Genomic DNA, 114,137 nt, shown 5'->3' with positions numbered 1-114,137 from the left:
TGGAGATCCGGACCGACGGCCACCGCTGGACGCAGGAGTACAAGCTCGGTGTGCCGATGGCGCCGCTGGAGCGCCACGAGGAGACCGACGAGACGGGCACCTCGGTGACCTTCTGGGCCGACGGTGACATCTTCGAGACGACCGAGTACTCGTTCGAGACGCTGTCGCGGCGTTTCCAGGAGATGGCGTTCCTGAACAAGGGACTGACCATCCGTCTGACGGACGAGCGGGAGTCGGCGAAGGCCGTCCTGGACGCGGACGACCCCGAGGCCGCCGAGAGCGCGAGCGAGGCGGAGAAGGTCCGCACGGTCACGTACCACTACGAGGGCGGCATCGTCGACTTCGTGAAGTACCTGAACTCGCGCAAGGGCGAGCTGATCCACCCCACGGTCATCGACATCGAGGCCGAGGACAAGGAGCGGCTGCTCTCCGCCGAGATCGCGATGCAGTGGAACTCGCAGTACACGGAGGGTGTCTACTCCTTCGCGAACACGATCCACACGCATGAGGGCGGTACGCACGAAGAGGGCTTCCGCGCCGCCATGACGGGTCTCGTCAACCGGTACGCGCGCGACAAGAAGCTGCTGCGCGAGAAGGACGACAACCTCTCCGGCGAGGACATCCGCGAGGGTCTGACGGCGATCATCTCCGTCAAGCTGGGCGAGCCGCAGTTCGAGGGCCAGACGAAGACCAAGCTGGGCAACACGGAGGCCAAGACCTTCGTCCAGAAGGTCGTGCACGAGCACCTCACGGACTGGTTCGACCGCAACCCCAACGAGGCCGCGGACATCATCCGCAAGGCGATCCAGGCCCAGACGGCCCGCGTGGCCGCCCGCAAGGCCCGTGACCTGACCCGCCGCAAGGGGCTCCTGGAGAGCGCGTCGCTGCCCGGCAAGCTCTCCGACTGCCAGTCGAACGACCCCACCAAGTGCGAGATCTTCATCGTCGAGGGTGACTCCGCCGGCGGCTCGGCAAAGTCCGGCCGCAACCCGATGTACCAGGCCATCCTGCCCATCCGAGGCAAGATCCTGAACGTCGAGAAGGCCCGGATCGACAAGATCCTGCAGAACACCGAGGTCCAGGCGCTGATCTCGGCGTTCGGCACCGGAGTCCACGAGGACTTCGACATCGAGAAGCTCCGCTATCACAAGATCATTCTGATGGCGGACGCCGACGTCGACGGTCAGCACATCAACACGCTGCTGCTGACGTTCCTCTTCCGCTTCATGCGGCCGCTGGTCGAGGCGGGGCACGTCTACCTCTCCCGCCCGCCGCTGTACAAGATCAAGTGGGGTCGGGACGACTTCGAGTACGCGTACTCGGACCGCGAGCGCGACGCGCTCGTCGAGCTCGGCAAGCAGAACGGCAAGCGCATCCGCGAGGACTCGATCCAGCGCTTCAAGGGCCTCGGCGAGATGAACGCCGAGGAGCTGCGCATCACCACCATGGACCAGGACCACCGTGTGCTCGGCCAGGTCACGCTGGACGACGCGGCACAGGCCGACGACCTCTTCTCGGTGCTGATGGGTGAGGACGTGGAGGCGCGGCGCTCGTTCATCCAGCGCAACGCCAAGGACGTCCGCTTCCTCGACATCTGAGTCGGTCTCAGCTGACCGCACGAAAGGACTGAAGACCAGCAATGGCCGACGAGAACACTCCTGTCACCCCCGAAGAGGAGCCCGTCGCTCTGCGGGTCGAGCCCGTCGGGCTCGAGACCGAGATGCAGCGGTCGTACCTCGACTACGCGATGTCCGTCATCGTGTCGCGTGCCCTCCCGGACGTCAGGGACGGTCTCAAGCCCGTCCACCGCCGGGTGCTGTACGCGATGTACGACGGCGGATACCGGCCCGAGAAGGGCTTCTACAAGTGCGCCCGTGTCGTCGGTGACGTCATGGGCACGTACCACCCGCACGGCGACACCTCGATCTACGACGCCCTCGTGCGCCTCGCCCAGCCCTGGTCGATGCGCATGCCGCTCGTCGACTCCAACGGCAACTTCGGTTCCCCGGGCAACGACCCGGCCGCCGCCATGCGGTACACCGAGTGCAAGATGATGCCGCAGTCGATGGAGATGCTCCGGGACATCGACGAGGAGACCGTCAACTTCCAGGACAACTACGACGGCCGCAACCAGGAGCCGACGGTCCTGCCGGCGCGCTTCCCGAACCTGCTGATCAACGGCAGCGCCGGTATCGCCGTCGGTATGGCCACCAACATCCCGCCGCACAACCTGCGCGAGGTCGCGGCCGGTGCCCAGTGGGCGCTGGAGCACCCGGAGGCCACGCACGAGGAGCTCCTGGACGCGCTCATCGAGCGGATCAAGGGCCCGGACTTCCCCACCGGCGCGCTGGTCGTGGGCCGCAAGGGCATCGAGGAGGCGTACCGCACCGGTCGTGGCTCGATCACGATGCGCGCGGTCGTCGAGGTCGAGGAGATCCAGAACCGCCAGTGCCTGGTGGTCACGGAGCTGCCGTACCAGACCAACCCGGACAACCTCGCGCAGAAGATCGCCGACCTCGTGAAGGACGGCAAGATCGGCGGTATCGCCGACGTCCGCGACGAGACGTCCTCCCGGACCGGCCAGCGCCTGGTGATCGTGCTCAAGCGCGACGCGGTCGCCAAGGTCGTCCTGAACAACCTCTACAAGCACACCGACCTCCAGACGAACTTCGGCGCCAACATGCTGGCGCTCGTCGACGGTGTGCCGCGCACGCTCTCGCTCGACGCGTTCATCCGCCACTGGGTGACGCACCAGATCGAGGTCATCGTCCGCCGGACCAGGTTCCGGCTGCGCAAGGCCGAGGAGCGGGCCCACATCCTGCGCGGTCTGCTCAAGGCGCTGGACGCGATCGACGAGGTCATCGCCCTCATCCGGCGCAGCGACACGGTCGAGGTCGCCCGCGAGGGCCTGATGGGCCTGCTGTCGATCGACGAGATCCAGGCCAACGCCATCCTCGAGATGCAGCTGCGCCGGCTCGCCGCCCTGGAGCGCCAGAAGATCGTCGCCGAGCACGACGAGCTCCAGGCGAAGATCAACGAGTACAACGCGATCCTCGCTTCCGAGGAGCGCCAGCGTCGCATCGTCAGCGAGGAACTGGCGACGATCGTCGAGAAGTTCGGCGACGACCGCCGCTCCAAGCTGGTGCCCTTCGACGGTGACATGTCCATCGAGGACCTGATCGCCGAGGAGGACATCGTCGTCACCATCACGCGTGGCGGCTATGTGAAGCGTACGAAGACCGAGGACTACCGCTCGCAGAAGCGCGGCGGCAAGGGCGTGCGCGGCACCAAGCTGAAGCAGGACGACATCGTCGACCACTTCTTCGTGTCGACGACCCACCACTGGCTGCTGTTCTTCACGAACAAGGGCCGGGTCTACCGCGCGAAGGCGTACGAGCTCCCGGACGCCGGCCGGGACGCGCGCGGCCAGCACGTCGCCAACCTGCTGGCCTTCCAGCCGGACGAGCAGATCGCCGAGATCCTGGCGATCCGCGACTACGAAGCCGCTCCGTACCTGGTGCTCGCCACCAAGGGCGGTCTGGTCAAGAAGACCGCGCTGAAGGACTACGACTCGCCGCGTTCGGGTGGTGTCATCGCGATCAACCTCAGGGAGACCGAGGACGGCAGCGACGACGAGCTGATCGGCGCGGAGCTGGTGTCGGCCGAGGACGATCTGCTGCTCATCAGCAAGAAGGCGCAGTCGATCCGCTTCACCGCCACCGACGACGCGCTGCGGCCGATGGGACGAGCCACGTCCGGCGTCAAGGGGATGAGTTTCCGCGAGGGCGACGAGCTGCTCTCGATGAATGTCGTCCGGCCCGGTACGTTCGTCTTCACCGCCACAGACGGTGGGTACGCCAAGCGCACCAACGTCGACGAGTACCGCGTCCAGGGCCGTGGTGGCCTGGGCATCAAGGCCGCCAAGATCGTGGAGGACCGTGGTTCCCTGGTCGGCGCGCTGGTGGTCGAGGAGACCGACGAGATCCTCGCCATCACGCTGTCCGGTGGTGTGATTCGCACGCGAGTCAACGAAGTCAGGGAGACCGGGCGTGACACCATGGGCGTCCAACTGATCAACCTGGGCAAGCGCGATGCCGTCGTCGGTATCGCTCGCAATGCCGAGGCCGGTGCCGAAGCCGAAGAGGCCGTCGGGGCCGAGGACGCCGAAGGTGTCGAGGACACCGAGGGCGTCGAGACCGAGGCCGTCGAGGGCACCGAGCCCTCGACCGCGGAGCACGAGGAGTAGAGCGTGAGTGGAGCCACGGGCGCCGGATCGGCCGCTGCTGGAGCGAACGGTGCCCGTGGCCCTGCCACGGACTCCCAGGGGGTTGTGGTGACGGACACTCGGGGGTCGAACCCCTCGTACGAGGCTTATCCGAACGGGCCTCTGCCCGGCGAGCGTGAGCCCGCGCAGCAGCCGGGCCAGCCCTACCAGCCGCCGCCGGCCTACGTCGGCCAGGGCGGCCCGACGGTGCGCCGGCCGCGCACCGGGGCCAAGACGACCCCCCGGACGCGCAAGGCGCGGCTGCGGGTGGCCAAGGCCGACCCGTGGTCGGTGATGAAGGTCAGCTTCCTGCTCTCCATCGCGCTGGGCATCTGCACGGTCGTGGCGGCCGCGGTCCTTTGGATGGTCATGGACGCCATGGGCGTCTTCTCCACGGTCGGCGGCACGATCAGCGAGGCCACCGGCTCCAATGAGAGCAATGGCTTCGACCTCCAGTCGTTCCTGTCGCTGCCGCGCGTGCTGATCTTCACCTCGGTGATCGCGGTCATCGATGTGGTGCTGGCCACGGCGCTGGCGACGCTGGGCGCCTTCATCTACAACCTGTCGGCGGGCTTCGTGGGCGGCGTGGAGCTGACGCTGGCCGAGGACGAGTGACCTGCGAACCAACCGATTTTGGAGCTACCGCCTCCGTGCGCTAATCTTCAGAGGTCAGCGCGCAGCGCGGAGGGGCTATAGCTCAGTTGGTTAGAGCGCATCCCTGATAAGGATGAGGCCACAGGTTCAAATCCTGTTAGCCCCACAGTGCGAAGGGCCCCCAGTCGATCAGACTGGGGGCCCTTCGGCATCTCCGGACCGCCTCCGCCGCCCCGCGCCGTACGGCGCCGACTCCGGGTCGGGCCGATCGCCGTTCGCCGCGCACGGCGACACGTGCGGCGGAGAAGGTAGTTGACCCCCCGGTAGGTCACCGATCGATATCGGTCGGTGTGTATTGTGGGGCGCCAGAAGTCTCCTACGTCAAGGAAAGACGAGGTCGCGCGGTGAAGAAGCTCCTCCTGGTCGCACTGGCCGCCATCGGCGGGCTCCTCGTGTACCGCCAGATCCAGGCGGATCGCGCCGAGCAGGATCTGTGGACGGAGGCGACCGACTCCGTGCCCGCAGGTTCGGGTGTGTGAGACGCGCAAAGTCTGCTGACGAAGCCCTGGCCGTGTAAACGGCCGGGGCTTCGTGCTGTCGCGGGACCCCGGCAGCGGCTCCGCGACTTCGCCTACGCAAATCATTTGCTTGCAAGAGCAAAACTGAGTGAGCCCTGGGGCCGCGGGCCGCGCAGATCGCGCGGAAGCCGCAGATCGGCGTCGTCCGGCGGATGGCCCGCGTGGCCGTGCTCGGCGACGGGCGAACCGGGCCCGGGCACCCTCGTCACGGCGAGCGTCGATGGTGACCGGGGGCAAGGCGGACAAGGGGCGCGATTCGGCCGCACGCGCAGACAGCGGTGGGACGGGCGGGGCAGGATGGACCGGCACCGTGGCCGCCGCCGTGGCGGGCGGCGCGGTCGTCCTGATCGCCGGAGCGGTGCTCGCGCTGGTATGGCGCAGGGCGGCCATGGAGACGACGAGGAGAGACGCGTGAAGAGGCAGCGCGGCAGCGGCCGGGTGACGGCCGCCGTGGTGGCGGCGATGTGCGTGGCGGCGCTGCCCGGGCAGGCGTGGGCGGCCGGCGAGAGCCCGTACGTCTTCGACAGCAGTGCGAAGACCGTCAAGGGCGCCGTGTCCAGCGGCGACGCACAGCGCCTGGACGCGGGATCGGTTTACCGGGACTCCATCAAGAAGGACGGCAAGCTCTACTACCGGGTCGACCTCGACGCGAAGACGAACGCGTACGTCTCCGTCGTCGCCGTGCCGAAGCCCGGGGCCAAGGCCGAATACGGCGACGGCATCAGCGTGAGCCTGCAGGACGGCTCCAGCACGCAGTGCAGCTCGCGCGACACCCACTTCGAGTCCGCCGGGTTCACCCGTCCCCTGGCCGCGTACGCCTCGCGGACCATCAAGGCCGACGGTACCAACTGCCAGCAGCAGGGCGCCTACTACGTCCTGGTCGAGCGGACCAGTAAGAGCACGTCCACGCCCGACGACTGGCAGTTGGAGATCCGCTACGACTCCGAGCCCGCGCTGAAGGCGGCGAGGCCGACGTCGGTGCCGGACAGCTGGCCCTCGGCGTCGCCGCCGCCGCCCGCCGGCGGCCCGCAGAAGCGCGCGGGCGGAAGCAGCTACGTCGACGCCACCGGCCTCGAGCAGGGTGAGTGGCGGGACGACATCAAGCCCGGACAGACGCTCTACTACCGGGTGCCGGTCGACTGGGGCCAGCAGATCTTCGCCACCGCCTCCCTCGGCAGCAGCTCGACGGGCACCGACTACATCGGCAGCGCGCTCGTCCTGTCGCTGGACAACCCGGCGCGTGGTCACGTCGACCAGAACACGGTCGCGTACGACGGCAAGCAGAACCAGGTGGCGCTGGAGCCGCAGCGGCCCGTGGCGTACGAGAACCGTTACGCCTCCAGCGAGGAGACGAACGCCATGCGGTTCGCCGGCTGGTACTACCTGTCGGCCACGCTCAACCCCGAGGTGGCCGGGGCGTACGGCGACAAGGCCCTGCCGCTGACGCTGCGGGTGAACGTCACCGGGCAGGCACGGACGGCGCCCGCGTACGACGGGTCCCCCGGGATCTTCACGGTCACCGAGGAGGACAAGGAAGCGGCCGCGAGCGGGCAGAGCGGACCGGAGGCGGCGCGGAGCGACACGATGCGTCTGGTCGCGGTGGCCGGGATCGGTGCCGGGACCGTGCTTCTGCTGGGACTGGCGGTGTGGACGGTCGTCGCCCGGCGGCGGGGAGCCGCGGCCTCGTCCGGGGGCGCGTCCTCGGGACAGGGAGGGCCGCCGCAGTCGGGGCCGCCCGCCTCCTGGTGAGACAGGCGGCCGCGGAGGTCAGGCCTGGGTGAGGGCCCAGATGCCGACCGCGAAGCACATGAGCGCCACGATCAGTACCGGGATCGCCACCTTCGGGGGCGGTCCCGGTCGCTTGTCGCCGTCGGAGACGGCCGCGGGGGGCGGAGTCGGGAACGCGGGCGACACGGCCGCGGGGGAAACCGGGGCGGTCTGGGCGGGAACCTGAACGCCGTGAGCGGTGTATTGACGAGTAGGAGGCTGCTGATACGGCACCGCGGATGTGGGGGCCTGCGCGAAGTCCGGCGCGGAGGCCGGAAGGGGGGAGGCGGGGTGAGCGGCGACGGGGGCAGAGGGCTGCGGGGGAGGTGTGGCCTGGTTGTGCTGTGGATTGAGCTGTGGGTGGGACTGCTGCTCCGGTCGCGCGGCCTGGGGCTGCGGCGGGGGCACCAGATGGAAGCTGCCCGTCTCGGACGGGGAGAACGCGGGCTGGTCGGTCGCGGGCGTGGTGGGGCTCGGCTCCGGGGCGACCGGGCCGTTCGGGCCGAAGCCCGCCGGCAGGGGACCGATCTGGTCGAAGACCTCGACCGGCTCCTCGTCGGCAGCCGGCTCGGGCAGCATGTCGACGGCGCTCGTGAGCGCTTTGCGCGCGCCCGTGGCCGTACGGAAGCGCGCGGCCGGATCGGGCTGGAGCAGGCCCGCGAGGACCTGCCACAGGGGCTCGGGGATGCCCTGGGGGGCGCCGGGCGTCCCGTGCGCCGCGAAGTGCTCGATGAGCGCCTGCGCGTCGGGCTTCTGGCCCTGGAGGAGATAGAGCGCGACCAGGCCGACGGCGAACAAGTCGGCCGTGAAGTCCGGCTCCGCGCCCATCATCTGCTCGGGAGCGAAGTAACCAGGCGTCCCCACCACATAGTTGGTCTCGGTGAGCCGTGGCTCGCCCTTGCGCATCGAGATGCCGAAGTCGGACAGCCGCAGATGCGGCCGCCCGGTCCCGGTGGCCTCCAGCAGGATGTTGGCCGGTTTGATGTCGCGGTGCACGACCCCCTCGGCGTGCACCGCGGCGAGACCGGCGAGCAACTGGTCCAGCAGTGTGCAGACGAAACGCGCAGGCAAGGGTCCGTAGTCGCCGATGACGTGCGCCAGCGAACCGCCGCTCACCAGATCCATGGTGAACAGCACCTTGTCGTCGTCCGCGGCCCAGCTGGCCGGGGCGAGGACATGCGGGTGGTCGATCCGCAGGGCCTGCTCGCGGACGAAGCGCAAGAGCGTGTGCGCGTCGCTCTGCTGCAGCACCTTGGCCGCGACATACCGGCGGCGGCGGTGGTCCCAGGCGCGCCATACGGCACCGACCCCACCACGGCCGATCGGGTCGATCAGCTCGTACCGACCAGCGAAGACCTCACCCATTGCGCTGCGCCCGCTCCCAGTTCCCTGTTCCGGCGTCGTTCCCTGTTCCGGTCTTGTTCCGCCCCGTGCTGTTCAGACCGGCGGACTGTCAGTTCTGGTGCGACTCGTAATGCGCGACCGCGTCCGCGGTGCGTCCGGCGCCGTACACCCGGAGGAACTCTGCCAGTTCCGGGTGGCTCGGGGCGAGGGTCTCCGCCGCATCGATGATGTCGCCGGCCGCCGAGACCGAGCGCAGCAGCGACTGAATCTCCCGGACCACCCGGCGCACGGTCGGCGCACCCGAACTGTTGGTGGTCTGGCTGGTGCCGGTGAGGACCGAGCCGCCCTGGGACTTCTTGATCTCGTCCATCCGGTCCGTGGCCTCGGCGGCGCTCACACTGCCGTCGGCGACCTGACTCGCCAGCTCCTGCAGGGCCTGGACACGCTGGACCACGGCAGGATTGCCGATCTTGGCGCGCTGGCCGCTCATCAGCTGGGAGAGCATGGGGGCGGACAGTCCGAGCACTGCCGCGAGCCGCGCCTGGTTCAGGCCCAGGTCGTCTATGAGCCTTCGGAAGAGCGCCCCCAGCGGCTCGCCGTACCAACTCCGCTGAAGCTCTCTGGCTCTGGCCGTGGCTTCCTGCTGCGCTGCATCCATGACGTCTCCCCATCCCTGCGGTTCGCCACTGCGAACCTCGACGTGCATCTTACGGAGCGTGGTCGCCGACCGGGAGTCCCAATCCTTTTGCGGGATCCGGGGGGTGACCCGGTACTCTGGTCTCGTTCCGGGGCCTTAGCTCAGTTGGTAGAGCGCTGTCTTTGCATGGCAGATGTCAGGGGTTCGACTCCCCTAGGCTCCACCGGACGAAAGGCCCTCCGGCCCGCGCGCGACGCGGACCGGAGGGCCTTTCTCATTGCCCTTCCCGCTGCCTTTCCCCTGGGGTTCCGTGTCACCGGCGGCCGACCGGCGGGGATCCTCGGGCGTTTGCACGGATCAGGGCCGGCCGCCCGGGCTGCCGAGCGCCTGAGTGATGTCGAACAGGGCCCCGTCGGGATCGCGAAGGGTCACCCAGCGCTCGGCCTCGTCGGACTCCACGGCGGAGACCACGCTCCCGCCGAGAGAGGCCGCCGCCTTCATGGCGGACTCCAGCTCGGGAACCCGGAAATGGACGTGCCAGCGGGGCCGCAGCCGCGGTTCGTACGCGGCCTCCTCCACGGCCTCGCTGTTCAGCCGGGCCACCGGTTCCCCGCCCTGGCGCAGGACGACCTGGTCCTCTTCGTAGGACACCTCGCAGGATCCGGGCCGGCCGGTCGCCCACTCCAGGATTTCCCCGTAGAAGATCGCGGCGTCGAAGGCGTTCCTCGTACGCAGCTCCAGCCAGGCCGGGGCCCGTCCCTCCCCGACCCGCCAGGCCGAGTGCACGCGGCCCTCCCAGATACCGAAGACGGCGCCCTCACGGTCGGCCGCCAGCGCCGCCCGCCCACGGGACGCGAAGGAGACCGGGCCCACCGCCACCGTGCCCGTCCGCTCGCGGATCCGGGACACGGCCACATCGGCGTCGTCGACGGCGAAGTACGGAGTCCACGCGACGGGCACGGCCAAGTCCCCCGCCAGCGCCCCGATGCCCGCCACCGGAAGCCCGTCCAGCTCGGCCGTGCGGAACGCCTCACCCAGCCCGGCGGGCCGGAACTGCCAGCCCAGCACAGCGCTGTAGAAGCGCTGGGTCGCCTCCAGGTCCCGCGTCATCAGACTCACCCAGCACGGCGCACCGAACACATCACCCGTCGAAATGTTCATCGCTCTGCCCTCTCACCACACGGCCGCACAGCCTCGCCGCCGGATCAGCGGCGGCCCGTCCGGCGAAAGACACAAGCTCTCGCGGACGGGCCGGAAGGGGGGCGTACGACAGGCGGGAACGCCTCTTGTCCGTGTTCGGCTGGGCCGTACGGGTGGTGTTCATCTGAAGATCTGCGCACGGGTGGCGTTGCTCCCCGCTATCCGCCCGTGCGTACACATCATGAGGAAGGTATGTAGATCGCGCAACTCGGAATGAACCGTTGGGAACGGATTAATCCGCCCATCCCGCATCAAGCACCATAGTTCGCCCACGACCGCCCACCACCGAAAGCGAGGGGCCATGGCCGCCGTCAAGGTCAAGCAGTTCTGGACCGCCTTCATCTCTCTTCTCTTCGCCCTGCTCGCCTCCGTCGGCCTCGCGAGCCCCGCGACCGCCGCGCAGCAGCCCGCCGTCCAGCAGCCGAAGGAGCCGGCCGCCGACGCGACCGGGGTGCTCCTCGCCTCCGTGCCCGCCCAGCCGGTGTACCGGGGGCCGAGCGCGCGAAGCCGGTCCCTGCCGCCGACGATCAAGCAGCGCATCAGCGCCGAGGCGCACGGCTCCTCGCCGTCCGTACGGCACATGTCCGCCGCCGCGCCGCTCGAGACCGACCTGTACGACCTGGCGCTCGCCGCGGCGTGAGGCGCCGGGAGCACTCATGACTCCCAGCGCCCAAAGCTCCGCCACAGAGCTCCGCGGAAAGCCGGCTGTGAACAGGTCGGAGACAGGAGAAGGTCAGCGACGGTCGTCGCGGCCCTTGGACCCGTTCTCTGACCCGGATTCGGCTTCCTTGGCCTCCACCTCCGGATCGAGAGAAGTCCGGTCGGTGCCGTCGACGGACGACAGCGTGGTCCGTTCGGAGACATCGGTAGGAGCCGGCGGCTCGACCAGCCAGTCGGGGTTGGCCTGCTTGTCCCACCACTTCCAGGCGGCGAAGGCGCCGCCCGCGAGAACACCGAGGACCGCGAGGCCCTTGGCGAGACGCCCGGCCCTGGCCCGGCGCTCATGCTTCCTGACGATCTTCTGAATGTCCTTTGCCGTCACGTGCCCGCGCAGCGCGGCCAGAGCGGCGGTGGAACGCGCTCCGGTCTCCGCCAGTACGGGCTGAGCCGTGGCGACAACCTGTTCAACACGAGGAACGGTGTAATCGGCCGCCTGACGCGCGGCCTTGCGGGTCCGAACCGCCGCACGATGCGCGGCTTCGTCGATCCGCTCCGGAACATGCGGCGCCACATACGCGCCGTACTGCACCCGGGCCTGCTTGGCGGCCCTGGAAACCTTCGGCGAGATCTTCACGCGTGCCTGGTGCGCATAGTGCGCGGCCTGGTCCTTGGCCGTATCGGCGTAGGGCGCCACCACTTCCGCGGCGTGCAGCACGCTCTCCTTCGCCGAATCAGTCGCGGCGCGCACGCTATCGATGCGGGTCACGGGATCCTCCTCCTCGGTGGCGGTGTCGGTATTTCGCCTTTCCACCCACTTCGAAATCATGCCCGTTGACTCAAGGTCCGGCATGCGGGGCGGGCATCCGGGGCAACCAGACGTCCCGCGGCGGCGACAAGGCTTCCTCATGCGCCGGTGCTTCCGTGCGAGGATCGGTCGACGTCGGAGAAGACTTACGGAAGGCACCTCGTGGCCGAGCAGCTTTACGCCACCCTGAAGACCAACCAGGGCGACATCGAGATTCGGCTTCTGCCGAACCACGCCCCCAAGACGGTGAAGAACTTCGTCGAGCTCGCGCGGGGCGAGCGCGAGTGGACGAATCCCGCGACCGGTGAGAAGTCCAGCGCCCCCCTCTACGACGGCACCGTCTTCCACCGTGTGATCAGCGGTTTCATGATTCAGGGCGGCGACCCGCTGGGCAACGGCACGGGTGGTCCGGGGTACGAGTTCGCCGACGAGTTCCACCCCGAGCTCGCGTTCGACAAGCCGTACCTCCTGGCCATGGCCAACGCGGGCCCGGGCACCAACGGCTCTCAGTTCTTCATCACCGTCTCGCCGACCGCCTGGCTGACGCGCAAGCACACCATCTTCGGCGAGGTGAGCAACGAGGCCGGCAAGAAGGTCGTGGACGCCATCGCCGGCTGCACGACCAACCCGCGCACCGACCGCCCGCTCGATGACGTCATCATCCAGTCGGTCGTGATCGAGACCCGCAAGAGCTGATCCGGCGGACCGCTGCCGCCGACGAAGAGGACCGGGCCCGCCGATGAAGCGGACCGGTCCCGGTCGATGAAGGGAACCTTTTCGCCCCGCCCGTCCGTAAGGATGGGCGGGGCGGTGTGCGCTGAGCGCCACCGGGCACGCGCACGCCGAAGCGCGCGGCACGCCGCCCACACGGAGAGGAAAGAGGAGAGCGCGATGGAGCAGGCGCCAGGCAGTCCGCAGGAGCCGCGGGACGCGCACTCCCTGCCGAGCTGCTACCGCCATCCGGGCGTGGAGACCGGTATCCGCTGCACCCGCTGCGAGCGGCCTATCTGCCCCGACTGCATGGTCTCCGCCTCGGTCGGCTTCCAGTGCCCGGACTGTGTGCGCGGTGGATCGGGCACGGGCCACGCGCCGACCGCGAGCCAGCCCCGGACCATCGCCGGCGGCAGGGTCGCGGGCGACCCGCGATTCGTCACCAAGATCCTCATCGGGATCAATCTCGCGGTCTTCGTGGCCGTGCTCGCGCTCGGCGAACGGTTCGTCGCCGAGACGGAGCTGATCGGCTATGCCTTCAGCCCGGTGCTCGGTGAGGTCGTCGGGGTGGCCGACGGCGAGTGGTACAGACTTCTGACCTCGGCCTTCCTGCATCAGGAAGTCATGCACTTCGTCTTCAACATGCTGGGCCTGTGGGTCATCGGCGGCATGGTGGAGCCGGAGCTCGGCCGGGCGCGCTACGCGGTCCTGTGTCTGCTGTCCGGGCTGTCGGGCAGCGCCCTCGTCTATCTGATCGCCGCACCGAACCAGCCCTCGCTGGGCGCGTCGGGCATCGTCTTCGGCCTGATCGGCGCGTTCGCCGTCGTCGCGCGGCGCCGCGCCCACGACATGCGGCCGGTCGCCCTGTTCATCGCGCTCGCCCTGCTGCTGACCTTCACCAGGCCCGGTATCTCCTGGGAGGCCCACATCGGCGGCCTCGTCGGGGGCGCCTTGGTGGCCATCGGCCTGGTCCACGCCCCCCGCGAGCGGCGGAAGCTGGTCCAGTACTCGGCCTGTGCCCTGGTGCTGTTGGCCAACGTGCTGACTGTGATCCTGAGAACCTCCGCGCTCAGCTGAGCGGCAGCTTTCCCCAAAGTTGTCCACAGCGTGTGGTGGGTTGTGCGCACTGCGCCGGGAACAGCTGTGCCCCTCGCCCCTGACCTGGGTTTTCCCAGGAGGGGCAAGGGGCCGGGAGATTCACCCGTGCGGCTGCCGCAGTCACACCGGCGTCAACGTCATGAGGGTTATCCACAGATCGTCTGACCTTTTCCCCAGTGTGGACAACCTGTGGATAACCTCAGGGCAGAACTTGACGAGTGGCCGCCGGGGCCGCTACTTCGCCGCTATTTCGCGGCTTCTTCCGCCGCTACTTCCACTGAGTGGAGACGCCGAAGCCACCGGCGATGAAGCCGAAGCCCACGACGATGTTCCAGTTCTCGAGCGACTTGATCGGAAGCGATCCGTCGGTGACGTAGAAGACGACGATCCAGGCAAGCCCGATCAGGAAGAGTGCCAGCATCACCGGCGCCACCCAGCTACGGCTGGTCAGCTTGATGCTGGTCGCCTGCTTCGCTGCCGGCGGCGGCGTGAAGTCGGCCTTCTTGCGGATACGTGACTTCGGCACGAGGGACTCTCCTGTCGATGCGCTGCGTGACCGCGCAGGTAACTGTGGCTGGCGCCGGGACGGGGCAAGGGGGACCACTGCCTCCCCCGGGCGTCCGTTAGCGTAGTGCTTCCGCGGCGCCGAGTAGGAGAAGGGTACGTTGAGCAATTCTGCCGACTCCCCCCAAGGTCCGGTCCGGCGCACCGCCTGGCGGCCGGTCCGGGTGCTCACGGCCGCCGTCTTCGCCCTCGCCGGTCTGATCTTCGTCACCAGTTTCAACACCGCCAAGGGCACCAACATCCGCACGGACGCCTCCCTCCTGCGGCTCTCCGACCTGATCCAGGAACGCAGCCACAAGAACGCCGGCCTCGACGAGTCCACCGCGGCCCTGCGCGCCGAGGTCGACCGGGCCGCGGAGATCGCCCGGCGCAACGACGGCTCCACCAAGACCGAGGACGAGAAGCTCGGCGCACTCGAGAAGGCCGCCGGCACGACCAAGGTCACCGGTTCGGGCATGACCGTCACCCTCAACGACGCCCCGCCGAACGCCCAGGCCGCCCCCGGCTACCCCGAGCCGCAGGCCAACGACCTCGTCATCCACCAGCAGGACCTCCAGGCCGTCGTCAACGCCCTGTGGAAGGGCGGCGCCGCCGGCATCCAGGTCATGGACCAGCGCCTGATCTCCACCAGCGCCGTGCGCTGCGTCGGCAACACCCTGATCCTCCAGGGCCGCGTCTACTCCCCGCCGTACAAGATCACCGCTGTCGGTGACATCGGCGCGCTCAACAAGGCGCTCACCGCCTCCCCCGCGATCCAGAACTACCAGCTGTACGTGAAGGCGTACGGCCTCGGCTGGAAAGTGGACGAGCGCGAGAAGGTGACTCTCCCCGGCTACTCGGGCACAGTGGATCTCCACTACGCGAAGCCTGTGAGCTAGCTGCGGGAGGGGCCGTCCGGTGACGGTACGACTGATCGTCCGAACCTTCAGCGAACTGTGCATCACCGTCGGCACCCTGATTCTCCTCTTCGTCGTGTACGTGCTCTTCTGGACCGGGATCAAGGCCGGCAGCGCCACGGACGGGCAGATCGACACCCTCCAGGAGCAGTGGGCGAGCCGGCCGGTCGCGCCGGCCGCGGGGCCGCCGCCTCCGCCGCCCCCGGCGTACGAGGACGGCAAGGGCCTGGCCGTCATGTACGTCCCCCGCTTCGGCAGGAGCTGGCAGTGGCCGGTGCTCGAGGGCACCGGGGCCGCCACCCTCAAGAAGGGCCTCGGCCACTACACCGGCACCACCCGGCTCGGCGGGACCGGGAACTTCTCGGTGGCCGGCCACCGGCGCACCTACGGGGATCCGTTCAAGGACGTCCCCGAGCTCCGCCCCGGAGACGCGGTGGTCCTCAGCGACGGGACGACCTGGTTCACGTACCGCGTCGACAGGAAGCCCTACCGGACCGTTCCCACCGACACCGGCGTGATCGACCCCGTTCCGGTGAAATCCGGGTTCGACGGACCCGGGCGCTATCTGACCCTGACGACCTGCGACCCGGAGTGGGGCAGCAGCCACCGGCTGATCGTCTGGGCGCATCTGGACGCCACCCGACCTGTGACCCGGGGCAAGCCCGAAGCTTTGGACAGCTGACCCATACGGACGGCGTCGCCCCTTACTCTGGTGCCGTACCGAAGGGCACCACGAGGAAGGACCGGCAGACGTCATGTACGGCTGGATCTGGCGGCATCTGCCGGGCAACGCATGGGCGCGGAGCGTCATCTCGCTCGTGCTGATCCTCGCGGTCGTCTACGTGCTGTTCCAGTACGTGTTCCCCTGGGCGGAGCCGCTGCTTCCGTTCAACGATGTGACGGTGGACGGCCAGTGACCACGCGCATTCTCGTCGTCGACAACTACGACAGCTTCGTCTTCAACCTCGTCCAGTACCTGTACCAGCTCGGTGCCGAGTGCGAGGTCCGGCGCAACGACGAGGTGGCCCTGGAACACGCCCAGGACGGCTTCGACGGCGTACTCCTCTCACCCGGCCCGGGAACCCCCGAGCAGGCCGGCGTCTGCGTCGACATGGTGCGGCACTGCGCGTCCACCGGTGTGCCGGTCTTCGGCGTCTGCCTCGGCATGCAGTCGATGGCGGTGGCGTACGGCGGTGTCGTCGGCCGGGCGCCCGAGCTGCTGCACGGCAAGACCTCCCTGGTCACCCACGAGGGCAAGGGCGTCTTCGCCGGACTGCCGTCGCCGTTCACCGCGACCCGGTACCACTCGCTGGCCGCCGAACCGGCCGAGCTGCCGGACGAGCTCGAAGTCACCGCGCGCACGGCGGACGGCATCATCATGGGGCTGCGCCACCGGGAACTGGCGGTCGAGGGCGTGCAGTTCCACCCCGAGTCCGTCCTCACCGAGCACGGCCATCTGATGCTCGCGAACTGGCTGGTGCAGTGCGGCGACAAGGGAGCGGTCGGCCGGTCGGCGGGGCTCGCGCCGGTGGTGGGCAAGGCTGTCGCGTGACCGAGGGGTCGCCGTGGTTCCGGGCGACAGACCCACCGGAGGAGCACGAGCGTCCGTACGAGCCGGCGCCCGCGGCGCCGTACGACCCCGGGCCGCCGTACGTCCCTGAGCCGGCGCCCTACGCGCAGCCGTACGCGCGGGCGTACGCCGACCCCTACGCGGATCCCTATGCGCAACCGGCCGGGGCGTATCCGCCGCCGGAGCAGTACGCGCACGGTGCCGATCCGTACGGATCGGGACCGGGGCAGTACACGCCGGGCGCGGGGCAGTACGCCCCCGTGCCCGAGCAGTACGAGCCGGCGCCCGGGGGATACCAGCCGCAGCCTGGACGCCAGGAGCCCATATCGGAGCCGTACGACGCACCGGCGGGGGCGTACGACGCGCCTGGGAGCGAGGACGCCGAGGCGCGGACGCCCGGTGAGGACGAGCCGGAGGCGGACCGGGGCCAGGACCCGGGCCCCGAGTCCGAGCCACAGACGCGTGGGCCGGGCCGGGCGGAGCGCCGTAGGGCCGCCAAGGGCCGGGGAGGCGGCAGAGGCGGCCCCGCAGCCCCCACGGCCCCCAGCGGCCCCCCAGGCGCCGCGGAGGCCGGACGGCCCCTGTCCCGGGTCGAGGCGCGGCGTGCGGCCCGTGCCCGCAAGGACAGTGTCGGCGTCGTCGCCAGCCGGGTCGTCGGCGAGCTGTTCATCACCTTCGGCGTCGTGATGCTGCTGTTCGTCACCTACCAGCTGTGGTGGACGAACGTCCGCGCCGGACTGCAGACCGATCAGGCCAAGCACCAGATCGAGGACGAGTGGGCGAAGGGCCGCACCCCGGGCACCTTCGAACCGGGCCAGGGCTTCGCCCTCATGCACATCCCCAAGCTCGACGTCGTGGTGCCGATCGCCGAGGGCATCAGCAAGTCGCAGGTCCTGGACCGGGGCATGGTGGGCCACTACGGCGAGGGCAAGCTCAAGACGGCGATGCCGGCGGACAAGCAGGGCAACTTCGCGGTGGCCGGCCACCGCAACACACACGGCGAACCCTTCCGCTACATCAATCAGTTGAAGCCCGGCGACCCGATCGTCGTCGAGACGCAGGACGCGTACTACACGTACCGGATGACCAGCATCCTGCCGCAGACCTCACCCTCCAACATCAGCGTGATCACTCCCGTGCCGCCCGGGTCGGGCTTCACCGGACCGGGCCGGTACATCACGCTGACGACCTGCACGCCCGAGTTCACCAGTACGTATCGACTGATCGTGTGGGGCAAGATGGTCGAGGAACGCCCGCGCAGCAAGGGGAAACCGGACGCGCTCGTAGGCTGAGACCCCCAGACCCCATGCCTCCAGACGGGACAGATGCCCAGTGGTACGTGCGCGCAACCGGATCGCCGCAGTCATCAGTGTCTTCGGCGAACTGCTGATCACCGCGGGCGTCCTGCTCGGACTCTTCGTCGTCTACTCGCTGTGGTGGACGAACGTCATGGCCGACCGCGTGGCCGACAAGGAGATCAGCCAGGTCCGCGACCGCTGGGCCGGCGGCCCCGGGGCGCTCGACACCAAGGACGGCATCGGCTTCCTGCACGTACCGGCCATGAAGAACGGCGAGGTGCTCGTCAAGCAGGGCACCGACTCCAAGGTCCTCAACAACGGTGTCGCAGGCTTCTACACGGACCCGGTCAAGTCCGCCCTTCCGACGGCGGCGCAGGGGAACTTCACGCTGGCGGCGCACCGCGACGGCCACGGCGCGAAGTTCCACAACATCCACCGGGTGAGGAACGGCGACTCGATCGTCTTCGAGACCAAGGACGTCTGGTACGTCTACAAGGTCTACAGGACCCTCTCGCGGACGTCGAAGTACAACGTCGACGTCCTGAACCCGGTCCCGAAGCAGTCGGGGAAGACCAGGCCGGGCCGGTACATCACGCTGACGACGTGCACCCCGATGTACACCTCCGACTACCGCTACATCGTCTGGGGCGAGCTGGAGCGTACGGAGAAGGTCGACCGGGACCGTACGCCGCCGGCGGAGCTGCACTGAGGCGAGTGGCAGCAGCCGCGACCCAGAGCACACGCGGACAGAAGAGAGCCCCGGCATCCATCCTTCGGATGCCGGGGCTCTCTCTTTCGTAACCGACGGTTCGGTGAACCGGAGCCAGGGGTCAGTCGCGGCGACTGGTGAAGCCGGACTGACCGAAGATCGTGCCGCCGCCCCCGTCGTCCCCTCCGGCGGTGAGCAGGGTGATGGTGTCACCCCTGTTGACCGTGGAGCCGGGCGCCGGGTTGCTGGCCACGACCGTCGCGCCGCCCTTGTCCACCGAGTTGGGGGCGAGCGTGACGACCAGGCCGAGGTCCTCGAGCTGCTTCTTCACATCCCGGTACTTCTTGCCCTGGATGTCCGCCGGAACCTGGACCTGCTGCGGCTGCTGCGGGCCCTTGGAGACCTTCAGCGTCACCAGCGTGCCCTCGGCGGCCTTGGAGTCGGCCGTCGGGTTCTGCTCGGTGACCTCACCCGCGGGCTTGTCCGAGTCGACGTCCACCCTCGCCACCTGGAACTTGAGCGTCTCCAGCTGCGACTTGGCGGAGTCGAACTGCGTGCCGACCACCGGCGGGACGGTCTTCAGCGCCTTCTTCGCGACCGTGATGGTGACCGGGGTGTTCTTCTCGGCCTGCGTACCGCCCTTGGGGTCCTGGTCGAGGACCGTGCCGGGCTCCTCGTCGGACTCCTCCTGCTTGACCTCGATCTGCGAGAAGCCCTTCGACTTGAGCAGCTCCTTGGCGCTCTCCTCGGACTTCTCGGTGACGTCCGGAACCTCGACCGTCGGCGCGCCCTCGGAGACGACGACCTGGATCGTCTCGCCGCTGTTCATCTTGGCGCCGTTGTCGGCCGTCGGGGTCTGGCTGCAGATGAAGCCCTTGGGCTGGTCGCAGCGCTGGCTGCCGGACTGGGCGACCTTGACGCTCGCGTTGCTCGCGAGGCGCTGGGCCTCGTCGAGCTTCTTGCCGACCAGCTGGGGTACGAGGACCTTGGCCGTGTCGTTGTCGCCCTTGAAGAGCGATTGGCCGATCAGGATCGCGCCCACCAGCACCAGGATGCCCGCCAGCACCAGCAGGATCGTCGAGGTGTTCGACTTCTTCTGGCGTCTGCGGTCCGGGCGGTCGTCGTAGCCGTAGCCGGGGTCGTCCGGGTTCATGGGCGGCAGCATCGACGTCTGCCCCGACGGGTCGGCCTGGCGCAGCGCCGTCGTCGGCTGGTCGTCCGGCGCGTAGCCGCCGTAGCCGGCCACACCCATCGCCGCCGTCGCCGCGACGGGCTGGCCGTCGAGGCACGCCTCGATGTCCGCGCGCATCTCGTCGGCCGACTGGTAGCGGTAGTCGGGGTCCTTGACCAGGGCCTTCAGCACGATCGCGTCCATCTCGGGCGTGATCTCGGGGTCGAAGTTGCTGGGCGGCTGCGGCTCCTCCCGTACGTGCTGGTACGCGACCGCGACCGGGGAGTCCCCGATGAACGGCGGACGCACGGTCAGCAGCTCGTAGAGCAGGCAGCCGGTGGAGTAGAGGTCGGACCGGGCGTCGACCTGCTCGCCCTTGGCCTGCTCGGGGGAGAGGTACTGGGCCGTGCCGATGACCGCCGCAGTCTGTGTCATGGTCATGCCGGAGTCGCCCATGGCGCGGGCGATGCCGAAGTCCATGACCTTGACCTGGCCGGTGCGCGTCAGCATGACGTTCGCCGGCTTGATGTCACGGTGCACGATGCCGGCGCGGTGCGAGTACTCCAGCGCCTGCAGGATGCCGACCGTCATCTCCAGCGTGCGCTCGGGCAGCAGCTTGCGCCCGGAGTGCAGCAGCTCTCTGAGGGTCGAGCCGTCGACGTACTCCATCACGATGTACGGGATGGAGATGTTGTCGACGTAGTCCTCGCCGGTGTCGTAGACAGCGACGATCGCCGGGTGGTTGAGCGAGGCGGCCGACTGGGCCTCACGGCGGAACCGGGCCTGGAAGGACGGGTCGCGGGCGAGGTCGGCCCGCAGCGTCTTCACGGCGACGGTGCGGCCGAGCCGGGTGTCGTGGGCGAGGTAGACCTCAGCCATGCCACCACGGCCGAGCACCGAGCCCAGCTCGTACCGGCCGCCGAGGCGACGCGGCTCTTCCATAACTGTTCCAGCCCTCTCCGTCAGTCCCGACCGCACCCGACTGTGTGGTCCGGCGGTGTGCTGTTCGCGCATACGCTACCGGGCACGGCAAGCCGTTCCGCCCGCGACCGGCACCTGATACCCGACCGGTACCGGGGCGCGGACATCACTTCTTGCTGTCGAGTACCGCCTTCATCACGGCCTTGGCGATCGGGGCTGCCAGGCCACCACCACTGATGTCGTCACGCGCGGTGCCCGCGGAGTCCTCGACCACGACCGCGACGGCGACAGGAGAGCCGCTGTCCGTCTTGGCGTACGAGATGAACCACGCGTAGGGGCGCTTCTTGTTCCCCTCGCCGTGCTGAGCGGTACCGGTCTTGCCGCCGATCTTGAAACCGTCGATCGCCGCCTTCTTGCCGGTGCCGTTCTCGACGACGTTCTCCATCATCCGCTGCACCAGCTGCGCGTTCTTCGGCGACAGCGGGCGGCTCATCTCCTCGGGATCGTTCTGCTTGAGCACGTCGAGGTTCGGCGCCACCAGCTTGTCGATCATGTACGGCTTCATCAGCTTGCCGTCATTGGCGATCGCCGCCGTGACCATGGCCATCTGCAGCGGCGTGGTCGCGGTGTTGAACTGACCGATGGACGACAGCGCGTTTCCACCGCGGTCCATCTTCTTGTCGTAGACCGAGGCGGCCGAGCGGACCGGCACGAACTGCTCCGCGTTGAAACCGAACTTCTCCGCCGTCTCCAGCATGTCCTCACGGCCGACCTCGTCACCGAGCTTGGCGAAGACGGAGTTGCAGGAAACCTCCAGCGCCTTGTTCAGGCTGGCGTTCTGGCAGCCCTGCGCGTGGTTCTTCATCGGCGTGGTCGACAGCGGGATGTTGTACGGCTCCGGGGTGTCCGTCGCCGCGTCGATGTCGCTTATCTTGCCGTGCTCCAGGGCCGCGGCCGCCGTGACCACCTTGAAGACCGACCCGGGCGGATAGATCTCCCGCAGCGCCCGGTTCAGCTTCGGCTTGTCCTTGTCCTTCTCCAGCGCCACCCAGGCCTTCTCGTCCTTGGCCGAGTAGCCGGCGAAGGACGAGGGGTCGTACGAAGGCGTCGAGGCGAGCGCGAGGATCTTGCCGGTCTGCGGGTCGATGGCCGCGACAGCGCCCTTCTTGTCCCCGAGCCCCTCGAAGGCGGCCTTCTGCGCGGCGCCGCTCAGGGTGGTGACGACGTTGCCGCCGGTCTTCTTCTCGCCGGTGAACATCGACATGGTCCGGTCGAAGAAGAGCCGGTCGTCATTGCCGGTGAGGATGCCGTCCTCGATCTTCTCGATCTGGCTCGCGTCATAGGCCTGCGAGGCATAACCCGTGACAGGAGCCCACATCGGACCGTTGATGTACGTCCGCTTGAACTTGTAGTACGTGTCCTTCGAATCGATGGATCCGGTGATCGGATTGCCGTCGACGATGATGTTGCCGCGCTCGTTGGCGTACCGCTCGATCTGGACACGCTTGTTCCGGCCATGGGTGTTCAGCTCGTCGGCGCGGACGTACTGGAGCCAGTTGTCCCGCATCAGCAGCGCGAGGACCAGCAGGCCGCAGAAGATCGCGACCCGGCGCAGGGGCTTGTTCACGGACGGACCACCTGGGTCATCTCGGCGTCGGGGGACGGGGCGGGAGCCGGCGCGGGGCGACGGGCGGTGTCACTGATGCGGATCAGGATGCCGATCAGCGCCCAGTTGGCGATCACGGAGGAACCGCCGTACGCGAGGAACGGCATCGTCATACCGGTCAGCGGAATGAGACCCATGACACCGCCGGCGACGACGAAGACCTGCAGGGCGAAGGCCCCGGACAGGCCCATCGCGAGGAGCTTGCCGAACGGGTCGCGGGCAGCCAGCGCGGTACGGACACCGCGCTCGATGATCAGGCCGTACAGCAGCAGGAACGCCATCACACCGGCCAGGCCGAGCTCCTCACCGACCGTGGCGAAGATGAAGTCGGAGTTCGCGGCGAAACCGATCAGGTCGGAATTGCCCTGACCGAGGCCGGTACCGAGGATGCCGCCGGACCCGAAGGACATCAGGACCTGAGTCATCTGGTCACAGGCCGCCGACGTCTCCCAGCAGGCGAAGGGATCGCGCCAGGCCGTCACACGGGCCTGCACATGGCCGGCGAAAGACGCCACACCGACAGCGCCCGCGGCGGACATCAGCAGACCCATGACGATCCAGCTGGTCCGCTCCGTCGCCACGTACAGCATGATCACGAACATGCCGAAGAACAGCAGCGATGTGCCGAGGTCGTTCTCGAAGACCAGGATCAGCAGGCTGATCGCCCAGATCGTCAGGATCGGGCCGAGGTCGCGGCCACGCGGCAGATAAAGCCCCATGAAACGCCGGCTGGCCAGAGCCAGCGCGTCACGCTTCACCATCAGATAGCCGGAGAAGAAGATCGCCAGGACGATCTTGGCGAACTCACCGGGCTGGATGGAGAAGCCACCCACATTGATCCAGATCTTCGCGCCGAACACGTCGGATCCGAGACCCGGCACGAGCGGCAGCAGCAACAACACCAGCGCCGCCGCCATCGAGATGTACGTGTACCGCTGCAGCACGCGGTGGTCCTTGAGCACCACCAGCACACCCAGGAACATCGCGATGCCGATCGCGGAGTACATCAGCTGGTTCGGCGCGTCCGGACTGAAACTCTTGTACAGCCGCATCGACTGGGCGATCAGCCGGGGCGACTGGTCGAGCCGCCAGATCAGCACCAGCCCGAGCCCGTTCAGCAGCGTCGCCAGCGGCAGCAGCAGCGGATCCGCGTACTTGGCGAACTTGCGCACCACCAGATGCGCCACGCCCGCCAGCAGGCCGAGCCCCAGACCGTAGCCGAGCATGCCCGTGGGGACCTTGCCGTCCAGGGCGAGGCCCACATTCAAGTACGCGAACACCGGAATGACGACGGCGAACCCGAGCAGCGCCAATTCGGTGTTGCGGCGGCTCGGCAATTCGATCGCGCCGATGGTGGTCGTGTTGGTGACAACGCTCATGGTGGTGAAAGGCCCCCCTACGGGTGCTTACTGCTTGCCGCAGTTCGAGGCCAGCTTCTTCTCCTCCTCCGAGAGGCTGGGGCCCGGAGAGGGAGTCGCTGCGGTGGGCTTGGTGTCAGTGGCGGTACCGGCGGGCGGCGGCGTCGCCTTGTCGGCCGCCTTGTCCCTGGCCGCACGGCGCTGCTCTTCCTTCTTACAGGCCGAAGCCTGCGTCGCAAGCTCCTGGATCTTGGCCTGCGCCTTGCCGAGGCTGCCGCCGGTGATGGTGTCCTCGACCTGCTTGCGCTGATACGGCGGCAGGTACTTGAGTTCGATCTCGGGATGGTCCTTCTCGACCTCCGACAGCGAAACCCAGGCCAGATCCTGGCTGATACCCCGGTACAGCGCCACATGCTCGTCCTTGGCGCCGACGTAGTACTGCGTCTGCGTCCAGCGGAACCCGCCGTACACACCACCGCCGACCACGGCCAGCGCGAGAACGATGAAGAACGAACGCTTCAGCCACTTGCGGCCCGAGCGCGGCTTCCTGAAATCGTCGTCGGTGTACGCGCCGAACGCCCCGCCGGGGGGCATACCGCCATAGCCGACGTCGTCACCACTGCCAGGAGGGCCGAAACCACCGGCCGGCGGCTGCGGCGCCGACGGACGCCCCAGCCCCGACGCGCGCCCGGCCGGAGTCTGCATGGCCCCGCCGTCGTTCAGCTGCGCCTGGTTCTCCGCGACCGCGCCGACGATCACCGGGGTGTCGTTCAGCTGCCCCGCGAGCGTGTCACCCGAGTCGGTGTCCAGCACGTCCGCGACGATGCACGTGATGTTGTCGGGGCCGCCACCGCGCAGCGCGAGCTGGATCAGCTCCTGCACGGTCTCCTGCGGACCCTGATAGCTGGCGAGGGTGTCCTCCATCGTCTGATGGGACACGACACCCGACAGCCCGTCGGAACAGATCAGATACCGGTCACCGGCCCGGACCTCCCGGATCGACAGGTCCGGCTCGACATGGTCACCACTGCCCAGCGCCCGCATCAACAGCGACCGCTGCGGATGAGTGGTGGCCTCCTCCTCGGTGATCCGGCCCTCGTCGACCAGCCGCTGCACCCACGTGTGGTCCTGCGTGATCTGCGTCAGCACACCGTCCCGCAGGAGGTACGCGCGCGAATCGCCGACATGGACCAGACCGAGGCGCTGACCCGTCCACAGAAGAGCCGTCAGGGTGGTCCCCATGCCCTCGAGCTGCGGATCCTCCTCGACCATCATCCGAAGCTGGTCATTGGCGCGCTGCACCGCCATACCGAGCGACGTCAGGATGTCCGAGCCCGGAACGTCGTCGTCGAGCGTGACGAGCGTCGAGATCACTTCCGACGAGGCGACCTCACCGGCGGCCTGGCCGCCCATGCCATCGGCGATGGCCAGCAGTCGGGGACCGGCGTATCCGGAGTCCTCATTGCCCTCGCGGATCATGCCCTTGTGCGATCCGGCGGCAAAGCGCAGGGAGAGACTCATGCGCACCTCGCCAGTCGGATCCGGGTACAACCGGTCTCGAGCCACACTGCCCACCCTCCGGTCGGGAACTCGTGGCGGTCCGCTCCCCGGACCGCCACGGTTCGCTCGCTCCGCTCGCTCATTGTCGTACTACTTCCGCAGCTCGATGACGGTCTTGCCGATGCGGATCGGCGCGCCCAGCGGAATCGGTGTCGGGGTGGTGAGCCGGGTCCGGTCGAGATACGTGCCGTTGGTGGACCCGAGATCCTCGACGATCCACTGGCCGTCACGGTCCGGGTAGATCCTGGCATGACGACTGGACGCGTAGTCGTCGTCCAACACGATCGTCGAGTCGTGGGCGCGGCCCAGCGTGATGGTCTGCCCCTGAAGGGCGACCGTCGTGCCGGTCAGCGTGCCCTCCGACACGACCAGCTTGGTCGGCGCGCCACGGCGCTGGCGACCGCCGCCGCCCTGCTGCCCCCGCTGCTGCGGAGGCGCGGCGGCCTGGCGCGCGGCCTGCTGCGGACGCGCGTTCTCGCGGCGCGAACCGCGCTGCGTGACACGTGTGCCGAACAGGTCACTGCGAATGACCTGGACGGCCACAATCACGAACAGCCACAGAACGGCTAGGAAACCTAGCCGCATGACCGTCAGGGTCAGCTCTGACATTGCCCCCGCTTCACCCTTCGGCTTGCCGGTAAACGATGGTGGTGCTGCCCACGACGATCCGCGAGCCGTCGCGGAGCGTAGCGCGGGTGGTGTGCTGCCCGTCTACCACGATGCCGTTGGTAGACCCGAGATCCTGGATCGTCGAGGGCGTTCCGGTCCGGATCTCACAGTGCCGGCGCGAGACGCCGGGGTCGTCGATCCGCACATCGGCGTCGGTGCTGCGTCCCAGCACCAGCGTCGGGCGGGAGATCTGGTGGCGCGTGCCATTGATCTCGATCCAGCGGCGCACCTGCGCGCCGGGCATGGGTGCCGCCGCACCGGGACGGCCGGCGCCGTGCGGCGCCTGACCGGGGCGGGATGCGCCCGGCGGCGGGGCCGCCGGCATGGGAGGCGCGGCGGCCGGCGGATAGCCGTAGCCGCCGGCGGCCGCGGCAGGACCGCGACCGGGCTGCTGGCCATGCGCCACCGGGCCGCCGGGGCCACGGTCGGGAGCCTGCGGCTGTGACGTACTCGACGCGAGCGTACGACTGCGCACCCGGTACAGACCGGTGTCGAGGTCGTCGGCCTTCTCCAGATGGACCTTGATCGGGCCCATGAAGGTGTACCGCTGCTGCTTCGCGTAGTCGCGCACCAGGCCGGACAGCTCGTCGCCGAGCTGGCCCGAGTACGGGCTGAGACGCTCGTAGTCCGGCGCGCTCAGCTCCACGATGAAGTCATTGGGGACGACGGTCCGCTCACGATTCCAGATCGTCGCGTTGTTGTCGCACTCCCGCTGGAGGGCGCCCGCGATCTCGACCGGCTGGACCTCGGACTTGAAGACCTTGGCGAAGGTGCCGTTCACCAGACCTTCGAGACGCTGCTCGAAACGCTTCATGACTCCCATGGGGCACCTCCTCCGTCGTAACCGTCCTGGTACTGCTTACTGATCGTATCCACGCGTCGGGAAATCGGCTGGTTCCCCTTCTCTGCCCTGTGGACGAGTGTCACCTCTCACACGGATCGTAGAGGCGGCCTCCTGACAGTGTCCCGCACCCGGGGTGCGGGACGGAGGAGCGGGTGGCGCACCTCTCCTTCTTTCCACTCCGGTTCCCGCGCTCTCCACTCCGGTTCCGCGGACGAACGTCGCGGCAACCGGACAGGGAACGTCGGGGAGGGTGATCCGGGTTCCGGGAAGGCGGTGGCTGGTGGCCGGTGGCCGGTGGTCGGTGGTCGGTGGACATCGGGCTCCGGTTCGGAGCCCAGATCCCTGTCTTCCCACCCTCCCCCGGCTCACGCCCCGGCTCGTCGCGCGGCTCTCCCCCGCTGCTGTTCGCCCGCACGGGCCCCGAAACAACGGATGTGAATCCACCGTCGGCACCGTGCTAATCTTCTGATGTCGCCAGGCGCTCGCACCGAACAGGTGGGGGAGCAAGGAGACACACCCAATGCGCGGGTGGCGGAATAGGCAGACGCGCTGGATTCAGGTTCCAGTGCCCGAAAGGGCGTGGGGGTTCAACTCCCCCCTCGCGCACCAGACGGAAGCCCCGTAGGTCATCGACCTACGGGGCTTCCGCGTTTTGCGCACGTTGTATCCGCACCTGTTCCGCACCTGTTCCGCGCTTGCTCCGGAGCGTCGCCCGCCACGTTGTCCGGACACATGCGCCCCGACCGGGGGTCGCGACCTTCGTCGCACCCGGACGAGACGAAAGAGGACCGCGAGCGCGACGCCCGACTGCCTAGGGTGCGAGCGTGGACGTGTCATCGAAGATCAGAGCGGGCCTGCAGTGGCTCGCGGCGCCCGAGCTGTGGTCGCGGCGGCGGACAGCCGGCGAGATCGTGCTCGCGGTCGTCATGGCACTGCTCGCCGCCGGCACAGAGGAACTGCTGGGCGGCGAGGGATGGCGCCTGGCCTGGGTGGCACTCGCCACCGTCGCCCTGTCACTGCTGCGACGCCGACTGCCCGCCACCGTCCTCGTCATCACAGGAGCCCTCGCCCCCCTCATCGCCGGATTCGGCCCGCTCCTCATGCTCGTCGGCTGGTCCGCCGGACGGTACGTCGCCGGAGCCGGCCGCGCACTCGCCGCGTTCACCGCCTCCTACGCACTCTTCACCACCATCACCGTCCTCGACACCTGGGACCAGCAGCGCGCCCTCAGCCTGGCGTTCATGACCACGCTGTACTTCCTCGCGACGACGGTCGTACCAGGACTGGGCAGCCGCTACTGGACCCAGCGGCGAACCCTTCTGCACACCCTGCAGGAGCGCAACGCACAACTCCTGCGCGAACGGGCCATGATCGCCGGACAGGCACGCCTGCGCGAACGGCAGCGCATCGCACAGGACATGCACGACAGCCTCGGCCACCAGCTGGCACTCATAGCCGTACACACCGGCGCCCTCGAAGTCGACCGGGAACTGACCGACCGCCAGCGCGGCGCCGTCTCCGTACTGCGCAATGCCTCCGTGACCGCCATGCACGAGCTCCGCGAAGTCGTCGGCATCCTCAGAGACGGAGTCGAGGCGCCCACATCCGTCGAAGCCGCCGCCACAGCGCTGGACGAGACAGGACGGGCGGCCCGGGGCACCGCCGGCATCGAAGGCCTGGCGCACGCGGCGCGAGTCGCGGGCAACGCCGTCGAACTCAGGCGACGCGGCGAAGCCCGGCCCCTCGCCGCGGCCCCCGACCACGCGGCCTACCGCATCGTGCAGGAGGCACTGACCAACGCCTACAAACACGCCCCCGGCGCCCCCATCACCATCGAGCTGCGCTACGAACCCGACTCCTTCGTCGTCGAGATCGTCAACGAACCGGCCACCGACCTTCCCAACGAGGTCGTCAGCGGCGGACAAGGACTCACCGGCCTCCACGAGCGGGCCCGGCTCGTCGGCGGAATGGTGCACGCCGGGCCCGTCGACGACGGCGGGTTCCGCGTCGCCGGAGTACTGCCCTACGGAGTCGTGGAAGCCGCGCCTTTGGTTGACGCCGCCGACGACTTCCGACAGCAGTCGCCCGCACACCCCTTCCGCGACGGTGGTCCGGTCATGGACTGGACGATCACAGAGCGGGAGTTGGCAATGGCGGTAAGCGGGGGCAGGGGCAAGGGCGGCGGCGTGGCACTGGGATGCGGCATCGCGTTCGCGGCGCTCGTCCTGCTGATGGTGGCCGGCGGCTTCGGGCTCTACTTCCTGATGGGGTCGCTCGACAAAGCGATGATCGGCCCCGGCCAGTACGAAGCGGTCCGCGTCGGCGCCGCCGAGACCGAGGTCCGCGACCAGCTGCCCAGCGGCGAGACCTTCGCGACGACCGGCCTCCACGGAAAGGGCCCCAAAGAGCCCGAGGGATCGAAATGCCTCGTCCTGATGTCCTCCGAGCAGGGGGACGACATGGAGACCGAGCCGGTTTTCCGGTTCTGCTTCAAGGACGGCAAGCTGATCGAGAAGAAGTCGTACGACGTCAAGCGCTAGCCGCGGCGGTGGCGACATGAGGCAAGCTGTCGCCACCGCCGGCGCCAGGCCGACCGGTATCTGTGGGGGTGGGGAGTGGCAGGGCCACGCATCAGGGTCGTCATAGCCGATGACGAACCCCTCATCAGGGCCGGGATCCGGATGATCCTCACCTCCGACCCGGACATCGAAGTGGTCGCCGAGGCAGCGAACGGACGCGAAGCCGTCGACCTCGCGCGCGCCCACGCCGTCGACGTCGTGCTCCTCGACATCCAGATGCCGGTCCTCGACGGCCTCGCGGCGCTCCCCGAGCTGCGCCGAGCCGCCCCGGCCGCCAGGGTGATCGTCCTGACCACCTTCGGCGAGCGCGACAACGTCCTGCGGGCGCTGGAACACGGCGGCGCCGGATTCCTGCTGAAGGACACCGCTCCAGCCGAGCTGATCATGGCGGTGCGGGCAGCGGCCGCCGGGGACGCCTACCTCTCACCGGCAGCGACCAAGCACGTCGTGGAGCAACTGGCCTCCGGGCGAGCGGTGGCGCGCAACGAAGCGGCTCGGGAACGCGTCGCCGCGCTGAGCGAACGGGAACGCGACGTCCTGGCACTGCTCGGCGAGGGACTGTCCAACGCCGACGCTGGAAAACGGCTGCACATGAGCGAGGCGACGGTGAAGACCTACGTGAGCCGCATCCTCTCGAAGCTGAGATGCGACAACCGCGTCCAGGCTGCCCTCTTGGCGCGGGACGCCGGGCTCTAGCCGCTGAGGGTGCCGCAGTGCTGCGGCCTCGTCCTCTGTGGGCGTGGTGGGCGTGGTGGGCGGGCGGGGCCCGGGCGGGCACAGGCGCGAAGAGAACCGGCCCGCGGTCTGTCCCCGGAAGATCCGCCCCCGGAAGAGCGGTCGGGTTTTCCACAACTCCCAGGTTGTCCACAGGGGCAGACGGCTTCCAGCCACCGACGGTACGGTCTGGGCAGTTGATGTTGATCCACGTCGTGGCGCACACGCCCACGACCACCAGGTCACGGGGGAGGCGGTGTCATGGGCGAGACCCGGGCAGCGGTGCCGGCACAGCGAGAAGCGGACGGAGAACGCATCCCAGCGGTCCCCGGCTTCGCCCCGCGGGCCACCACGACCACGGCAACCGCTCAGAAGGCGGCCGACTCCCCCAAAACACGGGGAAAGGCGCTCCGCGACCGCGTACCGCGCGCCGCGCACAGCACGCTGACCCTCACCTCCGACCGGCCCGACGCCGTCCGGGCCGTCGAGGAGTCCAGCCGCGGCCGGGTGCCGGAACTGACCCCCATACGCGTGGGCCGCATGGCCGCCACCCCCTTCGCCTTTCTCCGAGGCTCCGCCGGACTGATGGCCCACGACCTCATGACGACACCGATCACCGGCGTCGGCGCTCAAATATGTGGCGACGCCCACGCGGCGAACTTCGGCCTCTACGGCGACGCACGCGGCCGGCTCGTCATCGACCTCAACGACTTCGACGAGACCGTCGTCGGCCCCTGGGAATGGGACCTCAAGCGCCTCGCCACCTCACTCGTCCTGGCCGGGCGCGAGGCAGGCGCCGACGAGGTCACCTGCCGGGCAGCCGCCTTCGACACCGTCGGCGCCTACCGGCGCACCATGCGCCTGCTCGCCAGGCTGCCGGTACTCGACTCCTGGAACGCCATCGCCGACGAGGAACTCGTCTCCCACACCGACGCCCGTGACCTGCTCGGCACCCTGGAAAGGGTCTCCGAGAAAGCCAGACAGAACACCAGCGCCCGCTTCGCCGCCAAATCGACCGAGGCCGTGACCGACGCCGAGGGCACAGGACGACGACGCTTCGTCGACGCACCACCCGTACTGCGGCGCGTCCCGGACAAGGAGGCGGCCGCCGTCGCAGCCGCCCTCGGCCCCTATCTGGAGACACTTCCCGACGACCGGCTGCCGCTGCTCGCGCGGTACGCGATACACGACGTCGCCTTCCGGGTCGTCGGCACCGGAAGCGTGGGCACCCGGTCGTATGTGGTTCTGCTCCTCGACCACCGGGGCGAGCCACTCGTCCTCCAGGTCAAGGAGGCCAGACCGTCCGTGCTGCTGCCCTACCTGCCCGGTGCCGGCTTCGAGGCCCCGAACGCAGGACACGAAGGGCAGCGCGTCGTGCACGGACAGAAGCGGATGCAGGTCGTCAGCGACATTCTGCTGGGCTGGACCACGGTCGAGGGCAGGCCCTTCCAGGTCCGGCAGTTCCGGAACAGAAAGGGAAGCGTGGACCCCGCGGCACTCGCGGCGGACCAGGTCGACGACTACGGACGTATGACGGGCGCGCTCCTGGCCAGAGCCCACGCTCACAGCGCCGACCCCCGGCTCATAGCCGGTTACTGCGGTAAGAACGAAGAGCTTGACGAGGCGATCGCCGACTTCGCCGTCGCCTACGCGGACCGCACCGAAGCAGACCACGCCGACCTGCTCGAAGCCGTGAGAAACGGACGCGTCCCCGCGGAGCTGGGCGTATGACGGGGGCGTGAGCGCGAGAGCTGAGCGACGACGTGGCGCGGGCGTGAGCGCGACGACGTCGGCGGCGGCGTCGGCGTGACCGGGGCGACGGGGGCGGTGGGCAAGGGGCAGGGGGACTGGGGGGAGGGAGGGGGGCGGGGGTGGCCCCCCTCCCAGGCCCGTAGGCTGGTTCAGTGACGACCCGGAGCGACGACATGAACGACGCCCTGAACGACGACGGCCAGGCCCACGCCCCCGGAGCCCCCGAGGCCGGTGACCTGGCGGGTTCCCAGCTGGGCGGCCCGAGTGACGTCCCCGCGGGCTCGCCGGCCGACGCCGGGCCCGCTTCCGAGCCTGCCGGTCCGCGGGTCGATGGCGAGAGCGCGCCTGACGCCGGTGACGGCTCGGGTGGTGGCGAGCGGCCCGAGGCGCGGCTCGAGAGGGCTGTGCGGGTGGCCGAGCAGGCGTTGATCGAGTTCGAGATCGCCGTGGAGACCTTCCGGGTCGAGGTGGAGAACTTTTCGCGGCTGCATCACCAGCGGCTCGGCCCGATGTATTCGCGGCTGGACGAGCTGGACGCGCTGATCGCCGAGGCCCGTGCGGCGCGGACCGGCGATCCGGAGGATCTGCGCAAGGCGCAGGAGGCCCGGGCGATGGTCATGCCGATGCCGGGGGTGGACGAGCTCTTCCACGAGTGGATGGACTCGGAGGGGCTGTCGCCGGAGGCCGCCGCGATGCTGACCGATCAGCCGGTTCGACCGCCGAAGCGGGTGCGGCCCAGTGACGAGGCGCGCAAGCTCTACCGGGAGTTGGTTCGTAAGGCGCATCCGGATCTGGCGCGGGACGACGAGGAGCGTGGCCGGCGTGAGGAGTTCATCACGCGGGTGAACGCCGCGTACGGACGTGGGGATGCCGGGCTGCTGCGGGAGCTGTCCGACGAGTGGGCGGCGGGGCCGGTTCCGGAGCCTGACCGGCTCAGTGAGAGCGAGGAGCTCTATGCCCGGCTGGAGTGGCTGGCGCAGCGCAAGGAGCTGCTGACGCTGGTCGCTCGTGGGCTGGAGGAGAGCGCGATCGGCGCGATGCTGCGGATGGCGCCGGATGATCCGGACCGGTTGCTGGAGGAGATCGCAGAGCAGTTGCTGGCGCAGGTCTCCGAGCGTGAGGCGGAGCTGTCCGGGCTGGTGCAGTAGGTTTTCTTGGGTTTGTGCGGGTGCGCGCAGACTGGGAGATGTACACGCCGTACAGACGAGAGAAGGCCTGATCCATGAACTTCGCGTCCTTGCCCTCGGTGGACGCCGCGTCGGTGCCGGCCGACGGGCTGGTGCTGGATGTCCGTGAGGACGACGAGTGGGCGGCCGGTCATGTCGCGGGTGCGCTGCACGTTCCGATGAGTGACTTCGTGGCACGTTTCGGTGAGGTGACCGAGGCGGTTGCCGAGGGGCGTCGTGCCCATGTGATGTGCCGGGTGGGGGGTCGGTCTGCGCAGGTCACCCAGTACCTGGTGCAGCAGGGCATCGATGCGGTGAACATCGATGGCGGGATGCTGGCGTGGGAGGGTGCCGGGCGTCCGATGGTGACCGACAACGGCAGCCCGGCTTTCGTTCTGTAGCTCTGGCTCCTCGGTGGCTTCGGCTTCCCGGTCCCGCGCCGGCCTTCGGTGTCAGCCGAGGGGGTGGGCGGCGAGGAGGTCGCCGAGCTCCTCTTCGTGGGCTGCGGCCGGGCCGAGTGAGAGTTCCAGGTGTTTGGCCCAGGCGTGGTAGCGGTGCAGGGGGTAGTCGGTGTCCGCGCCGAAGCCGCCGTGCAGGTGTTGGGCGGTCTGGACGACGCGGCGTACGCCTTCGGATGCCCAGATTTTGGCGACGGCGATGTCGCCGCTGGCGGGCAGGGGTCCGTTGGTGCCGGTGCTGAGGCGCCAGGCGGCCTGCCAGAGGGTGACTTCCATGGCGCGGAGGTCGATGTAGCGGTCGGCGGCTTGGACGGCGACGGCTTGGAAGGTGGCGACGGGGTGGCCGAACTGCTCGCGTTTGCCGGTGTAGGCGCTGGTCAGGGCGAGGGCGCCTTCGCCCAGGCCGAGTGCGAGTGCGCAGGTGCCGGTGGCGAGCAGGGCGCGGAGCCATTCCCAGGCGCCGTCGGTGTCGATGAGCTGTCGGCTGTTGATGTGTACGGAGTCGAGGTGGACCTCGGCGAGTAGTTCGCCGCTGGTGGAGTACTGCTCGGCGAGGGTGATTCCGTCGTGGTCGCGGGGGACGAGGGCGATGACGGCTCGGCCGTCCGCGGTGTGTGCGGGGATGGCGAGGTGGTCGGCGGAGTGGGCCCAGGGCACGCTGGTCTGGGTGCCGTCGAGGGTCCAGGTGCCGTTGTCGTGGTGTGCGGTGACGGCGAGTTCGGCGGGGTCGTGGCCGGTGCGGCCGTTGGGGGCGACGGTGAGGACGAGGTCGCCTCGGCCGACGTGGGGGAGGATGTCGTTCGTCAGCGCGGGGTCGGCGTATCGCTGGAGGGTCATGGCGACGGCGCTGGTTTCGAGCAGGGGGATGCGGGCGAGGGCTTTGGCCGATTCGCGCAGGATCAGGCAGAGGGCGATGGGGTCGAGGCCGGCGCCGCCGTGCTCGGGGGTGAGGACCAGGCTGAGCAGGTCGGCTGTGGCGAGCCGGGCCCAGAGTGGGCGGTCGTAGCTGTCGGAGACGGCGCCCGGGGTGAGTGCGGGGCTCGGTACCGCATCGGGTGTGACGCTGGAGAAGACTGCTTTTGCCGCCTCGACGGCCGCCTGCTGTTCTTCGGTGAAGGTGAAGTCCACAGCCTGTCCTCCCGCGGTGCACCGCTATCTGACGGACCGTCAAGATAGAACAGGTTCTAGCGGAAGGGAATGGGGCGGCGACCGTCGGGGCGCCTTCGGGTCAGCGGTCGAAGTCCAGCTCGACCTCGGGGGTGACCGGGTGGGACTGGCAGGCCAGCACATAGCCCGCGTCCGTTTCCTCCGCCTCCAGGGCGAAGTTGCGGTCCATGCGCACCTCGCCACGGACCAGGAAGGCCCGGCAGGTGCCGCACACGCCGCCCTTGCAGGCGTACGGGGCGTCCGAGCGGGCCCGCAGCACCGTCTCCAGCAGGGAATCGCCTTCCTTCACGGGCCAGTTGCCCGAGCGGCCGTGCAGGGTCGCGGTCAGCTGCGCGTGCGCGGGGGTGCCGGACGATGCCGCCGGGCTGGGCGCCGGACTGCCGTCGACATGGAAGATCTCCTGGTGGACACGGCTCCGCTCCACGCCGAGGCCGCGCAGTGTCCGCTCGGCTCCCTGAACGAGGCCGAAGGGCCCGCACAGGAACCAGCCGTCCACCTCGGCGACCGGCAGCAGCGCGGGCAGGAGCCCGGTCAGTCGCTCCTGGTCCAGCCGTCCGGACGGCAGCCCGGACTGCTGTTCCTCCCGGGAGAGCACGGTGACCAGCTGGAAGCGGTCGGGGAAGCGGTCCTTCAGGTCGGCGACGTCGTCCAGGAACATCGTCGAGGCGACGGTGCGGTCGCTGCGGATCAGGCAGAACCGTGCTTCGGGCTCGCGCATCAGCAGCGTGGAGGCGATGGAGAGCACGGGGGTGATGCCGCTGCCGCCGACGATGGCCGCGAAGTGGCCGGGCCGCGGTTCCAGGACGAAGCGGCCCATGGGTTCCATGACCTCGACCGTGTGCCCCACGGCGAGTTCCTTGAGCGCGAAGGTAGAGAACTCTCCTCCCTCGACCAGGCGGATGCCCACGCGCAGCACGGGCGTTTCGCCGGCGGGAGCAGCGGGGGTGCAGATCGAGTACGTGCGCCGGATCTCCTCGCCACCGGTGGTGCGGCGCAGGGCGAGATGCTGGCCGGGGGTGTGGCGGAAGGTCTCGCGCAGCTCGGGCGGCACCGCGAAGGTCACGGCGACCGAGTCGTCCGTCAGCCGCTCGACCTCGCTCACACGGAGCGAATGGAACATCTACAACTCCTTGAAGTGGTCGAACGGTTCGAGGCAGGCCGTGCAGCGGCGCAGGGCCTTGCAGGCGGTGGAGGAGAACCTGCTCAGCAGCTCGGTGTCGGTCGACCCGCAGTGCGGGCAGCGGATGGCGAGGGTCAGTGCCACGGGACCGGTGTTCCCCTGGTGGCGGGGCGGGGCTATACCGAACTCGGAGAGCTTGCGTCGCCCCTCCGCGCTGATGTCGTCCGTGGACCAGGCCGGGGTCAGGACGGTGACCACCGACACCTCGGGGATGCCGTGTTCGTGCAGGACCCGCTCGATGTCGGAGGACATCGCCTCGATCGCCGGGCAGCCGGTGTAGGTCGGGGTCAGCTCGACCTCCACCTTGCCGGGCCCGAGGACCTGGACGCCGCGCAGGACTCCAAGCTCCTCCAGGGTGAGGACGGGCAGCTCGGGGTCGGGGACGGAGCCGGCGAGCCGGCTCAGCTCCTCCTCGAGCGGCGTCATGGTCACCATGTCGCCCCCGGGTGGCTGCGGTGCAGGTGCTGCATTTCGGCGAGCATCCGTCCGAACGGCTCGGTGTGCAGTCCCTGCCGTCCCGCTCCGGCCGTCCAGGCCCCGGTGCGGGGTCCTTGGGGGACGGTCAGAGTGGCCTGTTCGAGCACCTTGGTGATCGAGGCGAGCCACTGGGCTTCCAGCTCCTGCCAGTTCACGTCGAGGCCGTCCAGTGGCTGGAACATCTCGCCGGTGAAGCGCCACAGTGCTTCGCACGCCTGCCGCATGCGCTCGTGGCTGTCGGCTGTGCCGTCGCCGAGCCGCAGGGTCCAATGCTCGGCGTGGTCCTGGTGGTAGGTGACTTCCTTGACGGCCTTCGCCGCGAGTCCCGCGAGGGGGCTGTCGCCGGCGGCCAGCTGCCCGTACAGCAGCCGCTGGTAGGTGGAGAAGTAGAGCTGGCGGGCGATGGTGTGGGCGAAGTCGCCGTTGGGCTGCTCGACGAGTTGGAGGTTGCGGAAGGCCCGCTCCTCGCGCAGGTACGCCAGTTCGTCCTCGTCGCCGACGAGGCCGAGCAGGATGCGCGCCTGGCCGAGGAGGTCGAGCGCGATGTTGGCGAGCGCGACTTCCTCTTCCAGTACGGGGGCGTTGCCCGCCCACTCCCCCAGCCGGTGGGAGAGCACGAGGGCGTCGTCGCCGAGGGCGAGGGCCGCGGCGTTCACCGCGTGGTCCGGCGCAGGCGTGGCCGCTTGGAGTGCTGTGGGCGCGGGCGCGCCGTCGGTCGGGGTCACAGGTGCTTCACCCCCTCCGGGATCTCGTAGAACGTCGGGTGCCGGTAGGGCTTGTCGGCCGACGGTTCGAAGAAGGGGTCCTTCTCGTCGGGCGAGGAGGCGGTGATCGCCGCGGAGGGCACCACCCAGAGGGAGACGCCTTCGTTCCTGCGGGTGTAGAGGTCACGCGCGTTGCGCAGGGCCATCTCCGCGTCGGGTGCGTGGAGACTGCCCGCGTGGGTGTGGGACAGGCCGCGGCGCGAGCGCACGAAGACCTCCCACAGTGGCCAGCCGTCGGTCGTCATGCCCGTGCCTCCCCGTGCTTCGCGGCGTAGGCCGCCGCTGCTTCTCTGACCCAGGCTCCGTCTTCGTGGGCCTGGCGTCGCCTGCTGATCCGCTGTTCGTTGCAGGGGCCGTTGCCCTTGAGGACGTCCCAGAATTCGGTCCAGTCGATGGGCCCGAAGTCGTAGTGCCCACGCTCCTCGTTCCACCGCAGGTCGGGGTCGGGGAGCGTCAGTCCCAGCGCCTCTGCCTGGGGGACGGCTATGTCGACGAAACGCTGGCGCAGTTCGTCGTTGGAGTGCCGCTTGATCTTCCAGGCCATCGACTGGGCCGAGTGCGCGGACTCGTCGTCCGGCGGGCCGAACATCATCAGTGAGGGCCACCACCACCGGTTCACCGCGTCCTGGGCCATCGCGTGCTGGGCCTCGGTGCCCTGGGAGAGGGCGAGGAGCGATTCGTATCCCTGGCGCTGGTGGAAGGACTCCTCCTTGCAGATCCGCACCATGGCGCGTGCGTACGGGCCGTAGGAGCAGCGGCACAGCGGCACCTGGTTGGTGATCGCGGCGCCGTCCACGAGCCAGCCGATGGCGCCGACGTCGGCCCAGGTCAGCGTGGGGTAGTTGAAGATCGAGGAGTACTTCTGGCGGCCGGAGTGGAGCTTGTCGAGCAGCTCGTCGCGGCCGGTGCCGAGGGTCTCCGCGGCGCTGTACAGGTAGAGGCCGTGTCCGGCCTCGTCCTGCACCTTGGCCATGAGGATCGCCTTGCGGCGCAGGGAGGGTGCCCGGGTGATCCAGTTCGCCTCGGGCTGCATGCCGATGATCTCGGAGTGGGCGTGCTGGGCTATCTGCCGGACGAGTGACGCGCGGTACGCGTCGGGCATCCAGTCGCGCGGCTCGATGCGCTCATCGGCTGCCACGGCGGCGTCGAAGTCCGCTTCATGGGCTGCCTGCGCCTCGGCCGCGTCCCGCGTGTCCGTAGTCACTGCTGTCACCGCCGTCACTGCCGTCATCGAACCCCCTACCGACCGATCGTTCGGTTGAACGACTTCAATGGTGAGTCGGCGGCCCGTAAGGTGTCAACCCTGTGGATAACTGCTGTGGACCGACGGGGATCGGGGCGGGATGGACTCGTACGACGACGAGAGCGGGCGCGTCGGGCGCGGTGAGCGCGGCACAGGGCCCCTGACCACGGCTTATACGGCGGGCGATCAGCCCGAAGCCGCCGAGGAATCAACCGGATCAACCGGATCACCCGGAGCGACCGGCTCGCCCGGCGCCGTCGACGGGCCGCCCGGAGTAGCCCGCGCGAGCGAGAGCACCGGTGAGGATCCGCGGGGGACCGCGGGTGAGAATTCTGGCGAAGACGCGGATGAGACCGCCGGTGAGGAACCGGGTGCGGGTCCGGCCGGAGCGATAAGTCCGGGCGCGGGCATAGCCGCGCTCTCGCTTCCGTACCAGGTCGTCGCCGCCGTCGCCCTCGCCGTCATCGGCGTCCTGGCCTGCGCGCACGTCGCGATGATCTTTCTGCATGTCGCGCCGTCGAACACGCTGACCAAGCAGAACGGCGCCGCCATCGACAGCTGGGTCTACCCCGAGTTCGAGCAGAACTGGAAGCTCTTCGCCCCCAACCCCCTCCAGCAGAACATCTCCGTCGAGGTCCGCGCCGAGATCGCCGGGCCCGACGGCGGGCGCCGGACGACAGGGTGGATCGACCTGTCGGCCGGGGACGCCCAGGCCATCCGTGGGAGCCTTCTGCCCAGCCATGTGGAGCAGAACGAGCTGCGCCGGGGATGGGACTTCTACGTCAACACGCACAATGACAAGAACCAGCCCAACGGCCTGCGCGGCCGGCTCTCCGAGCGCTATGTCCGCCGCATCGTGATGCTGCGCCTCGACGAGCGCGCCCTGGGCGGCAAGGTGGAGCGGATCCAGCTGCGCTCCGCGACCCGCTCCGTCGATGCGCCCCCGTGGAGCCAGGACAAGATCGACAACCGCCCCTTCTACCGGGTCGCGCCCTGGTGGTCGGTGACCGCCGCGGACCTGCCCGGCGGTGTGCGGAAGGACCGTACGGCCACGGAGGCGGGCAAGTGAGCCACATCGCGAACACCACCCCCGCCCCGGCGCCCGAACCGCGGGAGCCCCTCGACCGCCGGCTCGCCCGCGCCGCGCAGCGCGTCACCGGCACGGCCATGGGCCCGTACCAGAGCGCCGTCGTCCGCATCGGATTCTCGGCGGCGTGGCTGTTCTTCCTGTTGCGGGAGCTGCCCCACCGCCGGGAGCTCTACGGCCCCGACGGCCCCTGGGGCTGGGACATGGCCCGTGAGCTGATCGCCGACAACGACGCGTTCACCATCCTCATGTGGTCGGACTCCACCGTCTGGTTCGAGTGCGTGTACGCCGTCGCCGTGCTCTCCAGCGTGCTGCTGATGCTCGGCTGGCGGACACGCGCCACGTCGGTGATCTTCATGGTGGGCGTGCTGTCGCTGCAGAATCGGTCCATCTTCATGGGGGACGGCGGCGACAACGTCATCCACCTGGTGGCCGTCTATCTTGTCCTCACCCGCTGCGCCCAGGTCTGGTCGCTGGACGCCCGCCGCGCCTCGCGCCGTGCGGGTCCGGCCTCGCCCTCGCGCGACTGGGTGGGACCCCTGCTGTGGGCGGTCCTTGGCGTCTTCCTCGTCCGGATGACGCTCTCCCTGGACCTGACCGGCGAGGTGTGGCTGCTGGTCCTGCTGTGGGGGCTGTGGGTGGCGCAGGCCCTGTGGTGGGCGGCGTGCCGGTACGCGCCGGGTGAGCCGCGGACCCTGCTGGACGTCTTCGCCAACCTCGCGCACAACGCGACCCTCGCCGTGATCATGGCCGAGGTGTGCCTGATCTACGCGACGGCCGGCTGGTACAAGATCCAGGGCTCTCGCTGGCAGGACGGCACCGCGCTCTTCTATCCGCTCAAGCTCGACTACTTCACGCCGTGGCCCGCACTGTCGGACCTGCTGGCGTCCAGTGGTGTGCTGGTGATGGCGCTGACCTACGGCACGGTGATCGTCCAGGTCGCGTTCCCCTTCACCCTCTTCAACAGGCGGGTGAAGAACGTGCTCCTGGTGCTGATGATGATGGAGCACGCCGGGATCGCCGTGCTCCTCGGACTGCCCTTCTTCTCGCTCGCGATGATCGCCGCGGACGCGGTCTTCCTGCCGACTGTCTTCCTGGTCTGGCTGGGCGTACGGGTGGGCGGTGGCAAGGACCGGCTGCCGGCGCGCATGCGCGGCGGGAAGGTGTCCGATCAGCGGCGTACGCCCGCGGGCCAGGCCACCCGTACTCTCGTGGGGTGAGCAGCGAGACCCCCACCGACCGCGCGATTCCCGCCGGCGCCCCCACCGACCCCGCGTTCCCCGCGGGGGGCCATTCGGGCGCGCCGAGCCGGCCCGGCTCCGATGAGCCGCTTCAGTACGACGACGGCTTCGGTACGGAGATCGGCGTCGGTCCGCACCCCGGGCCGTGGCCGTCCGGCGAGCGGTACGACCCCGAGCTGCTCGCCGCCGGCGACCGGCGCAATGTGGTCGACCAGTACCGGTACTGGTCGCGTGAGGCGATCGTCGCCGACCTCGACACCCGCCGCCATGACTTTCATGTGGCCGTGGAGAACTGGGGCCACGACTTCAACATCGGGTCGGTCGTGCGGACCGCGAACGCCTTCCTGGCGAAGGAGATCCACATCGTCGGCCGACGGCGCTGGAACCGCCGGGGCGCGATGGTCACTGACCGCTACCAGCACGTCCGTCACCACCCGGACACCGAGTCGCTGACGGCCTGGGCGGCGGACGAGGGGCTGCCGATCATCGGGATCGACAATCTCCCTGGAGCAGTGCCGCTGGAGCGGACAGAGCTGCCGCGGCGGTGTGTGCTGCTCTTCGGGCAGGAAGGGCCGGGCCTCACGGAGGAGGCCCGCGAGCACGCCTCGATGGTCTGCTCGATCGCCCAGTTCGGATCCACCCGCTCCATCAACGCGGGCGCGGCGGCCGCGATCGCCATGCACGCGTGGGTGCAGAGGTACGCGGAGATCGCGGAGCCCTCGTAAGGGCCCCGCGCCCTCCCGTGCACCGATCCGCCCCGCCCGGGCCCGCGGGGCCGGGCGGGGCGGGCTTGGGGCAGGCCGTCAGGCCTGGCGGCGGACCTCCACCACCCGGAAGCGGTTCGCGACGAACGCGCCGTCGCACAGCGCCGCGTTGGCCGCGGGGTTGCCGCCGGAGCCGTGGAAGTCGGAGAACGCCGCCGTCTGGTTCACATACACCCCGCCCGTCAGGTTCAAGGAGAGCTGGGCCGACTCCTCCAGGCAGACCTCCTCGACCGCGCGCTCCGTGTCGGGCGACGTCGTGTACGCGCCGACCGTCATCGCGCCCTTCTCGCGGACCGTGCGCCGCAGCAGCTCCAGAGCGTCGGACGTCGAGTCGACGGAGACGGCGAAGGCGACCGGCCCGAAGCACTCGGACATGAACGCCGCTTCGGTGTCCCCGCCCTCCCAGTACTTACGGGCGCCGTCGAGCTTGACGATGACCGGCGTACGGACGACGGCGTCCGGGAATTCCGGGTTGGCCACCTCCCGCGACTCCAGAGCCACCTCGCCGAGCCCCGCGGCCGCCTCCAGGCGGGCCTTCACGTCCGGGTTGACCAGCGCGCCCAGCAGGGCGTTCGCCCGCGCGTCGTCGCCGAGGAGACCTGCGACGGAGGCGGAGAGATCGGCCACGACCTCGTCGTACGTCTTGGGGCCCGCGTCGGTGGAGATGCCGTCCCTGGGGATGAGCAGGTTCTGCGGGGTGGTGCACATCTGGCCGCTGTACAGCGAGAGCGAGAAGGCCAGGTTGGAGAGCATGCCCTTGTAGTCGTCGGTGGAGTCGACGACGACCGTGTTGACGCCGGCCTTCTCCGTGTAGACCTGAGCCTGCCGGGCGTTGGCCTCCAGCCAGTCGCCGAAGGCGGTCGACCCGGTGTAGTCGATGATCCGGATCTCGGGGCGCACGGCCAGGGTCTTCGCGATGCCCTCGCCGGGCCGCTCGACGGCCAGCGCGACCAGATTCGGGTCGAAGCCGGCCTCGGCGAGGACCTCGCGGGCGACGCGGACCGTGAGCGCCAGGGGGAGGACGGCGCGGGGGTGGGGCTTGACCAGGACCGGGTTGCCGGTGGCGAGGGAGGCGAACAGGCCCGGGTAGCCGTTCCACGTGGGGAAGGTGTTGCAGCCGACCATCAGGGCGATACCGCGCGCGACGGGGGTGAAGGCCTTGGACAGCTCCAGCGGGTCGCGCTTGCCCTGCGGCTTGGACCAGCCCGCGTCCTGCGGGGTGCGGGTCTGCTCCGCGTACGCGTAGGCCACGGCTTCCAGGCCGCGGTCCTGGGCGTGGGGGCCGCCGGCCTGGAACGCCATCATGAACGCCTGCCCGCTGGTGTGCATCACCGCGTGCGCGAACTCGTGGGTGCGGGCGCTGATGCGCGCCAGGATCTCCAGGCAGACCAGTGCCCTGGTCTCGGGACCCGCGTCGCGCCAGGCGCCCATTCCGGCGCGCATGGCGGGCAGCAGCACATCGATGTCGGCGTGCGGGTACTCGATGCCGAGGCCCGGGCCGTAGGGCGAGATCTCGCCGCCCGTCCAGCCGTCCGTGCCGGGCTGATCCAGTTCGAAGCGGCTGTTGAGCAGGGATTCGTAGGCGGCGAGGCCGTCGGCGGCGCTCAGGGAGCCGTTCTCGCCGTACGCCTTGGGGTGCTCCGGGTGGGGCGACCAGTACGCGCGCGTACGGATCGTGTCGAGCGCCTGATCGAGCGTGGGACGGTGCGTCTCGGCCAGGCGGTCGGTGGTCAGCTGAGCGGCGGCCATTGAGGACCAACTCCTCGTTGAGCTGGGCAGGGAGGGGCGGACAGAGCTAGAGTAACCGAACGATCGGTCGGGACAAGGGGGTCCGCAGAAGCTGTGGATAACTGGTAGGGGAGGATCACCGATATGACCGCCATCGAGCAGAGCCGCACCGTCGCCGTCGTCGGCACCGGCACCATGGGCCAGGGGATCGCCCAGGTCGCACTGGTCGCCGGGCACACCGTGCGTCTCTACGACACCGTCCCCGACCGTGCGAAGCAGGCCGCCGAGGCCATCGCCGCGCGTCTGGACCGGCTGGTCGAGAAGGGCAGGCTGGACGCGGAGGAACGGTCCGCCGCCGTCGCGCGCCTGCTGCCCGCCGCGGACCTCGCGGAGCTCGCGGACAGCGCGCTGGTCGTCGAGGCGATCGTCGAGCGGCTGGACGTCAAGCAGGAACTGTTCGGCGCGCTGGAGCGGACCGTCGCGGACGACTGCCTGCTCGCCACCAACACCTCCTCCCTGTCGGTCACCGCCATCGGCGGCTCCCTGCGCGTCCCGGGCCGCTTCGTCGGCCTGCACTTCTTCAACCCGGCGCCGCTGCTGCCCCTCGTCGAGGTCGTCAGCGGTTTCGCCACCGACGAGACCGCCGCCGCGCGCGCGTACGAGACCGCGAAGGCGTGGGGCAAGACGCCGGTGCGCTGCGCGGACACACCCGGTTTCATCGTCAACCGCATCGCCCGGCCCTTCTACGCCGAGGCGCTGCGGGTGTACGAGGAGCGGGGCGCCGACCCGGCGACGATCGACGCGGTCCTGCGGGACTCCGGCGGGTTCAAGATGGGGCCCTTCGAGCTGACCGACCTGATCGGCCAGGACGTCAACGAAGCGGTCACCCGCTCCGTCTGGGAGGCGTACTACCAGGACCCCAAGTTCACCCCGTCCCTGGCGCAGCGCAGGCTCGTCGAGTCGGGGCGCCTGGGCCGCAAGTCGGGGCAGGGCTGGTTCTCGTACGAGGAGGGCGCCGAGCGGCCACGCGCGCGTGCGCACGCGTCGGCGCCCGCGCCCCGGTCGGTGACGGTCGACGGCAATCTGGGCCCCGCGGAGCCACTGGTCGGCCTGATCGAGCAGGCGGGCATCAAGGTCCGCCGCAGGCGCAACCGGCACGGCGGCTTCATCCACCTCCCGAGCGGCGGACAGCTGGGGCTGGCGTACGGCGGGACCGCCTGCGAGTTCGACGACGACGCGATGATCTACTTCGACCTTGCCCTCGACTACGCCACCGCCACCAGGATCGCGTTGTGCGCCGGGCCCAAGACCCCGCCCGACTTCCTCGAGGGGGCGGCCGGCCTCTTCCAGGCGCTCGGCAAGGAGGTCACCCTCGTCGGGGACGTACCGGGGATGATCGTCGCCCGGACGGTCGCGATGCTGGTCGACCTCGCGGCCGACGCTGCCGCGCGGGGCGTCGCCTCGCCCGAGGACATCGACACGGCGATGCGGCTCGGCGTCAACTACCCCGTCGGCCCCCTCGAATGGGGAGCCAAGGTCGGTTACGGATGGGTGCGCGACGTACTGGAGGAGCTGAACGACCGCTGTCCCGGCGGCCGTTACGCCCCCTCCCTCGGGCTCGTCCGCCGGGCCTGCACCGAAGACTGCGAGGCCACCTCATGACCACTCCCAAGCGCGACACGTACACCCCGGAGACGCTGCTGTCCGTCGCCGTACGGATCTTCAACGAGCGCGGCTACGACGGCACGTCCATGGAGCACCTCTCCAAGGCCGCCGGAATCTCCAAGTCCTCGATCTACCACCACGTGTCGGGCAAGGAGGAGCTGCTGCGCCGGGCCGTCAGCCGGGCGCTCGACGGGCTCTTCGGCATCCTCGACGAGCCGGCGGCGCAGCGCGGCCGGGCCATCGAACGGGTCGAGTACGTGACCCGGCGCACCGTCGAGGTCCTGACGGCGGAGCTGCCGTACGTCACGCTTCTCCTGCGGGTGCGCGGCAACACGACGACGGAGCGGTGGGCCATGGAGCGCCGGCGCGAGTTCGACCAGCGCGTCGCCGATCTGCTGAAGGCGGCCGTCGCCGACGGCGACCTGCGGGCCGACGTGGACATCAGGCTCGCCACCCGGCTGCTCTTCGGCATGATCAACTCGCTGGTGGAGTGGTACCGGCCGCACCCGGGGGGCGAGGCGGACCGCGAGCAGCTCGCGGACACCGTGGCGCACCTCGCCTTCGACGGGCTGCGCACCGCCCGCTGAGCCTCCCGGATCCTCGCTGGGACCTTGCAGGCCCTCCAGGACCTTGCGACCTTCCGGGGCTGCCAGGACCTTCCTGGGGCGCCTTGGGGCGTCCGGGGGCCCGAAGGGTCACCCGTACGGCAGCACAGGGCGGGGAGCAGTGACCGGTCAGCTCTGGTCGGGGTCCAGGTCGGTCTCCTCGAAGACCAGGAGTGTCCGCGTGGACAGCACCTCGGGAATCGACTGGATCTTGGTGAGGACCAGTTCCCGCAGGGTGCGGTTGTCCGGTGTGTGCACCAGCAGCAGGACGTCGAAGTCGCCGCTGACCAGGGCGATGTGGGCGGCGCCCGGAAGTGCCTGGAGCTGCTCGCGCACGGTGCGCCAGGAGTTCTGGACGATCTTGAGGGTGATGTAGGCCGAGGCGCCCTGCCCCGCACGCTCGTGATTCAGCCGGGCACTGAAACCGCGGATGACGCCGTCGTCGATCAGCCGGTTGATCCGGGCGTAGGCGTTGGCCCGGGAGACGTGGACCCGTTCGGCCACCGAGCGTATCGACGCGCGCCCGTCGTTCTGGAGGATGCGCAGGATGTCCTTGTCGATGGGGTCCAGTGGCCGCGCGGACGACCCGTGCGCCCAGCTGTCGGCCATTTGTTCATCCGCCATGTCCCCCCGCCTCTCTTCAATGGACGACCTGCCTCTATCCCAGGCTGTGGAGAACCGTTTGTCCACAGGCTGAAGGCGCCTGTAGCCAAAATGCCTCCACGACCGAACAATCGGTAGGTGAGGCGCGCCACACTCGCGCCCACCGCCTTCGGGTCTTATGCCCGCTCCGATGAGGAGGTGGACTCGTTGAAACAGAGCAGTTCGACAGTCCAAGAGCTGCCTGGTGCCACAAGCGCCTACCGGCCGACCCCGCCCCCGGCGTGGAAGCCGCGCACCGACCCCGCGCCCCTGCTTCCGGACGCCGAGCCCTTCCGGGTCCTCGGCACCGAAGCCGCGTCCGGAGCCGACCCCGAGCTGCTGAAGCGGCTCTACGCCGAGCTGGTGCGCGGCCGCCGGTACAACGCGCAGGCCACCGCCCTCACCAAGCAGGGCAGGCTCGCCGTCTATCCGTCCACCACCGGCCAGGAGGCGTGCGAGGTCGCCGCCGCGTTGGCCCTCGAGGACCGCGACTGGCTCTTCCCGTCCTACCGCGACACCCTCGCCGCGGTCGTGCGGGGCCTGGACCCCGTCCAGGCGCTGACGCTGCTGCGCGGCGACTGGCACACCGGCTACGACCCGCGCGAACACCGCATCGCGCCGCTCTGCACGCCGCTGGCCACCCAGCTGCCGCACGCCGTGGGCCTCGCGCACGCGGCCCGGCTGAAGGGCGACGACGTCGTCGCGCTCGCCATGGTCGGCGACGGCGGCACCAGCGAGGGCGACTTCCACGAGGCGCTGAACTTCGCGGCCGTCTGGAAGGCCCCGGTCGTCTTCTTCGTGCAGAACAACGGCTTCGCGATCTCCGTACCGCTCGCCAAGCAGACCGCGGCCCCCTCGCTGGCCCACAAGGCCGTCGGCTACGGAATGCCGGGCCGGCTCGTCGACGGAAACGACGCGGTCGCCGTGCACCAGGTGCTGTCCGAGGCGGTCGCCCGCGCGCGGCGCGGCGGCGGGCCCACGCTGGTCGAGGCCGTGACGTACCGGATCGACGCCCACACCAACGCCGACGACGCCACCCGCTACCGCGGCGACGCCGAGGTCGAGGCCTGGCGGGCGCACGACCCGGTCAAGCTGCTGGAGCGGGAGCTGACGGAGCGCGGAGTGCTCGACGACGACGGGATACGGCAGGCCGCCGAGGCCGCCGAGAGGATGGCGGCGGCGCTGCGCGAGCGGATGAACGCCGACCCCGTGCTGGATCCGATGGACCTGTTCGCGCACGTCTACGCCGAGCAGACGGCGCAGCTGCGGGAGCAGGCGGCGCAGCTGCGCGCGGAGCTGGACGCCGAAGGCGTCGAAGGTGAGGGGTCATGACCACCGCGGTGAAGCCGGCGGTCAAGCCCGCCACCATGGCGCAGGCCCTGCAGCGGGCCATGCGGGACGCCATGGCCGAGGACCCGACCGTCCATGTGATGGGTGAGGACGTCGGCACGCTCGGCGGGGTCTTCCGGGTCACGGACGGGCTCGCCAAGGAGTTCGGCGAGGACCGGTGCACGGACACCCCGCTCGCCGAGGCGGGCATCCTGGGAACCGCCGTCGGCATGGCCATGTACGGGCTGCGGCCGGTCGTCGAGATGCAGTTCGACGCCTTCGCCTACCCCGCCTTCGAGCAGCTCATCAGCCACGTGGCGCGGATGCGCAACCGCACGCGCGGCGCGATGCCGATGCCGATGGTGATCCGGGTTCCGTACGGCGGCGGCATCGGCGGTGTCGAGCACCACAGCGACTCCTCCGAGGCGTACTACATGGCGACTCCGGGGCTCCATGTCGTCACGCCGGCCACGGTCGAGGACGCGTACGGGCTGCTGCGCGCGGCGATCGCCTCCGACGATCCGGTGGTCTTCCTGGAGCCGAAGCGGCTGTACTGGTCCAAGGCGACCTGGTCGCCGGACGCGCCGACGGCCGTCGAACCCATTGGGCGCGCGGTCGTGCGCCGTACGGGCCGCAGCGCCACGCTCGTCACCTACGGCCCCTCCGTGCAGGTGTGCATGGAAGCCGCCGAGGCGGCCCAGGCGGAGGGATGGGACCTCGAAGTCGTCGATCTGCGCTCGCTGGTGCCCTTCGACGAGGAGACGGTCTGCGCCTCGGTGCGGCGCACCGGCCGCGCGGTCGTCGTGCACGAGTCGACCGGTTTCGGCGGCCCCGGCGGGGAGATCGCCGCGAGGATCACCGAGCGCTGCTTCCACCACCTGGAGGCGCCCGTGCTGCGGGTCGCAGGGTTCGACATCCCCTACCCGCCGCCGATGCTGGAGCGGCACCATCTGCCCGGCGTGGACCGGGTCCTCGACGCGGTGGCGCGGCTTCAGTGGGAGGCGGGGAGCTGATGGCCCAGGTGCTCGAATTCAAGCTGCCCGACCTCGGTGAGGGGCTGACCGAGGCGGAGATCGTCCGCTGGCTGGTCGCCGTCGGCGATGTCGTCGCCATCGACCAGCCCGTCGTGGAGGTCGAGACGGCCAAGGCGATGGTGGAGGTCCCGTGCCCGTACGGGGGTGTGGTGACCGCCCGCTTCGGCGAGGAGGGCACGGAACTTCCCGTTGGCGCCCCGCTGTTGACGGTCGCCGTCGGATCGAACGGGTCGGTTACTTCCGATGCGTCGGGCACGGGGGAGGCCTCCGGCACGGCACGTACGGGAGGTGCGGGGACCTCGGACGGTGAGGGCTCCGGCAATGTCCTCGTCGGCTACGGGACGGGCGCGCCGGCCGCGCGACGCCGCCGGGTCCGCCCGGCGAACCCGGCCGCCCCAGCCGCCGCCCCTGCGCCCGCCCCCGCTGCTCCTGCTCCTGCTCCTGCTCCTGCTCCTGCTCCTGCTCCTGCCACGGCCATGGCCATGGCCACGGCCACGGTCGTACGGGACGAATCCGGGCCGGTCCCGGTCATCTCACCGCTCGTACGCCGACTGGCCCGGGAAAAGGGCCTCGAACTGCGGGAGATCCAGGGGTCCGGTCCCGACGGGCTGATCCTGCGGGCGGACGTCGAGCGGGCGATCAGTGAGGCGCGGGCCCCTGAGACGGTGGCCCGGGTGTCGCCGCCGCAGACGTCCCCGGCCGCCGTGCCCAGCGCCGCCGGCGAGCGGATCCCGCTGAAGGGCGTACGGGGCGCGGTCGCCGACAAGCTCTCCCGCAGCCGCACCGAAATTCCCGACGCGACCTGCTGGGTGGACGCCGACGCGACGGAACTCATGGCGGCCCGCGCCGCGATGAACGCCGTCGGCGGCCCGAAGGTCTCGCTTCTCGCCCTGCTCGCCCGCATCTGCACGGCGGCCCTGGCCCGCTACCCGGAGCTGAACTCCACGGTGGACATGGCCGCCCGGGAGATCGTCCGGCTGCCGGGTGTGCACCTCGGGTTCGCGGCGCAGACGCCGCGCGGCCTGGTCGTTCCGGTCGTCAGGGACGCACACGCGCGGTCGGCCGAATCGCTCACGGAGGAGTTCGCCCGGCTGACCGAGTCGGCCCGCCAGGGGACGCTGACCCCGGCGGATCTCACCGGAGGCACGTTCACCCTGAACAACTACGGGGTGTTCGGGGTCGACGGGTCCACGCCGATCATCAACCACCCCGAGGCGGCGATGCTCGGAGTGGGGCGGATCATTCCGAAGCCGTGGGTGCACAACGGCGAGCTGGCGGTCCGCAAGGTCGTGCAGCTGTCGCTCACCTTCGACCACCGGGTCTGTGACGGAGGCACGGCGGGCGGTTTCCTTCGCCATGTGGCCGACTGCGTGGAACAGCCGGCGGTGCTCCTGCGCACGCTGTAGCGGCACTCCCTGGCGCCGGAGGAATGGGGGGCAACCCGGACAGTTGGTACCGGAGGAATCCGGCGCACCCGGGCAGTTGGTGCGGGAAGAATGCGGAGCCACCGGGCCCGTTGGTGCGGGTGGGGCCTGGTGCCACCCGGGCGGTTGTAGGTGCCGGAGGGATCCGATGCCACCCGGGCGGTCCCCTTCGGCGGGCAGCGGATCATACTGCTGGGGTGACCGCGTATGACGCCATCGTGCTCGCCGGGGGCGCTGCCAAGCGGCTCGGCGGAGTGGACAAGCCCGGCCTGAGCGTGGGCGGCCGCGCCCTTCTCGACCGGGTCCTGGGGGTGTGCCGGGAGGCCGGGCGGACCGTCGTCGTCGGCGGACGGCGGCCCACCCTGCGGCCCGTCCTGTGGGCGCGCGAGGAGCCGCCTGGCGGCGGGCCCCTCGCCGCGCTCGGCGCCGGGCTCCGGCAGGTCGAGGCGGAGACCGTCCTCGTCCTCTCCGCCGACCTCCCCTTCCTCGGGGAGGAGACCGTGCGGGAGCTGCTGGCCGCCGCACGGCAGGACGACGCGGAGGCCGCGCTGACGGTGGACCCGGACGGCCGGGACCAGCCCCTCGTCGCCGCTTACCGCACCGAGCCGCTCCGCCGTGAGCTGGCTCTCATCGCGACCGAACACGGCACCCTCTCGGGGCTGCCGTTGCGTCTACTCACCCAGGAACTCCGCGTCGCCCGGGTCGCCGCGGAGCCCCTCGCCTCCTTCGACTGCGACACCTGGGAGGACATTGCCTCGGCCCGGGCGCGGATCAGGGAGCATGGGAACGTGCTGGACGAATGGATCACCGCAGTCAAGGACGAGCTGGGCATCGAGATCGACGTCGACACCGGCGTCCTGCTCGACCTGGCCCGCGACGCCGCACACGGGGTCGCCCGGCCGGCGGCGCCGCTGACGACCTTCCTGGTCGGTTACGCGGCGGCGCAGGCGGGGGCGGCCGGTGGCCCGCGGGCCGTCGCCGACGCGGCGCGCAAGGCCGCCGCGCTCGCCAACCGCTGGGCCGCCGAGGCGGAACAGGACCCGGGCGAGGCCGCCCAGGGAGACGGCAAGGGCGCCGACGCCGGATGATCCCCGAGGAGCGCGACGCCGACGGCGTGGACGACGCCGTGGCCCTGGTGGGCCGCCGGGCGCAGGAGAGGGCGGCAGCGCGCCCCGCCCCTGCCGGTCCCGCGCTGGGAGCTGTCCCCGCCGAGGGCGACCGTCCCGGTCATCTCGACCCCCGGGCCCCGGCACCTGCCCCACGCCAGACCCGTACAGGCGGCACCGGCGAGGACCCCGCGCGACCCAGCCCGCCGCTGGCACCCACGCCGACCGCGATGCCGGACCCGGCGATCCCGGACCCCGGCGCGGCCCCGCGCCCGACGCCGGAAGCCCCCACCGCACCGCCCACAGCCACCCAACCGCCCACAGCCACCACGGCCAGCACCCCCACCCCCGGCGGTCCGGGATCCGACCACCGCGCTCACCGTGCCACCCCCTGGCCCGACGCCCGGGCCATCGCGGCCGGGGCGGCCCGGGGCCCGGGCCGGGTGCCCCTGCGCGTTCCGCTGGAGCAGGCTCTGGGCCGGGTCCTCGCTGAGCCCCTCGCCGCCCTCACCGATCTCCCGTCCTTCGACACCTCGGCGATGGACGGCTGGGCGGTCGCCGGCCCCGGGCCCTGGGAGGTACGCGAAGGAGACTCGGTCCTCGCCGGGCACGCCCCCACGGAGCCCCTCGCGGACGGTACGGCGGTGCGGATCGCGACCGGCGCCCGGATCCCCCAGGACGCCACCGCCGTCATCCGCAGCGAGCACTCCCGCCGGGACGCCGCAGGTCAGCTCCACGCCCAGCGCACCGTCGCCCCAGGGCAGGACATCCGCCCGCGCGGCCAGGAATGCCACGTCGGTGACCAGCTGCTTCCCGCGGCCACCCTGGTCACCCCGGCCGTGCTCGGCCTGGCGGCGGCCGCAGGGTACGACGACCTGGTCACCGTCCCCCGCGCCCGGGTCGAGATCCTGGTGCTCGGCGACGAGCTGCTCACGACCGGACTCCCCCACGACGGCCTCATCCGTGACGCCCTCGGCCCGATGCTCGCTCCCTGGCTGCGCGCGCTGGGGGCCGAGGTCATCGGCACCCGCCGGATCGGCGACACCGCCGACGCCCTGTACGAGGCCGTCACCGGGTCCGCGGCGGATCTCGTGATCACCACGGGCGGTACGGCGTCGGGACCGGTGGACCATGTCCACCCGGTGCTGCACAAGGCGGGGGCCCGGCTCCTGGTCGACGGCGTGAAGGTACGCCCCGGGCACCCGATGCTGCTCGCCCGGCTCACCGGCGACCAGCAGCGGGTCAAGCACCTCGTCGGGCTGCCGGGCAATCCCCTCGCGGCCGTCTCCGGTCTGCTCACGCTCGCGGAGCCGCTGCTGCGTGCCCTTGCCGGGCGCCCGGCCTCGGAGCCGTACCGGATGCCCGTACGGGACCGGGTCCACGGCCATCCCCATGACACGCGCCTCGTGCCGGTCGTGCACCGCGACGACACCGTCGTACCGCTGCACTACAACGGCCCGGCCATGCTCCGTGGGATCGCCGCGGCCGACGCGCTGGCCGTGGTGCCGCCCGGCGGCGCGCTGCCCGGAGATGAGCTGGAGATTCTCGAACTTCCCTGGTCGGCAGCGCCGACGGGGACAGCGGGACCGGCCGAAGGGGTGTGTTTCACGTGAAACTTCCCGGCCATGACGCCATCGCCCGCAACGCCGACGAACATCTCGAGACCGCGCGGATCAGGCTCCCGCGCCGCATCGTGGAACGCCCGATGCGGCAGGTCGGCAAGCGCCTGCTGATGGCGCTGCTCGTGCTGGTCCTGACCGTGCTGATCGTCTACATGGACCGCAGCGGCTACCACGACAACGCCGACGGCTCCGTGGACCTGCTGGACTCGGTCTACTACGCGACGGTGACCCTTTCGACGACGGGGTATGGCGACATCGTCCCCCACAGCGACAGCGCGCGGCTCGTCAACGTGCTGCTGGTGACTCCGCTGCGGGTGCTTTTCCTGATCATTCTGGTCGGTACCACTCTTGAGGTCCTCACCGAACGGACCCGGGAGGAGTGGCGGCTGAACCGCTGGAGGTCCACCTTGCGCGACCACACCGTCATCGTCGGATTCGGCACCAAGGGCCGTTCCGCGATCCAGACCCTTTGCGCCACCGGTCTGCGGAAGGACCAGATCGTCATCGTCGATCCCAGCACCAAGGTGATCGAGGCGGCGAACGCGGACGGATTCGTCGGCGTGGTCGGCGACGCGACCCGTAGCGACGTCCTGCTCAGGGCCGAACTGCAGAGGGCACGTCAGATCGTCGTCGCCACCCAGCGCGACGACACCGCCGTGCTGGTCACGCTGACGGCCCGCCAGCTCAACCGGGGCGCGAAGATCGTCGCCGCGGTGCGGGAGGAGGAGAACGCGCCGCTGCTGCGACAGTCCGGCGCGGACGCGGTCATCACCAGCGCCAGCGCGGCCGGCCGGCTGCTGGGCCTCTCCGTCCTCAGTCCCAGCGCGGGCACGGTGATGGAGGACTTGATCCAGCAGGGCAGCGGCCTCGATCTCGTCGAACGACCCGTCATAAAGGCCGAGGTGGGCAAGAGCGTGCGGGAGACCGACGATCTGGTGGTCAGCGTGCTGCGCGGACACCGGCTGCTCGGCTACGACGATCCGGCGGCCAGTCCGCTCCAGTTGACGGACCGCCTGATCACGATCGTGCGCGCCCGGTCCGTTCCCTCGCTGTCCACCCCGCCGGAGTAGCCTCGCCGCCATGCATGCGATCACGATTCCGGAACCCGGTGGCCCCGAGGCGCTCGTCTGGGCCGAGGTGCCCGATCCCGTGCCCGGCGAGGGGGAGGTCCTCGTCGAGGTGGTGGCGAGCGCGGTCAACCGCGCGGACCTCCTCCAGCGTCAGGGCCATTACGACCCGCCGCCCGGCACCTCTCCTTACCCCGGCCTCGAATGCTCCGGCCGGATCGCGGCCCTTGGACCGGGTGTCTCCGGCTGGTCAGTCGGTGACGAGGTGTGCGCCCTGCTCACCGGCGGCGGGTACGCGGAGAAGGTCGTCGTCCCGGCGGGCCAGCTGCTGCCCGTACCCGAGGGGATCGACCTGGTCACGGCGGCCGCGCTGCCCGAGGTGACCGCCACGGTCTGGTCCAATGTCTTCATGATCGCGCACCTGCGGCCGGGCGAGACGCTGCTGGTGCACGGTGGCGGGAGCGGGATCGGCACGATGGCGATCCAGCTCGCCAAGGCCATCGGCGCGCGGGTCGCGGTCACCGCGGGTGGCCCGGACAAACTGGCGCGGTGCGCCGAACTCGGCGCGGACATCCTCATCGACTACCGCGAACAGGACTTCGTCGAGGAGCTGCGCAAGGAGACGGACGGGGCGGGCGCGGACGTCATCCTCGACATCGTCGGAGCGAAGTACCTGGACCGGAACGTGAAGGCGCTCGCGGTCAATGGACGCCTGGCCATCATCGGTCTGCAGGGCGGTGTGAAGGGCGAGTTGAACCTGGGCGCCCTGATGGGGAAGCGCGCGGCCGTCACGGCGACCACGCTGAGGGCCCGCCCCGTGCAGGAGAAGGCGGCGATCATCGCTGCGGTGCGGGAGCACGTCTGGCCGCTCATCGGCGCCGGCACGGTCCGCCCCGTGGTCGACCGCACCCTGTTGATGTCCCACGCGGCGGACGGCCACCGGGCGCTGGAGTCCAGCTCCCATGTGGGCAAGGTACTGCTGGTGACCCCCGACAAAGCCTGACCACACCAGGCCGACTCACGGGTGAGGGGCCGGTGCGCACCACGCGCGCCGGCCCCTCACCCGTACTGCCGTCATCACCCGCTACAGATACGGGCCCGAACGAATCGCCCCGTGCCCGCTGTCGTCGTCGTCCTCGTGCGAGGAGCCCGGCGGCAGCGCGCGGCGCATCTGCTCCAGTTGGGCGCGGGCCGCCATCTGCTGGGCGAACAGCGCCGTCTGGATGCCATGGAAGAGCCCCTCCAGCCAACCCACCAACTGGGCCTGCGCGATGCGCAGTTCCGCCTCGGAGGGGATGGCCTCGTCGGTGAACGGCAGGGAAAGACGCTCCAGTTCCTCGACCAGCTCGGGCGCCAGCCCGTCCTCGAGCTCCTTCACCGAGCTCGCGTGGATGTCCTTGAGCCTGACCCGGCTCGCCTCGTCCAGAGGAGCCGCGCGGACTTCCTCGAGGAGTTGCTTGATCATGCTGCCGATGCGCATGACCTTTGCGGGCTGTTCGACCATGTCCGTCACGGGCACCTCGCGCGACTCGTCGTCGGCGCCGCCGACAGCCGTCCCGTCCTGCCCCACCACCAGGACATGGGGGCTCTCCTGCGACCGTTCACTCCTCGGCATCTCCATGCCGTCATTCTCTCGCACACGCGCCTCCAGACACGGTGTGCCCCCGTACGGGGGTGATCCACCCTCGTACGGGGGCACATTCACGGCACGACGGTCGTCCGTCGGCCCGGGCCCGTCAGGTCGCGGCGCGGCGGGCGAGCGCCCCGCGGGAGCGGGTGACCAGCGCGGCCAGGACTGCGGCTCCGAGCGGGACGAGGACCAGCAGGGCCCCCAGGGTCTCCCACGGGACCACGATCGGTACCTGGGGCGGGGCGTCGGCCCCGTAGCCCTGGTTGAGGGCCTCCTCGTACCAGGCGAGCTGCTGGCGTTCCTCGGTGAGGCGCAGTCCGACCGCCGGGAGCACTCCGGCCGCCGAGCCGAGCACCACACCCATCGCGGCCACCACCCCGCACTGGAATCCGCTGAGCGTCCTGCGGACCCGCGGCGGCGCCCCGACCGCGGCCAGCGTCTTCAGGTCGGCCTCGGCGTCGGCCTGGGCGAGGCCGGTGGCGATGCCGGCGGCGCCGATGGTGATGAGTCCGGCGAAGACCGTCAGGGAGAGGAGCACGATGCTGTTCTCGCTGACGAAGCCCTCCTCCAGGTGGAGGTCGATGCTGCCGCCGGTCTTGGCGAGCTCGCCGTCGAGCTTCTGCCGCTGTTCGGAGCTCGGCATGTGGTCGGTGGAGTAGAACGCGCCGAGTGGCACCGTCGTGAGACCGGCGGCCTTGGCCGCGACCGGGGAGAGGATCGAACCGATTCCGTACGAGTCCTTGCCGCTCGGGACCTGGTAGGCGGGGAAGGTCTTGATCTCGCCCTCCGGGTCCTTGCCGTTCTGCGCGGCCAGATCGGCCTTCTCGGTGTCGGTGATCAGCCGCAGGCCCACCTTCCCGGTCTTGTCGACCGGGGGCTTCGAGAAGGTGACGATCTTGCCTTCGGCCAGTGCTTTCCTGGCTCCGGTGTCGGTGATCCCGAGCACCTGGAGGACCTTCTCGTCGCCGACGAGGACGCCGTCACCGTAGCCACCGCCGCCCATCGAATCGCAGCGCCAGTCCTTGGCGAGCTTGCGGCGCTCCTCCTGGGAGAACCTCTCCGACGGGTCCTTGCCGTCCACGGCAGGGCCCCACAGCGGGCACTCGTTCGCCTTCGGTATGACGATCTCGAGGCGGCCGCATTCCTTGCCACCGCCGTAGGTCGAGCAGCCGGGCTTGCCGACCGAGATCCGGTCCACGTCGGCCCGTACGTCGATGGGCAGGTACTTCTGCACCGCGTCGCGCACACCGGGAACGTCCCGGCCGCCGTCCTCGTCGAGCATGACCGACACGGCGCCGTAGGGCAGCCGCGGCTCATAGGCGGCACGGGCCTGGGCGTCGCTGCTCGCCGCGTAGGTGGCGACGGCGACCGTGCCCGCGACGGCGGCCAGCACGGCGGCCACGGCGGGTGCCGTGCGGCCCCGGTTGCGTACGGCGTCCCGCAGGGCCAGCCGGGGCGACAGGGGCAGCCAGCGGCCCGTACGGCCGAAGAGACCGACCAGCGCGGGGGTCAGGGCGACGACGCCCAGCTCGGCGAGGGCGCTGCCGCCCGCGACGATCAAGAACTCGTCGGAGACCAGCGACCCGTACAGCGCGATGGCCGCGCCGAGGAGCACGGCGACGAGTCCGACGACGGGCAGCACCCGATTGCTGCGGCGCACACCCCGGCGGCCGGTGAGCGAGGCGAGGACCGACTGCCGGGAGGCGGTGATGGCGGGGACGATCGCGGCCAGCAGACCGGTCACCACCGCCAGCACGGCGATCCCCAGCAGCTCCAGCGGACGGACGTCGAAGGCGCCGAACCGCTGGCCCATGTACGTCTCGAGGAGCGGCTGGAGCGCGAAGGTGAGAATGAGTCCGAGGACCGTGCCGACCACGGCCGCGGCGAATCCGATCACCAGGCCGCCGGCCAGGACGATGGCGCGGATGTGACGGCGGTCGCCGCCGTTGGCGCCGACGAGCCCGAGCTGGCGGCGCGAGCGGCGGGCGCCCACGGCGAACGCGGGGCCGGCCAGCAGGCAGATCTCCAGCATGGCGAGACCGACGATCGTGCCCACGGCGGCGAGGGCCGCGGCGTCAGCGGCCGCACTCCGCCCGAACGAACCCCAGTCCTTGTGCTGGTAGAGCGGGACGTCGGAGTCGGCCGGCGGGTGGAGGAGCACCGCGCGAGACATGACAACGATGCCCTTGGTGTTGGTCTCCTTGACCATGTTCCACGTGAAACCACCGGAGACCTTCAGCAGATAGGTGCTGCTGATGTCCTGGGCGCGCAGTCCCGATGCCTCCAGTGCCTTGCCGTACGGGGCGAGGAAGGCCCCCGGCAGCGCGTTGACCTGGTCGGTCTTGAGCTCGTTGGGGAGCTCGTAGGAGCCGACGATCGTGTACTCGCGGTCGAAGCCGCGGGCCGTGAGCGTCGAGCCCACCTTCAGCCCGCTGTTCTCCAGGAAGTGCGTGGTCGCGGAGACCTCGTCGGGCTTCTCGGGGAACCGGCCCTCCTGGAGGGACATGATGCCCTTGGCCATCGGGTCGGAGGCCTTGAGCTCACGGACCTCGGTCTGGAGCAGGCCGTGGGTGGTCCGCAGCTTGCCGTTGCCCGTGGAGTCGATGAGGGTCGTGGCACCGGCGGGGACGGCCTTGGTGAGATCGGCGGGGCCGTTCGGCCACGGCTTGCCCTCGAAGTCCTCGGCCGGGCTGTGGTTCTCGCTGTCCGGCGACTGGTAGATCGCCACTCCGGCGAAGCCGGGGTCGCTGAGCCGCGCGTCGGCGGCGCCGAGGGCGCGCTCCGCCCTCTCCTCGACGGAGAGTTCGGAGCTGCGCATGGTCAGATCGAAGGCGCTGACGCCAAGGATGGGAAGGGCGATCATCGCGAGGACGAGGAAGCTGCGTCCCTTGAAGCGCCAGGCGTCACGGCGGGCGATACGCACCGCGGCGCGCCAGGAGTGGAACCAGTTCGTCACCGCTCGGCCGCCTGGCCCGTCAGGAGCGAGTCGGCCTCGCTGCGCATGGTCTGGTCGACGACGGCACCGTCGCGCAGGAAGACCACGCGGTCGGCCCAGGCGGCGAACCGCGGCTCGTGGGTGACCAGCACGCCGGCCGCGCCCGCGTCGCAGCGGGAGCGCAGCAGGGCGAGGACGGACTCGCCGGTCTCGGAGTCGAGTGCGCCCGTCGGCTCGTCCGCCAGGACCAGGCGGCGATCGCCGACCAGGGCGCGGGCGATGGCGACGCGCTGCTGCTGGCCGCCGGACATCTCGTCGGGGAACCGGTCGGCGAGGTGGCCGAGCTCCATCTCCTCCAGCGCGGCGAGCGCCTCGCCGCGCGCCTTGCGGGCCGAGATGCCGTCGAGCTCGCGGGGGAGGGCCACGTTCTCGGCGGCCGTGAGGGCCGGGATGAGGTTGTAGTCCTGGAAGACGTAACCGATGCTGCGGCGGCGCAGGGCGGCGAGGGTCTTGCGGTCGCCGGTGGTGATGTCGGTGTTCTCGACGATCACGCGGCCCGAGGTGGGGGTGTCGAGACCACCCGCGATGGTGAGCAGGGTGGACTTGCCGGAGCCGGAGGGGCCCATGACGGCGACGAGTTCACCGGGAAAGACGTCGAGGTCGATCCCGCGCAGGGCGTGCACCTCGGTGGCGCCGGAGCCATGGACGCGGGTCAACTGCTGGAGCTGCAGCACGGGCTGCGGTCGGTCGGTCATGGAGAGGGGTCCCCCCTTGGGCGTACGCGCACGTACGGAGCGGATGAACTACGGGAAGGTCGGGAAGGGCTGAAGCCCGAAGAGCGGGGGCGCGGTGTCAGCGCCGCGGTGCCTGGCTCGCCTCGGCCACCGGCACGGTCGCGTGTCCGCGCGCCGTCGGCGGACTCTGTCCGGCGGCCGTCGTGGAGAGCCGGATGAGACGGGCCTCACAGTGGTCGAGCCAACGGGCCTCGGCCTCCGTCTGGAAGATCAACTGCTCCAGTACGAGCAGCCAGGCCACGTCGTCACGCCCCTGCTGGGCCCCGCTCTCGATGGCGGTGATCGCCTGGGCCTTGAGCCGGGTGTAGTCCTGCATCGCCTTCACGGTGTGGTGGCGCTGGGACTGGATGACGGCGCGAATGTCGACCCCGGGGGCTCCTATGGCCATCGCGAGTTTGATGGCCAGTTCGTCGCGGGCCGGGCTGGTGCGGTCCACGGGCCGCTCGAACCACGTCCTGAGCTCGGCGCGGCCGCCGTCCGTGATCGTGTACAGCGCATGGCCGGCGTCGTCCTCGCCGCTCTGCGCGACCATGCCGTCGCGCTCCAGCCGACTGAGCGTCGTATAGACCTGGCCGACGTTCAGGGGCCAGGTGGAGCCGGTGCGGGACTCGAACTCCGTACGGAGCTGTGAGCCGTAGCGAGGGCCGCGTTCGAGGAGGGCGAGAAGCCCGTGGCGGATCGACATACTCAGTATGTATACCGAGTATGCCGACGGAGACAAGCGCCCTGAGAGGGACCTGGAGGGTCCGTCTCAAGGGGGACGGCAGGGTCGGCGGGGCGCTCAGCGCCGCCGCAGCCGGAACCCGAGGAAGCCGATACCGAGGCCCATCATGGCGAGTCCGGCGCCCATCGTCAGGACGGGAATCTGCCGGTCAACGACGTTCCCGGCGGACTGCGCGGCGTCCGCCCGGGCAGCGGTGGACGCGCTCGCGGGCGGAGTCGCGGCCAGCGGCTCCTCCGTCTCGGGGACCATCTCCGCATCCCCCTCCGCCTCCCTCTCCGGGGGCACGGGTGTTGCGGTTTTGGTACGTGACAGGCCGGCCGGGGTGTCCGGCCGGACCGGAACGGCGCTCTGGCGGGACGCGGGCCGGCGCCCCGGCCGTGCGTGACCTTCGCCGGCCTGCCGCCCGGCGAGCGTCGCCGAGGGGGACGGCTTCGCGGGGCCGGCGGGCCCTCCGGAGCCGGACTCGTCCTCGGGCTCGTTCGCCTCGTCCGAACCGGAAGGCTCCTCCCGACCGGAGAGCTCGTCGGGACCGGACGGCTTCCGGGGGTCGGCGGCCGGCGTGACCGTGGGTGCCGCCCCGGGCCCCGGGGTCTTCCCCGTCGCCGCCGCGGGGCGCGAAGGGGTGGCCGTGGGCCGCGCCGGCCCATGGGCCGGAGGGGCGGAAAAGGCGAAGCCGGGCGCTCCGGCAGCCGGACCCTCGGCCCGGGTGACCGGCTCCCCGAAGGCGACGCCGGGCGTGGCCAACAGCAGGGACGCGAGCGCCGGGGTGAGCGCCCACCGCCTGCGGAGTTCTGGAGTCACAGGGTGACCCCCTCCCGTGCCGAGTCGCCGAGGTGTTGAACTCAGCGTCACACGACGCCACGCATACGGCATCTCGGCTAGCACACCGGGGGCGCGTTCCGTCTCCGACACGCCGAACGGCCCGGCGCACCTTTCCGGTGCGCAGGGCCGTTCCCATGCCGAGTGTGTGCCGTCCGCCGATTGAGCGGTCGCCGAGCGGTCACCGAGTGATCTCCGGCCGGCCGCCGGCCACTCAGCCGGCCGCCCAGCCGCAGCCGCCCAGCCCCCAACCGCAGCCGCCCAGCCGCACGGCCGCCCAGCCGCAGCCGCCCGGGCCTCCCCGGCCCCCAGCCGGCGCTCCCCGGACCAAGGCCAGGGCCGACTCCTCCGGGGCGACTGCCCGGGGCCGACTCCTCGCAGGCGACTACTCCTGGACGACCACCCCGGGTCGACTACTCCGGCGGGTTGCCCGTGGAGATCTCCAGGGTCAGTTCGACCTCTTCCTTCTTCACGTCCGCGTCCGCGGGCGGGAACTGGTTGAGGATCGTGCCCTCGCCGTAGGTGGCCTCGTCCACCGGCGTCTGCTTCATGATCTTCCAGCCGGCGGCTTGCACACAGGCCTTCACCGACTGGATGTTCTTGTAGCGGAAGTCCGGCAGCTCGAACTTCTCCGGGTCCTCGCTGGACTCGGTCGGCTCGAGGCATTCCTTCTTGTCGATGGTCTTGCTGAGGTCGGGGCCCTTGTGCCCGGCCGCCGCCGATTCGCTCGCACCGCCGCCGCCGGCCTCGGTGCCCGGGTCGTCGCCCTGCAGCGAGATGGCCGTGATCACACCGCCGATGGCGATCAGCGCGACGACGATCGCGCCCACGATCACCGGCATGTTCCGCTTTCCGGAGCCGCCGGCACCGGCGCCCACCGGGCCCGAGTGCTGGGGCACCATGGTGTACGGCGCGGGGCTCGGCGTCGGGGACTGGTAGGCGGCAGCGGGCGGCGGCGTGTGCTGCGGGTAGCCGTAGCCGGCCGCAGGCGTCGGTGCCGGTGTCGGTGCCGGTGTCGGAGGACCGTACGGACCCGGCTGCGGGGTGTGCGACTGGTACGGCGTGTGCACGCTCTGCGGGCCGGGGGCGGCGGTGCCCTGGCCGACCGGCGGGAAGACCGCCGAGCCCACGGCCGAGCCGCTGCTGACGGGCCCGCCCGCGACGATGACCGGCGCGCCCGACTGGCCCGCCGACAGGACGCGCAGGCACTCGTCGCGCATGGCCGCGGCGCTCGGGAAGCGCTCGTTCGGGTTCTTCTTCAGAGCGCGGGCGACGAGCGCGTCCATCGCCGGGGTCACGGACCGGTTGATGGAGGACGGAGCGACCGGCTCCTCCTGCACGTGTGCGTACGCGATCGCCAGCGGCGAGTCCGCTTCGAACGGCAGACGGCCCGTCAGGAGCTGGAAGAGCATGATGCCGACCGAGTACAGGTCGGAACGGGCGTCCACGCCCCGGCCGAGGGCCTGTTCGGGCGACAGGTACTGCGGCGTTCCGACGACCATGCCGGTCTGCGTCATCGACGTGACGCCCGACTGCATCGCGCGGGCGATGCCGAAGTCCATCACCTTGACGACGCCGCGCTTGGTCATCATCACGTTGCCGGGCTTGATGTCGCGGTGGACCAGGCCCATCTCGTGGCTGGTCTCCAGCGCCGCCAGCACATCGCCGGTGACCTTCAGCGCCTTGTCTGCGGGCATCGCGCCGTACTGCTGGATGTCGGCGGCGAGCACCGATCCGAGGGGCCGGCCCTCCACGTACTCCATGACGATGTACGGCATCAGCGAGCCGTCGAGCTCGTCCTCGCCGGTGTCGAAGACCGACACGATGTTGGTGTGCGACAGCTTCGCCACCGCCTGTGCCTCGCGCCGGAACCGCTCCCGGAACGACTGCTCGCGGCCGAGCTCGGTGTGCAGCGTCTTGATGGCGACCTGACGGTCCAGCGCGCTGTCGTACGCCAGATATACGGACGCCATGCCGCCTTCGCCGAGCAGGTCGCGAAGCTGGTACCGGCCGCCCGCTACGGAACCGCCGGCATAGCGGCCCTGTGCGCCGTCCTGGCTCATTTCGTGCTTCCCCCTACGCGCGCGTGGCGAGCGATGATCCGGAATTTACTGGCCAAGTCTGCCCCAGGGCAGTGACACGTCAAGCCGGGTGCCCGTTCCGTGACCGTACGCACAAGAAGCGTCTCGCAAGCGTTACCGGAACAGGACCGAATTTGCATGGGCGTACGAGGAACCGGTTGGATGGCCCGTCCGTCTCGGACCGGGGGGTCGCAGGAAGCCTGTAGCGTGACATGGCGTAGGACCCCCAAAGACACGGCGGAAGACCGCGCACCCAGCACGCGGACAGAAACGACGGCGAGGACTGATGGCACCCGAACCCGAAGCAGGCGGCGGCGGAGTGTCGGATGCGGAGTCATGGGGCGTCGGTGGCCTGGTCGGCGAAGGGCGTTACCGGCTGACGCACCGTCTCGGACGCGGCGGCATGGCCGAGGTGTTCGCGGCGGAGGACGTACGGCTCGGCCGTACGGTCGCCGTCAAGCTTCTCCGCTCGGATCTCGCCGAGGACCCGGTGTCCAAGGCCCGCTTCACCCGTGAGGCGCAGTCGGTCGCCGGCCTCAACCACCATGCGATCGTGGCGGTCTACGACTCCGGCGAGGACGTCGTCGCCGGACACTCCGTCCCGTACATCGTGATGGAGCTGGTCGAGGGGCGCACGATCCGCGATCTGCTCATCAGCGCGGAGGCCCCGCCGCCGGAGCAGGCGCTCATCATCGTGTCGGGTGTCCTGGAAGCGCTGGCGTACTCGCACCAGCACGGCATCGTGCACCGTGACATCAAGCCGGCGAACGTCATCATCACGCACGGCGGCGCGGTGAAGGTGATGGACTTCGGCATCGCGCGCGCCCTGCACGGCGCGCAGTCGACGATGACCCAGACCGGCATGGTCATGGGCACCCCGCAGTACCTCTCGCCGGAGCAGGCGCTGGGCAAGGCCGTCGACCACCGCTCCGACCTCTACGCCACGGGCTGCCTGCTGTACGAACTGCTGGCGCTGCGGCCCCCGTTCACGGGTGAGACCCCGCTCTCGGTGGTGTACCAGCACGTCCAGGACGCGCCGGTGCCGCCGTCGGAGGTGGCGGACGTGTCCCCGCCCGAGCTCGACGGTCTGGTCATGCGGTCGCTCGCGAAGGACCCGGACGACCGGTTCCAGAGCGCCGAGGAGATGCGCGGCCTGGTGCAGTACGGGCTGCAGATGCTCCAGCAGCAGGGCGGTCACACCGGTGGGTGGAACACGGGCCCCGTGCAGACGCACGAGCTCGCCCACCACACTCCGGGCCACGGCACCGCCGCGACCGCCGCGATGGGTCACCCGGTGCACGGTGACACCTCCAAGGGCGGCGCGATCCTGCCGCCGGTGAACCCGCACGACGGCGGGTACGACGGCGGATACAACGGAGGCGGGCAGGGCGGCAGCGGCCGCGGCAAGCTCTGGCTGTTCCTGGCGCTCGCGCTGATCGCGATCACCGCCGGCGTCGTGTACGCGCTCGACCGGCCGAACGACACCGACAACGGGAAGACCGACAAGCCGTCGATCTCCAACACGCCGTCGAAGTCCGGTACCACCCCGACGCCGTCGGACGAGCAGTCCCAGGAGACCGACGAGCCGGACACCTCCACGGGCGGCGACCAGTGGACGAACAACCCGCCGCCGGAGAAGCCCTCGCACACCGAGAGCGACGACCCGTCCCCGTCGGGCAGTTCCTCCTCCTCGCCCGGTACCACGGAGGGCGGTACGACCACCGACGGCAGCACGGAGGGCACCACCGAGGGGTCCACGGAAGGTTCGACGGACGGGTCCACGGAGGGCACCACCGAGGGGTCGACGGAGGGCACGGCCGAGGGCACGACGCAGGGCACGACCCAGGGGACCACGCAGGGCACGACGCAGGGCACGACCGAGGGCGCCACGGTGGGCGCGAACGGCACCCCGGGCGGAAACACCACGGGAACCTGACGTCCAACGGTGACCGGTGACCGGTGACTTCCACCCGCACTGGTCACCGTCGCGCTCACCCTCGCCCTCACCCCGTGAAGGCCTCGCGCACCGCCTCGTACTCCCTTGTCCACCACACCGCCAGGGCCGACGCCGCGGGAAACTGCGGGTCGGCCCTGTGGTCGTGCAGCTGGTAGCGCCAGCGCAGTATCCAGAAGTCGTTGAGCCGCTCCCACCACACCCGGTGGACGGCGGCGGCCAGTTCGGCCGCGTCGGCGTGCGCGGCCCGCCGGTACGCACGGGCGTAGGCGCGTACCTTCGCCAACTCCAGTTCGCCCGCGGGCTGTACGAAAAAGATGGCGGCGGCCCTGACCGCCTCCTCCGCCCGCGGGTGCACGCCGAGCCGGTCCCAGTCGACGATGGCGGCCGGTTCCGCGCCCCGGTAGAGCAGGTTGAGGGGGTGGAAGTCGCCGTGCACCCAGCCGCCGGCGTCCGCGGGCGGCGGGCGGCGGTGGGCGTGTTCCTCGATCAGCAACCGCCGTTCGGCGAGGCGGTGTTCGGCCAGCTCGTCGAAGCCGGTCCGGGGTCGCCGGGCGCGGGCGTGGCGCAGCAGTTCGTCGATCACCTCGAAGGTGTCGGCGGGGTCGGCGCTCTCGTAGCGCCGGCGCGGGCCGGGCTCCATGACCTGCTCCAGACAGGTGTGGACGAGCCCGAGGAGCGCCCCGAGGCGCCGCGATTCCACGGTCGTCAGCTGGGCGCCGTCGCGGTGCCGTCCTTCGACCCAGGGGTGCAGGGCGTAGCAGTGGCCGCCGATCACGGCGACGGTGTCGCCGTGGGTGTCCTCCACGGGCGGGGCGACGGGCACTCCGAGGGACTGGAGGCGCTGGGTCGCGCGGTGCTGGCGGGCGATGGCGTCGGGGTCGCCGTCGAGGTGGTGCTTGAGGAAGTAGGCGCCGTGGGTGGTGGAGAGGCGGTAGCCGCGGTTCAGCAGGCCGAGGGTGACCGGCTCGCAGGAGAGCGGGTCACCGGCACCCTCGTAGCGGCGCAGCAGCGCACCGACGGGTGGGCCGACGGAGGGGGCGGCAGTTGCATATGAGCGCGGCACTCACCAAATGGTAGATCACGCAACGTGGTGAAGTTGTCGCTCCCCGGAGTAGTCGAGCGTGTGCACGGTGACGAACTGCGGCTCGATACACATATGAACGGGATCGAACGGCCGACCATCGACGAACGCCGGCCCGGGCCCCAGGAGCTCCAGCTGGTCCTCGGTCGGCTCGACGATCCGCGCGGTGCCCGTGACCTGCACGGACCAGAGCTCGCGGCCCTCCTCGCGGGAGTGGAGATTGTCCGAGCCGTACGCCACCACGCCGCCGTCGCACGCCCGGTGGTGGCCCAGCCCGCGGTGCAGCCTGACGATCAGGCAGCGGTCGGTCACGATGTGCCGTGCCGGTACGAGGCACGGCATCGCTCGCATGCTGGTCGCCACCCGCCCGTACGAAACGCGGCGGAGCAGCTCCATCGCGCGGATCTCCTCGGTGGACATGGCTTCCACTCTGGGGCGCCGGGCGGACCCGCGAAAAGGGGTCCTCTGCCCTGTTTGGGCAGGACCTACGTCCCGAATGGGGCGCGGCGGGCGCCTTGGCCGCCGGGTCCGTGTCCCGACGTGCGCCGGCGGTCAGCGGCGCTCGGCCTGGAGGCGTGCCACATACGCGGCGGCCTGCGAGCGGCGCTCCATGCCCAGCTTGGAGAGCAGGCTGGAGACATAGTTCTTGATCGTCTTCTCGGCAAGGTGGAGCCGCTCGCCGATGACGCGGTTGGTCAGGCCCTCGCCGATCAGATCGAGGATCCTGCGTTCCTGGTCGGTGAGTCCGGAGAGCTTGTCGTCGCTCTTCGCGTTGTTCCCGTCGCGCAGGCGCTCCAGTACGCGCGCGGTGGCGACCGGGTCCAGCAGCGACTTGCCGGCCGCCACGTCCCGTACGGCCGTGAGGAGCTCATTGCCCCGAATGGCCTTGAGGACATAACCCGAGGCCCCGGCCATGATCGCGTCGAAGAGTGCCTCGTCATCCGCGTAGGAGGTGAGCATCAGGCATTTGATGTCCTCGTCGCGCGAACGGATTTCGCGGCAGACCTCGACGCCGCTACCGTCCGGCAGGCGTACGTCGAGAACGGCGACGTCGGGACGGGTCGCGGGGATCCTGACCAGCGCGTCCGCGGCGTTACCGGCCTCGCCGACGACCTCGATGTCGTCCTCTCCGGAGAGGAGATCGTGGACGCCCCGGCGGACGACTTCGTGGTCGTCCAGGAGGAAAACAGTGATTTTGCCTGATTCGCGCACGGGGTCAGTTTCACATATTCACTCTTCCCGTGCCCGGGGTCACCGGGATAACGTGCCCGTGTTCCGGCGGCCTGCAAGGCTGTGACCAGTGGTTGTTCCCGCGTTTCTCGATTTACTTGGAAATCCAAGCAAAATCGCAGGTCAAATGGGGTTTCGCAGTAATGCGAAGCACTGGGTAACGTGCCTATGACAGGGCGCTCGCCGGGGCACCTGTCACGCCTGTCCCGGCCGAGTCGCACCCACCCCGTGCACGGGTACGGATACAGGCGAGCCTCCCCTTACCTGCGGTAGGGGGGACCCCAGGCCTTCCCGGCGGATCCCGGGGGCCGGACCGACGGAGGAGCACGCACGTGACCGTGGAGAGCACTGCCGCGCGCAAGCCGCGACGCGGCAGCGGCACCAAGCGCACCACCAGCGCGAGGAAGCCACAGAGTTCCGAGCCCCAGCTGGTGCAGCTGCTGACGCCCGAGGGCGAGCGCGTCGCGCACCCGGAGTACGACATCGACCTGACGCCCGAGGAGCTGCGCGGGCTCTACCGCGACATGGTCCTCACCCGGCGCTTCGACGCCGAGGCCACCGCGCTCCAGCGGCAGGGCGAGCTCGGGCTGTGGGCGTCGCTGCTCGGCCAGGAGGCCGCGCAGATCGGCTCCGGCCGTGCCCTGCGGGACGACGACTACGTCTTCCCGACCTACCGTGAGCACGGTGTCGCCTGGTGCCGCGGGGTCGACCCGACCAACCTGCTCGGGATGTTCCGTGGTGTGAACCACGGTGGCTGGGACCCCAACAGCAACAACTTCCACCTGTACACGATCGTCATCGGCTCGCAGACCCTGCACGCCACCGGCTACGCCATGGGCGTGGCCAAGGACGGCGCGGACAGCGCGGTCATCGCCTACTTCGGCGACGGCGCGTCCAGCCAGGGTGACGTCGCCGAGTCGTTCACCTTCTCCGCGGTCTACAACGCCCCGGTCGTCTTCTTCTGCCAGAACAACCAGTGGGCCATCTCCGAGCCCACCGAGCGCCAGACCCGCGTCCCGCTCTACCAGCGCGCACAGGGCTACGGCTTCCCCGGCGTCCGCGTCGACGGCAATGACGTACTCGCCTGCCTGGCCGTGACCCGGTCGGCGCTGGAGCGGGCCCGTCGAGGTGAGGGCCCCACCCTGGTGGAGGCGTTCACCTACCGCATGGGCGCGCACACCACCTCCGACGACCCGACGAAGTACCGGGCCGACGAGGAGCGCGAGGCCTGGGAGGCCAAGGACCCGATCCTGCGGCTCAAGGCGTACCTGGAGAAGGCCGGCCACGCCGACGCCGCCTTCTTCGAGGAGCTGGAGGCGGAGAGCGAGACCCTCGGCAAGCGGGTCCGCGAGGCCGTCCGCGCCATGCCCGACCCGGACCACATGGCGATCTTCGAGAATGTCTACGCCGACGGGCACGCGCTCGTCGACGAGGAGCGCGCGCAGTTCGCCGCCTACCAGGCGTCCTTCGCGGACTCCGCTGCCGAGGGCGAGGTCAAGTAACCATGGGCGTACAGAAGCTTCCCCTCGCGAAGGCGCTCAACGAGTCGCTCCGCACGGCCCTGGAGACGGACCCCAAGGTCCTGATCATGGGCGAGGACGTCGGCAAGCTCGGCGGTGTCTTCCGGGTCACCGACGGACTGCAGAAGGACTTCGGCGAGGACCGGGTCATCGACACCCCGCTCGCCGAGTCGGGCATCGTCGGCACCGCGATCGGCTTGGCCCTGCGCGGCTACCGGCCGGTCGTGGAGATCCAGTTCGACGGCTTCGTCTTCCCCGCGTACGACCAGATCGTCACGCAGCTCGCCAAGATGCACGCCCGCGCGCTCGGCAAGATCAAGATGCCGGTCGTCGTCCGTATCCCCTACGGCGGCGGCATCGGCGCGGTCGAGCACCACAGCGAGTCCCCCGAGGCGCTGTTCGCGCACGTCGCGGGCCTGAAGGTGGTCTCGCCCTCCAACTCGTCCGACGCGTACTGGATGCTCCAGCAGGCCATCCAGAGCGACGACCCGGTGATCTTCTTCGAGCCGAAGCGGCGCTACTGGGACAAGAGCGAGGTCGACACCGAGGCCATCCCGGGTGAGCTGCACAAGGCCCGGGTCGCCCGTGAGGGCGCGGACCTGACGCTCGCCGCCTACGGCCCGATGGTGAAGGTCTGCCTGGAGGCCGCGGCCGCCGCGCAGGAGGAGGGCAAGTCGGTGGAGGTCCTCGACCTGCGCTCGATGTCCCCGATCGACTTCGACGCCATCCAGAAGTCGGTGGAGAAGACCCGCCGGCTGGTCGTCGTGCACGAGGCGCCGGTCTTCTACGGCTCCGGCGCGGAGATCGCGGCACGTATCACCGAGCGGTGCTTCTACCACCTGGAGGCGCCCGTGCTGCGGGTCGGCGGCTACCACGCCCCGTACCCGCCGGCGCGCCTGGAGGAGGAGTACCTGCCGGGTCTGGACCGGGTACTCGACGCCGTCGACCGCTCGCTGGCGTACTGAGAGAGGGTCGTGACGACAATGACGACTGCGACGACTGCGTCCGTTCGTGAGTTCAAGATGCCCGACGTGGGCGAGGGGCTCACCGAGGCCGAGATCCTCAAGTGGTACGTCCAGCCGGGTGACACCGTCACCGACGGCCAGGTCGTGTGCGAGGTCGAGACGGCGAAGGCGGCGGTGGAGCTGCCGATCCCGTACGACGGCGTGGTGCACGAGCTGCGCTTCCCCGAGGGCACGACGGTGGACGTCGGCGAGGTGATCATCTCGGTCAACGTGGGCCCGGGCGAACCCGCCGCGCAGGCCACGGTCGCCGAGCCCGAGACCGCCCCGGTGGCACCGGCCGCCCCGGCGGCCGAGGACGAGGAGGCCGAGCCGCAGGGCCGCCAGCCGGTCCTCGTGGGGTACGGCGTCGCCGCCTCCTCCACCAAGCGGCGGGCGCGCAAGGGCACCCCGGTGCCCGAGCAGGCCGCGGCCGCGGTCCAGGGCGAGCTCAACGGGCACTCCGGTGCCCCGGTGGGCACCCGCCCGCTGGCCAAGCCGCCGGTGCGCAAGCTCGCCAAGGACCTGGGTGTCGACCTGGCGTCGGTCACCCCGACCGGCCCGGACGGGATCATCACCCGCGAGGACGTCCACGCGGCGGCCGCCCCGGCGACCGCGCGGACCCAGGAACCGGCCCAGGCCGCGGCGCCTGTGAGCGAGGCGCCGGCCGCTCCGGCGGCCGCCCCGGCCGCCGTGGGTGAGGCGCGGGAAACCCGGATTCCCATCAAGGGCGTCCGGAAGGCGACGGCGTCGGCGATGGTCGGCTCGGCGTTCACCGCGCCGCACGTCACCGAGTTCATCACCTTCGACATCACCCGCACGATGAAGCTGGTCGACGAGCTCAAGGCCGGTACGGACATGGCGGGCCTGCGGGTCAACCCGCTGCTCCTCATCGCCAAGGCGGTCCTGGTCGCCATCCGGCGCAACCCGGAGATCAACGCCGCCTGGGACGAGGCCGCCCAGGAGATCGTGCTCAAGCACTACGTCAACCTGGGCATCGCGGCGGCCACGCCGCGCGGTCTGATCGTGCCGAACATCAAGGACGCGCACGCCAAGACGCTGCCCGAGCTGGCCCAGTCGCTGGCGGAGCTGGTGGCCACGGCCCGCGAGGGGAAGACGACCCCGGCGGCCATGCAGGGCGGCACGATCACGCTCACCAACGTCGGCGTCTTCGGCGTCGACACCGGCACGCCGATCCTCAACCCGGGCGAGTCCGCGATCCTCGCGATCGGCGCGATCAAGCTCCAGCCGTGGGTCCACAAGGGCAAGGTGAAGCCCCGTCAGGTCACCACGCTGGCACTCTCCTTCGACCACCGGCTGGTCGACGGCGAACTCGGCTCCAAGTTCCTGGCGGACATCGCCGCGATCCTGGAGCAGCCCAAGCGACTGCTCACCTGGTCCTGATCACAGGGGCCCGAGCAGCCCGCACACACCGATGGCCGGCCCGGAAGGGCCGGCCATCGGCGTTTCTGAGGGTGCGGTCCGTCAGTCGAGCACGTCGGGGATCGGCTGGGTGGCGGCCATCCGCGCGGCCGTGGTGCCGAAGGCGTAGTCGAGCATCTTCATCGAGTCGACGTAGCGGTTCTCGTCGTTGAGGACGACCCCGACCACGGTCTTGCCGTTCCGGGTCGCGGCGAAGACCAGGCACTTTCCGGCGGGGGTGTTGGTGCCCGTCTTGACGCCGATCGCGCCCGGGTAGGCGTAGCCCGCGGGCTTGGGGCGCACCAGCAGGTTGGACTGGTTCCAGGTGTACGAGCGCGTGCGGCCGTTCGAGGCGATGGCGGAGGCCTTGCCCGAGGGCGACTTGACGATCGTGGAGAAGGTGTAGTTCTTGAGCGTGTACGCGGCGAGCTTCGCCAGGTCGCGCGGGGTCGTGTAGTTGTTCCCCGTCGTGGAGTTGCCGTCGAAGGAGTCGAACTTCGTGTTCGTCAGGCCGAGCGCGGCGGCCTTGGCGTTCATCTTGGCGATGAAGTTGGCCTTGCGGGCCGCCATCGTCGTGCCGGTGCCGAAGGTGTCGGCGAGCGCGTAGGCCGCGTCGCAGCCCGACGGGGCCAGCATGGCGTTGAGCATGCCCGTGACGGTCAGCTTGTCGCCGACGTAGAGGTACGCGCTGCTGGCGCCCACGGAGGTCACGTAGTCCGGGTACGCCTGCTTGACGGCGATCCGGCGGTTGAGGTCGACGTTGGGTGTGGTCAGCACCACGAGCGCCGTCATGATCTTGGTCGTGCTGGCCATCTGCCGCTTGGTGTCGGCGCCCTTGCTGTAGAGCGCGGCCCCGGTCGCGTTGTTGAGCATGAACGCGCCGCTGGCGGTCACCGGTGGCGCGGTGGCCGCGGCCGCCGGCGACGCCACCGGGGAGGCCGTCACCAGGGCTCCGGTGGCCACGACGACGGCAGCTGCTCGGCGCAGGCGCGGAAGGCTGAGTATCAAGTTCGTCCCCGAGTTCGATCGTGAGGAGGGACCGCCTGTGGTGCGGGCCCTCGGCAACTAGACACGCGTGGGGGCGGGATGGATGTACGGGACAGGCGGGGAGCGGGCAACGGTGTCCGCATCGTGATACGGACACGACTTGTAGCTTTGTTGTATCTAAGCTGTGCGCATGCCCGTCGCCCCCGTTCCCGCCCCCGCTTCCGCGATCGACTCCGCGGCCGCCTCCCCGGTCGTTCCCGCGCCCGTGAAGCAGGCACCCGCCGCCGACCGCGTCTACATGCACGTCAAGCAGGCGGTCCTCGATCGCCGGTACGAGGGCGGGACCCTCCTCACCGAGGGCGAGCTGGCCCAGGCCGTCGGGGTGTCCCGTACGCCGGTACGCGAGGCGCTGCTCAAGCTGGAGATGGAAGGGCTGCTCAAGCTCTATCCCAAGAAGGGCGCGCTGGTCCTCGCCGTCTCCGCGCAGGAGATCGCCGACGTCGTCGAAACCCGGCTGCTGGTGGAGGAGTTCGCCGTCCGCCGGGCCGTGCCCGCGCCCGCGGCGCTGATCGAGCGGCTCGAAGAGCTCCTGGAGGAGCAGAAGCGCCGGGCCGAGGCCGGGGACCTGGCCGAGGTCGCCGTGACCGACCGCTGCTTCCACGCGGAGATCGTCAAGCACGCCGGCAACCAGATCCTCGCCAGGCTCTACGACCAGCTCCGCGACCGCCAGCTGCGGATGGGCGTGGCCGTGATGCAGTCCCAGCCGGACCGGATCGCCAAGAACATCACCGAGCACGCCGAGATCCTGGACCGGATCCGCGCGGGCGACGTGGAAGGCGCCGCCGCGTGCGTCCGGCAGCACCTGAGCTGGGTCAAGGTCGTGGTCCGGGGGGAGGCCCGATGAGCGGGCCCGCCGTCTCCCTGCCCGGCGATCCTCCGGGCGGCCGCCGGGCCGCCCTGGTCTGGGGCGTCGGCGTCGCCGTCTACTTCGTCGCCGTCATCTTCCGTACGTCCCTGGGGGTCGCCGGGCTCGACGCCGCCGACCGCTTCGACGTCAACGCCTCCGCGCTCTCGACCTTCTCGATCCTCCAGCTGCTCGTCTACGCGGGCATGCAGATACCCGTCGGCCTGATGGTCGACCGGCTCGGCACCAAGAAGGTCCTGACCCTCGGCGTGGTCCTGTTCACCGCCGGACAGCTGGCCTTCGCGCTCTCCCCCTCGTACGGCCTCGCCCTCGCCTCCAGGGCGATGCTCGGCTGCGGCGACGCGATGACCTTCATCAGCGTGCTGCGGCTCGGCGCCCGCTGGTTCCCGGCCCGGCGCGGCCCGCTGATAGGCCAGGTCGCCGCGCTCTTCGGCATGGCGGGAAACCTGGTCTCGACGCTGGTCATCGCCCGGATGCTGCACGGGATGGGCTGGACGGCGACCTTCGTGGGCAGCTCCCTGGCCGGCGTCCTCGTCCTGGTGCTCCTGCTGCTCTTCCTCAAGGACCACCCCGAGGGGTACGCACCCGCGCCGGCCACACACGCGGGCGCCGCCTATGTGCGTCGACAGATCGCCGAGTCCTGGCGCGAGCCGGGAACACGGCTCGGTATGTGGGTGCACTTCACCACCCAGTTCCCCGCCATGGTGTTCCTGCTGCTGTGGGGGATGCCGTTCCTGGTCGAGGACCAAGGGCTCTCCCGGGAGACCGCCGGCGCGCTGCTGACCCTGGTGGTCGTGTCCAACATGGTCGTGGGGCTCGCGTACGGCCAGATCATCGCCCGCCACCACGGCGCCCGGCTCCCGCTGACGCTCGGCACCATCGGCGCCACGGCCCTGCTGTGGGGGGCCACTCTCGCCCACCCCGGTGACCACGCCCCCGTGTGGTTGCTGATCACCCTGTGCGCGGTGCTCGGGGCATGCGGGCCCGCGTCCATGATCGGGTTCGACTTCTCCCGGCCCGCCAACCCCCCGGAACGGCAGGGCACCGCCTCCGGCATCACGAACATGGGCGGGTTCGTCGCCTCGATGACCACCCTTCTGGCGGTCGGCGTGCTCCTCGACGCGACCGGCGACAACTACCGGATCGCGTTCGCGTCGGTGTTCGTCCTGGAGGCGCTGGGGCTCACCCAGATCCTGCGCCTGCGGTCCCGCGCGGCACGCCGGGAGCAGGAGACCCTGGTGGCCAGCCGGGTGGAGGCGGTCCACGTCCCTGTCTGAGGCCCTCAGGGGGTGACGGCGAAGTTGTCCAGGATCGCCTCGGCCAGGGCGGTGTCGCCCTCGGTCTTGATCTTGTCCGCGACCGCCCCCGGCCGGACCCGCCCGCACGCCAGCCGGACGTACGTCTCCCAGTCCAGGGTCAGCGTCGCCGCCGGGCCCAGGGAAGGGGCACCGTCGACCGAACCCCGGCCGTCCGCGTCCACTCGGACCGTCCGCAGGAACTCGACCGGCCCGTGCACGTCGAACACGACGGCGGAGTTCGGCGGCGCGCCCGCGTCCTTGGCGACCACCCTCGGCAGGACGGCCAGGAAGTTGTCACGGGCGACATGGGCGCCGGGGGAGTCGAGATTGCCCGGCTGCCCGAGAGTCGTGCGCAGATCCTGCTCGTGCACCCAGACGTCGAAGGCCCGCATCCGGTAAGCGACTTCAAGGGTCTGCTCGGCGCCCAGCGGGGCCCGGATCAGATGGTCGGGCGCGCGGTTCTCGTTGCGCAGCTGACGGGCGCGCCGGATCAGTACGTACTCCAGCTCGGACGTCATCTCCGGCGCGGTGTGGTGCCGCCGCACATCGACCTGCATCTCCATGTAGCGGGCGAACTCGCTGCGGACATGGTAGAGATCGCGGGGCAGGGTGTGGATCGGCCGCGGGTCGCCGAGCATCTCGCACTCCATGCCGATGACGTGCGACACGATGTCCCGCACCGACCAGCCCGGGCACGGCGTGGCACGGTTCCACTCCCCCTCCACGAGCGGCTGCACCAACTCGGCTATGGCTTCGATGGAGTGGGTCCAGGCGTCGGCGTAGGTCTGAAGGCTGGGATGGACGGTCACGGGACCCCTCGGCGGTTCTGCGGTGCGCGGGCTGAAAACTGTCTGCGTGGGAGGCTCGGACGCTAAGTTACGCTGCCCGAAGGCACCCCGGCAGTGCTTTCGTGTGACGATCGTAGGCCCGTGTTGACGACTCGAATGCCAGGACGGTGGTAGTGTGCGCGCCTCGTTGATCCAGATCGCTGTAGACCTGGACGAACCGGTCCACGCGCGTCGGCAGCGGGCCGCCGCGCTGGTACGTGAGGAGCGCGGCTCCGACCTCGTCGTGCTCCCCGAACTCTGGCCCGTGGGCGCGTTCGCGTACCAGTCCTTCGAGGCCGAGGCCGAGCCGCTTCAGGGCCCCACGTACGAGGTGATGGCGAAGGCTGCGAGCGAGGCCGGAGTCTGGCTGCACGCCGGCTCGATCGTCGAGCGCGCCACGGACGGCCGTCTCTACAACACCTCCCTGGTCTTCTCCCCGGCGGGAGAGCTGGCGCGCGCCTACCGGAAGATCCACCGCTTCGGCTTCGACAAGGGCGAGGCCGTGATGATGGCCGCGGGTGCGGAGCTGGTCACGGTGGCCCTCCCGGAGCTGACCATCGGCCTCGGCACCTGCTACGACCTGCGCTTCCCCGAGCTCTTCCGGGGCCTCGTGGACGCGGGCGCCCAGGCCTTCGTCCTCCCGGCGGGCTGGCCCGAGCGCCGCCGCGACCACTGGACCCTGCTGGCGCGCGCCCGCGCGGTCGAGAATCAGGCGTACATGCTGGCCTGCGGCACGGCCGGCACGCACGCGGACGTCGAACAGGCGGGCCACAGCATCGTCGTGGACCCGTGGGGCGAGGTACTGGCCGAGGCGGGAGCGGGCGAGGAGATCCTGCGGGTGGAACTCGACCGGGCCACGGTGGACGTGACCAGGGACCAGTTCCCGGCCCTGAAGGACCGGACCCTCGGCATGGAGCCCCCGCGCCACTGACCGACGCCGCCGAGCCGCGCGAGGGAGGTCAGCCCTCGCGCTCCTTCTCCGCCATGCGGATGACGCACACGGCGACGGCGATCAGCAGCGCCGCGTCGGCGTCCTCCCGCACGACGTTCACGGCGTACGTCTCCCGCACCCGGAACCACTGCCGGGAGATGTGCGCCAGCAGCTCCCCGTCGTACTCGACCGTGAACTCCCGGTCCAGGATCCGCCCGCTCACATCGAGCTCGGTGCCGTCGACGAGGTCGACGCGGTAGTGATTGCGCAGCAGCGAGAGCCGCTTCCGGCGAATCGTCGCCAGCGTCCGCTCGTCGCGCTCGACCGTCATGGCGTCCCGCAGGCTGAACATCTTCTCCCGCAGGGTGATCAGCACCTGCCCGGAGGAGTTCTTCAACTCCAGGGTGTCGCGCAGCCGCAGCGCCTTCCCGTCGACGAGGAACGCCTGGCGGCCCTGCTCGTCCTCGATCCAGTAGTCGTCACCGACGGCGAAGATCTTGTCCCGTACGAGGTATTTCATGTCAGAGATCGCTGGTGTCGAGATCGAGGTCGAAGGGCGCCGGGAGGTGCAGCGGGGTGCCGAAGGGGTGGGGGCCGTCGACGCGGGTGTAGCCGAGGCGGCCGGGCTCGGAGAAGAGGGAAACGCTCTCTTCGACCCGGTCGATCAAGAGGTAGAGGGGCGCGCCGTATTCGGCGTACCGCTTGCGCTTGACGATCCGGTCCGTCTCGGCATTGGAATCCGAGGTGACCTCCACGACGAGGAGTGTCTCGCTGGGCACCAAGGAGTTGGCCCCCTTGGCGAGGTCCTTGGGGACCACCGCGATGTCAGGGACGTACCAGTTCGGTGAGCCGGGAAGGTCGAGATTGCCGGAGCCGGTGACGCATCCCAGTTCCTTGACACGGGGCTTGATCTGGTCGCGGACCAGCTCCGCAGCGCTTTCGTGGTCCCAGGTCGGCGGCACGATGTCGATGACCCCTTCGACGACCTCGGCGTGGTCGCCACGGATTCTCTGAACGGCGAACTTCAGGGCACGCTCCTGCTCGATGCCCTCGCTGTACTCGGGCGCGGTGGCCATCAGCGACGCTCCTTCCCTCAGCACGTGCGTCAACGGTCCCACGCGGGCCCACGCCCCGTCGCCGCCCCGGCTCAGTGTCACTCGTGAGTGTGTACGACAGGGATGGCACCCTTGAACCATGAACGATTCCGCATCGGCGCCCACCCCCGCGCCCGCGCCCCGCCGTGCCCGTGTCCGTGCCCCCGAGCTCACCGGCAGGGGTGGCTGGCTGAACACCGGTGGGGAGGAGCTCACGCTCTCCGCCCTGCGGGGGAAGATCGTTCTGCTCGATTTTTGGACGTTTTGCTGCATTAACTGCCTTCATGTCCTCGACGAGCTCCGCGAGCTGGAGGAGAAGCACCGCGACACCCTCGTGATCATCGGGGTCCACTCGCCCAAGTTCGTGCACGAGGCCGAGCATCAGGCCGTCGTCGACGCCGTCGAGCGGTACGAGGTGCACCACCCGGTGCTCGACGACCCCGACCTCGCCACCTGGAAGCAGTACGCCGTGCGGGCCTGGCCGACGCTCGTCGTCATCGACCCCGAGGGGTATGTCGTCGCCCAGCACGCCGGTGAGGGCCACGCGAACGCGCTCGCGACGCTCGTCGAGGAGCTGGAGGCCGCGCACGAGGCGAAGGGGACGCTGCGGCGAGGGGACGGGCCTTATGTGGCGCCCGAGCCCGTCGCGACCGATCTGCGCTTCCCCGGGAAGGCCGTCCTCCTGCCCGGGGGCACCTTCCTCGTCTCGGACACCACCCGTCACCAGCTGGTCGAGCTGGAGGCGGACGGCGAGACGGTGGCGCGGCGCATCGGCGACGGGGAGTTCCGGGAGCCGCAGGGCCTCGCGCTGCTGCCCGACGGCAAGGTGGTGGTGGCCGACACGGTGAACCACGCGCTGCGGACCTTCGACCCGGCCACCGGCGCCGTCGAGCGCGTCGCCGGCACGGGCCGCCAGTGGTGGCAGGGCTCCCCCACCTCCGGGCCCGCCCTGGAGGTCGACCTGTCCTCGCCGTGGGACGTCGCCTGGTGGCAGGGCAAGGTGTGGATCGCGATGGCCGGTGTCCACCAGCTGTGGACGTACGACCCCGGGACCGGCACCGTCGAGGTCGCGGCCGGCACGACCAACGAGGGCCTGGTCGACGGGCCCGCCGGTGAGGCGTGGTTCGCGCAGCCGTCCGGGCTCGCGGCCGCTGGGGACCGGCTGTGGGTCGCCGACTCCGAGACGAGCGCGTTGCGCTGGATCGAGCCCGACGGGTCCGTCCACACCGCCGTGGGAACCGGCCTCTTCGACTTCGGGCACCGGGACGGCGACGCGGGCCAGGCACTCCTCCAGCACCCGCTGGGCGTCACCGCGCTGCCGGACGGGTCGGTCGCCGTCTCGGACACGTACAACCACGCGCTGCGCCGCTTCGACCCGGCGACGGGCGAGGTGACCACGCTGGCCACCGATCTGCGCGAGCCGAGCGACGCGGTGCTCGTCGGCGACGACATCGTGGTCGTCGAGTCGGCCCGGCACCGGCTGACCCGTCTGCGGCTCCCGGAGGAGGCCGTGCGGGTGGACGCGGTCGCCCACCGGACGCGGCGCGAGGCGACGGAGGTGGCCCCGGGCCGGCTCCGTCTCGACGTCATCTTCCAGGCGCCGACCGGGCAGAAGCTGGACGAGCGGTACGGACCCTCGACGCGGCTGCTGGTCTCCTCCACGCCGCCGGAGCTGCTGGCGGACGGGGAGGGGACGGGCACGGACCTCTTCCGTGACCTGGTCATGAACCCGGACGTCACGGAGGGCGTGCTGCACGTGTCGGCGATGGCCGCGTCCTGCGACGACGATCCGGCGAACGAGTACCCGGCGTGCCATGTGCACCAGCAGGACTGGGGCGTGCCGGTGAAGGTCACCGGCGAGGGTGTCTCCAGGCTCCCGCTGATCCTGGCGGGACTCGACGCCTGAGGCGCCGGGGCGCACGAGGGCAAGGCGCGAGGGGACGCGCCGGGTTCAGTACGCGAGGCCCTGATGACGGGGCGGCCGCGCGGCCGCCCCGTCCAGGCAGCCGGCCACCCACGCCGACGGGCTGTGGGTGGCCTTCTGGCCGCCCGCCCCTTCGCTCTCCATCCGCGCGCAGCCGCCGCCCAGCATGTCCCGGACGCGGTCGCCCCTGACGTCCGCCTGCCGGATGCGCGTGCTGTGGATGAAGCCGGCTTCGTAGGCGATGTCGGTGCCCCACGGGGGCCGTTCGTTGTACTTCCAGGTCACGACCCCGCCGACGGCCGCGCAGAGCGCGACGGCAGCGGCGATCGAGAGGAAGAACTTCTTCCGTGACGGCCCGCTGTGATGGATCAGGGCTGTCTGCTGTCCCAACAGAACCATGGTCAACAGCGTGTCGCCGCAGGGGTTTCCCGGATGTTTCGCCCGACGGGCGAGCGTGACCGGGTGTCAGTAGCGCCGCTCGTCGGGGGTGTCGACGACCGTCGGGGCGACGGGGGGCACAACGGCCCGCCGGCGCCTGGCGATGCTGGTGAACGTCGCGACGCCGATCAGTCCGACAGCCATCAGGATCAGCCCCACCAGATCGAGGTTGATGCTGTCGAGCTCCCAGTCGGTGGCGAAGGTGAGGATCGCCCCCACCGCTATGAGGATGATGCAGCCGCCCAGGCCCATGAATCCCGCCTCCTTCTCGGGTAGACCTCTCGGGTACCCGGGCAGCCCGCGCCTACACGCCCCGCTCCGGGGCCCGTTGGGAGGGGCCGCCCGGAGCGGGCGGCCCGGGGTCAGCCTTCGAGGAACGCCACGAGCGCGTTGGCCAGCAGGAAGGGGTCGTCGGCGCCGCACAGTTCGCGGGCGCTGTGCATGGACAGGATCGCGACGCCGATGTCGACGGTCGTGATGCCGTGGCGGGCGGCGGTGATCGGGCCGATGGTCGTGCCGCAGGGCATGTCGTTGTTGGAGACGAACGCCTGCCAGGGCACGCCGGCCTTCTCGCAGGCCGCGGCGAAGACGGCCCGGCCGCTGCCGTCGGTGGCGTACCGCTGGTTGACGTTCACCTTGAGGATCGGGCCGCCGTTGGCGCGCGGGTGGTGCGTCGGGTCGTGCCGCTCCGCGTAGTTGGGGTGCACGGCGTGGCCGGTGTCGGACGAGAGGCAGACCGTGCCGGCGAAGGCGCGCGCCCTGTCCTCGTACGCGCCGCCGCGGGCGAAGACCGACCGTTCCAGGATCGAACCGAGCAGCGGGCCCTGGGCGCCGGTGTCCGACTCGGAGCCGTTCTCCTCGTGGTCGAAGGCGGCGAGGACGGGGATGTACTCCAGGTCGGGGCGCGCCGCCACGGCGGTGAGCGCGGCGGCGCCGGCGTGCACCGAGATGAGGTTGTCCATGCGGGGGCCGGCCACCAGCTCGCGGTCGCGGCCGAGGTAGGCGGGCGCCTCGATGGAGTGGACCATGAGGTCCCAGCCGGCCACGTCCTCGTCGTCCACGCCCGCCTCGTCGGCGACGAACCGGATCAGGTCGCCCTCGTGGACCTCGCCGAGGCCCCAGATGGGCTGCATGTGGCGCTGCCGGTCCAGCTTGAGGCCGTCGTTGACCTGACGGTCGAGGTGGATGGCGAGTTGGGGGACGCGGAGCACGGCCCGGTCGATGTTGACGAGCCGGTGGGTGCCGTCGCGCAGGGTCAGCCGGCCGGCGAGTCCGAGATCGCGGTCGAGCCAGGTGTTGAGCAGCGTCCCGCCGTACGTCTCCACGGCCACCTGCCGCCAGCCCTGGGCGCCCATGTCGGGGAACGGCTTGACCCGGAGGTTGGGGGAGTCGGTGTGGGCGCCGACGATCCGGTACGGGGTGTGGGCGGTGGCGCCCTCCGGCACGTACCAGGCGATGATCGCGCCGCCGCGGATGACGAACTTGCCGCCGCTGGAGCCGTCCCAGGCGTCGGTCTCGGCGAGTTGCCGGAAGCCGGCCTTCTCCAGCCGCTCGCCGGTGTTGGCCACCGCGTGGTACGGCGAGGGCGAGGCGGCGAGGAAGGCCATCAGGTCGTCGGTGTGTCCACGGTCGAACGGAAGAGGTGCGCGTGCGGCGCTCTCCGGCGTGGTGGCGGCGGGTGAAGGGCGGGAGGTTGCGCTGCTCATGGGTTCACCATACGGGCGGGTGGCGGCGGCGATCGCCCGGCGGAGCAGGGGGCGTTGTCAGTGGTGCCTGCCAGTATCGGTGCTGTCCACCGATCGTGACGGTGATCGTGCCCGGAGGTGCCTTGTGACCACAGTGACCGCTCCCGCGTGCGCCGCGTGCGACGCTCCCCGCGCCGAGTGGAACGGCCGGATCGGGCTGGCGCTCTGCGCCTCGTGCACGGCTGCCGCGACGGGCACCGGTGAGCGGGATCCCGTGCTGCTCGGCGACATCCTGCCGGTGACCGCGGCGGCGCTGCGGGGCGGGGTGCCCGCGCCGCGGGGAAGCGGGCAGGGTGACGGGCCGTCGGTGGTCTGCCGTTCCTGCGGGCGGCGTGCGGTGCGGCACCGCACGGCCGGGGGCGGTTGGGTGGCGTTGGAGCCGGGCGAGCGGCCGGCGGCGGGTGTGCCGCGCGGTGAGCGGTGGCAGATCGCGGGGGACGGCACGGCGGTGCGACTGCGCGGGGCCGTGCCCTCGGACACCTGCCGGGTCAGCCACCTCTCGGTCTGCCCGGGGCGATGACACGACGACGGCCCGCCTCCGGTGACCGGGGGCGGGCCGTGCGGGCCGTGGCTGGGCGGGGCGTACTAGAACGCGGCCTCGTCCAGGTCCATCAGCGAGCCGTCGACCGCCTCGGCGAGCGCGCGCTCGGCGGAGACGCCGGGCAGGATGTTGGCGGCGAAGAACTTCGCGGCCGCGATCTTGCCCTGGTAGAAGGCGCGGTCCTTGGCGGACGCGCCCGCCAGCTTCTCGGCGGCCACCGCGGCGCCGCGCAGCAGCAGGTAGCCGACGACGACATCGCCGGATGCCATCAGCAGGCGGGTGGTGTTGAGGCCGACCTTGTAGATGTTCTTGACGTCCTCGCCGGTGGCGGTGAGGTCGGTGAGCATCGTGCCGACGATGGCCTCGAGGTCCACGGCGGCCTTGGCGAGCGCGTCGCGGGCGCCGGCCAGCTCCTCGCCGCCGGTGCCGACCGCGAGGAACTTCTTGATCTCCTCGGCGAGGGCGTTCAGGGACTGGCCCTGGTCGCGGACGATCTTCCGGAAGAAGAAGTCCTGGCCCTGGATGGCCGTGGTGCCCTCGTAGAGGGTGTCGATCTTGGCGTCCCGGATGTACTGCTCGATCGGGTACTCCTGCAGGTAGCCGGAGCCGCCGAAGGTCTGCAGGGACTGGGCCAGCTGCTCGTAGGACCGCTCGGAGCCGTAGCCCTTGACGATCGGCAGGAGCAGGTCGTTCAGGCCGTTGAGCGCCTTGGAGTCCTCGCCGGCGGCCTCCTTGGCCTGGATCTCGTCCTGCACCGTGGCGGTGTAGAGGACGAGGGCGCGCATGCCCTCCGCGTACGCCTTCTGCGTCATGAGCGAGCGGCGGACGTCGGGGTGGTGCGTGATGGTGACCTTGGGCGCGGTCTTGTCCATGAAGTTCGCCAGGTCGGAGCCCTGGACGCGCTCCTTGGCGTACTCCAGCGCGTTCAGGTAGCCCGTCGACAGGGTGGCGATGGCCTTCGTGCCGACCATCATCCGGGCGAACTCGATGATCATGAACATCTGGCGGATGCCGTCGTGCTTGTCGCCGATCAGCCAGCCCTTGGCGGGGTGCTGGTCGCCGAAGGTCATCTCGCAGGTGTTGGAGGCCTTGAGGCCCATCTTGTGCTCGACGTTCGTCGCGTAGACGCCGTTGCGCTCGCCCAGCTCGCCGGTCTCCCAGTCGAAGTGGTACTTGGGCACGAGGAAGAGCGAGAGGCCCTTGGTGCCCGGACCGGCACCTTCGGGGCGCGCGAGCACGTAGTGGAGGATGTTCTCCGACATGTCGTGCTCACCGGACGTGATGAAGCGCTTCACGCCCTCGATGTGCCAGGAGCCGTCCTCCTGCTGGATCGCCTTGGTGCGGCCGGCGCCCACGTCGGAGCCGGCGTCCGGCTCGGTGAGGACCATCGTCGAGCCCCACTGCTTCTCGACGGCGATCTCGGCGATCTTCTTCTGCGCGTCGTTGCCCTCCTCGAAGAGGACGCCCGCGAAGGCGGGGCCGGAGGAGTACATCCACACGGCCGGGTTCGAGCCGAGCAGCAGCTCCGCGTAGCTCCAGATCAGGGAGCGCGGGGAGGTGGTGCCGCCGATCTCCTCGGGCAGGCCCAGGCGCCAGTACTCGGAGTCCATGAAGGCCTGGTAGCTCTTCTTGAAGGACGCCGGGACGGGGGCGGTGTTGGTCTCCGGGTCGAAGACCGGCGGGTTGCGGTCGGCGTCGGCGAACGACTCGGCCAGGTCGTTCTCCGCGAGGCGGGCGATCTCCTCGAGCACGCTCTTGGCGGTCTCGACGTCCATCTCCGCGAACGGACCGGTGCCGTACACCTTGTCGCGCCCGAGCACCTCGAAGAGGTTGAACTCGATGTCGCGGAGATTCGACTTGTAGTGCCCCATGGCGACGGCTCCGTAAGGATCGGGAGAGGGTTCTCGTACACATACCAACAAGTAGCTACGATGATGCTACCCGTCGGTAATAAGAGCAACCCCTATCCCCATATCTGTGACGCAGTAGGCTCTGGAACATGTACGGCTACGAGCAGAATCAGGGTGCCCAGCAGCAGTACGCCCCGCCGCCGCAGCAGCAGATGCAGGGCGGATACGGCCAGCAGCCGCCGCTGTACCCGGAGCCGTCCCCGCCGTCGCTCGCCGACGCCGTGCGGGCCTTCACCACCGGGTCGATGGCCGCCGAGGACTTCCAGCAGATCTTCGCGACCTCCAAGGTCTACTGCCCCCGCGGCGACAACCCCGGCTTCCTCGCGCTGCACAACACCCAGCAGCCCGTCATCCCGATGTTCACCTCCCTCAAGGAGCTGCGCCGGTACGCGGGCAAGGAGTCCAAGTACTTCGTGATCACCGGCGCCGAGGTGATCGATCTGCTGCCCACCGGGTACGGCTTCGTCCTCGACATGGAGGGGGACCACCGGATGGTCTTCGACGCCAAGGCCGTGGAGCAGATGGTCGACTTCGCGATGCGCCGCATGTACGGCTAGGCGGTCGTCGCCGTCAGCCGGAGCGCCCGGGGGGAATGCCTCCCGGGCGTTCCGCGTTCCCGGTGGCAGGAAGTTCATCCTTCAACTAAACTGGTCGACAAGAAGGAGGTCCCGCCATGCCCGCTGTGACTGTGGAGAACCCGCTCACCCTGCCGCGCGTCAGCGCCCCGGCCGACGCCGTCGCGCGTCCGGTCCTCGCCGTGACCACGGCGCCCACGGGGTTGGAGGGGGAGGGCTTCCCGGTGCGCCGCGCGTTCGCCGGGATCAACTACCAGTACCTCGACCCGTTCATCATGATGGATCAGATGGGCGAGGTGGAGTACGGACCGGGAGAGGCGAGGGGCACTCCCTGGCACCCCCACCGCGGCTTCGAGACCGTCACCTACCTGATCGACGGAACCTTCGTCCACCAGGACAGCAACGGCGGCGGCGGAACCATCCAGAACGGGGACACCCAGTGGATGACCGCCGGTTCGGGCCTGCTGCACATCGAGGCCCCGCCGGAGCGTCTGGTCATGTCGGGCGGGCTCTTCCACGGGCTCCAGCTCTGGGTGAACCTCCCCGCCGCCGACAAGATGATGGACCCCCGCTACCAGGACATCCGCGGCGGCCAGGTCCAGCTCCTCACCTCCCCCGACGGCGGTGCGCTGCTGCGGGTCATCGCGGGTGAGCTCGACGGGAACGAGGGGCCGGGCATCACGCACACCCCGATCACGATGATCCACGCCACACTGCGGCCGGGCGCGCAGATCACGCTGCCGTGGCGCGAGGACTTCAACGGCCTGGCGTACGTCCTGGCCGGACGCGGCGCCGTCGGCACGGAGCGCCGACCCGTCCACATGGGGCAGACCGCGGTCTTCGGCAACGGCGGCTCGCTGACCGTCCGGGCGGACGAGAAGCAGGACGGGCACGCCCCCGACCTGGAGATCGTGCTGCTCGGCGGGCGCCCGATCCGCGAGCCGATGGCGCACTACGGACCGTTCGTCATGAACACCCGTGAGGAGCTCCAGCAGGCCTTCGAGGACTTCCAGAAGGGCCGCCTCGGCAGGATCCCGGCGGTGCACGGCATGCAGGACCAGGAGATCCCGGGCCAGTAGAACCGGTCCGGCAGGCCGCCAAGTACGCCGTACGTTCCGCCCGGGTGACGCACCGTCACCCGGGCGGACCCGTCCGGCGGGCCCGCGCCCGGTGGCCGTGATCGGGTGGGGCCGTGCAGACGCCGCGCTCCAGGACACCGCCGCCCCCACCGCTCCTCCCCCGGCCCGTGCGCCGGCTCGCCGCCTGGTGTGTGGTCGCGCTGCTGGTCGCGGGGGTCGCCGCCGTCGCCATCCGGCTCTGCGTCATCCTGCAGACCGCCGTCACCCCGGTCCTGCTCGCCATCCTCGGCACCGCGCTCCTCGGTCCGCTGCACCGGCGGCTGGTCAAACTCCGGATGAACCGCTCGCTCGCCGCCGGACTCACCTGTGTCGCGGTCGTCGCCGTCGTCGGCGGAGCCACGTACATCGTCGTCAGCGCCCTCATCGAGACCGGCGACCAGATCCTCGACTCGCTGCGGCAGGCGGCCAAGGACCTGACCACACACTTCGGGGCGGCCGGCACCTCCCTCGACGACCTCGCCAAGAACGCCAGGGAACTGCTCTCCAAGTTCGGCGGCACGGCGGCCTCGGGGGTCATCAGCGGCCTCAGCGTGGTCGGCGAGATGGTCGCCATCGCGGTCCTCGCGCTGCTGCTGGTCTTCTTCTTCCTGCGTGACTCGGACAAGGCCGCCGACGCCCTCAAGTCGCTCGCGCCCCACTCCACCGGCGACACCGTCGAGGCGATGGGCCGCCGCGCCTTCGAGGCCGTCGAGGGGTTCATGCGCGGGACGACGTTCATCGCCCTCATCGACGCCCTCTGCATCACCGTCGGCCTGCTGATCCTCCGGGTGCCCGGCGCGGTGGGGCTCGGCGCGCTGGTCTTCGTCGGCGCCTACATCCCCTACTTGGGCGCCTTCCTCTCCGGCGCGGTCGCCGTCCTCGTCGCCCTCGCCGACCGCGGATTCGTCATCGCGCTCTGGGCGCTCGGCGTGGTGCTCGCGGTGCAGGTCCTCGAAGGCCATGTGCTGCAGCCGATGATCCAGAGCCGGACGGTGCAGATGCACCCCGCCGTGGTCATGCTGGCGATCACCGCGGGGGCATCCGTCGCCGGGATCCTCGGCATGCTGCTCGCCGTCCCGGTGACCGCCGCCGCCTTCGGCGTGATCGGGGTGCTGCGCACGCACTACGGATCACCCCCCGACGCGGAGACGCCCGAACGGGCCGAGTGACGTGCGGCGCCCCGGCCGGCACGGGTCAGGCAGCGGCGCTGCCCGGCTCGAATCCGGCCAGCATCTGCTCCAGTGCCTTCTGGTCGGGTCCCACGAAGGGGTCCGCAGAGGTCGCGGCGGCGATCGTGGCGATCATCCGCGGCGCCAGGCCGACCGCGGGTGGCAGATGCGTGCAGAGGACCGTCTCCGGGTCCATGGTCCGCAGCGGCTCCACGGTCGCGAGGTACTGGTCCGGATTGACGAGGTGCACCCACGGACTGTCGATGGTCGCCCACAGCAGCTGCGCGTCGCGCAGATCGTCGGAGGGGATGTCGGCGGCCTGTCCCTGGTCGGCGATCTCGGCGCTGGGCACAGGCCCGCCGAAGCAGTCGGAGCTGAAGCAGGTGCTGGAGCGGTCGTCGTAGAAGCCGACCGTGGCGGGGCTGTCGTAGAGCGGAGGCCGGAAGGCGTGCAACGTGCGGTCGCCGACGTCGAGTGACTGCCCGGGGTTGAGCAGGTAGACCCGGTCCATCGGCAGCGGCCGCTCGGTGGTCATGATCCCGGCGCCGAGGAACGTCGTCACGATCCGCGCCTCGGGTGCCGCGTCGAGCAGAGCGAACAGACCACCGGTGTGGTCCCGGTCGGGGTGGGTCAGCCAGATCCAGCGGACGTCGGCGGGGTCCATGACGGAGCCGAGCGTGGCCACGAAGTCCCGGTCGGGCAGCGAGAGCCCGGTGTCGATGACGACGGGCTGCTCGGAGAAGAGGACGAACGCGTTGACCGGGAGGTAGCCGATTCCGGGCACTTCCAGGAAGTCCCGCAGGACCGTGGTGTCACTTCCGACCTTCTGAGTACTCATGGCGGGCTCCGGGGGTCCCCCCTTGCGGCCGTACAGGAACCAGTCTCCTCCAGGGGGGTACCGGACGCCCGTCGGCCGCCGGTCGTGGATGCCCGCCGGCCGGCGAAGGGCGGGCTACTCCGGCGCGGCCATGTCCTCGTACAGCTCGAACCAGATGGACTTGCCCTCGCCCCTCGGGTCCACGCCCCACGCGTGCGCCAGCATCTCCATCAGGACGAGACCGCGCCCCGACGACGCCATCTCACCCGGCCGCCGCCTGTGCGGCAGTTCGTCGCTGGCGTCCGCGACCTCCACCCGCAGTCGGCGCGCCCCGTGCGCGCCCGTCGCCTCCGCGACGAGCAGTGCGTCGCCGTCCGTGTGGACGAGGACGTTGGTGATCATCTCGGAGACCATCAGAACCGCCGAGTCGAGCTGCTCGTCGTCGGTCCAGTCGTGCAGGAGCTGGCGGATCTGCTGCCGGGCCGCCGCGATCCGCTCCGGCTCGGCCTGGGCGATGGTCATGGCGGTGCGCCGGGGGGCCTCGGGGGCGGCGCTGCCCAGGCGGGACAGCAGCAGGATCGCGATGTCGTCCTCGCGGCGGTCGGCGAGGGGGCCGGTCGTGTAGTGGGAGCCGGGCCCGTGGACGGCCTCCACCAGGGTGTCGGCGAGCTCCTCGAGCGATGCGCCGTCGTGCGCCTCCAGCAGCTTGCGGATCCGGGCCCAGCCGGAGTCGAGGTCGTGCCCGCCGGTTTCCAGGAGACCGTCGGTGCAGATCATCAGGGTCTCGCCCGGTTCCAGGGTCAGCCGGGTCGTCGGATAGTCCGTGTCGGGGACGATGCCCAGCGGCAGCCCGCCGGCCGTGGGCCGCAGCAGGACCGTTCCGTCGGTCATCCGGACGGCCGGGTCCGGGTGCCCGGCCCGGGCGATGTCGAGCGTGCCGGTGGCCGGGTCGACCTCCAGATAGAGACAGGTCGCGAAGCGGGGCGAATGGTCCTCCTCGGCCCCGTCGGTGATGCCGTAGAGGAAGCGGGAGGCGCGGGAGAGCACCGCGTCCGGCCGGTGGCCCTCGGAGGCGTAGGCGCGCAGCGCGATCCGCAGCTGACCCATCAGCCCGGCGGCCCGTACGTCATGGCCCTGGACGTCACCGATGACCAGGGCGATGCGGCCCCCAGGGAGCTGGATCATGTCGTACCAGTCGCCGCCGACCTGGAGCCCGCCGCCGGTCGGTACGTACCGCGCGGCGACCGAGAGCCCGGGGATGCCGGGACCGAGGACCGGCATCATCGAGCGCTGCAGGCCCAGCGACAGCTCGCGCTCCGACTCGGCGACGCCGGCCCGGGCGAGGGCCTGGGCCAGCATCCGGGCCACCGTCGTCAGCACGGAACGCTCGTCGGGGGTGAAGGCGACGGGGTGTTTGAAGGCGGCCATCCAGGCGCCTATCGTGCTGCCCGCGACGATCAGGGGCAGAAAGCTCCAGGACTCCCGGCCGAATCGTTTCGCCAGAGGCCAGGTCGCGGGAAAGCGGCGCCGGTACTCCTCCGGAGTCGGCAGATAGATCGCCCGCCCGGTCCGCACGACCTCCGCCGCCGGGTAGTCCATGTCCAGCGCCAGGTCCGTGAAGGGGCCCTCGTCGCCGGAGTCGTGCCCGTGGTGCCCGATGATCGTCAGCCGGTCGCCGCGCACCCCGAAGACCGCCAGCCCGTCCGGCGAGAACCCCGGCATGGAGAGGGAGGCTGCGACCCGCAGCACCTCCGCCGTCGACCGGGCCTCGGCCAGCGCCCGCCCCGCGTCCAGCAGGAACGCCTCGCGCGAGCGCCGCCAGTCGCCGGTCACGGGGGTGGCCGCGGCGGTGCCGGGCTGCGGCTCGGCGACCTCCTGGAGCGTGCCGACGAGCTGGTAGTCGTTCCCCTCGATCATCGGCTTCGACCGGCTGCGTACGGTACGGATGACCCGGCCGCTCTCGTCCATGATCCGCAGACGGGCCTCGGCGAGCGTTCCCTCGGCGACGGCGAGATGGACGACCCCGTCGATCTCGTTCCAGTCGACCGGATGGAAACGCGCGCGCACCGCCGCCTCGGTGAGCTCGGCTGGCTGGGCGGGCAGCCCGAGCAGCCGGGCGGCCTCCGCGTCGAGGGTGACGATCCCGGAGGCGTTGTCCCAGCGCCACAGACCGGTCGCGATCGCGGCCAGGACGTCCTCGGTACGCATTGCCCCACCATAAGAAGATCGTGCGGGAAATCGCCACTGAGAGTATTCGAAAAGGGATCTTGGGGTGGACGGTAACCTTGACCAGTCGAGCCCTATCCCAATCCTGAAGACTGGATGAACGACGATGCATCGGTACAGGTCCCACACCTGCGGCGAGCTCCGCGCCTCTGACGTCGGCACCGACGTCCGGCTGAGTGGCTGGCTGCACAATCGGCGTGACCTGGGCGGCATCCTCTTCATCGATCTGCGCGATCACTACGGCATCACGCAGCTCGTCGCCCGGCCCGGCACCAAGGCCGCCGAGGTCCTCGACAAGCTGACCAAGGAGACGGTCGTCCGGATCGACGGCAAGGTCGTCTCCCGCGGCGCCGAGAACGTCAACCCGGAGCTCCCCACCGGCGAGATCGAGATCGAGGCCGCCGACGTCGAGGTCCTGGGCGCGGCCAAGCAGATTCCGTTCACCATCAACGCCGACGACGGCGTCAACGAGGAGCGGCGCCTGGAGTACCGCTTCCTCGACCTGCGCCGCGAGCGCATGCACCGCAACATCATGCTGCGCACCGCGGTCATCTCCGCGATGCGGCAGAAGATGACGGCGCTCGGCTTCAACGAGATGGCGACCCCGATCCTCGCCGCGACCTCCCCCGAGGGCGCCCGCGACTTCGTCGTCCCGTCCCGCCTGAACCCGGGCAAGTTCTACGCGCTCCCGCAGGCCCCGCAGCAGTTCAAGCAGCTGCTGATGATCTCCGGCTTCGACCGCTACTTCCAGATCGCGCCCTGCTTCCGCGACGAGGACGCCCGCGCCGACCGCTCACCGGGTGAGTTCTACCAGCTCGACATCGAGATGAGCTTCGTCGAGCAGGAGGACGTCTTCCAGCCCGTCGAGAAGCTGATGACCGAGCTCTTCGAGGAGTTCGGCGGCGGCCGCCACGTCACCTCGCCGTTCCCGCGGATCCCGTTCCGCGAGTCGATGCTGAAGTACGGCTCCGACAAGCCCGACCTGCGCGCCAAGCTCGAACTGGTCGACATCTCCGACGTCTTCGAGGCCTCCGAGTTCAAGGCGTTCGCCGGCAAGCACGTCCGCGCGCTCGCCGTGCCGAACACCGCCGACCAGACGCGGAAGTTCTTCGACGGCCTCGGCGACTACGCCGTCGAGCAGGGCGCGAAGGGCCTGGCCTGGGTGCGCGTGGCCGAGGACGGCTCGCTCACCGGCCCGATCGCCAAGTTCCTCACCGAGGAGAACGTCAAGGTCCTCACCGAGCGCCTCGGCCTCGAGGCCGGCCACGCCGTCTTCTTCGGCGCGGGCGAGTTCGACGAGGTCTCGAAGATCATGGGCGCGGTCCGCGTCGAGGCCGCCAAGCGCGCCGGCCACTTCGAGGAGGGCGTCTTCCGCTTCTGCTGGATCGTCGACTTCCCGATGTACGAGAAGGACGAGGAGACCGGCAAGATCGACTTCTCGCACAACCCGTTCTCCATGCCGCAGGGCGGTCTGGAGGCCCTGGAGACCCAGGCCCCGCTGGACATCCTCGGCTGGCAGTACGACATCGTCTGCAACGGCATCGAGCTGTCCTCCGGCGCGATCCGGAACCACGAGCCCGAGATCATGTTCAAGGCCTTCGAGATCGCGGGCTACTCCCGCGAGACCGTCGAGCACGAGTTCGCGGGCATGCTCCGCGCCTTCGAGTACGGCGCCCCGCCGCACGGTGGCATCGCCCCGGGTGTCGACCGCATCGTGATGCTGCTCGCCGACGAGCCGAACATCCGCGAGACGATCGCCTTCCCGCTCAACGGCAACGCCCAGGACCTGCTGATGGGTGCCCCCACGGAGCTCGACGAGACCCGTCTGCGGGAGCTCAACCTCCAGCTCCGCAAGCCGGTCGCGGCCAAGGAGAAGCCGGCCGACGGCCGCCCGGTCACCGAGGCCGTCCACCCGGACGCCGCGCGGTAACACCAGGAGCCCAGCCGGAAGGGGCCCGGGATCCGAAAGGGATCCCGGGCCCCTTCCGCGTGTGGGAGCGGATCGATCCGGGTCAGTGGAGGGTGTAGCCCTGCCAGCCGGTGGCGATCTTCGTGCGCGGGCCGAAGGTGCCCTTGCCCGTGCCGTCGTAACGCCACAGGGCACCCGAGGTGTCCCGGGCGAGGAGGTCGCCGCGGCCGTCCCCGGTGATGTCGCCCGTGCCGACGAGGGCGTTGTACGAGCTTCCCCAGTCGGTGGCGCGCAGGACGCGGGTGCCGAACGTGCCGGTGCCGGTGCCGTACACGCGCCACAGCTCGTTCGAGTTGTCGTGGAGGAGCAGGTCGCCGTTGCCGTCGCCGTTGGTGTCGCCGACGCCGACGATCTTCTTGTAGCCCTTGAAGGCGGTGCTCAGCTTCACGGCGGGGGCGAGGTACCCGGTGCTGTTGGTCGCGTAGAGGTACAGCGCGCCGGTCGAGGGGTTGCGGGTGACCAGGTCGGGGCGGCCGTCGCGGTTGACGTCGCCGGGCGACGTGAGGACGTCGAAGGCGTTCCAGCCCGAGCCGAGGACCTTGTGCGCGGTGGTGGGCGTGACGGCGGCCCCGCAGGCCGGGGTGTAGCGCCGCATCTCGCCGTTCGGCATGCGTACGAGGACGTCGTTGCAGCGGTCACCGTTCATGTCGCCCATGGGGACGGGCCGGACGCCGGCCGGCCAGCCGGTGCCGGTGACGGTGCCGGCGGGCCTTCCGGTGGCGGGGTCGCCGTAGGAGATGCGCAGGCCGCCGCCGGTGGTGACGGAGAAGAGGTCACCGATCCCGTCCGGCGTCTTGGCGCTGCCGCCGAAGTCCCGCGGCACGGCGGCCCCACCGGTCACGGTGATGCTGCCCGAGGCGAGGACGGCGCTGGTCGTGGCGTACGGCTGCTGGCCGTTCAGGGTCCACGTCATCCGGCCGTTGGGGGCGGTGGCGTTGGGGTCCTTGTCGCCCCGGCCGTTCCACTTCGGTGCGGCCTTGGTCCCGCTGCCGCCGAAGGTCTTGAAGACCTGGCCGGACCGGTCCTTGAGGGTCAGGGTCCAGTCGGCCGATTGGTTGAGGGACCAGGACGGGGTCCACACCGTGTTGCCGGTGGTGGTCCCGGCGAGGGCGACCGTCACGGGGACCGTGGAGCCGGTCACGGCGACCGCGGGCTCGGCGAGGGTCCGGGCGGAGTGGAGGCTCACCGTCCGGTCGGGTCGGTCGTCGTGCCACAGGACGGCGGCCTGCCCGGCGGGACCCGCCGCGATGTCCGCGACGGGGTTCGCGCCGAAGCCCTCGCTGTCGGGCAGCCCGGCGGCCTGGGTCCAGGTGTCGTCGGAGGAGGTCCGCGCGGCCTGCTGCACGATCGGGTGGTAGGACCCGTTGGAGTAGACCCGCTCGGTCCACACCACGCGCGCGGTGCCGTCCGGGCCGATCGAGACCTCGTGTCGGGAGTGGGCGTTGCCGCCCTGGGAGACGGCCCTGGTCGGCCCCCAGGCAGGGGCGCCCGCGGTCAGGGTCGAGCTGCGGATGGTGGTCGGGGCACTGTCGCCGCCGTCCCGCCAGTCCCACCAGACGAGCGTCACGTCGCCGTCGGGCGCGATCAGCGGCTCCGGTGACGGGACGGTGGTCTCGTTCGCGTAGATCGGCACGGCCTTGGGCGCGTCCCAGCCGGCCGCCGCGCTCCTGCGGACGGACGCGCGCAGGCTCTGGGTGCCTTCCTCGCCCTCGCGCACGTCCTGCAGTGACCAGGTGAGGGCCAGCGAACCGTCGGGCCCCGCACCGATGTTGGGGTCGTTGGTCCCGGCGTCGGGTACGGACATCGGCACCGGGGCGCCCCACGCGGCGGCGGGGCCGGGGCGGGTGACCGTCTCGACGACCGCCAGGCCGTCCGGGGTGGTGTGCCGGTAGGCGATCACGGCCGTGCCCTGGGTGTCGACGGCGACGTCGGGGCCGTCGACCGATTCCTTCTCGGCGGCGGTGGCCACCGGAGCGGGTGCGGTCCAGGTCCCGTCGGCGGAGCGGCTCGCCGTGATGATGACGGCGCCGGTGTCGGAGCCCGTCGGGCGCGAGGACCAGACCGCGGTGACGGTGCCCTGGGGCCCGGCGGCCAGGCGCAGGTTCGTCACGGACAGGCCGGCGTCGGTGCCGAGGACTTCCTTCGACTCCGACCAGGCGCCGGCGGTCACGGTGGCGGAGACCACCCGGGCCGCCGAGGCGGGCGCGTCGGGGCCGGCGTCCTCGGGCCATTCGACCCACAGGGCGGTGACCTGGCCATTGCCCCCGGCGACCAGTGTGACGTCGCCCCGCGAAGTCGGCGTCGTCGCGAGCGTACGGGCGGGCCCGAACCTGTCGCTGTGCGCGGGGCGGACCGCCGCGTAGAGCCTGCGCGAGTCGTCGGGGTTCCGCCCGTTCCACAGGGCCACCGCCGAGCCGTCGGAGGCGATCACCAGGTCCTGGGCGTTGATGAGTTCTTCGTCGCCGCTCACCTGCGTGGACCGGTTCCACGGCGGCAGCGTCGCGGCGGCCGCCGGGCTGGCGGTGAGCAGCGGATGGGCGAGGCCACCCGAGACGATCAGCGCGGCGGCGGTGATGGATGCGGCCAGTCGGCCGCGCGTGTGGGCGTGTACGCCCATGAAGCAGTCCCCCTCAACTTGTTGATCATGAGGTGGGACAGCCGGTGGCCCCGAATGGTTGTACGAGGGGCCCCGCACCGGTACCGGTGCGGGGCCCCTCGCCGTACGTCCGCGTGTTCCCGCGGGAGCCGCTAGTCCTTCTTCGGCTCCTCCAGGCGCGGGAACAGCACCGCGCCCTTCGTCACCGTCGCGCCGACCGGCAGCAGGCCCCATGTGCCCGCGTCCTGGATCCGCTGGGCGGCCAGGGGACCCAGGTCGGCCGGCTCGGCGCCGAGCGAGTCCCACAGCGCCTGTGAGGTCTCCGGCATGACCGGGTTCAGCAGGACCGCGACCGCGCGCAGGGACTCCGCGGCGGTGTAGAGGATCGTCGCCAGGCGGGCCCGGCCCTCGTCCGAGTCGTCCTTGGCCACCTTCCACGGCTCCTGCTCCGTGATGTAGCCGTTGACCTGCTTCACGAAGTCGAAGATCGCCAGGATGCCGCCCTGGAAGTCCAGCTCCTCGCCGATCTTCCGGTCGGCCTCGGACACGGCCTTCGCCATCCCCTCGGCGACGGCCTTCTCGGCCTCGCCGGACGCGGTGGCCTCCGGCAGGGTCCCGCCGAAGTACTTGCCGACCATGGCGGCGACGCGGGAGGCGAGGTTGCCGTAGTCGTTGGCCAGCTCGGAGGTGTAGCGGGCGGTGAAGTCCTCCCACGAGAACGAGCCGTCGCTGCCGAACGCGATCGCGCGCAGGAAGTACCAGCGGTAGGCGTCCACGCCGAAGTGCGAGGTCAGGTCCTGCGGCTTGATGCCGGTCAGGTTCGACTTCGACATCTTCTCGCCGCCGACCATCAGCCAGCCGTTCGCCGCGACCTTGCCGGGGACCGGCAGGCCCTGCGCCATCAGCATCGCCGGCCAGATCACCGCGTGGAAGCGGAGGATGTCCTTGCCCACCAGGTGCACGTTCGCCGGGAACGTCTCGTCGAACTTCGCCTGGTTCGCGCCGTAGCCGACGGCCGTCGCGTAGTTCAGGAGCGCGTCGACCCACACGTAGATGACGTGCTTGTCGTCCCACGGGATCGGGATGCCCCAGTCGAAGGTGGAGCGGGAGATCGACAGGTCCTGCAGGCCCTGCTTGACGAAGTTCAGCACCTCGTTGCGGGCCGACTCGGGCTGGATGAAGTCCGGGTTCGCCTCGTAGAACTCCAGCAGCTTCGGGCCGTACTCGCTCAGCTTGAAGAAGTAGTTCTCCTCCTTGAGGATCTCCACCGGCTTCTTGTGGACCGGGCAGAGCTTCACGCCCTGCTCGTCCTCGATCAGGTCACCGGGGAGCTTGTACTCCTCACAGCCCACGCAGTACGGGCCTTCGTACCCGCCCTTGTAGATCTCGCCCTTGTCGTACAGGTCCTGCACGAACTCCTGCACACGGTCCGTGTGCCGCTTCTCCGTCGTACGGATGAAGTCGTCGTTCGCGATGTTCAGGTGCTCCCAGAGGGGCTTCCAGGCCTCCTCGACGAGCTTGTCGCACCACGCCTGCGGGCTGACGTCGTTCGCCTCCGCGGTGCGCATGATCTTCTGACCGTGCTCGTCCGTGCCGGTGAGGTACCACACCTTCTCGCCACGCTGACGGTGCCAGCGCGTGAGCACGTCGCCTGCGACGGTCGTGTAGGCGTGGCCCAGGTGAGGAGCGTCGTTGACGTAGTAAATGGGGGTCGATACGTAGAAAGCCTTCACGCCTTCGCCCCCTGCTTCTCGGATCCAGTGGCCGCCATGGTCGAAATCCTAACGGTCCGTTGAAGATCCATTCACATCGATAAGAGGCGGAGAGGTTTGCGAAACCTCCACTCGCGTAGAAAGGCTCATCCGGGGAGGACGGGGGAGCGGCGGCGTGAGCGAGGACGAGAGCATGCGGGTACTGGTCGCGGAGGACGAGCAGGTGCTCGCCGAGCTCGTCGCCACCGGGCTGCGGCGGGCGGGATTCGCCGTCGACACCGTCTACAGCGGAGACGCGGCCCTCGCCTACCTCGGGCTGCACGACTACGACGTGGTCGTCCTCGACCGGGACCTTCCGCGCGTCCACGGCGACGACGTCGCGCGGGAGCTGGTCGCCGGGGCGTCCCGGACGCGGATCCTGATGCTGACCGCCTCCGCGTCCACGGAGGACCGGGTCGAGGGCCTGGACCTGGGCGCCGACGACTATCTGGGCAAGCCCTTCGAGTTTCCCGAGCTGGTCTCCCGGGTGCGGGCCCTGCGACGGCGCAGCGCCCGTCCCGTACCGCCGCTGCTGGAGCGCGAGGGGCTGCGGCTGGACACCGTCCGCAGGACGGCCTCCCGGGACGGCCGGGACCTCGATCTCTCACCGAAGGAGTTCTCGGTGCTCCAGATCCTGCTGGAGGCCGACGGGGCGCCGGTCTCGGCCGAGGAGCTGCTGGAGCGGGCCTGGGACGCGCACGCCGACCCGTTCACGGGCGCGGTACGGGTCTGCATGAGCAAGCTGCGCGGAAAGCTCGGGGAACCGGCCGTGATCCGCACGGTCCAGGGTGTGGGGTACGCGTTGTGATCGGCCCGGGGTCCACGATCCGTACGCGGATCGCGCTCGTCTACGGCGGTGCCTTCCTGGTCCTCGGGGCCGGCCTGCTGGTGATCGTGAACCTGTTGTCCCGGGCGGGGACGGAGAACCGCGTCGCCGAACTCCGCTCGGAGTCCGTCCCGGGGGTCTTCATGCCCGCCTCACCCGCGTCCGAGGCGTCCGAGGCGTCGGAGGCGTCCGAGGTCTCGCGGGTGCTGGCCTACCGGCTCACCGACACCGTCCAGGACGTGGCCTGGCAGCAGATGCTGATCTGGTCGTCGTTCGCCCTCCTCGCGATGGCGCTGTGCGCGGTCGCCGTGGGCTGGTGGACCGCCGGGCGGGTGCTGCGGCCCGTGCACACCATGACGGAGAGGGCGCGCGAGCTGTCCGAGCGCGACCTGCGCGTGGGGGCGCCCTCGGACGGGGTCTGGGGGAGGATCGCGGCGAGCGGCCCCGATGACGAACTGAAGCAGCTCGGCGACACGATCGACGCGCTGCTCGGGCGCCTGGAGGCGGCCTTCGACAGCCAGCGGCGATTCATCGCGAACGCCTCCCACGAGCTGCGGACGCCGCTGGCGACGCAGCGTACGGCGATCCAGGTGGGCCTGGACGAGTCGGCGTCGGCGGACGAACTCGCCGCGACCCGGCGGGTGCTCCTGGACAGCAACCGGCGCAGTGAGCGGCTCATCGAGGGGCTGCTGGTGCTCGCGCGCAGCGAACGGGGGCTGGAGGAACGCGAGGACGTCGACCTGGAGGAGGTCGTCACGGAGGAGGCCGAACGGCACGGGCTGCGGGCGGTGGCGGGGCGCGGCGGGGTCGTGAGGGGCAACCGGGCCCTGCTCGCCCAGCTGGTGGGGAACCTGTTCGCCAACGCGCTCGCCCACAACGTGCCGGGCGGGCGGGCCGAGGTGGCCGTGGAGGGTGGGGTGCTGGTCGTGACCAACACGGGTCCGCCGGTCGCCGCGTCGGACATCCCCGGACTCTTCGAACCCTTCCGGCGGGGCGAGGGGCGGGACCGGATGGGCCCCGGCGCGGGCCTCGGGCTCTCCATCGTCCGCTCGATCGCGATGGCCCACGGAGGCACGGTCACGGCCGTGCCCGGCCCCGAGGGGGGCGGCCTCGCCGTCACCGTGACGCTCCCGGTGACGGCGAGGTCCGGTTCCTAGCCCTTGGTCTCGCCGTCGGCGTCGTCCGCGCCGTCGCCCTTCCAGGCGCCGAGCAGCGCGCGGAAGAACGCCGGGTGCGGGGTCTCGGCGGGCGTCGGGCCCGCGTGGAAGAAGCCCGCGTTCTCCGCCTGGAGCTTGCGGAGGTAGTCGAAGCCCTTGGCGTCCTCCTCGCCGAACGCCACGAACTGCCAGAAGACCGGCTTGCCGGCCGCGTCGGCGAGCGCCTGGGTGGCGGCCGTACGGGACTCCGGGGCCCCGTCCGTCTGGAACACGACGAACGCGGGCCGCTGGGGGCCGGCCTTCTCGTGCTGGGCCAGGACCTCTTCGATGGCGCGGTGGTAGTTCGTCCGCCCCATCCGGCCGAGGGACTCGTGCAGTACCTCGATCCGGCCGTCGACGTTGTCGAGGGTCAGCTCGCCGGTGCCGTCGATCTCGGTCGAGAAGAAGACCACCGGCACGGTCGCGTCCTCGTCGAGGTGCGCGGCGAGGGCGAGGGCCTGCTCGGCGAGGTGCTGGGCGCTCCCGTCCTTGTAGAACCCGCGCATGGACAGCGACCGGTCGAGCACCAGGTACACACGGGCGCGGGTACCGGTGAGGCCCTGCTTCTTGAGGACCGCGCCGGCGGCCTTGTAGGCGTCGGCGAGCTGGGGCGCGCGGCTCTTGACCCGGGCGAGGGCGAGAGCGGGCTTACCGGCGGGGGCGACGGCCTCCGGCGCGGCTTCCTCGACGGCCTCGGGAGCCTTGACGGGCTCGGGGGTCTCGGGAGCCCCGGCAGCCGCGACCGGCTCAGGAGCCTCGACGGGCTCGGCGGTTTCGGCGGCCGCGACGGGCTCGGGAGCCTCGACCGTCTTGGGAGCCTCGACGGGCTCGGGGGTCTCGGCGGCCGCGACCGGCTCCGGCTCGGCCACCGGCTCGGCCTCGGGCAGAACCTCGGGTTCCGTGACGGTCTCGGGGGCCTCGACGATCTCGCGGTTCTCGACCGCCTCAGCCGTCTCGACCGCGTCCACCGCCTCCGGCCCGGCCGGCTCCTCGACGGCAGCCACCGCCTCCGGCTCCTTCACCGGCTCCGGTTCCTCCCGCGCCGCCGGCACCGTCGTCGCCGTCGGCTTCGGGTTGTCGAAGGAGGCGGCCACCAGGTCCGCCGCCGCCTTCTCCACCGGCGAAGAGGCCGCGTCCTGCGCCCGCTCCCGGGGTCGTTCCTGTGCGGGGACCGACGCCTGCGCGGGCGCGTCCTGGGCCGTGCGTTCCGTCTGGGCCGGGACGGAGGCTGCCGCCGACTCGTTACGCTCCGCACGGTCGCGTCCAAACACCTTGCGCAGCAAGCTCCGAATGCCCATGGGCGAGGCCTTTCGCATGAGTTGGGTGCGGTGTATGTCCGTACTGGTAGGAATCATCCCTGGCCAGGGCGGACACGTAAGGTTAGCGGCCCCGTGCGTCGGCAAAAGGCAAGGGTCAATTACGTCAACCGCGCCCCAGTCGCCCCGGATTCATCCCTCGTTCATCCTCCCGCAGCCGCCGTGCATATGAGCGCACATAACGTCACCGCCGGACGGAACACCGACACCATGTCGGCACCATGTCGGCGCGGATCGCGCCGGAGGAGGACCACGTGCGCCATCTGCTGCCGCTGCTGAGCACCCACTCCCACGCGGGTGGGCGATCCGCTCTGACCTGCCGTTTCCGCTGCGGCGACGCATGTTTCCAGGAGGTGCCCAACACCAGTGACAACGAGTACGTCGGCGATGTCATAGCCGGCGCCTACTCGCGTCGCTCGCTGATGCGCGCCGCCGCCGTGGTCACCGTCGCGGCCGCCGCCGGCGGCGCGGTCGTCGGCGCGGGTGGCACCCCCGCGGTCGCCGCCCCGGCCGAGGACCGCCGCGGTGGCAGGCCCGGGAAGGACGGGGCCCGCGGTCTGCGCTTCGCGCCCGTCGCCCCCAACCGGGACGACAAGGTCACCGTCCCCGAGGGCTACGCCCAGAACGTCGTCATCCGCTGGGGCGAGCCGATCCTCCGCGGCGCCCCCGCCTTCGACCCCGACAAGCAGACGGCGAAGGCCCAGGCCGGTCAGTTCGGCTACAACAACGACTTCCTCTCGCTGCTCCCGCTGCGCGGTGAGCACGGCCGCCAGGTCCTCGTCGCGAACCACGAGTACACCGACGAAATCCTGATGTTCAAGGGCTACGACGCCGCGAACCCGACCCGCGAGCAGGTCGAGACCGCCTGGGCCGCGCACGGTCTGTCGGTCGTCGTCGTCCAGGAGGAGCACCGCACCGGCAAGCTCACCGCCGTCACGCGGCACCCGATCAACCGCCGTCTCACCGCGACCAGCGAGTTCCGGCTCACCGGCCCCGCCGCCGGGTCGCCGCTGCTGCGGACCTCGGCCGACGCGTCGGGTACGAAGGTGCTCGGCACGCTCAACAACTGCGCCGGCGGCACCACCCCGTGGGGGACGACGCTGCACGGCGAGGAGAACTTCAACCAGTACTTCGCCAACGGATCCAGTGCCACGGACAAGCGCTACGGCGTCGGCGCCGGCGCCAGCGAGCGCAAGTGGGAGCGGTTCGACAAGCGCTTCGACCTGGCTCAGGAGCCCAACGAGGTGCACCGCTTCGGCTGGGTCGTCGAGCTCGACCCGTACGACCCGGACTCCACGCCGCGCAAGCGCACCGCGCTCGGCCGCTTCAAGCACGAGGCCGCGCAGCCGCGACTCACCGAGGACGGCCGTCCCGTCGTCTACATGGGTGACGACGAGCGCTTCGACTACTTCTACAAGTTCGTCTCGTCGAAGCGGATGAAGAAGGGGAACTCCCGGGCCGCCCGCGAGCACAACCTCACGCTGCTCGACGAGGGCACCCTCTACGTCGCCAAGCTCACCGGCGACAGCCCGGCCGCCGAGATCGACGGCACGGGCAAGCTCCCGAACGACGGCGAGTTCGACGGCAGCGGCCAGTGGATCCCGCTCGCCACCGGCGACGTCTCGCACGTCCCCGGAATGACCGCCGAGGAGGTGTACGTCTTCACCCGCCTCGCCGGTGACAAGGTCGGCGCCACTAAGATGGACCGCCCCGAGGACGTCGAGCCGTCGCCGCGCACCGGCCGCGTCTATGTCGCGCTCACCAACAACAAGGACCGCGGCGCCGCCGGCAAGGCCCCCACCGACGAGGCCAACCCGCGCAACGCCAACAAGCACGGCCAGATCCTGGAGCTCGCCGAGCACTGGGACGATCCGGCGAGTGACGGTTTCGCCTGGCGTCTGTTCCTGGTCGCGGGCGACCCGAACGACCCGGCGACGTACTTCGCGGGCTTCCCCAAGGAGAAGGTCAGCCCCATCTCCTGCCCGGACAACGTCGCCTTCGACCCGTACGGCAACCTGTGGATCTCCACCGACGGCAACCAGCTCGGCTCGCACGACGGCCTGTTCGCCGTCGCCACCCACGGAGAGCGGCGCGGTGAGCTGAAGCAGTTCCTCACCGTCCCGGCCGGTGCCGAGACCTGCGGCCCGATCGTCCAGGACCGCCGTGTCCTGGTGGCCGTCCAGCACCCCGGCGAGGTCGACGGCGCGTCCGTCGAGCAGCCCGCGTCGGTGTGGCCGGACGGGCCGGGCCGGATCGTCCGCCCCTCGGTGGTCGCCGTCTGGCGCGCGGACGGCAACGGCATCGGCGTCTGACCCGACGTCCGAGCCCGCGTCCGCTCCCGCGGGGACGGGCCCGGCCGGTGTGCCACGACCGGCCGGGCCCGTCGCCCCGCACGCCCTCCGTCAGACCACGCCCACGCTCTCCCGGAAACGGGTGAACTGCTCCCGGGGCTCGCCCGTGTACGCCCACGGCACCGGTGCCGCCCGCGCCCCGAGGAGCCCGAACACTCCCCGGGCGATCTCCCGCTCGTTCGCGTAACAAGCGGCGTGCGCGAGATAGTTGAGATCGGCGACCTCCTCTGGCGCGACCGGTCCCGGCGCGCGGCCGCCGATCCAGCGCTCCCAGGTCCGCCGGATGTCCGTCACCGCCAGCTCGTGCTTCCAGTGCTGGTCGAAGCCGCGCACCGGAGCGCGGCCCCTGGATCCCTCGGCGATGTAGCGGTACTCCTCGACCCGCGCGACCTGCACCAGAACCGGCAGCGGCGACCCGGGAGGCGCCACCCCGGCGGCGTCGCGCGCGAAGTCGTACATGGCGCCGTGCGTGCCGTGCCACCGGGCCGACCAGTAGCGCAGCAGCTGCGCGTGGCCTTCGGTGTTGTACGGGTCGCGGCGTCGCAATTCGTCCCACCAGCGGCGCAGTTCGTGCCGCCCGACGCCGCCCTCGTACAGCCGGGCCACCGTCAGCAGCGACACCCAGGGCATGGGGTCCGTGGGCCGTGCGTCGGCCGCGCCGAGGCACGCCATCACGGCGGCGTCGAGCCGCGCGCGCTCCACGCAGGTGCCCCGGCCCACCGCGATGGCCTCGTTGAAGACCCGGACGACATCGGTGGCGGCCCGCAGCACGGCCGCGTCGGGGTTGTCGGGTTCGGCCGCCCGCCATGCCTCGACGGTGGAGCTGCCCGCCGCGGCGTGGGAGAGCAGCCGCAGCCGGTGGGTGCGGCGCGGCCAGTGGTCGCCCGTGGCGCGCAGCAGATCGCGGACACCCTGCCAGCGGCCGATGACGATGTCGTGCCGAGCCTCGGTGAGCGGGCGGTCGCCGAAGTCGGGGTCGAAGTCCGGTACGAAGCGTGCGGGGCGGCGGCGAGAGGCCATCCAGGTTCCTCCCTCGGTGTCAGAAGTCGGTGGCCAGGGCCTCGCCGGTGCGACTGCCACCGCCGCGGCCCGAAGGGTTGTACGGCTCCGCGGCCGCCAGTGCTCGCACCGCGTCGAGTTTCGCGGGGCGGTAGTAGGCGCTGCCCCCGCGCCAGTACCAGAGCATCGGCGCCACCCCGGCCACGAGCCCGCCGAGCCCGATCGCGACGGAGGCGGTCGACAGCTCGGCCAGCGACTCGACGAACACCCACAACATGAACGCGGACCCGAGCAGCGGCCAGGCGCCGCCGAGCAGGAAGTTCCGTACGGACGTCAGGAGCATCGACCTGTAGGCGACGACCGCGGCGATGCCGGCGAGACCGTAGTAGAACGCGATCAGCAGGCCGATGGCACTGACCGCGGCGCTGAGGATGTCGCCCACCGAGCCGAGGGCGGTCGCCGCGACGAACATCAGGGCGGCGGCCCCGCCGACCACGACGATCGCCACCCAGGGGGTGTTCCAGCGGCGGTGGACGGTGCCGAGCGCGGCGGGCAGGGTGCGGTCGCGCCCCATGGCGAAGAGCGAGCGGGTCACCTGGATGAGCGTGGTCTCCAGGGTGGCGACCGTGGACAGCATGACGGCCGCGACGAGGAGCTTCCCGCCGACACCGGGCCAGATCTCCTGTCCGAGGGCGGCGAGCACTCCGGCGCCGCTCTCCTCGATCCGACGCGAGGTCAGCAGGACGTTGACCGCGATGGTGAACGCCTCGAAGAGCAGGAAGACCACGCCGACGCCGACGAGCGCCGCGAGCCCGGCGGTGCGGCGGCTGTCGCGTGTCTCCTCGCTGAGATTGCTGGTGACGTCCCAGCCCCAGTAGTAGAACGCGGCGATCAGCGCCCCGGAGGCGAAGCCGCCCGCCCCCTCGAAGTGGCCGAAACCGAGCCACGACCAGTCGAAGGCCTGGGCGCTGCCCCGGTGGAGGAGCGCGGCGATGATGAACGCCAGCAGGATGACCAGCTCCACGCCGGACATGAGCAGCTGCGCGCGCACGGTGAGCCGGGCGCCGCCGAGGACGACCAGCAGCATCATCAGGAACCAGCCCGCGCCGACCGCCGCGGAGAGACCGGTGTGCTCGGCCAGTGCGGGATCGAAGAGGGCGAGGGTCATCGCACCGGCCGGCAGCGAACCGGCGACCATGAAGAGCGTCGCGGAGACGACGAGGGCCCAGCCGGAGAGGAACCCCAGGAACGGGTGGAGCGTGCGGCCGACCCAGGAGTATCCGGCGCCCGCGTTGACGTCGATCCGGCCGAGGCGGCTGTAGGCGAGGACGATGCCGAGCATCGGGATCGCGCAGTAGAGGAGCGCGGCCGGCCCGGCGAATCCGACCGCGCCGAAGAGGACAGCGGTGGTGGCGGCGAGGGAGTATGCGGGGGCGCTGCCCGCGACCGCCATGACGATGGTGTCGAACGTACCGAGGACGTTGGGCTGTAGCCCTCTGCCAGTGTCTCTGCCGGTGTTCTTGCGCATGGCGAATGTCCTTGTGTGGCACGGCATGTGGCGGTAAGTCAGGACGAAGAGGGCGCACGGTCGGACCGGTGGGGCGCCGGGCGCGTGTGGGGTGAATCGTGCGCATCGTAGTCGCCCGGGTGGAATGCGGTGACGGCGGTGTGGAGGATTCCGCTTTCCTGGGACGTCTCGGCCGGGCGGGCGGCTATCCCGCCACCGGGTCGGGTGCGGCGATCGCCCGCGCCGCCCGTACCTCCCGGCGCAGCGGGGCGAGGACGCCCTCGTCGTCGCCCTCCAGCTCGGCCCGTACCCCGACCAGGACGTCGCTCGTCCGCAGGCCGTCCGCCAGAGCGCGCAACTGGTCGGTGACGTCGGTGACTTCGACCGGCGCGGGCGGCGGCGCCCCGTGGTCCACGCGGACCCGCGCGGCCGTCGTCGCGTCCACGATCCGTTCGACGGCGACGACCAGGGGCCACCAGGCGGCGGCGCGCGGACCGGTCGGCGGCGGTTCCGTCAGCGCCCGCTGGAACTCGGAGCGTACGACGGACAGGTCCCGGTAGAGCCGCCGCCGGGCACGCACGCGCTCGGCGCGGTCGGGTTCGGGGGTGGCGGGCCCGAACGCGCGGGACACGTACGAGGCGGTGTCGGCGACGGCGTCGGCGAGCCGGTCGCCGATCCGGGTCCGCCAGCTCTCCGGCCACAGCAGATATCCGGCGACCAGCGCGATCCCGCAGCCGATGAGGGAGTCCCAGAAGCGCGGCAGCACCAGGCCGAAGCCCTGCCGGTTCAGCAGGTCGGACAGGAGCAGGATCACCGGGGTGATCGCAGCGGTCTGGAAGGCGTATCCCTTGGCCGAGAACGCCGGGATCAGCGCGGCGAGGACCACCATCACCGGCACGTCCCACCACCCCCGGGGCACCTCGGCGAGCACGGCCGCCGCGACGACCAGACCGGCCGCCGTGCCGAAGGCCCGCATGACCGCGCGTGAGAAGACCGACCCGAAGTCGGGCTTGAGGACGAACGTGACGGTCAGGGCGACCCAGTACGAACGCGGGACGTCGATCAGCGACACCAGCGACTGGGCGAGACCGATGCACAGGGCGAGCCGCAGTCCGTACCGCCACGAGGCCCCCGACAGCAGCGCCCCGCGCACGGCCCGCCGGATCCGGACCCGCAGCGCCGCGGGCCGGCCGAGCCGGTCGTCGACGTTGTAGGCGTCGGGCTCGGCCGCGTGCACCACCGTGGCCGCGTGCCGCAGGGCGTGGTCGACGGCCCGCTCGGCCGGCGTGGCCGGCGGCGGCAGGTCGAGCGCGGGCATCCCCGTGCGGCCCTCCTCGACGGCGTCGGCCAGCTCCCGTACGGCCGCCGGGATCGCCTCCGGCAGCGGCCCCAGCCTCCTGGCCCGCTGTTGCGCGGCGGGGGCGGCCTCGACCAGCGGGATGACCACATTGAGCTGGGCGAGCAGCCGGACCAGGACCGGGGCACGGCCGTGCTCGCGGGCCCGGCGGCCGAGGACCAGGTCGTAGGACTGGTTGAGGGACTGGGTGACGGCCTGGCGTCTCTCCTCGTAGGCGTCGGTGCCCGCGGCGGCGAGGAGCTCGGCGACGGACCGGTAGGTGGCGGCGACGGCGGCCCGTTCGGGCACCCCGCCGCGCAGCGGCCAGCCGAGCAGGGTCAGCGCGAGCACGACCGCCCCGCCGAGGGTGAGCAGCAGCGGCGCCTGCCACCAGGGGCCCGGGAGGGGGAGCCCGGCACCCACGACGGTGTTGAGGAGCAGAAGCAGACCGGATACGGAGGCGATGGCGCCGATCGACGAGATCATCCCGGAGACCAGCGCGACCAGGGTGAGCGCCGCGACCGCGAACCATCCCTCGCCGTACACCAGCGAGCCGAGCAGGATGCCGCCCGCGCCGAAGAGCTGGGGGACGGCGATGTTCAGGAAGCGCATCCGGTAGGCGTCGGCGGTGTCACCGATGACCCCGGAGAGGGCGCCCATGGAGACGAGGGCGCCGTAGGAGGGCCGGCCCGCCGCCAGACCGACGGCGAGCGGGGCGGAGAGGGCGACCGAGGCCCGGGCGACGGCGGCCCAGGGGACGGGCGCGGGCTGGGGCCGCAGGCCCTGGACCAGCCACTGGGGCGGGGAGAGCCGTGCGGTCCGTGTCCTTGCCGTCGTCACGTGAGGCCTCGCAGGGGCGGGCGGCGGCCGGGGGCCCGGCCCGGGCTCAGCTCTCGTACCCCTCTCAGCTCTCGTACCCCTCGACCTCCGCGGCCGGGCGGACCGCCGCCGAGTTCGGGTCGTCGCCGTACTCGGCCTTCGCACGCCGCTGGCGCAGCAGGTCCCAGCACTGGTCGAGCTGTACCTCGATCCCCGCCAGACGCGCCTGCTCCTCCTCCGAGAGCCCACCGACCCGGTCGCGCAGGGCGCGTTCCTCGGAGACGAGGTCGCCGATGGTGCCCAGGATCTGTTCGTTGTCCATGCCCTCCAGCGTGGCGCGTCAGCCGCCGGCCTGCAGGTCGAGGCATGCCGGCGGGGTCCGGTGGTCGCGGGGCGGCGTCCGGGAGGCGGGCGCCGGTGGCGCGTCAGCCGCCGGCGTGCAGGTCGAGGTCGGCCAGCAGGGCCCGGTGGTCGGTCGGCCCGACGTCCAGGAAACGGACGCCGCGTACCGAGAAGTCGTCACTGACCAGCACATGGTCGATCTGGGCGAACGGGGGGAGCGGGCCGCCGCGCGGCCAGGTCGGGGTGCGGGGGGCGCCCGCGACCCGGGCGCTGTCGTGCAGCCGCCCGGCGTCGAGCACCTGGCGGAAGGCGGCGTGGTCCGCGGAGGCGTTGAAGTCCCCGGCGAGGAGGGTGGGCCGGCCCCGGTGTTCCGCCGCGAAGGTCCGCAGCCGGCCCAGCTCCTTCTGCCACAGCGCGGTCCGGCCGGGCAGCGGCGGCATCGGATGCGCGAGCTGGAGGCGTACGTCCCTGCCGCCGACCCGTGCGGTGGCGCCGGGCATCCCCATGACGCCGGGGACCGCGGGCTCCTCAGCCAGCGGGTGGACGCTCAGGATCACCGACCCGGCGGACCCGTCCGCGGCGACCTGGGCCCGGTACGGATAGGCGGTGCGCAGCGCCGCGTCCAGGGCGGCCGCGCAGGGGCGGTCGCACTCCGACACGAACACGACACCGGGGTGCTCCCGCCGGATCACCTCGATCAACTCGGGGGCGGCCCGCCCGAACTCCACATTGGAGGCAAGCACCCGCAGCTTCGCCACGACCGGGCCCTCGGCGTCGGTGGAGCTCGGCCCGTACGGCTGGACGAACCATCCACCGACGGCGAGGACGGCGAGCGAGAGCAGCGCGAGGAGAGCGCGCCTCCCGGCCAGCGCCAGCAGCAGCGCGAGGCCGGCCGGGACGGTCAGCCACGGCAGGAACGCGAGCAGCTGCGGCACGGGCGTGATCCCGTCGGTGCCGGCCAGCCGGCATCCGACGACGACGGCGGGCCCGGCCAGCAGCAGGGCGGCGGCCCAGGCGGTCGCCCGCGAGGAGTGCTTCACGCTTTGCAAGGACGTCACGCTCTTCAAGGACGGTGTGGCGCGATCCGGGGTTGCGCGGGGGCGACGCCCGCGCCCTGCGCGCCGCGCGGGCGCCGGCCCGTGGCCGGATGCGCTTCTCGGTGGCCTGCGCGTCGCGCGGCAGGCCCGGGCCAGGTGCGCGTCGGCGGGCCCGTGGCCTGCCCGGGGTTCTGCGCCGGGCGGGCTCCGGCCCTTGGGCCGCCCGCACCGTGGCCGGGTGCGCCGTGGGTGGCCCGGCACCGGTCGGATTCCTCGACGGGCTCGGCGGCGAAGCCCCGCCCGCCGTCAGTGCCTCAGCGCCTGACCGATCTCGGCCTTCGTGGCCCCGCTCAGCGAGCGGTGGCTGCGGGCGGTGCCGGTCTTCGAGCCGTTGGCCGGGACGTCGTTCACGTTCAGTACGACGGTGTCGAGCAGATTCCCGCCGCTGTCGCGGAAGTTCACGGCGATCGTGTAGTCGGCGCTCTTGTCCGTGCTGTTGGTGACGGTGACAGGGGCGGTGGCCCGGTCGTCGTCGTCCTTGACCGCTCCCGCCCGCACGTCCCCCTTCCCGTCCACCCCGTCCTTGATCTCGGCCATCCTGGAGGCGGCGTCCGCGGTCGCGGACGCGACGGTCTCCCCGACCCCGGCCCGGTCCTCCTCGGTGCACCCGACGGCCCCGGCGGCCAGGACGAGGACGGCGGTCAGTGGGGCGACGGCGCTGCGGCTGGCTCTCATCCCTCCACGGTGCGGCCGGGGCGGCGCGGGCGCCATCGGTGGGCGGTCGGACGGGTCATCGGTCGTACGCGGCAGGGACCGGCGCCTCGGGTGCCGGTCCCTGCCGCGTGTCCGGACCGAGGGTCAGGCCCTGTGCCGCGTCCCGACCGTCGCCAGGGCCCAGATCACGAAGACGGAGATGGCCATCTCGAACACCGCCCACACCGGGTGGTACGGCAGGAACAGGAAGTGGGCCACGACGTTCAGCGATGCCAGGGCGATGCCCAGGGCCCGGGCCCACTCGGCGCCTTTGAGGATGCCCCAGCCGGCGAACGCGAGGACGACGCCGAGGATCAGGTGGATCCAGCCCCAGGTGGGGAGGTTGAAGGCGAAGACGTAGTCCCCGATGCGCGTGTAGACGTCGTCCTTGGCGATCGCGGCGATGCCCTGGAAGATGTCCAGCAGGCCCGTCACCAGCATCAGGACGCCGGCGAAGAGGGCGCCTCCGGCGGCCCAGCCCTCGTGGGCCGTGTCGGAGGTGCGGGGAGGCCGGGAGGGTGCGGTGTTCTGGCTCATGGAACTCATGGTCGGACGGATCCGCCGCGACGACCTTTCAGCTGGGCCGTTCGGGGGACACGCCCCGCGTAGTGGAGCCCGGGGCGTCGAGCGTGGCCAGGAAGTCGCTCAGGGCCGCGTTGAACTCCTCGGGGCGTTCCAGGTTCGGCATATGGGCCGCGGATTCGATCACGGCGAGCGTCGACTGCGGCAGCGCGGCGTGCATCGCCTCCGCGTCCGCGACCGGTGTGTAGGTGTCGTCGCGGCCGACCGCGACCAGGGACGGGACCGTGACCCGGGTGAGCAGCTCGCGGTAGTCGGGGCGTTCGGCGCGCCCGCGCAGGGCGGCCGCCGCGCCCTCGGGCGGGGTGTTCAGCATCATCCGGTGGACGTGGGGCGCCGCGTGCGTGTTGTACGGGGCGACCATCTTGTCCAGGACCTCGTCCGCGTACCCCTGCATCCCCTCGGCGAGCAGCCGGTCCGCCTGCGCGTTCCGCGCGGTCCTGCCTTCGGGGGTCTCGGCGGCGGGGAAGGTGTCGGCGAGGATCAGGCCCCGGACGCGGCCGGGGTGGGTGCGGTAGCACTCCATGACGATCTGGCCGCCCATGGACAGGCCGCCGAGCACGAAGCGGTCCACGCCCAGGTGGTCGAGGAGGGCCACGATGTCGTCGGCGAACCGGGACAGCCGGGTGAGCCCGGGTGTGACGCCCGAGGCGCCGTAGCCCCGCAGGTCGGGGGCGATCACGCGGTGGGTGGCGGCGAACGCGGCAAGCTGCGGCTGCCACATCGTGCGGTCGAAGGGGTGGCCGTGGACCAGGACCAGCGCGGGGCCGGTGCCTTCGTCCTCATAGCCGACGGGAACTCCGTTGATCTGCGCGGAAGGCATGGTCCGAGGCTAGGCAGCCCGCCTGACTCGGTGCAATAAAATCTTTGCTCTCGGTGCAATGCCGTCGGGGCGCGGCACGAGCGTGGGGGACGTATGGACTACCGGAGGATCGCTGACCTGATCGCGGCCGACATCGCCGCCGGGCGGCTGCGCGCCGGCGACCGGCTGCCCACCCAGCGTGCCTTCGCCCGCCGCCACCGGATCGCGCCGTCCACGGCGATCCGGGTCTACGGCGAGCTGGTCCGCCGGGGCCTAGTCGTGGGCGAGGTCGGACGCGGCACCTTCGTCCGGGCGGCGCCGCCGCAGCCCGGGCCCGCGCTCGCCGAGGCCTCCGGGGCCGCCCCCGTGGACCTCCAGCTCAACTACCCCGTCGTGCCCGGCCAGTCGGAGCTCATGGGCCGGGCACTCGCCGCCCTGGCGCGCCCGGACGTGCTGACGGAGGCGACCCGCCCGGCGGCCGCGGCCGGTACGCCCGGTGCGCGCGCCGCCGCGGCGGCCGTTCTGGCGAGGGCCGGCTGGGTGCCCGACGCGGACCGGGTGCTCTTCGCGGGCAACGGCCGCCAGGCCATCGCGGCGGCTGTCTCCTCGCTCGTACCGCCGGGTGGCCGACTGGGCGTGGAGGCGCTGACGTATCCGCTGGTCAAAGCGGTCGCGGAGCGGCTCGGCGTACGGCTCGTGCCGCTCGCGGTCGACGACGAGGGAATGCGGCCCGACGCGCTGGCCGCCGCGCACCGGACCGCGCCGCTCGCCGCCGTCTACGTCCAGCCCACCCTGCACAACCCGCTCGCGCTGACGGCGGGGGAGCGCAGGCGCCAGGAGCTCGCGGACGTGCTGCGGGAGTCGGGACTGATCGCGATCGAGGACACCACCTGGGCCTTTCTCGCGCCGGACTCCCCCGCGCCGCTGGCCGCGCACGCTCCGGAGCGCACGATCCTGGTGGACAGCCTCTCCAAGCGGCTGGCCCCCGGTCTGACCGTCGGCTATCTCGTGCCGCCCGCCGCCCACCGGGAGCGCCTCGCCCAGACCCTGCGGTCCGGCGCGTGGACGGCGGCCGGGTTCCCGCTGGCGGCGGCGACGCGCTGGGTGGAGGACGGCACGGTCGCCGAGATCGTCGCCGCCAAGCGCGCGGACGCCGAGGCGCGGCACCACTGGGTGAGCCATCACCTGGGCCGCTTCGACCTCGTCACCGATCCCCGGGCGTACTACTGCTGGTGGCGCCTTCCCGCCCCCTGGCGCGCCGAGACCTTCGTCGCCGCGGCGGCCGCGGAGGGTGTCGCGGTGACCCCGGGCAGCGCGTTCGCCGTGGGCTCCGGGAGCGCCCCGGACGCGGTCCGGATCGGTCTGGCCTCACCGCCGTCCGGGATCCTGGCCGACGCGCTCGGCCGGCTCGCCCTCCTTGCCTCCTCTATTCTGGATGTCTAGTATCCAGAATCATGAGGATGAACGAAGGCGTGGAGTGGGCGCTGCACAGCTGCCTCAACCTGGCCTGGATCGGCGGAGAACGTGCCGTCACCGCTGCCCGCCTCGCGGCGTACCACGATCTCCCCGCCGCGTACCTCAACAAGCAGCTCCAGGCGCTCTCCCGGGCCGGGATCGTCTCCTCGGTCTCCGGCCCCAGGGGTGGATTCCGGCTGGCCAGACCGCTGGACCGGATCACGCTGATGGATGTGGTCGTGGCGATCGAAGGACCGGACGAGGCCTTCCGCTGCACCGAGATCCGGCAGCGCGGACCGGGCGCCGCCCCGGGCGGGCCCGGTGCCACCGAGTGCGCGATCGCCGGGGCGATGGGGCGGGCCGAGCTGGCCTGGCGCCGCGAACTTGCCGGTCAGACGCTCGACACCATCCGGCAGCGGGCGGAAGAGCAGGCGCCGGGAGCACCGGACCGCGTCCGCCGCTGGTTCGCCGCCACCTGACGCTTTCACGGCCGCGGACGGAGGTTCCCGGCACCTCGGGGTGCCCTTTCCGCCGTTCGCCGGCACCTGACGCTTTCACGGCCATGGACGGAAGGCCCCCGGCACCCCGGGTGTCCTTTCCGGCCTCTACGGAAGGACCGCTCATGAGCGACCACCGCACCCTCACCAACCCCGCCGGCCTCCACGACCCGGCCCCCTTCGGCTACAGCCACGCCGCCTCGGCCCCCGGCGAACTCGTCTTCATCGCGGGGCAGTACGCCTCCGACGAAACCGGCCAGGTCGTGTCCGAGGACTTCGCGACGCAGGTCGAGCGGTCCTTCGCCAATCTGCGGACCGCGCTGGAGGCGGTCGGCCTCGGCTTCGAGGACGTCGTACGCCTCGGCTCGTTCATCGTCGACCACGACCTCACGAAGCTGGAGATCCTCGGCAAGGCCCTCCACGCGGCCTGGGGCGAGCGGCTGCCGGCCCAGACCCTGAGCGGGGTGGCCTCGCTCGCCCTGCCCGGAATGCTCTTCGAGATCGACGCCGTCGCCGTACGGCCAGGGGCCCGGGCCTGATCCACTTGCGCCGGCGCCGCCGCCGGGTGTGCCCTTGAGGGAAGTGAGAGTGTCCGAGCGCGAAGGAGCTCCTGCCATGGCCACACAATCGGCGGTGCCCCCGCGGCATCAAGCACGACACCGGGCCCGGCACAGCACACTCGGCTGGGCGCTGCCCCTCACCCTGGGCGTGATCTACGGCCTGTACGCGGCGGCCATCGAGCGCAGCGGTGGGGTCATCACCTGGGGAATCGTTCTTCTCGGCGTGGTCTCGGGCGCGGTGCTGGCCGGGGCCTGCTTCCTCCTGGGCCGTACGCAGAAGTCGCTTCCGCGCGAGCTGAGGGCCGCCGCCTACGCCGCGCTGACCGGCATCGCGGTGGGTTTCCTCTTCAGCCTGTCCAACGGCAGCGTGCTCCAGGGGACGGTGCTGGCGCTCGCGATGGCCGCGGCGATGTTCTGCGCGGCGTTCTACGTCTTCTACACACGCGAGTGACGGGTCCCGGAGCCGGCGCTGAGCCCCTGACCTTGCGCGACGCCTGAACCGAACGCGTACGACGGCCCCCCGCGGGCGGGAACTCCCGCCGGTGGAGGGCCGTCGCCCGTCAGGGCCCGCCCGGCCACCCCGGCGCCCCGACGGCGGCGAGGCGCGGGTCTCTGCAACCGCACGTAGGAGAAGGCGGGAGCGGGGGCGAGCCCGACCGAGGACCGGCCCCGCACCCTTGGCCCGGCGCCGGCTACTTCAGGCGCAGATCCGCCAGCTGCTCGGCGAAGGGGACGACTTCGTCCTCCTCCCGAACCGGAGCCGGACGGGCCTCCATCAGCTCCGCCAGCTCGCCGCCGGCCCGGTCGATCCGGGACGGCAGGCCCGCCGTCCACTCGTCGCCGCCCGAGCCCCAGTCCTCCGACGCCGCGTACACCGCCGTCGGCACGACCAGCGCCCTCAGGTAGGCGAACAGCGGCCGTAGCGCGTGGTCGAGGGCGAGCGAGTGGCGGGCCGTGCCTCCGGTCGCCGCGATCAGGACCGGCTTCCCGCTCAGTGCCTCGGGGTCGATCAGATCGAAGAACGACTTGAAGAGTCCGCTGTAGGAGGCGGTGAAGACGGGCGACACGGCGATCACCCCGTCGGCGCCGGTCACCGCGTCGACGACGGCCCCGAGCTCGGGCGAGGGAAAGCCGGTGACCAGGTTCTTCGCGATGTCGACGGCGTGGTCGCGCAGTTCCACGACCTGGATCTCCACCGGCCGGCCCCGCTCGGCGAGCCGCTCCTCGGCAGCCCTGGTGAGCCGGTCGGCGAGCAGCCGCGTGGACGAGGGCCGGCTCAGACCCGCGGAAATGGCGACCAGCTTCAGCGTGGGCAGCGTGTGCATGGGGTTCAGGCCTCCTGGGTGCGTACGGCGGGGTGGAGCGGCGCGGTCGCGGGCACACCGGCCGGTCGCAGATTGGCGAACTCCTTGCGCAGCACCGGCACGACCTCTTCGCCGAGGATGTCGAGCTGCTCGAGCACGGTCTTCAGGGGGAGCCCCGCGTGGTCGAGCAGGAACAACTGCCGCTGGTAGTCGCCCACATAGTCGCGGAAGGACAGCGTGCGGTCGATGATCTGCTGGGGGGAGCCGACGGTCAGCGGGGTCTGCGAGCTGAACTCCTCCAGGGACGGGCCGTGTCCGTAGACGGGCGCGTTGTCGAAGTAGGGCCGGAACTCCCGTACGGCGTCCTGGGAGTTCTTGCGCATGAAGACCTGGCCGCCCAGGCCGACGACGGCCTGCTCGGGGGTGCCGTGGCCGTAGTGGGCGTAGCGCTGCCGGTAGAGGCGGACCATCTTCTCGGTGTGCTCCTTGGGCCAGAAGATGTGGTTGGCGAAGAAGCCGTCCCCGTAGTACGCGGCCTGTTCGGCGATCTCGGGGGAGCGGATGGAGCCGTGCCAGACGAACGGCGGGACGCCGTCCAGCGGGCGGGGTGTGGAGGTGAAGCCCTGGAGCGCCGTACGGAACTTCCCCTCCCAGTTGACGACGTCCTCGCGCCACAGCCGGTGGAGGAGGGCGTAGTTCTCGATGGCGAGCGGGATGCCCTGGCG

101 protein-coding genes, 3 tRNA genes and 1 pseudogene (1 of these 105 running past the window's edge) are annotated in these 114,137 nt (G+C 70.9%); 54 read left to right on the top strand and 51 right to left on the bottom strand.

The window, feature by feature from the left end:
- From gyrB to ACZ7J0_RS13595, 6 genes are all read left to right on the top strand, one after another.
- Nucleotides 1-1,598, top strand: partial view of a DNA topoisomerase (ATP-hydrolyzing) subunit B gene (gyrB, locus tag ACZ7J0_RS13620; RefSeq protein ID WP_470886960.1) — the 3' portion only. 478 nt of this gene lie to the left of the window's left edge; the window shows 1,598 of its 2,076 coding nt (coding positions 479-2,076); the start codon falls outside the window, past its left edge; the stop codon is at nt 1,596-1,598.
- A gap of 41 nt (nt 1,599-1,639) precedes the next feature.
- Complete coding sequence (gene gyrA, locus ACZ7J0_RS13615; RefSeq protein WP_470886958.1) at nt 1,640-4,246, top strand: DNA gyrase subunit A; 2,607 nt, start codon at nt 1,640-1,642, stop codon at nt 4,244-4,246.
- A gap of 87 nt (nt 4,247-4,333) precedes the next feature.
- Nucleotides 4,334-4,879 (top strand): DUF3566 domain-containing protein, encoded by a 546-nt coding sequence (locus tag ACZ7J0_RS13610; RefSeq protein ID WP_470886955.1) that lies wholly within the window; start codon nt 4,334-4,336, stop codon nt 4,877-4,879.
- 71 nt (nt 4,880-4,950) lie between these two features.
- A tRNA-Ile gene (locus ACZ7J0_RS13605) sits at nt 4,951-5,024 on the top strand.
- A gap of 238 nt (nt 5,025-5,262) precedes the next feature.
- Nucleotides 5,263-5,397, top strand: a complete 135-nt coding sequence (locus ACZ7J0_RS13600; protein WP_003958712.1) for a DLW-39 family protein — start codon at nt 5,263-5,265, stop codon at nt 5,395-5,397.
- A gap of 450 nt (nt 5,398-5,847) precedes the next feature.
- Nucleotides 5,848-7,185, top strand: a complete 1,338-nt coding sequence (locus ACZ7J0_RS13595; RefSeq protein ID WP_470886953.1) for a hypothetical protein — start codon at nt 5,848-5,850, stop codon at nt 7,183-7,185.
- 18 nt (nt 7,186-7,203) lie between these two features.
- On the opposite strand, the gene ACZ7J0_RS13590 is transcribed toward ACZ7J0_RS13595, so the two are convergent.
- The gene (locus ACZ7J0_RS13590) at nt 7,204-8,568 is read right to left on the bottom strand and encodes a serine/threonine protein kinase (protein ID WP_470886951.1); all 1,365 of its coding nucleotides are present in this window, start codon (nt 8,566-8,568) and stop codon (nt 7,204-7,206) included.
- 88 nt (nt 8,569-8,656) lie between these two features.
- On the bottom strand, nt 8,657-9,205 hold the full coding sequence (locus ACZ7J0_RS13585; protein ID WP_470886949.1) for a helix-turn-helix domain-containing protein: 549 nt from the start codon (nt 9,203-9,205) through the stop codon (nt 8,657-8,659).
- 129 nt (nt 9,206-9,334) lie between these two features.
- Here ACZ7J0_RS13585 and ACZ7J0_RS13580 point away from each other — a divergent pair.
- Nucleotides 9,335-9,407, top strand: a tRNA-Ala gene (locus ACZ7J0_RS13580).
- Between the two features lie 134 nt (nt 9,408-9,541).
- Here the strand turns inward: ACZ7J0_RS13580 and ACZ7J0_RS13575 are convergent.
- On the bottom strand, nt 9,542-10,345 hold the full coding sequence (locus ACZ7J0_RS13575; RefSeq protein ID WP_470886947.1) for a VOC family protein: 804 nt from the start codon (nt 10,343-10,345) through the stop codon (nt 9,542-9,544).
- A gap of 340 nt (nt 10,346-10,685) precedes the next feature.
- Here ACZ7J0_RS13575 and ACZ7J0_RS13570 point away from each other — a divergent pair, with 340 nt between their 5' ends.
- On the top strand, nt 10,686-11,024 hold the full coding sequence (locus ACZ7J0_RS13570) for a DUF6344 domain-containing protein (RefSeq protein ID WP_470886945.1): 339 nt from the start codon (nt 10,686-10,688) through the stop codon (nt 11,022-11,024).
- 93 nt (nt 11,025-11,117) lie between these two features.
- On the opposite strand, the gene ACZ7J0_RS13565 is transcribed toward ACZ7J0_RS13570, so the two are convergent.
- Nucleotides 11,118-11,810 (bottom strand): DUF5324 family protein, encoded by a 693-nt coding sequence (locus ACZ7J0_RS13565; protein ID WP_470886943.1) that lies wholly within the window; start codon nt 11,808-11,810, stop codon nt 11,118-11,120.
- 201 nt (nt 11,811-12,011) lie between these two features.
- Between ACZ7J0_RS13565 and ACZ7J0_RS13560 the strand changes: the two genes are divergently transcribed.
- Complete coding sequence (locus tag ACZ7J0_RS13560) at nt 12,012-12,545, top strand: peptidylprolyl isomerase (protein ID WP_470886941.1); 534 nt, start codon at nt 12,012-12,014, stop codon at nt 12,543-12,545.
- A gap of 195 nt (nt 12,546-12,740) precedes the next feature.
- Nucleotides 12,741-13,637 (top strand): rhomboid family intramembrane serine protease, encoded by an 897-nt coding sequence (locus tag ACZ7J0_RS13555; protein ID WP_470886939.1) that lies wholly within the window; start codon nt 12,741-12,743, stop codon nt 13,635-13,637.
- Between the two features lie 289 nt (nt 13,638-13,926).
- On the opposite strand, the gene crgA is transcribed toward ACZ7J0_RS13555, so the two are convergent.
- A complete protein-coding gene (gene crgA, locus ACZ7J0_RS13550) occupies nt 13,927-14,184 on the bottom strand; it encodes a cell division protein CrgA (protein WP_468708973.1) in 258 nt (85 codons plus the stop codon).
- Between the two features lie 139 nt (nt 14,185-14,323).
- Here crgA and ACZ7J0_RS13545 point away from each other — a divergent pair, with 139 nt between their 5' ends.
- The 6 genes from ACZ7J0_RS13545 (at nt 14,324) to ACZ7J0_RS13520 (ending at nt 18,695) form a co-directional block, all read left to right on the top strand.
- Nucleotides 14,324-15,100, top strand: coding sequence for a DUF881 domain-containing protein (locus tag ACZ7J0_RS13545; protein ID WP_470886937.1), 777 nt, complete (start codon nt 14,324-14,326; stop codon nt 15,098-15,100).
- A gap of 19 nt (nt 15,101-15,119) precedes the next feature.
- Nucleotides 15,120-15,800 (top strand): class E sortase, encoded by a 681-nt coding sequence (locus ACZ7J0_RS13540; protein ID WP_470886935.1) that lies wholly within the window; start codon nt 15,120-15,122, stop codon nt 15,798-15,800.
- 73 nt (nt 15,801-15,873) lie between these two features.
- Nucleotides 15,874-16,035 carry a hypothetical protein gene (locus tag ACZ7J0_RS13535; RefSeq protein ID WP_468708977.1) on the top strand — a complete coding sequence of 54 codons (162 nt, stop codon included), beginning with the start codon at nt 15,874-15,876 and terminating at the stop codon, nt 16,033-16,035.
- Nucleotides 16,032-16,670: an aminodeoxychorismate/anthranilate synthase component II gene (locus ACZ7J0_RS13530; protein ID WP_470886933.1), complete on the top strand. Its 639-nt coding sequence runs from the start codon at nt 16,032-16,034 to the stop codon at nt 16,668-16,670. Before ACZ7J0_RS13535 ends, ACZ7J0_RS13530 begins: the two co-directional genes overlap by 4 nt.
- Nucleotides 16,667-17,980, top strand: a complete 1,314-nt coding sequence (locus tag ACZ7J0_RS13525; RefSeq protein ID WP_470886931.1) for a class E sortase — start codon at nt 16,667-16,669, stop codon at nt 17,978-17,980. Before ACZ7J0_RS13530 ends, ACZ7J0_RS13525 begins: the two co-directional genes overlap by 4 nt.
- Nucleotides 17,981-18,020: 40 nt before the next feature.
- Entirely contained in the window at nt 18,021-18,695 is a 675-nt protein-coding gene (locus ACZ7J0_RS13520; RefSeq protein ID WP_470886929.1) for a class E sortase, read from the top strand.
- Between the two features lie 121 nt (nt 18,696-18,816).
- Here the strand turns inward: ACZ7J0_RS13520 and pknB are convergent, their stop codons facing one another.
- From pknB to ACZ7J0_RS13490, 6 genes are all read right to left on the bottom strand, one after another.
- Complete coding sequence (gene pknB, locus ACZ7J0_RS13515) at nt 18,817-20,808, bottom strand: Stk1 family PASTA domain-containing Ser/Thr kinase (protein WP_470886927.1); 1,992 nt, start codon at nt 20,806-20,808, stop codon at nt 18,817-18,819.
- 145 nt (nt 20,809-20,953) lie between these two features.
- Nucleotides 20,954-22,414, bottom strand: a complete 1,461-nt coding sequence (locus tag ACZ7J0_RS13510) for a peptidoglycan D,D-transpeptidase FtsI family protein (RefSeq protein WP_470886925.1) — start codon at nt 22,412-22,414, stop codon at nt 20,954-20,956.
- Nucleotides 22,411-23,832 carry an FtsW/RodA/SpoVE family cell cycle protein gene (locus ACZ7J0_RS13505; RefSeq protein ID WP_470886923.1) on the bottom strand — a complete coding sequence of 474 codons (1,422 nt, stop codon included), beginning with the start codon at nt 23,830-23,832 and terminating at the stop codon, nt 22,411-22,413. The genes ACZ7J0_RS13510 and ACZ7J0_RS13505 overlap by 4 nt, the downstream gene beginning before the upstream one ends.
- 27 nt (nt 23,833-23,859) lie before the next feature.
- On the bottom strand, nt 23,860-25,332 hold the full coding sequence (locus ACZ7J0_RS13500; protein ID WP_470886921.1) for a Stp1/IreP family PP2C-type Ser/Thr phosphatase: 1,473 nt from the start codon (nt 25,330-25,332) through the stop codon (nt 23,860-23,862).
- 129 nt (nt 25,333-25,461) lie between these two features.
- Nucleotides 25,462-25,980: an FHA domain-containing protein FhaB/FipA gene (locus tag ACZ7J0_RS13495; RefSeq protein WP_468708989.1), complete on the bottom strand. Its 519-nt coding sequence runs from the start codon at nt 25,978-25,980 to the stop codon at nt 25,462-25,464.
- A gap of 10 nt (nt 25,981-25,990) precedes the next feature.
- Nucleotides 25,991-26,863, bottom strand: a complete 873-nt coding sequence (locus tag ACZ7J0_RS13490; protein ID WP_470886919.1) for an FhaA domain-containing protein — start codon at nt 26,861-26,863, stop codon at nt 25,991-25,993.
- 543 nt (nt 26,864-27,406) lie between these two features.
- Here ACZ7J0_RS13490 and ACZ7J0_RS13485 point away from each other — a divergent pair.
- From ACZ7J0_RS13485 to ACZ7J0_RS13460, 6 genes are all read left to right on the top strand, one after another.
- Nucleotides 27,407-27,493, top strand: a tRNA-Leu gene (locus ACZ7J0_RS13485).
- A 215-nt stretch (nt 27,494-27,708) separates the two neighbouring features.
- Nucleotides 27,709-29,424, top strand: a complete 1,716-nt coding sequence (locus ACZ7J0_RS13480) for a sensor histidine kinase (RefSeq protein ID WP_470886917.1) — start codon at nt 27,709-27,711, stop codon at nt 29,422-29,424.
- Between the two features lie 75 nt (nt 29,425-29,499).
- Nucleotides 29,500-30,159, top strand: a complete 660-nt coding sequence (locus ACZ7J0_RS13475) for a response regulator (RefSeq protein WP_470886915.1) — start codon at nt 29,500-29,502, stop codon at nt 30,157-30,159.
- 279 nt (nt 30,160-30,438) lie between these two features.
- Nucleotides 30,439-31,908, top strand: coding sequence for a DUF2252 domain-containing protein (locus ACZ7J0_RS13470; RefSeq protein ID WP_470886913.1), 1,470 nt, complete (start codon nt 30,439-30,441; stop codon nt 31,906-31,908).
- Between the two features lie 194 nt (nt 31,909-32,102).
- Nucleotides 32,103-33,077, top strand: a complete 975-nt coding sequence (locus ACZ7J0_RS13465; protein ID WP_470887314.1) for a J domain-containing protein — start codon at nt 32,103-32,105, stop codon at nt 33,075-33,077.
- A 74-nt stretch (nt 33,078-33,151) separates the two neighbouring features.
- On the top strand, nt 33,152-33,496 hold the full coding sequence (locus ACZ7J0_RS13460) for a rhodanese-like domain-containing protein (RefSeq protein WP_470886911.1): 345 nt from the start codon (nt 33,152-33,154) through the stop codon (nt 33,494-33,496).
- 51 nt (nt 33,497-33,547) lie between these two features.
- Here the strand turns inward: ACZ7J0_RS13460 and ACZ7J0_RS13455 are convergent, their stop codons facing one another.
- The 6 genes from ACZ7J0_RS13455 to paaA form a co-directional block, all read right to left on the bottom strand.
- Nucleotides 33,548-34,681, bottom strand: coding sequence for an acyl-CoA dehydrogenase family protein (locus ACZ7J0_RS13455; protein WP_470886909.1), 1,134 nt, complete (start codon nt 34,679-34,681; stop codon nt 33,548-33,550).
- Between the two features lie 100 nt (nt 34,682-34,781).
- A complete protein-coding gene (locus ACZ7J0_RS13450; protein WP_470886907.1) occupies nt 34,782-35,840 on the bottom strand; it encodes a 2Fe-2S iron-sulfur cluster-binding protein in 1,059 nt (352 codons plus the stop codon).
- The gene (paaD, locus tag ACZ7J0_RS13445) at nt 35,841-36,335 is read right to left on the bottom strand and encodes a 1,2-phenylacetyl-CoA epoxidase subunit PaaD (RefSeq protein WP_470886905.1); all 495 of its coding nucleotides are present in this window, start codon (nt 36,333-36,335) and stop codon (nt 35,841-35,843) included.
- Nucleotides 36,329-37,102, bottom strand: a complete 774-nt coding sequence (paaC, locus tag ACZ7J0_RS13440; protein WP_470886903.1) for a 1,2-phenylacetyl-CoA epoxidase subunit PaaC — start codon at nt 37,100-37,102, stop codon at nt 36,329-36,331. The genes paaD and paaC overlap by 7 nt, the downstream gene beginning before the upstream one ends.
- Nucleotides 37,099-37,386, bottom strand: coding sequence for a 1,2-phenylacetyl-CoA epoxidase subunit PaaB (paaB, locus tag ACZ7J0_RS13435; protein ID WP_470886901.1), 288 nt, complete (start codon nt 37,384-37,386; stop codon nt 37,099-37,101). Before paaB ends, paaC begins: the two co-directional genes overlap by 4 nt.
- Entirely contained in the window at nt 37,383-38,372 is a 990-nt protein-coding gene (paaA, locus tag ACZ7J0_RS13430; RefSeq protein ID WP_470886899.1) for a 1,2-phenylacetyl-CoA epoxidase subunit PaaA, read from the bottom strand. The genes paaB and paaA overlap by 4 nt, the downstream gene beginning before the upstream one ends.
- A gap of 112 nt (nt 38,373-38,484) precedes the next feature.
- Between paaA and ACZ7J0_RS13425 the strand changes: the two genes are divergently transcribed.
- From ACZ7J0_RS13425 to ACZ7J0_RS13415, 3 genes are read left to right on the top strand one after another with little or no spacing between them, the layout of a single operon-like run.
- Nucleotides 38,485-39,453: a DUF5819 family protein gene (locus tag ACZ7J0_RS13425; RefSeq protein ID WP_470886897.1), complete on the top strand. Its 969-nt coding sequence runs from the start codon at nt 38,485-38,487 to the stop codon at nt 39,451-39,453.
- Between the two features lie 5 nt (nt 39,454-39,458).
- A complete protein-coding gene (locus ACZ7J0_RS13420) occupies nt 39,459-40,691 on the top strand; it encodes an HTTM domain-containing protein (protein ID WP_470887312.1) in 1,233 nt (410 codons plus the stop codon).
- Entirely contained in the window at nt 40,688-41,437 is a 750-nt protein-coding gene (locus tag ACZ7J0_RS13415) for a TrmH family RNA methyltransferase (RefSeq protein WP_470886895.1), read from the top strand. The genes ACZ7J0_RS13420 and ACZ7J0_RS13415 overlap by 4 nt, the downstream gene beginning before the upstream one ends.
- Before the next feature lie 78 nt (nt 41,438-41,515).
- On the opposite strand, the gene paaN is transcribed toward ACZ7J0_RS13415, so the two are convergent.
- A complete protein-coding gene (paaN, locus tag ACZ7J0_RS13410) occupies nt 41,516-43,225 on the bottom strand; it encodes a phenylacetic acid degradation protein PaaN (RefSeq protein WP_470886893.1) in 1,710 nt (569 codons plus the stop codon).
- Nucleotides 43,226-43,348: 123 nt separating this feature from the next.
- Between paaN and ACZ7J0_RS13405 the strand changes: the two genes are divergently transcribed.
- Together ACZ7J0_RS13405 and ACZ7J0_RS13400 are read left to right on the top strand one after the other, a co-directional pair.
- Nucleotides 43,349-44,866 carry a 3-hydroxyacyl-CoA dehydrogenase gene (locus tag ACZ7J0_RS13405; protein WP_470886892.1) on the top strand — a complete coding sequence of 506 codons (1,518 nt, stop codon included), beginning with the start codon at nt 43,349-43,351 and terminating at the stop codon, nt 44,864-44,866.
- Nucleotides 44,863-45,456, top strand: a complete 594-nt coding sequence (locus tag ACZ7J0_RS13400; protein ID WP_470886890.1) for a TetR/AcrR family transcriptional regulator — start codon at nt 44,863-44,865, stop codon at nt 45,454-45,456. The genes ACZ7J0_RS13405 and ACZ7J0_RS13400 overlap by 4 nt, the downstream gene beginning before the upstream one ends.
- Before the next feature lie 147 nt (nt 45,457-45,603).
- Here the strand turns inward: ACZ7J0_RS13400 and ACZ7J0_RS13395 are convergent, their stop codons facing one another.
- Nucleotides 45,604-46,098 carry an Lrp/AsnC family transcriptional regulator gene (locus tag ACZ7J0_RS13395; protein WP_470886888.1) on the bottom strand — a complete coding sequence of 165 codons (495 nt, stop codon included), beginning with the start codon at nt 46,096-46,098 and terminating at the stop codon, nt 45,604-45,606.
- 177 nt (nt 46,099-46,275) lie between these two features.
- On the opposite strand from ACZ7J0_RS13395, the gene pdhA (ACZ7J0_RS13390) reads away from it, so the two are divergent.
- From pdhA (ACZ7J0_RS13390) to ACZ7J0_RS13360, 7 genes are all read left to right on the top strand, one after another.
- Nucleotides 46,276-47,448, top strand: coding sequence for a pyruvate dehydrogenase (acetyl-transferring) E1 component subunit alpha (pdhA, locus tag ACZ7J0_RS13390; protein ID WP_470887310.1), 1,173 nt, complete (start codon nt 46,276-46,278; stop codon nt 47,446-47,448).
- Nucleotides 47,445-48,458, top strand: coding sequence for an alpha-ketoacid dehydrogenase subunit beta (locus tag ACZ7J0_RS13385; protein ID WP_470886886.1), 1,014 nt, complete (start codon nt 47,445-47,447; stop codon nt 48,456-48,458). Before pdhA (ACZ7J0_RS13390) ends, ACZ7J0_RS13385 begins: the two co-directional genes overlap by 4 nt.
- Nucleotides 48,458-49,885, top strand: a complete 1,428-nt coding sequence (locus ACZ7J0_RS13380) for a dihydrolipoamide acetyltransferase family protein (protein ID WP_470886884.1) — start codon at nt 48,458-48,460, stop codon at nt 49,883-49,885. The genes ACZ7J0_RS13385 and ACZ7J0_RS13380 overlap by 1 nt, the downstream gene beginning before the upstream one ends.
- 215 nt (nt 49,886-50,100) lie before the next feature.
- Complete coding sequence (locus ACZ7J0_RS13375) at nt 50,101-50,991, top strand: NTP transferase domain-containing protein (RefSeq protein WP_470886882.1); 891 nt, start codon at nt 50,101-50,103, stop codon at nt 50,989-50,991.
- Nucleotides 50,988-52,622 carry a molybdopterin molybdotransferase MoeA gene (locus tag ACZ7J0_RS13370; RefSeq protein WP_470886880.1) on the top strand — a complete coding sequence of 545 codons (1,635 nt, stop codon included), beginning with the start codon at nt 50,988-50,990 and terminating at the stop codon, nt 52,620-52,622. Before ACZ7J0_RS13375 ends, ACZ7J0_RS13370 begins: the two co-directional genes overlap by 4 nt.
- Nucleotides 52,619-53,701 (top strand): potassium channel family protein, encoded by a 1,083-nt coding sequence (locus ACZ7J0_RS13365; RefSeq protein WP_470886878.1) that lies wholly within the window; start codon nt 52,619-52,621, stop codon nt 53,699-53,701. Before ACZ7J0_RS13370 ends, ACZ7J0_RS13365 begins: the two co-directional genes overlap by 4 nt.
- Nucleotides 53,702-53,711: 10 nt before the next feature.
- Nucleotides 53,712-54,701, top strand: coding sequence for an NAD(P)H-quinone oxidoreductase (locus ACZ7J0_RS13360; protein ID WP_470886876.1), 990 nt, complete (start codon nt 53,712-53,714; stop codon nt 54,699-54,701).
- An 81-nt stretch (nt 54,702-54,782) separates the two neighbouring features.
- On the opposite strand, the gene ACZ7J0_RS13355 is transcribed toward ACZ7J0_RS13360, so the two are convergent.
- From ACZ7J0_RS13355 to ACZ7J0_RS13330, 6 genes are all read right to left on the bottom strand, one after another.
- A complete protein-coding gene (locus ACZ7J0_RS13355) occupies nt 54,783-55,319 on the bottom strand; it encodes a bacterial proteasome activator family protein (RefSeq protein WP_470887308.1) in 537 nt (178 codons plus the stop codon).
- A gap of 115 nt (nt 55,320-55,434) precedes the next feature.
- Nucleotides 55,435-58,284, bottom strand: coding sequence for an ABC transporter permease (locus ACZ7J0_RS13350; RefSeq protein ID WP_470886874.1), 2,850 nt, complete (start codon nt 58,282-58,284; stop codon nt 55,435-55,437).
- Nucleotides 58,281-59,018, bottom strand: coding sequence for an ABC transporter ATP-binding protein (locus ACZ7J0_RS13345; RefSeq protein ID WP_470886872.1), 738 nt, complete (start codon nt 59,016-59,018; stop codon nt 58,281-58,283). The genes ACZ7J0_RS13350 and ACZ7J0_RS13345 overlap by 4 nt, the downstream gene beginning before the upstream one ends.
- A 97-nt stretch (nt 59,019-59,115) precedes the next feature.
- Nucleotides 59,116-59,742 carry a PadR family transcriptional regulator gene (locus ACZ7J0_RS13340; RefSeq protein WP_470886870.1) on the bottom strand — a complete coding sequence of 209 codons (627 nt, stop codon included), beginning with the start codon at nt 59,740-59,742 and terminating at the stop codon, nt 59,116-59,118.
- 96 nt (nt 59,743-59,838) lie between these two features.
- A complete protein-coding gene (locus tag ACZ7J0_RS13335) occupies nt 59,839-60,582 on the bottom strand; it encodes a hypothetical protein (RefSeq protein ID WP_470886868.1) in 744 nt (247 codons plus the stop codon).
- A 431-nt stretch (nt 60,583-61,013) separates the two neighbouring features.
- Nucleotides 61,014-62,663, bottom strand: a complete 1,650-nt coding sequence (locus tag ACZ7J0_RS13330) for a protein kinase domain-containing protein (protein WP_470886866.1) — start codon at nt 62,661-62,663, stop codon at nt 61,014-61,016.
- A 304-nt stretch (nt 62,664-62,967) separates the two neighbouring features.
- Between ACZ7J0_RS13330 and ACZ7J0_RS13325 the strand changes: the two genes are divergently transcribed.
- The gene (locus tag ACZ7J0_RS13325) at nt 62,968-64,617 is read left to right on the top strand and encodes a protein kinase domain-containing protein (protein ID WP_470886864.1); all 1,650 of its coding nucleotides are present in this window, start codon (nt 62,968-62,970) and stop codon (nt 64,615-64,617) included.
- Between the two features lie 67 nt (nt 64,618-64,684).
- Here ACZ7J0_RS13325 and ACZ7J0_RS13320 read toward each other — a convergent pair whose 3' ends face one another.
- From ACZ7J0_RS13320 to ACZ7J0_RS13310, 3 genes are all read right to left on the bottom strand, one after another.
- The gene (locus tag ACZ7J0_RS13320) at nt 64,685-65,701 is read right to left on the bottom strand and encodes a phosphotransferase (protein ID WP_470886863.1); all 1,017 of its coding nucleotides are present in this window, start codon (nt 65,699-65,701) and stop codon (nt 64,685-64,687) included.
- Nucleotides 65,702-65,716: 15 nt separating this feature from the next.
- Nucleotides 65,717-66,139: a pyridoxamine 5'-phosphate oxidase family protein gene (locus tag ACZ7J0_RS13315; RefSeq protein ID WP_470886861.1), complete on the bottom strand. Its 423-nt coding sequence runs from the start codon at nt 66,137-66,139 to the stop codon at nt 65,717-65,719.
- Between the two features lie 132 nt (nt 66,140-66,271).
- Complete coding sequence (locus ACZ7J0_RS13310; RefSeq protein ID WP_470886859.1) at nt 66,272-66,931, bottom strand: response regulator; 660 nt, start codon at nt 66,929-66,931, stop codon at nt 66,272-66,274.
- Between the two features lie 350 nt (nt 66,932-67,281).
- On the opposite strand from ACZ7J0_RS13310, the gene pdhA (ACZ7J0_RS13305) reads away from it, so the two are divergent.
- The 3 genes from pdhA (ACZ7J0_RS13305) to ACZ7J0_RS13295 are packed head-to-tail and all read left to right on the top strand — an operon-like array spanning nt 67,282 to nt 70,874.
- The gene (pdhA, locus tag ACZ7J0_RS13305; protein WP_470886857.1) at nt 67,282-68,451 is read left to right on the top strand and encodes a pyruvate dehydrogenase (acetyl-transferring) E1 component subunit alpha; all 1,170 of its coding nucleotides are present in this window, start codon (nt 67,282-67,284) and stop codon (nt 68,449-68,451) included.
- Between the two features lie 2 nt (nt 68,452-68,453).
- Nucleotides 68,454-69,434 (top strand): alpha-ketoacid dehydrogenase subunit beta, encoded by a 981-nt coding sequence (locus ACZ7J0_RS13300; protein ID WP_470886855.1) that lies wholly within the window; start codon nt 68,454-68,456, stop codon nt 69,432-69,434.
- Between the two features lie 18 nt (nt 69,435-69,452).
- On the top strand, nt 69,453-70,874 hold the full coding sequence (locus ACZ7J0_RS13295) for a dihydrolipoamide acetyltransferase family protein (protein ID WP_470886854.1): 1,422 nt from the start codon (nt 69,453-69,455) through the stop codon (nt 70,872-70,874).
- Nucleotides 70,875-70,955: 81 nt separating this feature from the next.
- Here the strand turns inward: ACZ7J0_RS13295 and ACZ7J0_RS13290 are convergent, their stop codons facing one another.
- Complete coding sequence (locus ACZ7J0_RS13290) at nt 70,956-71,855, bottom strand: D-alanyl-D-alanine carboxypeptidase family protein (RefSeq protein WP_470886852.1); 900 nt, start codon at nt 71,853-71,855, stop codon at nt 70,956-70,958.
- Between the two features lie 214 nt (nt 71,856-72,069).
- Here ACZ7J0_RS13290 and ACZ7J0_RS13285 point away from each other — a divergent pair, with 214 nt between their 5' ends.
- Complete coding sequence (locus ACZ7J0_RS13285) at nt 72,070-72,783, top strand: GntR family transcriptional regulator (RefSeq protein ID WP_470886850.1); 714 nt, start codon at nt 72,070-72,072, stop codon at nt 72,781-72,783.
- Nucleotides 72,780-74,081: an MFS transporter gene (locus ACZ7J0_RS13280; protein WP_470886848.1), complete on the top strand. Its 1,302-nt coding sequence runs from the start codon at nt 72,780-72,782 to the stop codon at nt 74,079-74,081. The genes ACZ7J0_RS13285 and ACZ7J0_RS13280 overlap by 4 nt, the downstream gene beginning before the upstream one ends.
- Nucleotides 74,082-74,086: 5 nt before the next feature.
- Here ACZ7J0_RS13280 and ACZ7J0_RS13275 read toward each other — a convergent pair whose 3' ends face one another.
- Nucleotides 74,087-74,911: a maleylpyruvate isomerase family mycothiol-dependent enzyme gene (locus ACZ7J0_RS13275; RefSeq protein ID WP_469120503.1), complete on the bottom strand. Its 825-nt coding sequence runs from the start codon at nt 74,909-74,911 to the stop codon at nt 74,087-74,089.
- Between the two features lie 154 nt (nt 74,912-75,065).
- On the opposite strand from ACZ7J0_RS13275, the gene ACZ7J0_RS13270 reads away from it, so the two are divergent.
- Nucleotides 75,066-75,860: a carbon-nitrogen family hydrolase gene (locus ACZ7J0_RS13270; RefSeq protein WP_470886846.1), complete on the top strand. Its 795-nt coding sequence runs from the start codon at nt 75,066-75,068 to the stop codon at nt 75,858-75,860.
- A 28-nt stretch (nt 75,861-75,888) separates the two neighbouring features.
- On the opposite strand, the gene ACZ7J0_RS13265 is transcribed toward ACZ7J0_RS13270, so the two are convergent.
- Nucleotides 75,889-76,380 (bottom strand): LURP-one-related/scramblase family protein, encoded by a 492-nt coding sequence (locus ACZ7J0_RS13265; protein WP_470886844.1) that lies wholly within the window; start codon nt 76,378-76,380, stop codon nt 75,889-75,891.
- A gap of 1 nt (nt 76,381) precedes the next feature.
- On the bottom strand, nt 76,382-76,936 hold the full coding sequence (locus tag ACZ7J0_RS13260; protein WP_470886842.1) for a Uma2 family endonuclease: 555 nt from the start codon (nt 76,934-76,936) through the stop codon (nt 76,382-76,384).
- A 118-nt stretch (nt 76,937-77,054) separates the two neighbouring features.
- On the opposite strand from ACZ7J0_RS13260, the gene ACZ7J0_RS13255 reads away from it, so the two are divergent.
- Entirely contained in the window at nt 77,055-78,860 is a 1,806-nt protein-coding gene (locus tag ACZ7J0_RS13255; RefSeq protein WP_470886840.1) for an NHL domain-containing thioredoxin family protein, read from the top strand.
- A gap of 45 nt (nt 78,861-78,905) precedes the next feature.
- Here the strand turns inward: ACZ7J0_RS13255 and ACZ7J0_RS13250 are convergent, their stop codons facing one another.
- The 3 genes from ACZ7J0_RS13250 to ACZ7J0_RS13240 form a co-directional block, all read right to left on the bottom strand.
- Nucleotides 78,906-79,277 (bottom strand): hypothetical protein, encoded by a 372-nt coding sequence (locus ACZ7J0_RS13250; RefSeq protein WP_470886838.1) that lies wholly within the window; start codon nt 79,275-79,277, stop codon nt 78,906-78,908.
- A 66-nt stretch (nt 79,278-79,343) separates the two neighbouring features.
- Nucleotides 79,344-79,568, bottom strand: coding sequence for a DUF6458 family protein (locus ACZ7J0_RS13245; protein ID WP_470886836.1), 225 nt, complete (start codon nt 79,566-79,568; stop codon nt 79,344-79,346).
- Between the two features lie 110 nt (nt 79,569-79,678).
- Nucleotides 79,679-81,022 (bottom strand): M18 family aminopeptidase, encoded by a 1,344-nt coding sequence (locus ACZ7J0_RS13240; protein WP_470886834.1) that lies wholly within the window; start codon nt 81,020-81,022, stop codon nt 79,679-79,681.
- Between the two features lie 124 nt (nt 81,023-81,146).
- On the opposite strand from ACZ7J0_RS13240, the gene ACZ7J0_RS13235 reads away from it, so the two are divergent.
- On the top strand, nt 81,147-81,581 hold the full coding sequence (locus ACZ7J0_RS13235) for a DUF6083 domain-containing protein (RefSeq protein WP_470886832.1): 435 nt from the start codon (nt 81,147-81,149) through the stop codon (nt 81,579-81,581).
- Between the two features lie 65 nt (nt 81,582-81,646).
- On the opposite strand, the gene ACZ7J0_RS13230 is transcribed toward ACZ7J0_RS13235, so the two are convergent.
- A complete protein-coding gene (locus tag ACZ7J0_RS13230; protein WP_470886830.1) occupies nt 81,647-83,473 on the bottom strand; it encodes an acyl-CoA dehydrogenase in 1,827 nt (608 codons plus the stop codon).
- 128 nt (nt 83,474-83,601) lie between these two features.
- Here ACZ7J0_RS13230 and ACZ7J0_RS13225 point away from each other — a divergent pair, with 128 nt between their 5' ends.
- The 3 genes from ACZ7J0_RS13225 to ACZ7J0_RS13215 all read left to right on the top strand — a co-directional run bounded on the left by ACZ7J0_RS13225 (nt 83,602) and on the right by ACZ7J0_RS13215 (nt 86,374).
- Nucleotides 83,602-84,069, top strand: coding sequence for an SseB family protein (locus ACZ7J0_RS13225; RefSeq protein WP_468709113.1), 468 nt, complete (start codon nt 83,602-83,604; stop codon nt 84,067-84,069).
- Nucleotides 84,070-84,185: 116 nt separating this feature from the next.
- Nucleotides 84,186-85,166 carry a pirin family protein gene (locus tag ACZ7J0_RS13220; protein WP_470886828.1) on the top strand — a complete coding sequence of 327 codons (981 nt, stop codon included), beginning with the start codon at nt 84,186-84,188 and terminating at the stop codon, nt 85,164-85,166.
- A 113-nt stretch (nt 85,167-85,279) separates the two neighbouring features.
- Complete coding sequence (locus ACZ7J0_RS13215; RefSeq protein ID WP_470886826.1) at nt 85,280-86,374, top strand: AI-2E family transporter; 1,095 nt, start codon at nt 85,280-85,282, stop codon at nt 86,372-86,374.
- A 25-nt stretch (nt 86,375-86,399) separates the two neighbouring features.
- Here ACZ7J0_RS13215 and ACZ7J0_RS13210 read toward each other — a convergent pair whose 3' ends face one another.
- Nucleotides 86,400-87,212, bottom strand: a complete 813-nt coding sequence (locus tag ACZ7J0_RS13210) for an MBL fold metallo-hydrolase (RefSeq protein ID WP_470886824.1) — start codon at nt 87,210-87,212, stop codon at nt 86,400-86,402.
- 114 nt (nt 87,213-87,326) lie between these two features.
- Entirely contained in the window at nt 87,327-89,399 is a 2,073-nt protein-coding gene (locus ACZ7J0_RS13205) for an ATP-binding SpoIIE family protein phosphatase (protein ID WP_470886822.1), read from the bottom strand.
- A gap of 124 nt (nt 89,400-89,523) precedes the next feature.
- Between ACZ7J0_RS13205 and aspS the strand changes: the two genes are divergently transcribed.
- Nucleotides 89,524-91,347, top strand: coding sequence for an aspartate--tRNA ligase (gene aspS, locus ACZ7J0_RS13200; RefSeq protein WP_470886820.1), 1,824 nt, complete (start codon nt 89,524-89,526; stop codon nt 91,345-91,347).
- Nucleotides 91,348-91,429: 82 nt separating this feature from the next.
- Here aspS and ACZ7J0_RS13195 read toward each other — a convergent pair whose 3' ends face one another.
- Nucleotides 91,430-94,003 (bottom strand): FG-GAP repeat domain-containing protein, encoded by a 2,574-nt coding sequence (locus ACZ7J0_RS13195; protein ID WP_470886818.1) that lies wholly within the window; start codon nt 94,001-94,003, stop codon nt 91,430-91,432.
- 131 nt (nt 94,004-94,134) lie between these two features.
- Nucleotides 94,135-95,753 (bottom strand): annotated as a pseudogene (metG, locus tag ACZ7J0_RS13190) (methionine--tRNA ligase).
- Between the two features lie 134 nt (nt 95,754-95,887).
- Here metG and ACZ7J0_RS13185 point away from each other — a divergent pair.
- Together ACZ7J0_RS13185 and ACZ7J0_RS13180 are read left to right on the top strand one after the other, a co-directional pair.
- Nucleotides 95,888-96,541: a response regulator transcription factor gene (locus ACZ7J0_RS13185; protein ID WP_470887306.1), complete on the top strand. Its 654-nt coding sequence runs from the start codon at nt 95,888-95,890 to the stop codon at nt 96,539-96,541.
- Nucleotides 96,538-97,716, top strand: a complete 1,179-nt coding sequence (locus ACZ7J0_RS13180; RefSeq protein WP_470886816.1) for a sensor histidine kinase — start codon at nt 96,538-96,540, stop codon at nt 97,714-97,716. Before ACZ7J0_RS13185 ends, ACZ7J0_RS13180 begins: the two co-directional genes overlap by 4 nt.
- Here the strand turns inward: ACZ7J0_RS13180 and ACZ7J0_RS13175 are convergent.
- A complete protein-coding gene (locus ACZ7J0_RS13175; protein WP_470886814.1) occupies nt 97,713-99,053 on the bottom strand; it encodes a VWA domain-containing protein in 1,341 nt (446 codons plus the stop codon). The two genes, ACZ7J0_RS13180 and ACZ7J0_RS13175, sit on opposite strands and share 4 nt — an antisense overlap.
- Nucleotides 99,054-99,325: 272 nt before the next feature.
- Here ACZ7J0_RS13175 and ACZ7J0_RS13170 point away from each other — a divergent pair, with 272 nt between their 5' ends.
- Nucleotides 99,326-101,383 carry a PhoX family protein gene (locus tag ACZ7J0_RS13170; protein WP_470887304.1) on the top strand — a complete coding sequence of 686 codons (2,058 nt, stop codon included), beginning with the start codon at nt 99,326-99,328 and terminating at the stop codon, nt 101,381-101,383.
- A gap of 90 nt (nt 101,384-101,473) precedes the next feature.
- Here the strand turns inward: ACZ7J0_RS13170 and ACZ7J0_RS13165 are convergent, their stop codons facing one another.
- The 8 genes from ACZ7J0_RS13165 to ACZ7J0_RS13130 all read right to left on the bottom strand — a co-directional run bounded on the left by ACZ7J0_RS13165 (nt 101,474) and on the right by ACZ7J0_RS13130 (nt 109,617).
- A complete protein-coding gene (locus ACZ7J0_RS13165) occupies nt 101,474-102,442 on the bottom strand; it encodes a hypothetical protein (RefSeq protein ID WP_470886812.1) in 969 nt (322 codons plus the stop codon).
- Nucleotides 102,443-102,461: 19 nt separating this feature from the next.
- Entirely contained in the window at nt 102,462-103,949 is a 1,488-nt protein-coding gene (locus ACZ7J0_RS13160; RefSeq protein ID WP_470886810.1) for an APC family permease, read from the bottom strand.
- A 184-nt stretch (nt 103,950-104,133) separates the two neighbouring features.
- Nucleotides 104,134-106,104: an FUSC family protein gene (locus tag ACZ7J0_RS13155; protein WP_470886808.1), complete on the bottom strand. Its 1,971-nt coding sequence runs from the start codon at nt 106,102-106,104 to the stop codon at nt 104,134-104,136.
- 64 nt (nt 106,105-106,168) lie between these two features.
- Nucleotides 106,169-106,405 carry a DUF2630 family protein gene (locus ACZ7J0_RS13150; protein WP_470886806.1) on the bottom strand — a complete coding sequence of 79 codons (237 nt, stop codon included), beginning with the start codon at nt 106,403-106,405 and terminating at the stop codon, nt 106,169-106,171.
- 103 nt (nt 106,406-106,508) lie between these two features.
- Nucleotides 106,509-107,492, bottom strand: a complete 984-nt coding sequence (locus tag ACZ7J0_RS13145; RefSeq protein WP_470886804.1) for an endonuclease/exonuclease/phosphatase family protein — start codon at nt 107,490-107,492, stop codon at nt 106,509-106,511.
- A 276-nt stretch (nt 107,493-107,768) separates the two neighbouring features.
- On the bottom strand, nt 107,769-108,197 hold the full coding sequence (locus tag ACZ7J0_RS13140; RefSeq protein WP_470886802.1) for a hypothetical protein: 429 nt from the start codon (nt 108,195-108,197) through the stop codon (nt 107,769-107,771).
- 123 nt (nt 108,198-108,320) lie between these two features.
- Complete coding sequence (locus ACZ7J0_RS13135) at nt 108,321-108,752, bottom strand: DUF7144 family membrane protein (protein ID WP_470886800.1); 432 nt, start codon at nt 108,750-108,752, stop codon at nt 108,321-108,323.
- Between the two features lie 37 nt (nt 108,753-108,789).
- The gene (locus tag ACZ7J0_RS13130) at nt 108,790-109,617 is read right to left on the bottom strand and encodes an alpha/beta fold hydrolase (RefSeq protein WP_470886798.1); all 828 of its coding nucleotides are present in this window, start codon (nt 109,615-109,617) and stop codon (nt 108,790-108,792) included.
- 93 nt (nt 109,618-109,710) lie between these two features.
- On the opposite strand from ACZ7J0_RS13130, the gene ACZ7J0_RS13125 reads away from it, so the two are divergent.
- From ACZ7J0_RS13125 to ACZ7J0_RS13110, 4 genes are all read left to right on the top strand, one after another.
- Nucleotides 109,711-111,039, top strand: coding sequence for an aminotransferase-like domain-containing protein (locus ACZ7J0_RS13125; protein WP_470886796.1), 1,329 nt, complete (start codon nt 109,711-109,713; stop codon nt 111,037-111,039).
- A 17-nt stretch (nt 111,040-111,056) separates the two neighbouring features.
- Nucleotides 111,057-111,530 (top strand): RrF2 family transcriptional regulator, encoded by a 474-nt coding sequence (locus tag ACZ7J0_RS13120; protein ID WP_470886794.1) that lies wholly within the window; start codon nt 111,057-111,059, stop codon nt 111,528-111,530.
- A 143-nt stretch (nt 111,531-111,673) separates the two neighbouring features.
- Nucleotides 111,674-112,087 carry a RidA family protein gene (locus tag ACZ7J0_RS13115; protein WP_470886792.1) on the top strand — a complete coding sequence of 138 codons (414 nt, stop codon included), beginning with the start codon at nt 111,674-111,676 and terminating at the stop codon, nt 112,085-112,087.
- Nucleotides 112,088-112,163: 76 nt separating this feature from the next.
- The gene (locus ACZ7J0_RS13110) at nt 112,164-112,559 is read left to right on the top strand and encodes a hypothetical protein (RefSeq protein ID WP_470886790.1); all 396 of its coding nucleotides are present in this window, start codon (nt 112,164-112,166) and stop codon (nt 112,557-112,559) included.
- Nucleotides 112,560-112,800: 241 nt separating this feature from the next.
- Here ACZ7J0_RS13110 and ACZ7J0_RS13105 read toward each other — a convergent pair whose 3' ends face one another.
- Together ACZ7J0_RS13105 and ACZ7J0_RS13100 are read right to left on the bottom strand one after the other, a co-directional pair.
- Nucleotides 112,801-113,433: an FMN reductase gene (locus tag ACZ7J0_RS13105; protein ID WP_470886788.1), complete on the bottom strand. Its 633-nt coding sequence runs from the start codon at nt 113,431-113,433 to the stop codon at nt 112,801-112,803.
- A gap of 5 nt (nt 113,434-113,438) precedes the next feature.
- Nucleotides 113,439-114,137, bottom strand: a 699-nt coding sequence (locus ACZ7J0_RS13100; RefSeq protein WP_470886786.1) for an LLM class flavin-dependent oxidoreductase, incomplete at its 5' end; no start/stop codon positions are given.

This window comes from Streptomyces sp. NPDC038280, from assembly GCF_055600045.1.
Note: the sequence above shows the minus strand (reverse complement) of the source record. Positions and strands in the feature narration are given on the sequence as shown.

Coding starts and splice junctions, on each gene's coding strand:
- gyrA (WP_470886958.1), top strand. CDS start 1,640: ATGGCCGACGAGAACACTCCTGTCACCCCCGAAGAGGAGCCCGTCGCT.
- ACZ7J0_RS13590 (WP_470886951.1), bottom strand. CDS start 8,568: ATGGGTGAGGTCTTCGCTGGTCGGTACGAGCTGATCGACCCGATCGGC.
- ACZ7J0_RS13585 (WP_470886949.1), bottom strand. CDS start 9,205: ATGGATGCAGCGCAGCAGGAAGCCACGGCCAGAGCCAGAGAGCTTCAG.
- ACZ7J0_RS13575 (WP_470886947.1), bottom strand. CDS start 10,345: ATGAACATTTCGACGGGTGATGTGTTCGGTGCGCCGTGCTGGGTGAGT.
- ACZ7J0_RS13570 (WP_470886945.1), top strand. CDS start 10,686: ATGGCCGCCGTCAAGGTCAAGCAGTTCTGGACCGCCTTCATCTCTCTT.
- ACZ7J0_RS13555 (WP_470886939.1), top strand. CDS start 12,741: ATGGAGCAGGCGCCAGGCAGTCCGCAGGAGCCGCGGGACGCGCACTCC.
- ACZ7J0_RS13535 (WP_468708977.1), top strand. CDS start 15,874: ATGTACGGCTGGATCTGGCGGCATCTGCCGGGCAACGCATGGGCGCGG.
- pknB (WP_470886927.1), bottom strand. CDS start 20,808: ATGGAAGAGCCGCGTCGCCTCGGCGGCCGGTACGAGCTGGGCTCGGTG.
- ACZ7J0_RS13505 (WP_470886923.1), bottom strand. CDS start 23,832: ATGAGCGTTGTCACCAACACGACCACCATCGGCGCGATCGAATTGCCG.
- ACZ7J0_RS13500 (WP_470886921.1), bottom strand. CDS start 25,332: ATGAGTCTCTCCCTGCGCTTTGCCGCCGGATCGCACAAGGGCATGATC.
- ACZ7J0_RS13495 (WP_468708989.1), bottom strand. CDS start 25,980: ATGTCAGAGCTGACCCTGACGGTCATGCGGCTAGGTTTCCTAGCCGTT.
- ACZ7J0_RS13490 (WP_470886919.1), bottom strand. CDS start 26,863: ATGGGAGTCATGAAGCGTTTCGAGCAGCGTCTCGAAGGTCTGGTGAAC.
- ACZ7J0_RS13470 (WP_470886913.1), top strand. CDS start 30,439: ATGGGCGAGACCCGGGCAGCGGTGCCGGCACAGCGAGAAGCGGACGGA.
- ACZ7J0_RS13465 (WP_470887314.1), top strand. CDS start 32,103: ATGAACGACGCCCTGAACGACGACGGCCAGGCCCACGCCCCCGGAGCC.
- ACZ7J0_RS13460 (WP_470886911.1), top strand. CDS start 33,152: ATGAACTTCGCGTCCTTGCCCTCGGTGGACGCCGCGTCGGTGCCGGCC.
- ACZ7J0_RS13450 (WP_470886907.1), bottom strand. CDS start 35,840: ATGTTCCATTCGCTCCGTGTGAGCGAGGTCGAGCGGCTGACGGACGAC.
- paaD (WP_470886905.1), bottom strand. CDS start 36,335: ATGGTGACCATGACGCCGCTCGAGGAGGAGCTGAGCCGGCTCGCCGGC.
- paaB (WP_470886901.1), bottom strand. CDS start 37,386: ATGACGACCGACGGCTGGCCACTGTGGGAGGTCTTCGTGCGCTCGCGC.
- paaA (WP_470886899.1), bottom strand. CDS start 38,372: ATGACGGCAGTGACGGCGGTGACAGCAGTGACTACGGACACGCGGGAC.
- ACZ7J0_RS13425 (WP_470886897.1), top strand. CDS start 38,485: ATGGACTCGTACGACGACGAGAGCGGGCGCGTCGGGCGCGGTGAGCGC.
- paaN (WP_470886893.1), bottom strand. CDS start 43,225: ATGGCCGCCGCTCAGCTGACCACCGACCGCCTGGCCGAGACGCACCGT.
- ACZ7J0_RS13405 (WP_470886892.1), top strand. CDS start 43,349: ATGACCGCCATCGAGCAGAGCCGCACCGTCGCCGTCGTCGGCACCGGC.
- ACZ7J0_RS13400 (WP_470886890.1), top strand. CDS start 44,863: ATGACCACTCCCAAGCGCGACACGTACACCCCGGAGACGCTGCTGTCC.
- ACZ7J0_RS13395 (WP_470886888.1), bottom strand. CDS start 46,098: ATGGCGGATGAACAAATGGCCGACAGCTGGGCGCACGGGTCGTCCGCG.
- ACZ7J0_RS13385 (WP_470886886.1), top strand. CDS start 47,445: ATGACCACCGCGGTGAAGCCGGCGGTCAAGCCCGCCACCATGGCGCAG.
- ACZ7J0_RS13380 (WP_470886884.1), top strand. CDS start 48,458: ATGGCCCAGGTGCTCGAATTCAAGCTGCCCGACCTCGGTGAGGGGCTG.
- ACZ7J0_RS13370 (WP_470886880.1), top strand. CDS start 50,988: ATGATCCCCGAGGAGCGCGACGCCGACGGCGTGGACGACGCCGTGGCC.
- ACZ7J0_RS13360 (WP_470886876.1), top strand. CDS start 53,712: ATGCATGCGATCACGATTCCGGAACCCGGTGGCCCCGAGGCGCTCGTC.
- ACZ7J0_RS13355 (WP_470887308.1), bottom strand. CDS start 55,319: ATGGAGATGCCGAGGAGTGAACGGTCGCAGGAGAGCCCCCATGTCCTG.
- ACZ7J0_RS13345 (WP_470886872.1), bottom strand. CDS start 59,018: ATGACCGACCGACCGCAGCCCGTGCTGCAGCTCCAGCAGTTGACCCGC.
- ACZ7J0_RS13340 (WP_470886870.1), bottom strand. CDS start 59,742: ATGTCGATCCGCCACGGGCTTCTCGCCCTCCTCGAACGCGGCCCTCGC.
- ACZ7J0_RS13330 (WP_470886866.1), bottom strand. CDS start 62,663: ATGAGCCAGGACGGCGCACAGGGCCGCTATGCCGGCGGTTCCGTAGCG.
- ACZ7J0_RS13325 (WP_470886864.1), top strand. CDS start 62,968: ATGGCACCCGAACCCGAAGCAGGCGGCGGCGGAGTGTCGGATGCGGAG.
- ACZ7J0_RS13315 (WP_470886861.1), bottom strand. CDS start 66,139: ATGTCCACCGAGGAGATCCGCGCGATGGAGCTGCTCCGCCGCGTTTCG.
- ACZ7J0_RS13300 (WP_470886855.1), top strand. CDS start 68,454: ATGGGCGTACAGAAGCTTCCCCTCGCGAAGGCGCTCAACGAGTCGCTC.
- ACZ7J0_RS13295 (WP_470886854.1), top strand. CDS start 69,453: ATGACGACTGCGACGACTGCGTCCGTTCGTGAGTTCAAGATGCCCGAC.
- ACZ7J0_RS13285 (WP_470886850.1), top strand. CDS start 72,070: ATGCCCGTCGCCCCCGTTCCCGCCCCCGCTTCCGCGATCGACTCCGCG.
- ACZ7J0_RS13280 (WP_470886848.1), top strand. CDS start 72,780: ATGAGCGGGCCCGCCGTCTCCCTGCCCGGCGATCCTCCGGGCGGCCGC.
- ACZ7J0_RS13265 (WP_470886844.1), bottom strand. CDS start 76,380: ATGAAATACCTCGTACGGGACAAGATCTTCGCCGTCGGTGACGACTAC.
- ACZ7J0_RS13260 (WP_470886842.1), bottom strand. CDS start 76,936: ATGGCCACCGCGCCCGAGTACAGCGAGGGCATCGAGCAGGAGCGTGCC.
- ACZ7J0_RS13255 (WP_470886840.1), top strand. CDS start 77,055: ATGAACGATTCCGCATCGGCGCCCACCCCCGCGCCCGCGCCCCGCCGT.
- ACZ7J0_RS13250 (WP_470886838.1), bottom strand. CDS start 79,277: ATGGTTCTGTTGGGACAGCAGACAGCCCTGATCCATCACAGCGGGCCG.
- ACZ7J0_RS13245 (WP_470886836.1), bottom strand. CDS start 79,568: ATGGGCCTGGGCGGCTGCATCATCCTCATAGCGGTGGGGGCGATCCTC.
- ACZ7J0_RS13240 (WP_470886834.1), bottom strand. CDS start 81,022: ATGAGCAGCGCAACCTCCCGCCCTTCACCCGCCGCCACCACGCCGGAG.
- ACZ7J0_RS13230 (WP_470886830.1), bottom strand. CDS start 83,473: ATGGGGCACTACAAGTCGAATCTCCGCGACATCGAGTTCAACCTCTTC.
- ACZ7J0_RS13225 (WP_468709113.1), top strand. CDS start 83,602: ATGTACGGCTACGAGCAGAATCAGGGTGCCCAGCAGCAGTACGCCCCG.
- ACZ7J0_RS13220 (WP_470886828.1), top strand. CDS start 84,186: ATGCCCGCTGTGACTGTGGAGAACCCGCTCACCCTGCCGCGCGTCAGC.
- ACZ7J0_RS13210 (WP_470886824.1), bottom strand. CDS start 87,212: ATGAGTACTCAGAAGGTCGGAAGTGACACCACGGTCCTGCGGGACTTC.
- ACZ7J0_RS13205 (WP_470886822.1), bottom strand. CDS start 89,399: ATGCGTACCGAGGACGTCCTGGCCGCGATCGCGACCGGTCTGTGGCGC.
- aspS (WP_470886820.1), top strand. CDS start 89,524: ATGCATCGGTACAGGTCCCACACCTGCGGCGAGCTCCGCGCCTCTGAC.
- ACZ7J0_RS13195 (WP_470886818.1), bottom strand. CDS start 94,003: ATGGGCGTACACGCCCACACGCGCGGCCGACTGGCCGCATCCATCACC.
- ACZ7J0_RS13185 (WP_470887306.1), top strand. CDS start 95,888: ATGCGGGTACTGGTCGCGGAGGACGAGCAGGTGCTCGCCGAGCTCGTC.
- ACZ7J0_RS13175 (WP_470886814.1), bottom strand. CDS start 99,053: ATGGGCATTCGGAGCTTGCTGCGCAAGGTGTTTGGACGCGACCGTGCG.
- ACZ7J0_RS13165 (WP_470886812.1), bottom strand. CDS start 102,442: ATGGCCTCTCGCCGCCGCCCCGCACGCTTCGTACCGGACTTCGACCCC.
- ACZ7J0_RS13160 (WP_470886810.1), bottom strand. CDS start 103,949: ATGCGCAAGAACACCGGCAGAGACACTGGCAGAGGGCTACAGCCCAAC.
- ACZ7J0_RS13150 (WP_470886806.1), bottom strand. CDS start 106,405: ATGGACAACGAACAGATCCTGGGCACCATCGGCGACCTCGTCTCCGAG.
- ACZ7J0_RS13140 (WP_470886802.1), bottom strand. CDS start 108,197: ATGAGAGCCAGCCGCAGCGCCGTCGCCCCACTGACCGCCGTCCTCGTC.
- ACZ7J0_RS13135 (WP_470886800.1), bottom strand. CDS start 108,752: ATGAGCCAGAACACCGCACCCTCCCGGCCTCCCCGCACCTCCGACACG.
- ACZ7J0_RS13130 (WP_470886798.1), bottom strand. CDS start 109,617: ATGCCTTCCGCGCAGATCAACGGAGTTCCCGTCGGCTATGAGGACGAA.
- ACZ7J0_RS13125 (WP_470886796.1), top strand. CDS start 109,711: ATGGACTACCGGAGGATCGCTGACCTGATCGCGGCCGACATCGCCGCC.
- ACZ7J0_RS13120 (WP_470886794.1), top strand. CDS start 111,057: ATGAACGAAGGCGTGGAGTGGGCGCTGCACAGCTGCCTCAACCTGGCC.
- ACZ7J0_RS13115 (WP_470886792.1), top strand. CDS start 111,674: ATGAGCGACCACCGCACCCTCACCAACCCCGCCGGCCTCCACGACCCG.
- ACZ7J0_RS13110 (WP_470886790.1), top strand. CDS start 112,164: ATGGCCACACAATCGGCGGTGCCCCCGCGGCATCAAGCACGACACCGG.
- ACZ7J0_RS13105 (WP_470886788.1), bottom strand. CDS start 113,433: ATGCACACGCTGCCCACGCTGAAGCTGGTCGCCATTTCCGCGGGTCTG.